The organism is Microbacterium paludicola, assembly GCF_039529675.1.
GTDB lineage: Bacteria > Actinomycetota > Actinomycetes > Actinomycetales > Microbacteriaceae > Microbacterium > Microbacterium paludicola.
On the sequence record NZ_BAAANG010000001.1, the window covers coordinates 1 to 110944 of the forward strand.

112 protein-coding genes (1 of these 112 cut by a window edge) are annotated in these 110944 nt (G+C 71.1%); 52 read left to right on the top strand and 60 right to left on the bottom strand.

All coding sequences use genetic code 11. The features are described from left to right. Positions 1-245: 245 nt before the first annotated feature. From ABD161_RS00005 to pdhA, 3 genes are read right to left on the bottom strand one after another with little or no spacing between them, the layout of a single operon-like run. Complete coding sequence (locus ABD161_RS00005) at positions 246-1820, bottom strand: dihydrolipoamide acetyltransferase family protein (RefSeq protein WP_343998500.1); 1575 nt, start codon at positions 1818-1820, stop codon at positions 246-248. Further along, complete coding sequence (locus ABD161_RS00010) at positions 1820-2836, bottom strand: alpha-ketoacid dehydrogenase subunit beta (protein WP_343999095.1); 1017 nt, start codon at positions 2834-2836, stop codon at positions 1820-1822. Before ABD161_RS00010 ends, ABD161_RS00005 begins: the two co-directional genes overlap by 1 nt. A gap of 20 nt (positions 2837-2856) precedes the next feature. Next, positions 2857-3966, bottom strand: a complete 1110-nt coding sequence (gene pdhA, locus ABD161_RS00015) for a pyruvate dehydrogenase (acetyl-transferring) E1 component subunit alpha (protein WP_343998502.1) — start codon at positions 3964-3966, stop codon at positions 2857-2859. Positions 3967-4123: 157 nt separating this feature from the next. On the opposite strand from pdhA, the gene ABD161_RS00020 reads away from it, so the two are divergent. Continuing rightward, the gene (locus ABD161_RS00020) at positions 4124-4567 is read left to right on the top strand and encodes an Lrp/AsnC family transcriptional regulator (protein ID WP_343998504.1); all 444 of its coding nucleotides are present in this window, start codon (positions 4124-4126) and stop codon (positions 4565-4567) included. Between the two features lie 24 nt (positions 4568-4591). Next, positions 4592-5044, top strand: coding sequence for a hypothetical protein (locus ABD161_RS00025; RefSeq protein ID WP_343998506.1), 453 nt, complete (start codon positions 4592-4594; stop codon positions 5042-5044). A gap of 15 nt (positions 5045-5059) precedes the next feature. On the opposite strand, the gene ABD161_RS00030 is transcribed toward ABD161_RS00025, so the two are convergent. Further along, positions 5060-5659 carry a class I SAM-dependent methyltransferase gene (locus ABD161_RS00030; RefSeq protein WP_343998508.1) on the bottom strand — a complete coding sequence of 200 codons (600 nt, stop codon included), beginning with the start codon at positions 5657-5659 and terminating at the stop codon, positions 5060-5062. Then, entirely contained in the window at positions 5656-5904 is a 249-nt protein-coding gene (locus tag ABD161_RS00035; RefSeq protein ID WP_135115092.1) for a DUF4287 domain-containing protein, read from the bottom strand. The genes ABD161_RS00030 and ABD161_RS00035 overlap by 4 nt, the downstream gene beginning before the upstream one ends. A gap of 88 nt (positions 5905-5992) precedes the next feature. Between ABD161_RS00035 and ABD161_RS00040 the strand changes: the two genes are divergently transcribed. From ABD161_RS00040 to dhaM, 4 genes are all read left to right on the top strand, one after another. Beyond that, complete coding sequence (locus ABD161_RS00040; protein ID WP_343998511.1) at positions 5993-6916, top strand: J domain-containing protein; 924 nt, start codon at positions 5993-5995, stop codon at positions 6914-6916. A gap of 226 nt (positions 6917-7142) precedes the next feature. Continuing rightward, positions 7143-8135, top strand: coding sequence for a dihydroxyacetone kinase subunit DhaK (dhaK, locus tag ABD161_RS00045; RefSeq protein ID WP_343998513.1), 993 nt, complete (start codon positions 7143-7145; stop codon positions 8133-8135). A 1-nt stretch (position 8136) separates the two neighbouring features. After that, positions 8137-8769 carry a dihydroxyacetone kinase subunit DhaL gene (gene dhaL / locus ABD161_RS00050; RefSeq protein WP_343998515.1) on the top strand — a complete coding sequence of 211 codons (633 nt, stop codon included), beginning with the start codon at positions 8137-8139 and terminating at the stop codon, positions 8767-8769. Further along, complete coding sequence (dhaM, locus tag ABD161_RS00055; protein ID WP_343998516.1) at positions 8766-9491, top strand: dihydroxyacetone kinase phosphoryl donor subunit DhaM; 726 nt, start codon at positions 8766-8768, stop codon at positions 9489-9491. Before dhaL ends, dhaM begins: the two co-directional genes overlap by 4 nt. A 10-nt stretch (positions 9492-9501) precedes the next feature. On the opposite strand, the gene ABD161_RS00060 is transcribed toward dhaM, so the two are convergent. Continuing rightward, positions 9502-10806, bottom strand: coding sequence for a dicarboxylate/amino acid:cation symporter (locus ABD161_RS00060; RefSeq protein WP_343998518.1), 1305 nt, complete (start codon positions 10804-10806; stop codon positions 9502-9504). A 186-nt stretch (positions 10807-10992) separates the two neighbouring features. Here ABD161_RS00060 and ABD161_RS00065 point away from each other — a divergent pair, with 186 nt between their 5' ends. From ABD161_RS00065 to ABD161_RS00075, 3 genes are all read left to right on the top strand, one after another. Then, positions 10993-12321: a HupE/UreJ family protein gene (locus tag ABD161_RS00065; RefSeq protein ID WP_343998520.1), complete on the top strand. Its 1329-nt coding sequence runs from the start codon at positions 10993-10995 to the stop codon at positions 12319-12321. Between the two features lie 7 nt (positions 12322-12328). Beyond that, the gene (locus tag ABD161_RS00070; RefSeq protein ID WP_343998522.1) at positions 12329-13105 is read left to right on the top strand and encodes a GntR family transcriptional regulator; all 777 of its coding nucleotides are present in this window, start codon (positions 12329-12331) and stop codon (positions 13103-13105) included. A 182-nt stretch (positions 13106-13287) separates the two neighbouring features. Next, positions 13288-16383, top strand: a complete 3096-nt coding sequence (locus ABD161_RS00075; RefSeq protein ID WP_343998523.1) for a metallophosphoesterase — start codon at positions 13288-13290, stop codon at positions 16381-16383. Positions 16384-16542: 159 nt separating this feature from the next. Here the strand turns inward: ABD161_RS00075 and ABD161_RS00080 are convergent, their stop codons facing one another. From ABD161_RS00080 to ABD161_RS00115, 8 genes are all read right to left on the bottom strand, one after another. Then, complete coding sequence (locus ABD161_RS00080; protein WP_343998524.1) at positions 16543-17874, bottom strand: acyltransferase family protein; 1332 nt, start codon at positions 17872-17874, stop codon at positions 16543-16545. A 109-nt stretch (positions 17875-17983) separates the two neighbouring features. Next, positions 17984-18655 (bottom strand): response regulator, encoded by a 672-nt coding sequence (locus ABD161_RS00085; RefSeq protein WP_343998526.1) that lies wholly within the window; start codon positions 18653-18655, stop codon positions 17984-17986. Continuing rightward, entirely contained in the window at positions 18652-19851 is a 1200-nt protein-coding gene (locus ABD161_RS00090; RefSeq protein ID WP_343998528.1) for a sensor histidine kinase, read from the bottom strand. The genes ABD161_RS00085 and ABD161_RS00090 overlap by 4 nt, the downstream gene beginning before the upstream one ends. After that, entirely contained in the window at positions 19842-20516 is a 675-nt protein-coding gene (locus ABD161_RS00095) for a DedA family protein (RefSeq protein WP_343998530.1), read from the bottom strand. The genes ABD161_RS00090 and ABD161_RS00095 overlap by 10 nt, the downstream gene beginning before the upstream one ends. 194 nt (positions 20517-20710) lie before the next feature. After that, positions 20711-22387: a glycoside hydrolase family 13 protein gene (locus ABD161_RS00100; protein WP_343998532.1), complete on the bottom strand. Its 1677-nt coding sequence runs from the start codon at positions 22385-22387 to the stop codon at positions 20711-20713. A gap of 52 nt (positions 22388-22439) precedes the next feature. Next, entirely contained in the window at positions 22440-23327 is an 888-nt protein-coding gene (locus ABD161_RS00105; RefSeq protein ID WP_343998534.1) for a carbohydrate ABC transporter permease, read from the bottom strand. Next, the gene (locus tag ABD161_RS00110; RefSeq protein ID WP_343999097.1) at positions 23327-24211 is read right to left on the bottom strand and encodes a carbohydrate ABC transporter permease; all 885 of its coding nucleotides are present in this window, start codon (positions 24209-24211) and stop codon (positions 23327-23329) included. Before ABD161_RS00110 ends, ABD161_RS00105 begins: the two co-directional genes overlap by 1 nt. A gap of 8 nt (positions 24212-24219) precedes the next feature. Then, the gene (locus ABD161_RS00115; protein ID WP_343998537.1) at positions 24220-25521 is read right to left on the bottom strand and encodes an ABC transporter substrate-binding protein; all 1302 of its coding nucleotides are present in this window, start codon (positions 25519-25521) and stop codon (positions 24220-24222) included. A 218-nt stretch (positions 25522-25739) separates the two neighbouring features. Between ABD161_RS00115 and ABD161_RS00120 the strand changes: the two genes are divergently transcribed. The 5 genes from ABD161_RS00120 (at position 25740) to ABD161_RS00140 (ending at position 30944) form a co-directional block, all read left to right on the top strand. Further along, entirely contained in the window at positions 25740-27170 is a 1431-nt protein-coding gene (locus tag ABD161_RS00120) for an HNH endonuclease signature motif containing protein (RefSeq protein WP_343998539.1), read from the top strand. 125 nt (positions 27171-27295) lie between these two features. Continuing rightward, positions 27296-27718: a hypothetical protein gene (locus ABD161_RS00125; protein WP_343998541.1), complete on the top strand. Its 423-nt coding sequence runs from the start codon at positions 27296-27298 to the stop codon at positions 27716-27718. A gap of 116 nt (positions 27719-27834) precedes the next feature. After that, positions 27835-28782 carry a LysR family transcriptional regulator gene (locus tag ABD161_RS00130; protein WP_343998542.1) on the top strand — a complete coding sequence of 316 codons (948 nt, stop codon included), beginning with the start codon at positions 27835-27837 and terminating at the stop codon, positions 28780-28782. A gap of 73 nt (positions 28783-28855) precedes the next feature. Further along, positions 28856-29845: a DUF1852 domain-containing protein gene (locus ABD161_RS00135; protein WP_343998544.1), complete on the top strand. Its 990-nt coding sequence runs from the start codon at positions 28856-28858 to the stop codon at positions 29843-29845. Positions 29846-29876: 31 nt separating this feature from the next. Continuing rightward, the gene (locus tag ABD161_RS00140) at positions 29877-30944 is read left to right on the top strand and encodes a methionine synthase (RefSeq protein ID WP_343998546.1); all 1068 of its coding nucleotides are present in this window, start codon (positions 29877-29879) and stop codon (positions 30942-30944) included. A 54-nt stretch (positions 30945-30998) separates the two neighbouring features. Here the strand turns inward: ABD161_RS00140 and dnaB are convergent, their stop codons facing one another. The 5 genes from dnaB to rpsF form a co-directional block, all read right to left on the bottom strand. Next, positions 30999-32342 carry a replicative DNA helicase gene (gene dnaB, locus ABD161_RS00145; RefSeq protein ID WP_135114550.1) on the bottom strand — a complete coding sequence of 448 codons (1344 nt, stop codon included), beginning with the start codon at positions 32340-32342 and terminating at the stop codon, positions 30999-31001. Positions 32343-33002: 660 nt separating this feature from the next. After that, the gene (gene rplI, locus ABD161_RS00150) at positions 33003-33458 is read right to left on the bottom strand and encodes a 50S ribosomal protein L9 (protein ID WP_135114532.1); all 456 of its coding nucleotides are present in this window, start codon (positions 33456-33458) and stop codon (positions 33003-33005) included. A 9-nt stretch (positions 33459-33467) separates the two neighbouring features. Further along, the gene (gene rpsR / locus ABD161_RS00155; protein ID WP_055987764.1) at positions 33468-33722 is read right to left on the bottom strand and encodes a 30S ribosomal protein S18; all 255 of its coding nucleotides are present in this window, start codon (positions 33720-33722) and stop codon (positions 33468-33470) included. An 89-nt stretch (positions 33723-33811) separates the two neighbouring features. Continuing rightward, positions 33812-34330, bottom strand: coding sequence for a single-stranded DNA-binding protein (locus ABD161_RS00160; RefSeq protein ID WP_135114531.1), 519 nt, complete (start codon positions 34328-34330; stop codon positions 33812-33814). 5 nt (positions 34331-34335) lie between these two features. Further along, positions 34336-34698, bottom strand: a complete 363-nt coding sequence (gene rpsF, locus ABD161_RS00165; RefSeq protein WP_135114530.1) for a 30S ribosomal protein S6 — start codon at positions 34696-34698, stop codon at positions 34336-34338. A gap of 208 nt (positions 34699-34906) precedes the next feature. Between rpsF and ABD161_RS00170 the strand changes: the two genes are divergently transcribed. Continuing rightward, positions 34907-36145, top strand: a complete 1239-nt coding sequence (locus ABD161_RS00170) for a hypothetical protein (RefSeq protein ID WP_343998554.1) — start codon at positions 34907-34909, stop codon at positions 36143-36145. Between the two features lie 209 nt (positions 36146-36354). Here the strand turns inward: ABD161_RS00170 and ABD161_RS00175 are convergent, their stop codons facing one another. The 4 genes from ABD161_RS00175 to ABD161_RS00190 form a co-directional block, all read right to left on the bottom strand. Next, positions 36355-37167: an amino acid ABC transporter ATP-binding protein gene (locus tag ABD161_RS00175; protein ID WP_343998556.1), complete on the bottom strand. Its 813-nt coding sequence runs from the start codon at positions 37165-37167 to the stop codon at positions 36355-36357. Next, the gene (locus tag ABD161_RS00180; protein ID WP_343998558.1) at positions 37154-37813 is read right to left on the bottom strand and encodes an amino acid ABC transporter permease; all 660 of its coding nucleotides are present in this window, start codon (positions 37811-37813) and stop codon (positions 37154-37156) included. The genes ABD161_RS00175 and ABD161_RS00180 overlap by 14 nt, the downstream gene beginning before the upstream one ends. Before the next feature lie 125 nt (positions 37814-37938). Next, positions 37939-38736, bottom strand: a complete 798-nt coding sequence (locus ABD161_RS00185) for an amino acid ABC transporter substrate-binding protein (protein ID WP_343998560.1) — start codon at positions 38734-38736, stop codon at positions 37939-37941. A 197-nt stretch (positions 38737-38933) separates the two neighbouring features. Beyond that, on the bottom strand, positions 38934-40550 hold the full coding sequence (locus ABD161_RS00190) for a DUF6398 domain-containing protein (RefSeq protein ID WP_343998562.1): 1617 nt from the start codon (positions 40548-40550) through the stop codon (positions 38934-38936). A 40-nt stretch (positions 40551-40590) separates the two neighbouring features. On the opposite strand from ABD161_RS00190, the gene purL reads away from it, so the two are divergent. The 13 genes from purL to ABD161_RS00255 all read left to right on the top strand — a co-directional run bounded on the left by purL (position 40591) and on the right by ABD161_RS00255 (position 53789). Continuing rightward, on the top strand, positions 40591-42972 hold the full coding sequence (gene purL, locus ABD161_RS00195; RefSeq protein WP_425560727.1) for a phosphoribosylformylglycinamidine synthase subunit PurL: 2382 nt from the start codon (positions 40591-40593) through the stop codon (positions 42970-42972). A 16-nt stretch (positions 42973-42988) separates the two neighbouring features. Next, entirely contained in the window at positions 42989-43147 is a 159-nt protein-coding gene (locus tag ABD161_RS00200) for a hypothetical protein (protein ID WP_343998566.1), read from the top strand. Continuing rightward, positions 43147-43557: a hypothetical protein gene (locus ABD161_RS00205; protein ID WP_343998568.1), complete on the top strand. Its 411-nt coding sequence runs from the start codon at positions 43147-43149 to the stop codon at positions 43555-43557. Before ABD161_RS00200 ends, ABD161_RS00205 begins: the two co-directional genes overlap by 1 nt. A gap of 9 nt (positions 43558-43566) precedes the next feature. Then, entirely contained in the window at positions 43567-44307 is a 741-nt protein-coding gene (locus tag ABD161_RS00210) for a hypothetical protein (protein WP_343998570.1), read from the top strand. Between the two features lie 127 nt (positions 44308-44434). Further along, positions 44435-48043, top strand: a complete 3609-nt coding sequence (locus tag ABD161_RS00215) for an ATP-binding cassette domain-containing protein (RefSeq protein ID WP_343998572.1) — start codon at positions 44435-44437, stop codon at positions 48041-48043. A 171-nt stretch (positions 48044-48214) separates the two neighbouring features. Further along, entirely contained in the window at positions 48215-48574 is a 360-nt protein-coding gene (locus ABD161_RS00220) for a YciI family protein (protein WP_343998574.1), read from the top strand. Further along, a complete protein-coding gene (locus ABD161_RS00225; RefSeq protein ID WP_343998576.1) occupies positions 48571-49854 on the top strand; it encodes an RNA polymerase sigma factor in 1284 nt (427 codons plus the stop codon). Before ABD161_RS00220 ends, ABD161_RS00225 begins: the two co-directional genes overlap by 4 nt. Continuing rightward, positions 49851-50210, top strand: a complete 360-nt coding sequence (locus ABD161_RS00230) for a YciI family protein (protein ID WP_343998578.1) — start codon at positions 49851-49853, stop codon at positions 50208-50210. Before ABD161_RS00225 ends, ABD161_RS00230 begins: the two co-directional genes overlap by 4 nt. Continuing rightward, the gene (locus ABD161_RS00235; protein WP_343998580.1) at positions 50207-50959 is read left to right on the top strand and encodes a DUF899 family protein; all 753 of its coding nucleotides are present in this window, start codon (positions 50207-50209) and stop codon (positions 50957-50959) included. The genes ABD161_RS00230 and ABD161_RS00235 overlap by 4 nt, the downstream gene beginning before the upstream one ends. Before the next feature lie 69 nt (positions 50960-51028). After that, complete coding sequence (locus ABD161_RS00240) at positions 51029-52021, top strand: ABC transporter ATP-binding protein (protein ID WP_343998582.1); 993 nt, start codon at positions 51029-51031, stop codon at positions 52019-52021. Then, positions 52018-52806, top strand: a complete 789-nt coding sequence (locus ABD161_RS00245) for an ABC transporter permease subunit (protein WP_343998584.1) — start codon at positions 52018-52020, stop codon at positions 52804-52806. The genes ABD161_RS00240 and ABD161_RS00245 overlap by 4 nt, the downstream gene beginning before the upstream one ends. Next, positions 52806-53339, top strand: coding sequence for an alpha/beta fold hydrolase (locus ABD161_RS00250; RefSeq protein ID WP_343998586.1), 534 nt, complete (start codon positions 52806-52808; stop codon positions 53337-53339). Before ABD161_RS00245 ends, ABD161_RS00250 begins: the two co-directional genes overlap by 1 nt. Before the next feature lie 48 nt (positions 53340-53387). Beyond that, positions 53388-53789 (top strand): RidA family protein, encoded by a 402-nt coding sequence (locus tag ABD161_RS00255; RefSeq protein WP_343998588.1) that lies wholly within the window; start codon positions 53388-53390, stop codon positions 53787-53789. Between the two features lie 12 nt (positions 53790-53801). Here the strand turns inward: ABD161_RS00255 and ABD161_RS00260 are convergent, their stop codons facing one another. The 5 genes from ABD161_RS00260 to ABD161_RS00280 form a co-directional block, all read right to left on the bottom strand. Beyond that, on the bottom strand, positions 53802-55247 hold the full coding sequence (locus ABD161_RS00260) for a class-II fumarase/aspartase family protein (RefSeq protein WP_343998590.1): 1446 nt from the start codon (positions 55245-55247) through the stop codon (positions 53802-53804). Between the two features lie 4 nt (positions 55248-55251). Next, positions 55252-57045: an ABC transporter permease gene (locus ABD161_RS00265; protein ID WP_343998592.1), complete on the bottom strand. Its 1794-nt coding sequence runs from the start codon at positions 57043-57045 to the stop codon at positions 55252-55254. Continuing rightward, positions 57045-58124, bottom strand: a complete 1080-nt coding sequence (locus tag ABD161_RS00270) for an ABC transporter ATP-binding protein (protein WP_343998594.1) — start codon at positions 58122-58124, stop codon at positions 57045-57047. Before ABD161_RS00270 ends, ABD161_RS00265 begins: the two co-directional genes overlap by 1 nt. Before the next feature lie 67 nt (positions 58125-58191). Beyond that, entirely contained in the window at positions 58192-59247 is a 1056-nt protein-coding gene (locus ABD161_RS00275; RefSeq protein WP_343998596.1) for an extracellular solute-binding protein, read from the bottom strand. 173 nt (positions 59248-59420) lie between these two features. After that, entirely contained in the window at positions 59421-60425 is a 1005-nt protein-coding gene (locus tag ABD161_RS00280) for a LacI family DNA-binding transcriptional regulator (protein ID WP_343998598.1), read from the bottom strand. Between the two features lie 95 nt (positions 60426-60520). Between ABD161_RS00280 and ABD161_RS00285 the strand changes: the two genes are divergently transcribed. Genes ABD161_RS00285 through ABD161_RS00295 form a run of 3 tightly spaced genes read left to right on the top strand, consistent with a single transcriptional unit; the run spans position 60521 to position 62492 of the window. Continuing rightward, entirely contained in the window at positions 60521-60901 is a 381-nt protein-coding gene (locus tag ABD161_RS00285; RefSeq protein WP_135114514.1) for a GntR family transcriptional regulator, read from the top strand. Then, entirely contained in the window at positions 60898-61806 is a 909-nt protein-coding gene (locus ABD161_RS00290) for an ABC transporter ATP-binding protein (protein WP_343998601.1), read from the top strand. The genes ABD161_RS00285 and ABD161_RS00290 overlap by 4 nt, the downstream gene beginning before the upstream one ends. Then, positions 61803-62492 carry a hypothetical protein gene (locus tag ABD161_RS00295; protein ID WP_343998603.1) on the top strand — a complete coding sequence of 230 codons (690 nt, stop codon included), beginning with the start codon at positions 61803-61805 and terminating at the stop codon, positions 62490-62492. The genes ABD161_RS00290 and ABD161_RS00295 overlap by 4 nt, the downstream gene beginning before the upstream one ends. A 3-nt stretch (positions 62493-62495) precedes the next feature. On the opposite strand, the gene ABD161_RS00300 is transcribed toward ABD161_RS00295, so the two are convergent. The 4 genes from ABD161_RS00300 to ABD161_RS00315 form a co-directional block, all read right to left on the bottom strand. Continuing rightward, positions 62496-62798, bottom strand: a complete 303-nt coding sequence (locus ABD161_RS00300; RefSeq protein ID WP_343998605.1) for a chorismate mutase — start codon at positions 62796-62798, stop codon at positions 62496-62498. Between the two features lie 171 nt (positions 62799-62969). After that, positions 62970-64313 carry a lactonase family protein gene (locus tag ABD161_RS00305; RefSeq protein WP_343998607.1) on the bottom strand — a complete coding sequence of 448 codons (1344 nt, stop codon included), beginning with the start codon at positions 64311-64313 and terminating at the stop codon, positions 62970-62972. 92 nt (positions 64314-64405) lie between these two features. Further along, positions 64406-65689 (bottom strand): adenylosuccinate synthase, encoded by a 1284-nt coding sequence (locus ABD161_RS00310; RefSeq protein WP_343998608.1) that lies wholly within the window; start codon positions 65687-65689, stop codon positions 64406-64408. Positions 65690-65925: 236 nt separating this feature from the next. Continuing rightward, complete coding sequence (locus ABD161_RS00315) at positions 65926-67509, bottom strand: DNA glycosylase AlkZ-like family protein (RefSeq protein ID WP_233441162.1); 1584 nt, start codon at positions 67507-67509, stop codon at positions 65926-65928. Here ABD161_RS00315 and ABD161_RS00320 point away from each other — a divergent pair. The 9 genes from ABD161_RS00320 to ABD161_RS00360 are packed head-to-tail and all read left to right on the top strand — an operon-like array spanning position 67411 to position 74447. Next, the gene (locus ABD161_RS00320; RefSeq protein ID WP_233441163.1) at positions 67411-67767 is read left to right on the top strand and encodes a hypothetical protein; all 357 of its coding nucleotides are present in this window, start codon (positions 67411-67413) and stop codon (positions 67765-67767) included. The genes ABD161_RS00315 and ABD161_RS00320 overlap by 99 nt on opposite strands. A gap of 60 nt (positions 67768-67827) precedes the next feature. Next, a complete protein-coding gene (locus ABD161_RS00325) occupies positions 67828-68853 on the top strand; it encodes an AAA family ATPase (RefSeq protein ID WP_343998609.1) in 1026 nt (341 codons plus the stop codon). 22 nt (positions 68854-68875) lie between these two features. Next, on the top strand, positions 68876-69763 hold the full coding sequence (locus ABD161_RS00330) for a DUF58 domain-containing protein (protein ID WP_343998611.1): 888 nt from the start codon (positions 68876-68878) through the stop codon (positions 69761-69763). Further along, the gene (locus tag ABD161_RS00335) at positions 69750-70223 is read left to right on the top strand and encodes a hypothetical protein (RefSeq protein ID WP_343998613.1); all 474 of its coding nucleotides are present in this window, start codon (positions 69750-69752) and stop codon (positions 70221-70223) included. The genes ABD161_RS00330 and ABD161_RS00335 overlap by 14 nt, the downstream gene beginning before the upstream one ends. Continuing rightward, positions 70214-71206: a VWA domain-containing protein gene (locus tag ABD161_RS00340; protein ID WP_343998615.1), complete on the top strand. Its 993-nt coding sequence runs from the start codon at positions 70214-70216 to the stop codon at positions 71204-71206. Before ABD161_RS00335 ends, ABD161_RS00340 begins: the two co-directional genes overlap by 10 nt. Next, positions 71188-72210 (top strand): VWA domain-containing protein, encoded by a 1023-nt coding sequence (locus ABD161_RS00345; RefSeq protein WP_343998617.1) that lies wholly within the window; start codon positions 71188-71190, stop codon positions 72208-72210. The genes ABD161_RS00340 and ABD161_RS00345 overlap by 19 nt, the downstream gene beginning before the upstream one ends. After that, on the top strand, positions 72207-72959 hold the full coding sequence (locus ABD161_RS00350; RefSeq protein ID WP_343998619.1) for a hypothetical protein: 753 nt from the start codon (positions 72207-72209) through the stop codon (positions 72957-72959). Before ABD161_RS00345 ends, ABD161_RS00350 begins: the two co-directional genes overlap by 4 nt. Positions 72960-72970: 11 nt before the next feature. Further along, positions 72971-74134, top strand: coding sequence for a hypothetical protein (locus tag ABD161_RS00355; RefSeq protein ID WP_343998621.1), 1164 nt, complete (start codon positions 72971-72973; stop codon positions 74132-74134). A 43-nt stretch (positions 74135-74177) separates the two neighbouring features. Beyond that, positions 74178-74447, top strand: coding sequence for a hypothetical protein (locus tag ABD161_RS00360; protein WP_343998623.1), 270 nt, complete (start codon positions 74178-74180; stop codon positions 74445-74447). 19 nt (positions 74448-74466) lie between these two features. Here ABD161_RS00360 and ABD161_RS00365 read toward each other — a convergent pair whose 3' ends face one another. Beyond that, positions 74467-75273 (bottom strand): TerC family protein, encoded by an 807-nt coding sequence (locus ABD161_RS00365; protein WP_343998625.1) that lies wholly within the window; start codon positions 75271-75273, stop codon positions 74467-74469. Positions 75274-75394: 121 nt separating this feature from the next. Here ABD161_RS00365 and ABD161_RS00370 point away from each other — a divergent pair, with 121 nt between their 5' ends. Both ABD161_RS00370 and argG read left to right on the top strand, forming a co-directional pair. Then, the gene (locus ABD161_RS00370) at positions 75395-76171 is read left to right on the top strand and encodes a Pr6Pr family membrane protein (RefSeq protein ID WP_343998627.1); all 777 of its coding nucleotides are present in this window, start codon (positions 75395-75397) and stop codon (positions 76169-76171) included. 10 nt (positions 76172-76181) lie between these two features. After that, entirely contained in the window at positions 76182-77624 is a 1443-nt protein-coding gene (gene argG, locus ABD161_RS00375) for an argininosuccinate synthase (RefSeq protein ID WP_135114688.1), read from the top strand. 111 nt (positions 77625-77735) lie between these two features. Here the strand turns inward: argG and ABD161_RS00380 are convergent, their stop codons facing one another. The 5 genes from ABD161_RS00380 to ABD161_RS00400 all read right to left on the bottom strand — a co-directional run bounded on the left by ABD161_RS00380 (position 77736) and on the right by ABD161_RS00400 (position 81311). Then, complete coding sequence (locus ABD161_RS00380) at positions 77736-77930, bottom strand: DUF5302 domain-containing protein (RefSeq protein WP_135114687.1); 195 nt, start codon at positions 77928-77930, stop codon at positions 77736-77738. Between the two features lie 49 nt (positions 77931-77979). Then, positions 77980-78651 (bottom strand): methionine ABC transporter permease, encoded by a 672-nt coding sequence (locus tag ABD161_RS00385; RefSeq protein ID WP_425560728.1) that lies wholly within the window; start codon positions 78649-78651, stop codon positions 77980-77982. After that, on the bottom strand, positions 78648-79679 hold the full coding sequence (locus ABD161_RS00390; RefSeq protein ID WP_343998630.1) for a methionine ABC transporter ATP-binding protein: 1032 nt from the start codon (positions 79677-79679) through the stop codon (positions 78648-78650). Before ABD161_RS00390 ends, ABD161_RS00385 begins: the two co-directional genes overlap by 4 nt. Before the next feature lie 84 nt (positions 79680-79763). Next, on the bottom strand, positions 79764-80663 hold the full coding sequence (locus tag ABD161_RS00395) for a MetQ/NlpA family ABC transporter substrate-binding protein (RefSeq protein ID WP_343998633.1): 900 nt from the start codon (positions 80661-80663) through the stop codon (positions 79764-79766). A gap of 138 nt (positions 80664-80801) precedes the next feature. Further along, entirely contained in the window at positions 80802-81311 is a 510-nt protein-coding gene (locus tag ABD161_RS00400) for an Lrp/AsnC family transcriptional regulator (RefSeq protein ID WP_343998635.1), read from the bottom strand. 86 nt (positions 81312-81397) lie between these two features. Between ABD161_RS00400 and ald the strand changes: the two genes are divergently transcribed. Next, a complete protein-coding gene (gene ald, locus ABD161_RS00405; RefSeq protein WP_343998636.1) occupies positions 81398-82498 on the top strand; it encodes an alanine dehydrogenase in 1101 nt (366 codons plus the stop codon). A 43-nt stretch (positions 82499-82541) separates the two neighbouring features. Continuing rightward, positions 82542-83483 carry a methyltransferase family protein gene (locus ABD161_RS00410; protein ID WP_343998638.1) on the top strand — a complete coding sequence of 314 codons (942 nt, stop codon included), beginning with the start codon at positions 82542-82544 and terminating at the stop codon, positions 83481-83483. Positions 83484-83547: 64 nt separating this feature from the next. On the opposite strand, the gene mnhG is transcribed toward ABD161_RS00410, so the two are convergent. The 16 genes from mnhG to hemE all read right to left on the bottom strand — a co-directional run bounded on the left by mnhG (position 83548) and on the right by hemE (position 99153). Then, entirely contained in the window at positions 83548-83880 is a 333-nt protein-coding gene (gene mnhG, locus ABD161_RS00415) for a monovalent cation/H(+) antiporter subunit G (RefSeq protein ID WP_343998640.1), read from the bottom strand. After that, on the bottom strand, positions 83880-84158 hold the full coding sequence (locus ABD161_RS00420; protein ID WP_343998641.1) for an MrpF/PhaF family protein: 279 nt from the start codon (positions 84156-84158) through the stop codon (positions 83880-83882). The genes mnhG and ABD161_RS00420 overlap by 1 nt, the downstream gene beginning before the upstream one ends. Further along, complete coding sequence (locus ABD161_RS00425; RefSeq protein ID WP_343998642.1) at positions 84155-84718, bottom strand: Na+/H+ antiporter subunit E; 564 nt, start codon at positions 84716-84718, stop codon at positions 84155-84157. Before ABD161_RS00425 ends, ABD161_RS00420 begins: the two co-directional genes overlap by 4 nt. Next, positions 84715-86277 carry a Na+/H+ antiporter subunit D gene (locus ABD161_RS00430; RefSeq protein ID WP_343998644.1) on the bottom strand — a complete coding sequence of 521 codons (1563 nt, stop codon included), beginning with the start codon at positions 86275-86277 and terminating at the stop codon, positions 84715-84717. The genes ABD161_RS00425 and ABD161_RS00430 overlap by 4 nt, the downstream gene beginning before the upstream one ends. Beyond that, positions 86274-86840: a Na(+)/H(+) antiporter subunit C gene (locus ABD161_RS00435; protein ID WP_135114677.1), complete on the bottom strand. Its 567-nt coding sequence runs from the start codon at positions 86838-86840 to the stop codon at positions 86274-86276. Before ABD161_RS00435 ends, ABD161_RS00430 begins: the two co-directional genes overlap by 4 nt. Then, positions 86837-89812 (bottom strand): Na+/H+ antiporter subunit A, encoded by a 2976-nt coding sequence (locus ABD161_RS00440; RefSeq protein WP_343998647.1) that lies wholly within the window; start codon positions 89810-89812, stop codon positions 86837-86839. Before ABD161_RS00440 ends, ABD161_RS00435 begins: the two co-directional genes overlap by 4 nt. Positions 89813-90051: 239 nt before the next feature. Beyond that, positions 90052-91374, bottom strand: a complete 1323-nt coding sequence (hemL, locus tag ABD161_RS00445) for a glutamate-1-semialdehyde 2,1-aminomutase (protein WP_343998649.1) — start codon at positions 91372-91374, stop codon at positions 90052-90054. Positions 91375-91627: 253 nt separating this feature from the next. Further along, positions 91628-92611, bottom strand: coding sequence for a porphobilinogen synthase (hemB, locus tag ABD161_RS00450; protein ID WP_343998651.1), 984 nt, complete (start codon positions 92609-92611; stop codon positions 91628-91630). After that, complete coding sequence (locus tag ABD161_RS00455) at positions 92611-93513, bottom strand: uroporphyrinogen-III synthase (protein WP_343998653.1); 903 nt, start codon at positions 93511-93513, stop codon at positions 92611-92613. Before ABD161_RS00455 ends, hemB begins: the two co-directional genes overlap by 1 nt. Next, a complete protein-coding gene (hemC, locus tag ABD161_RS00460; protein ID WP_343998656.1) occupies positions 93510-94535 on the bottom strand; it encodes a hydroxymethylbilane synthase in 1026 nt (341 codons plus the stop codon). Before hemC ends, ABD161_RS00455 begins: the two co-directional genes overlap by 4 nt. Next, positions 94532-95239, bottom strand: a complete 708-nt coding sequence (hemQ, locus tag ABD161_RS00465; RefSeq protein WP_343998658.1) for a hydrogen peroxide-dependent heme synthase — start codon at positions 95237-95239, stop codon at positions 94532-94534. The genes hemC and hemQ overlap by 4 nt, the downstream gene beginning before the upstream one ends. A 128-nt stretch (positions 95240-95367) precedes the next feature. Next, the gene (locus ABD161_RS00470) at positions 95368-95655 is read right to left on the bottom strand and encodes a hypothetical protein (RefSeq protein WP_343998660.1); all 288 of its coding nucleotides are present in this window, start codon (positions 95653-95655) and stop codon (positions 95368-95370) included. Further along, on the bottom strand, positions 95645-96037 hold the full coding sequence (locus ABD161_RS00475) for a phage holin family protein (protein WP_233441170.1): 393 nt from the start codon (positions 96035-96037) through the stop codon (positions 95645-95647). Before ABD161_RS00475 ends, ABD161_RS00470 begins: the two co-directional genes overlap by 11 nt. Before the next feature lie 38 nt (positions 96038-96075). Further along, positions 96076-96429: a hypothetical protein gene (locus tag ABD161_RS00480; RefSeq protein ID WP_135114670.1), complete on the bottom strand. Its 354-nt coding sequence runs from the start codon at positions 96427-96429 to the stop codon at positions 96076-96078. Positions 96430-96671: 242 nt separating this feature from the next. Next, entirely contained in the window at positions 96672-98117 is a 1446-nt protein-coding gene (hemG, locus tag ABD161_RS00485) for a protoporphyrinogen oxidase (protein ID WP_343998664.1), read from the bottom strand. Between the two features lies 1 nt (position 98118). Continuing rightward, the gene (gene hemE, locus ABD161_RS00490) at positions 98119-99153 is read right to left on the bottom strand and encodes a uroporphyrinogen decarboxylase (protein WP_343998666.1); all 1035 of its coding nucleotides are present in this window, start codon (positions 99151-99153) and stop codon (positions 98119-98121) included. 132 nt (positions 99154-99285) lie between these two features. Here hemE and ABD161_RS00495 point away from each other — a divergent pair, with 132 nt between their 5' ends. From ABD161_RS00495 to ABD161_RS00505, 3 genes are all read left to right on the top strand, one after another. Next, positions 99286-100569 (top strand): glutamyl-tRNA reductase, encoded by a 1284-nt coding sequence (locus ABD161_RS00495; RefSeq protein WP_343998668.1) that lies wholly within the window; start codon positions 99286-99288, stop codon positions 100567-100569. Between the two features lie 151 nt (positions 100570-100720). Then, positions 100721-101302: an HhH-GPD-type base excision DNA repair protein gene (locus ABD161_RS00500; RefSeq protein ID WP_343998670.1), complete on the top strand. Its 582-nt coding sequence runs from the start codon at positions 100721-100723 to the stop codon at positions 101300-101302. A 1-nt stretch (position 101303) separates the two neighbouring features. Then, on the top strand, positions 101304-101726 hold the full coding sequence (locus ABD161_RS00505; protein WP_343998672.1) for a DUF1801 domain-containing protein: 423 nt from the start codon (positions 101304-101306) through the stop codon (positions 101724-101726). A 28-nt stretch (positions 101727-101754) separates the two neighbouring features. Here ABD161_RS00505 and ABD161_RS00510 read toward each other — a convergent pair whose 3' ends face one another. Next, positions 101755-103140, bottom strand: coding sequence for a glycine--tRNA ligase (locus ABD161_RS00510; RefSeq protein WP_343998674.1), 1386 nt, complete (start codon positions 103138-103140; stop codon positions 101755-101757). 144 nt (positions 103141-103284) lie between these two features. Here ABD161_RS00510 and ABD161_RS00515 point away from each other — a divergent pair, with 144 nt between their 5' ends. Both ABD161_RS00515 and ABD161_RS00520 read left to right on the top strand, forming a co-directional pair. After that, positions 103285-103887: a GrpB family protein gene (locus ABD161_RS00515; protein ID WP_343998676.1), complete on the top strand. Its 603-nt coding sequence runs from the start codon at positions 103285-103287 to the stop codon at positions 103885-103887. Positions 103888-103929: 42 nt separating this feature from the next. Further along, positions 103930-104715: an LLM class flavin-dependent oxidoreductase gene (locus ABD161_RS00520; RefSeq protein ID WP_135114664.1), complete on the top strand. Its 786-nt coding sequence runs from the start codon at positions 103930-103932 to the stop codon at positions 104713-104715. A gap of 44 nt (positions 104716-104759) precedes the next feature. Here the strand turns inward: ABD161_RS00520 and ABD161_RS00525 are convergent, their stop codons facing one another. The 3 genes from ABD161_RS00525 to ABD161_RS00535 are packed head-to-tail and all read right to left on the bottom strand — an operon-like array spanning position 104760 to position 106749. Then, a complete protein-coding gene (locus ABD161_RS00525) occupies positions 104760-105668 on the bottom strand; it encodes a neutral zinc metallopeptidase (RefSeq protein WP_343998678.1) in 909 nt (302 codons plus the stop codon). After that, complete coding sequence (locus ABD161_RS00530) at positions 105665-106057, bottom strand: hypothetical protein (RefSeq protein WP_343998680.1); 393 nt, start codon at positions 106055-106057, stop codon at positions 105665-105667. The genes ABD161_RS00525 and ABD161_RS00530 overlap by 4 nt, the downstream gene beginning before the upstream one ends. Beyond that, on the bottom strand, positions 106057-106749 hold the full coding sequence (locus ABD161_RS00535) for a GNAT family N-acetyltransferase (protein WP_135114662.1): 693 nt from the start codon (positions 106747-106749) through the stop codon (positions 106057-106059). Before ABD161_RS00535 ends, ABD161_RS00530 begins: the two co-directional genes overlap by 1 nt. Before the next feature lie 140 nt (positions 106750-106889). Between ABD161_RS00535 and ABD161_RS00540 the strand changes: the two genes are divergently transcribed. The 3 genes from ABD161_RS00540 to ABD161_RS00550 all read left to right on the top strand — a co-directional run bounded on the left by ABD161_RS00540 (position 106890) and on the right by ABD161_RS00550 (position 109344). Next, on the top strand, positions 106890-108329 hold the full coding sequence (locus tag ABD161_RS00540) for an MFS transporter (protein ID WP_343998682.1): 1440 nt from the start codon (positions 106890-106892) through the stop codon (positions 108327-108329). 90 nt (positions 108330-108419) lie between these two features. Further along, positions 108420-108632 (top strand): dodecin, encoded by a 213-nt coding sequence (locus ABD161_RS00545; protein ID WP_135114660.1) that lies wholly within the window; start codon positions 108420-108422, stop codon positions 108630-108632. Between the two features lie 16 nt (positions 108633-108648). Continuing rightward, entirely contained in the window at positions 108649-109344 is a 696-nt protein-coding gene (locus ABD161_RS00550) for a VOC family protein (protein WP_343998685.1), read from the top strand. Between the two features lie 11 nt (positions 109345-109355). Here the strand turns inward: ABD161_RS00550 and ABD161_RS00555 are convergent, their stop codons facing one another. Both ABD161_RS00555 and ABD161_RS00560 read right to left on the bottom strand, forming a co-directional pair. Further along, a complete protein-coding gene (locus ABD161_RS00555) occupies positions 109356-110069 on the bottom strand; it encodes an IclR family transcriptional regulator domain-containing protein (protein ID WP_343998687.1) in 714 nt (237 codons plus the stop codon). 64 nt (positions 110070-110133) lie between these two features. After that, on the bottom strand, positions 110134-110944 hold the 3' portion of the coding sequence (locus ABD161_RS00560) for a thiolase family protein (RefSeq protein ID WP_343998688.1). The gene runs 356 nt beyond the window's last position; only the last 811 of its 1167 coding nucleotides appear in the window; its start codon lies beyond the right edge, outside the window — the gene reads right to left on this strand; its stop codon occupies positions 110134-110136.

The window sequence follows — 110944 nt, forward strand, 5'->3', positions numbered from 1 at the left end:
TGACCGTCGCTACGTCCGCAGCGACACGGTCACCCGATCCGTACACCACGCTATTGGACGCAACCGTAGGTCGCTGCTCGCTGGCGCTCGCTCAGCAACCGGGGGCGGCACAGCCCGTGACCCAACCCCGGTTATCGAGCGAGCTTGCGAGTCGAGATGACGGCTCGCACCGGCGGGCGGCTTCGGGCGGTCGCTTCGGCTCGCTGGCGCTCGCTCAGCAACCGGCGAGAGGAGATCTCGCGGGGTCAGAGGTTCCCGTAGAGGGACAGCGGCGACTCGAGCGCGTCGACGACCTGGCGGAGGAAGCGCGCCGCGTAGCCGCCGTCGCAGACGCGGTGGTCGAAGACCAGCGAGAGCTGCGCGATCCGGCGCGGCACCATCACGCCGCCCACGACCCAGGGCCGCTCGAGCGCACGCCCGACGCCGAGGATCGCCACCTCCGGGTGGTTGATGATCGCGGCCGATCCATCCACCCCGAACGCGCCGTAGTTGTTGAGCGTGAACGTGGATCCGCTCAGGCGCGCGGGCGGGAGGGATCCGGATCGCGCGTCGTCCGCGAGCGCGCGGAGGGCTCCGTCGAGTTCGGCGACCGACATCCGGTCGGCGCGCGGGAGCACCGGCACCATCAGGCCGCGCGTGGTGTCCGTCGCGACACCGAGGTGGACGCCGTCGAACGTGACGAGCTCGTCGCCGTCGACCCTGCCCGCCAGCAGCGGATGATCCCGCAGCGCGAGCAGCACGAAGCGCGCCAGCAGCGCGGTGAACGACGGCGGCCTCTCCCCCGGTGCCGCCATTGCCGGCCGCAGGTTCCACAGGTCGGTGACGTCGACATCCACCCAGACCGTCGCCTCGGGGATCTCCGCGCGGCTGCGCGTGTACGTCGCGGCCGCGGCGCGGTGAAGCATCGACATCCGCTCGCGGGAGGCCTCCGCAAGCCCGGCGGGCATCGGCAACACGGTCTGACGGGCCGGTGATGCGGATGCGCGCGTGTGTGCCCCGGCGGTTGCCGGCTGCCCCGCGGCCCCGTCGGATGACTCCAGCTTCGCGGCGCGCAGCACGTCGTCCCGGGTGACGGCGCCATCCTGCCCCGTGGGACGGATCGCGGCGACATCCACCCCCAGGTCGCGGGCGAGGCGGCGTACAAGCGGCGAGCGCACGGCTGGCTTCTGCGGTGCCGCGCTCAGGGGATGGGTGACGGATGTGCGCGTGTCGGGCCCGGCAGGCGACATCCGCCCCACCGATCCTGACGGCGGGACGCGCCGGGGGCGACGGCGCCGGGCGCCGGAGCCCGCCGTCGTGCCGTAGCCGATCAGGACGTTGCCCGAGCCGGCGCGCTCCTCGGCGCGGTGCGCTTCGAGTTCGGGGTCGGCTGGGGCGGGGTCGGGGTCGGGGGCGGCTTCGGGGGCGGTTTCGACTCGCTGGTTCGCGGTTCCTGAGCGAGCGAAGCGAGCCGAAGGGCGCTCAACCCGTTTCGACTCCGCTTCGCTCCGCTCAACGACCGGGCGTGACTCCGCTTCGCTCCGCTCAACGACCGGGAGCGGGGCCGCCTCGCCCGCGACCGGGAGGGGATCCGCCGGGGCGACCTCGAGCACCGGGGCGCCGACGGTGAGCGCAGCTCCGGGCTCGCCGTGAAGGGCAACGACGGTGCCGGCGAACGGCGATGGCAGCTCGACGACGCTCTTCGCCGTCTCGACCTCGGCGATCGCCTGGTCGACGCGGACCGTGTCGCCGACCTTCACCAGCCACTGCACGAGCTCGGCTTCCGTGAGCCCCTCGCCGAGGTCCGGCAGCCGGAACACCTGCGTCGTCGCGGTGGACATCACTCCTCCCATCCGAGCGTGTCGATCGCATCCAGCACGCGGTCCACATCCGGCAGGTGGAAGCGCTCGAGCTTCGGCGGCGCGTAGGGGATGTCGAACCCGGCGACGCGGCGCACGGGAGCCTCGAGGTGCGCGAAGCAGTGCTCGGAGATGCGGGCCTGGATCTCCGAGGCGACGCTCGCAAAGCCCGGCGCCTCCGCGATCACGACGGCGCGCCCGGTCGAGCGGACCGCGGCGAACAGCGTCTCGTCGTCAAGCGGCGTGAGCGTGCGGACGTCCACGACCTGCACGCTGCGCCCCTCGGAGCCCGCGACCTCCGCGGCGTCGAGCGCGACGCCGACCGAGTTGCCGTAGGCGATCAGCGTGACGTCCGATCCGGGCCGCGCGACCCGCGCGTGGCCCAGGGCCGCGGGCACGGTGACATCCACCGGCGCCTTCGACCAGTACAGCTTCTTCGGCTCGAGGAAGATCACCGGATCCGGATGCTCGATCGCCGCCCGCAGCAGGCTGTACGCGTCCTGCGGGGTCGCCGGGCACACCACGGTGAGGCCCGGGGTGTGGGCGTAGTACGCCTCGGACGAGTCGCAGTGGTGCTCCACGCCGCCGATGCCGCCGCCCGTCGGGATCCGGATGACCATCGGCAGCCGCACCGCACCGCGCGTGCGGTTCGCCATCTTGGCGACGTGGCTCACGATCTGCTCGAAGGCGGGGAAGGCGAATGCGTCGAACTGCATCTCGACGACCGGGCGCATCCCGTTCATCGCCATGCCGACCGCTGTGCCGACGATTCCCGACTCGGCGAGCGGGGTGTCGAAGCAGCGGTCGCCGCCGAAGCGCGCGGCGAGCCCGTCGGTGACGCGGAAGACGCCACCGAGCGTGCCCACGTCCTCCCCGAAGACGAGGACGGACGGATCCGCCTCCATCGCGTCGGCGAGCGCGCGGTTGATCGCGCCGGCCATGGTGAGCACCGGCAGCTCGTGCGCCGCCTCGGTGCGGGTTGGTTCGAGCATCGTCATGACATCTGATTTCGACTCGGTCACTTCGTTCCCTCGCTCAATCTGGCCGCCTCCGGCGGCACATCCCGGTGGAGTTCGTCCTGGAGCAGCGCCCACTGGTCGTCGAGCTGCGGCGAGCGCTGCGCGTGGACGAAGCGGAACAGGTCCTCGGGGTCGGGCCGCACGTCCTTGTTCATCGCGTCGCGCAGGGCCGCGGCGGTCTCCTCGGCCTCGGCGGCGAAGCGTCGTTCGGTCTCGTCGTCGAGCGCTCCGGCCTGCGTCAAGTGCGCGCGCATCCGCAGCAGCGGGTCGCGATCCACCCAAGCCTGCACCTCCGCCCGCGCGCGGTAGCGGGTGTCGTCGTCGGCGTTGGTGTGCGCCTGCATCCGGTAGGTGTGGGCCTCGATGAGCGAGGGTCCGCCGACGTCGCGCGCATTCTCGACCGCGCGGCCGAGCACGGCGAGCAGGGCGGCCGCGTCGTTGCCGTCGACGCGCTGTCCGGGCATCCCGTAGCCGATCGCCTTGTGCGCGAGCGATGGTGCGGCCGTCTGTCGCGACAGCGGCACCGAGATCGCGAATTCGTTGTTCTGCACGAAGAAGACGACCGGGAGGTGGAACACGGCCGCGAAGTTCAGCGCCTCGTGGAAGTCGCCCTCGCTCGTGGCGCCGTCGCCGCACATCGCCACCACGACGGTGTCCTCGCCGCGCAGCTTCGCCGCGTGCGCGAGGCCGGCGGCGTGAAGCAGCTGGGTCGCGAGCGGCGTCGCCTGGGGAGCCGTCCGGTAGCGGTGCGGGTCGTAGCCGCCGTGCCAGTCGCCGCGCAGCAGCACGAGCGCCTCCTCGGGATCGACGCCGCGCGTGATCACCGCCACGGAGTCGCGGTAGGTCGGGAAGAGCCAGTCGCCCTCGCGCAGCACGAGCGCCGCGGCGACCTGGCAGGCCTCCTGGCCGTGCGAGGAGGGGTACACGGCGAGCCGCCCCTGGCGGACGAGGGCGTTCGCCTGCTCGTTGATCCGCCTCCCCCGCACGAGCGCGCGATATGCGTCGAGCAGCCGTTCGGTGGGCGGGGTCGCGAACTCGTCGTCGGCGGTGAGCCGGCCGGTCTCGTCGATGAGCCGCACCGGATGCTCGCGCGGAAGCAGCCTGTCCATGAGGCCTCCTCGTCTCAGTGGATGGAACAAGGATGCGCCGATCGCGACGTTCCGTCTGCGGATGTCGCGGATCATCCGGACGAAGTGGTGAACGAACGGTAAGTTGAGCGCAGAGCGTCCAGGATGAGCTGGAGCTTCGGAGGAGGTGATCCGAGCGATGGAGCTGGATCAGACGGACCGGGCGATCCTGTCGACCCTGCGCCGCGACGGGCGCGCGTCGATCAGCGACATCGCCGCGCGGGTGAAGGTCTCGCGGGCGAGCGCCTATGCGCGGGTGAAGCGGATGGAGGACACCGGGGTCATCCAGGGGTTCACTGTGCGCACCGATCCCGTGCTCGAGGGACTCCATGCAAGCGCCTACGTGGGTCTGAACGTCGAGCAGGCCGACTGGCAGGACCTGCGCGAGCGGCTGACGCGCATCCCCGAGGTGCATCACGCCGCGCTGCTGGGCGGCGACTTCGACGTGCTGCTGCTGGTGCGGGCGCGCGACAGCCGCGACCTGCGGCGCGTGGTGCTGGAGGAGCTGCAGGGAATCCCCGCGGTGCGCTCGACGCGCACCTTCATCGTGTTCGAGGACCTGCCGACCACCGGCGACTTCTGACCCGTGATCTGGGATGCTGTGGCAATGAAGCGGATCGCGGTGTGCGGCCTCGCGGTGCTGGCGGCGGCGCTGACCGCCTGCTCGCCCGCGCCGTCGTCCGGGACGGATGTCGAGGCGAGGATCCTCGACGCGCTGCCCGAGGACGGCGACTCGGGCGAGGTGCGGATGGTCGACATCCTGCCCGACGCGCGCTGGGACCGGCTCACCATCGGGTGCCCCTACGAGGAGGCATGGGAGATGAGCGAGCGCCTGCAGGCGTGGTCGGGCAGCGTGCCCGATCTCGCGCAGCGCGATGACGCGCAGGCGATCGTGCTCGCGCGCGGCGACGCGGTCGAGCGCGCATGGCTGCTCGATCGCGAGGAGCTCGACCTCTGCGGCCCCGGTGCCGAGCCCGAGGTGCTCGCGCGCGACGAGGCGGTCCTCTCGTTCACGCAGGACGCCGACGGGCGCTGGGTCGCGGACTGGGTCGCAGACTGAGCCTCGGCCTTCGCGTCAGCCGTTGCGGTGCGCCGTGATCGCCGCGTGCGGACGGGCCCCTGATTCGCGACGCCGGGTGATCCGGTCGACCGCGAATCCCCGATCCTCGAGCTCCGCCGCCAGGCGGTCCGGCGGCCAGAACCAGGCAGGCGCCACCGCATGCGCGAACTCCTCGACGTCGTCGCCGTCGCCGTCGAAGAACCCCACGAGCAGCGCGCCTCCCGGGCGCAGCACCCGGTGGATCTCCGCGAGGGCCTGCGGGAGCTCATCGGGAGCGAGGTGGATCAGCGAGTACCAGGCGAGGACGCCGGCGGCGCTGCCGTCGGGGTGGTGAAGCCGCCGCGCGTCGCCGACCTCGAACTCCAGCTCGGGATGGCGCGAGCGCGCGAGCTCGACGAACTCGGGAGTGAGGTCGATGCCCGAGACGTCCGCGCCGATCCCATGCAGGAATCCCGTCCACTGCCCGGGCCCGCACCCGAGATCGAGGATCGGCCCGGTCACCTGCGTCGCCCAGTCCGCGACGAGCGCCCGGTCATCCGGATGGGTCGAGGAGATGTCGCCGAACAGCGAGGTGTACTCCGCCGAGCGCGCGCCGTAGGCGGCGTCGACGCTCACTTCGCGAGGATCGCCTTGGCGTAGGCGACGATCGCGTTCGCGTGGCCGTGGCCGAGCCCGTGCTCGTCCTTCAGCCAGGCGACGACCGCCATGTGGGGCTCGGAGTCGAGGCGGTCGGCCACCAGGTCGAGCCACTCCTGGATGGGGCGGCCGTAGGTCTTCTCGATGCTCGGGAAGTACGACGCCGGGCCCTTCGCCTTCTCGCCCTCGGGGATGACGGGCGCGGGGACGCGATGTTCTGCCATGGCCGTCACGCTACTCGTGGGGGCGGACGTTCCGGCCGAGCCCAGCGAGAGTGGCTTAGCCTGAAGGGCGCGCCGGAAGGAGATGTGGATGTTCGACGGGCCGCTCTCCGCCTCGGCATACGAGGTGCTCGGGGTCGCCGCGACGGCGGATGAGGACGAGCTGCGCCGGGCGTATCGCCTCCGGCTGCGGCAGACCCATCCCGACACCGGCGGCGATGCGGCCGAGTTCATCCGCGTGCAGCGCGCGTGGGACCTCGTCGGCACGGCTGAGGCGCGGGCCGCGTACGACCGCGGGCTGGGCGCGTCGCTCGCCCCCGAGCCTGAATGGTCGGAGACCGTTGACGTCCGCTCGGCACGGGCCGACACCCGCCCCCGCGCGCGCTCGTACGGGCATCCGGGCGGATGGCGACGCGAGCGCTACCTGACGCTGATCCGCGAGTGGGTCGGTCGCGGGCAGGAGATCCCGGATCCGTATGCCGCCGACCTCGTGCGCTCGGCGCCGCGCGAGCTGCGCCGCATCCTCGCCGACGCCCTCGCGGAGGAGGCGACCGCCCGCACGATCTCCGGTCTCGGCATGGGGTTCACGGTCTGGCACGACGTCGCCGTCGGCGACCGACACGAGCAGAAGCTCGACCATGTTGTGCTCAGCCCGTCCGGCCTCTACGGCGTGATGTCGGAGGACTTCGGCGGTGAGGTGAAGTTCCGCCGCGGCGAGCTCATCGGCGCGAACGTCGGCGGCGAGGCGCCGGTCGCCGCGCTCCTCGGCAGGATGCGCGCGGTCGCCCGGGCGGCCCGCGTGAAGTTCGGCGGCGCCATCGTCGTGCTGCCGGACGAGGACCTGCTGCAGCCGGTCACGGCGCTCGGCACGGTGCGCGGCGTGCCGGTCGTCGTCGTCCGCCGCTCGGTGCTCGGACACGTGCTGCGCACGGGTGTCCCCGGCGCCCGCGACATCGGCGGCAACGAGCTGTTCGACATCCGCACCCGCCTGCAGCAGACGATCCGCTTCGTCTGACCCGGCGCCTGCGCTCCGAAGAGAGGAGATCCGGCGAATCGAGGAGGATCTCGATCCGTTCCTCCTGGATTGCGCGGATCTCCTCGGCACGCGGCGTGCGCATCCTGCACATCCGTCCGCCGGACCGGTTCGGGTCTTGCCACGCGGCGCGCGCGGGACCAGCATGCGAGGGAGAGCCTCGCCGGAGTGGATCCGGCGCTCGACCCGAGTCGAAGGAGACCCGCGCATGAAGAAGCTGATCAACTCCCCGGACACCGTTCTCGCCGACGCCCTCCGCGGCGTGGCCGCCGCCCATCCCGAGCTCACCGTCGACTTCGAGAACCGGGTCGTCGCCGCCCCGCGCTCGACCGAGAAGCGGGTCGCGCTCATCTCGGGAGGCGGGTCCGGGCACGAGCCGCTCCACAGCGGGTTCGTCGGAGAGGGGATGCTGGATGCGGCCTGCGCGGGCGAGATCTTCACGTCGCCGACCCCGGATCAGATGCTCGCCGCCGCCCAGCAGGTCGACACGGGCGCGGGGGTGCTGTTCATCGTCAAGAACTACACGGGCGACGTCCTCAACTTCGGGATGGCGGCCGACCTCGCCCGCGAGGAGGGGATCGAGGCCGAATCGGTGCTGGTCGCCGACGACGTGTCGGTCGAGGACTCGACCTGGACCGCCGGCCGCCGCGGCGTCGGCACGACCGTGATCGTCGAGAAGATCGCGGGCGCGGCGGCGGCCGAGGGACGGTCGCTCGCCGACGTCAAGGCGATCGCCGAGAAGGTCAGCAAGGCCGGCCGGTCGATGGGCATCGCCCTCACCAGCTGCACGGTTCCCGCCGTCGGCAAGCCCAGCTTCGACCTGCCGGAGGACGAGATGGAGGTCGGCGTCGGCATCCACGGCGAGCCCGGCCGCCACCGCGAGCCGCTGTCCTCCGTGCACGACATCGCCGAGACCATCGTCGACGCGATCGCGGCCGACCTCGACTTCACCGGCGGGCCCGTGATCGCGCTGCTGAGCGGCCTCGGCGGCACGCCGCTGATCGAGCTGTACGCGGCCTACGGCGAGATCGCCGCCGCGCTCGAGCAGCGCGGCATCACCGTCGCCCGCTCGCTCGTGGGCGACTACATCACGAGCCTCGACATGGCCGGCTGCTCGCTCACGCTCGTGCAGGCGGATGACGAGATCCTGCGGCTGTGGGACGCGCCGGTCAGCACTCCCGCCCTGCGGTGGGGGCGCTGACATGGCGGCCGCGTTCACGACCGAGACGGCCGTCGCCTGGCTGCGCGGGTTCGATGAGAAGGTCGCCGCGCAGGCGGAGTACCTGACCCAGCTCGACTCGGCCATCGGCGATGCGGACCACGGCACGAATCTCAAGCGCGGCATGGCCGCCGTCGCACCGAAGCTCGAGGGCGCCGAGAGCCTCTCCGCCCTGCTGAAGGCGGTCGGGATGACCTTCATCTCGAAGGTGGGGGGGGCCAGCGGATCGCTCTACGGCTCGTTCTTCCTCGAGGTGTCGAAGGCCCTGCCGGATGCGGCGGAGGCGGAGGCGTCTGACGTCGAGGCCGCCCTCCGCGCGGGGGTGGCGAGCATCGTCGCGCGCGGCAAGGCGGAGCCGGGCGACAAGACGATGCTCGACGCCCTGCAGCCGGCGCTGGATGCCCTCGGCGCCTCGCTCGCGGGAGGCGGGTCGCTCGTCGAGGCCGCGGGCGCCGCGGCGAAGGCCGCCGCCGAGGGTCGAGACGCGACCGAGCCGCTCGTGGCGCGCAAGGGTCGCGCGTCGTACCTCGGCGAGCGCAGCGCGGGGCACCTCGATCCGGGAGCGGCGTCATCCGCGCTGCTGCTCGAGGCACTGGCCGAGGCGCTCGCGGCATGATCGGCCTGGTGATCGTCTCGCACAGCGAACCGCTCGCGCAGGCGACGGTCGACCTCGCGCGGCAGATGGCGCAGGGAGAGCACCCGCCGATCCGGATCGCCGCCGGCGCCGAGGGGGGCTTCGGCACGGATGCGGCCGCCATCGCGGCGGCGCTCGACGAGCTCGCCGACACCGACGGAGTGCTGGTGATGACCGACCTCGGGTCGGCGGCCCTCAGCACCGACCTGGCGCTCGACCTGCGGGAGAGCACTCAGCCGGTGCGGATCAGCGACGGGCCGCTCGTGGAGGGGACGACCGCCGCGCTGGTGCGCGCCGCGACGGGCGGCACGCTCGACGAGGTCGCCGCTGAAGCCGCGAACGCCCTTGCCGCCAAGCGGAGGGACGAGGACGAGCCCGAGGCCGCCCCGCCCGAGCCGGAGGCGTCCACCGCGCCGGACGAGGCCGCCGCCGAGGTGACGATCCGCAACCCGCTCGGCCTTCACGCCCGTCCGGCTGCCACGTTCGCGCGCGCCGCCGGCGGGTTCGCGTCGGACATCCGGATCACCGATGTCACGGCCGGTCGCGGGCCCGTGAACGCCGCGAGCCTGGTGTCCGTGCTGGCGCTCGGCGCCGTCGGCGACCACGTGGTCCGGCTCGAGGCCCGCGGCCCCGAAGCGGCCGAGGCCGTGCGGACGCTCGAGGGGCTGATCCAGGAGGGGTTCGGCGAGCTGCCCGAGGGCTGACCGCGCGGGATCAGTCGACGGCGTCGGCCTTCTCGAACGTCTCGCGGTACGCCTCCAGGTCGATCTCCTCGGTGGTCGCCGTCCTTGTGCCGTTGTAGACGTCGCGGTCGATCTCGTCCGTGTTCTGCGCCACGAGCATCGCCACGAGCGTGTCGCCGTTCACGTTCAGGAAGGTGCGCAGCACGCCCGTGAACCAGTCGACCGCGATGAGCAGGCCCACGGCCTCGATCGGCAGGCCGACCGAGGTCGCGAGGAACATCGCCACGACCGGGAAGCCGCCGGGCACCGTGATCGTGCCCATGTTCAGCAGGATCGAGAGCACCATCCCGAGCACGACCTGCCCGATCGTGAGTTCGACACCGCCCGCCTGCGCGAGGAACAGCACGACGATCGTGTAGTTCAGCACCGCACCGCACGAGCCCATCGTCATGCCGATCGAGAGCGTGAAGTTCGCCACGCGCTGGCTGATCCCGACCTTCTCGACCGCGTTGCGCAGCACGGTCGGGAACGTCACGGCCGAGCTCGTGGTGGTCACGGCGACGACGGTCTGCTCGGCGAGCTTGGCGGGGAGCTTCCAGGGGCTCAGGCGCGTGCGGGCAGCCACGACGGCGACCATCAGCAGCAGGATGATCACCACGCCCACGAGCGTCGTCCCGAGGTAGGCGAGCGCCGAAGTGACGACCGCGAACCCGACCCTGCCGGCGAGGTCCGCGAGCAGGCAGAACACGCCGATCGGCGCGATCCGCATGACGATCCGGATCATCGTGAGCACGATCTGCTGGAGCTGGTCGAAGAAGTCGAGCACCGTGCGCTTGCCGGTCTTCGCGACGAACGTGTTCAGCGCCGCACCGAACAGCAGCGCGAACACGATGATCGGCACCATGGCGCCGCTCGCCATCGCCTCGACGACGTTGGTCGAGACGAAGTTCAGGATCGTCGTCTGCCAGTCCTGCGCGCCCGCCGCGGCCGATTCTTCGAGAGCCGGGTCGATCTCGCCGTCGAACGCCATTCCCGCGCCGGGCCGGAACAGGGTCGCGAGGCCCCACGCGAGCGCCGCCGAGACGACGGAGAAGCCGAGGATCCAGCCGAAGGTGGCGCCGGCGAGGCGTCCGGCGCCCTTGCCGGTCATCGCGCCCGTCGCCACGATCACCGAGGCCAGCACGAGCGGCACGATCGACATCTGGATGAGCCGGATGAACAGGTCGCCGACGAACTTCAGGTTGCCCGCCCACTCCCCCACCACCAGGCCGAACACGATGCCGAGGATCGCCGCGATCAGGATCTGCACGGCCGGGGATGCGAGCGCCTTCTTCATGGCGCGACGCTATCGCCGCCCTGTTTCCTGCGGCCGCCGTCCGCGTGTCGACCGAGTTACCGCGGTTCGCACCGGAAGTCGCTCCCCCGAACCACGGATCCTCGGCCGTTCCCCCACGCGTCGTTCCGAGTTCACCCGGATGCCGCAAGGTGCAGGAGGTCTCCTCCTCTCCCGAAAGGACCCGCCGTGGTTCGCCGTTCCCTCGCGGGCTTGCTCCTGCTCGCCGCGCTGCTGATCCCCGCCGCGCCGGCCGCCGCGCACAACTACTCCGCGACGGCCTACGCCGACGTCAGCGAGCCTGAGCCCGGTCTCGTGCGCACGGTGCTCGACCTCGAGTACGTGCTGCTCGTGACCGACGGCGGGCGCGAGATGGGCGACCCGGATCTCGAGTCCGCCGCCTACCAGGACGTGCTCGCGACCGGGCAGGATCCCGCGAAGCTGACGCCGCGGATCCTCGAGCAGTACACCGACACCGTCGCCGGCTACGTGCTGCCGCGGTGGATCGTCGCGCCCGCCGAGGAGGGCGCCGAGGCGTGCCCCAACACGCTCGCGGCGCCGTACGAGATCGCGCTGATCGAGAACGTCCCGCACGCGCGCATCGTGATCGAGTCGGACTGCCGCGGCGAGGTGAACGAGCACGCCGCGACGTACCGCATCTCGACCGAGCTGTTCCCCGGCACCGCTCCCGGTGGAATGACGACGACGATCGTCTCCTACGACCTCGGCTCCGGATCCGGCGTCGCCGAGCTCGACACCGATGCCAACCCCACCTTCACGACGACCCAGGACTGGGGCTCGCGGATGTGGGAGTTCTTCGTGCTCGGCGCCGAACACCTGCTGTTCGGCATCGACCACATCCTGTTCCTGTTGGCGCTCATCGTCGGATCCCGGCGGCTGCGCGACATCGTGCTGTCGGCGACCGCGTTCACCGTCGCGCACTCGGTGACGTTCATCCTCGCCGCGCTCGGCGTCGTGAGCGTTCCGGGGGCGATCGTCGAGCCGATCATCGCGCTGTCGATCGCCATCGTCGCGCTCTGGCACCTGTGGGGAGTGTTCCGCCGCCGCGGCGCTGGCGCCCCCCAGCCGGTCCCCGCAGCGCCCGCGTCGTCGCCCGCCGTAGGCTCGACCCCGGCGCCGTCCGGATCCGTCGCCGTGCTGGAGCGGGTGGAGGTCGAGACCGACGTCGCGGCCACGCGCGGCTCGGCGGGCTTCGCACGGGCCGACTGGGTGCGCACCGCGGTGGTGTTCCTGTTCGGCCTGATCCACGGCGTCGGCTTCGCGGGCGCGCTCGGCATCTCCGAGCCGTTCTCGTGGGGCCTGCTCGGCGCACTCCTCGTGTTCAACGTCGGCATCGAGGTCGTGCAGCTCGGCATCATCGTCGTCGTCTTCCCTCTGCTCGTGCTGCTGCGGCGGCGCATCCCGGCGGTGGGGCTGTGGGTCGGCATCGCGGTCGCCGCGGCGGTCGCCGTGGTCGGCCTGTACTGGTTCGTCGAGCGCCTGGCGGCCGGCGGCTGAGGTCGGGATGACGGCCGCGCCCCTCGCCCGCACGACCCCGACTCCCCGCGTCGTCCACGGGGACTCCGGCACGGTGCCCGCCTCGTCCGCCCGCGAGATCGCCGACGATCTGCGCCGGCGCATCCTCGACGGCGAGTTCGTCACCGGCACGCGCCTTCCCAGCGAGCATGCGCTCGCGGAGGACTACGGGGTCTCGCGGGCGAGCATCCGCACGGCCCTCGCGTCCGTCGCACGGAGGGGGCTCATCGAATCGCACCGCAACGCGGGCTGGTTCGTGCGGCTGGTGGATCAGGTGCAGGGGCTCGACAGGGTGCGCTCGTTCACGCAGTGGGCGCTGGATCGCGGCATGCGGCCGGGCGGCGAGATCGTCGAGCGCACCCGCGGCGACGCCACCGTGCGCGAGGCACGGCTGCTGCGCATCCCCCTCGCCGAGGAGGTCGTGCGCTTCACCCGCATCCGCACGCTCGACGGGCGCATCGTGATGGTCGAGCGCTCCACCTGGGCGCCGTGGGTGACGCCGGTCATCGAGGCGGTGCCCCGCGACGTCGTCTCGACCACGACCGCCCTCGCCGACGCCGGCATCCGGGTGGTGCTCGGCACGCACCGGATCTCGGCGGTGTCCGCCTCGAGTGAGGACGCCCGCCTGCTGCGGGTGCGGCGCTCGAGCGCGCTGCTGGCGATCCACCGCTCGATGTTCGCGCCCGACGGCCGCGCGGTCGAGTTCGGCGAGGACCGGTACCTCCCCGGCGAGTTCGCGTTCGAGGTGACGGCCGCCGACCGGTAGGCGCGGCCCCGGCGGAGCCCATTGTTCACAGTGGGCTCGCCGATCCGGGACGCCGCCGCCCGCCGACACCGCGACGACAGCGGCCGTTCATCCGGAGGCAATCGGCCGGCGGTCCCCTGGTCTCGATCGCTTCGCGACCAGTCCCCGCTCGACCACTCTCCCCGACCGATTTGGAGTTCGTCGTGACAATATCCGCCCCCTCTCCCCGGGTGCGCTCCCTGGCCGGCCGCGTGCTGGCCCTCGCCGCGGCATCCGCCGTGGTCGCCTCGCTCACGTCGCTGCCCGCGCAGGCGGCCACCGGGGCCGAGACGCCGGTGGCGACGCCGGCCGCCGCCGGTCCCGACACCACCGCCCCCGTGCTGTCGGCCGTCGAGATCCCGCAGACCGCCGAGCTCGACCGCGAGCTCGTGCTCCCCGCCGTGACGGCCACCGACGACTCGGGCGAGACGCCCGAGGTCGTCGTGACCGCGACGGGCCCGGATGGCGTCGACGCCCGCCTTCACGCGAACGCGGACGGCGCCTTCCCGCTGACGCCGGGTGCCGCGGGCGAGTACGTGATCACGTACGCCGCGATGGACACCGCCGACAACCTCGCGCAGGCGACGTACGAGTTCACTGTCGATTCGCCCGTGGCGGCCGCCGCCGCGGACGACGTCATCGAGTTCCCCTCCGACGAGACCGGCAGGATCACGTTCGGCGCGCTCGGCGACATCCACAACAACTGGGCCGAGCTCGACGAGGCGTTCGCCTTCTGGCGCGAGCAGGATGTCGACTCGACGCTGTTCGTCGGCGACCTCACCAACAACGCGACCGCCGCCGAGTTCCAGGGCCTGCGCGACACGCTCGACCGCAGCCAGCAGGGGCTGCCGGTCATCGCGTCCCTCGGCAACCACGACGTGGGCTCGAATCTGTCCGGCTACAACCTCTTCCAGTCGACGCTCGGCCAGGCACCAAACGCCGACTACGTGATGAACGGCTACCACTTCATCACCGTCAGTCCCGGATCCGGCCCGCTGAACGAGGAGACGATGTTCCCCTCGAACAGCAACGGCAGCGACTACGCGTACGCGGCCACGTGGCTCGAGACGCGCCTCGCCGCGGCGGTCGCCGAGAACCCTGAGCTGCCGATCTTCGTGCTCGTCCACTCGCCGCTGCGCTGCACCCACTACGTCTCGAACGAGTGGTACGGAACGGGTCTCGCCACCGGCTGCGGCGACGACTTCCAGTCGCTGTTCGAGGCGTACCCGCAGGCGGTCGTCTGGGGCGGGCACATCCACACCCCGAACCACATCTCGTCGTCGATCTGGCAGGGCGTCGAGGGTGCGGGCGGCTTCACGACGGTCAACGCGCCGCCACTTGCGTACTACGAGTTCGAGCGCGGCGTGGCGAACACCGACCCGTACAGCAAGGTCGTCAGCGACTCGACGCCGGATGACGCGGGCGACAACCGCGAGACGGCGATCGTCGAGGTCACCGGCTCGCGCGTCACGATCAAGACCTACGACCTGCTCGCGAACGCGTGGGAGGACCAGGTCTGGACCTGGGATGTGAAGGACAGCATCGACGAGTCCCTCGCCTTCGAGCAGCGCTTCCCGCTGGGTGACGCGCGCGCCGACAAGACGTCCGCGCCCGTCTGGCCCGCGGGTGCCGCGGTGACCGTCTCGGACGCGTCGCAGACCGAGGCGATGGTCACCTTCGGCCAGGCCCAGGTCGCGCCGAACGAGGTGGGCGACATCGTCCACAAGTACCGGTACGAGGTCGCCGACACCGCGACCGGCAAGGTCGTGAACACGTTCACGCAGTGGTCGGGCTTCTACAGGATCCCGATGCCGACCGAGCGCAACCACATCGTCTGGAACCTCGAGCCCGGCAACGAGTACGAGGTGCGGATCACGCCGATCAACACGTGGGGCAAGGAGGGCGCGCCGCTCACGACGACGTTCGCCACGCCGGGTTACGACGTGGTCGTCTCGGTCGCGGGCTCCGGCACGGCTGCCGCGGATGTCGCCGATGCGAAGCCGGGCGACACGGTGACGCTCACCGCGACTCCCGCCGCGGGCGAGACCTTCCTCGGCTGGGATGTCGTGGAGGGCGATGTCGAGATCGTCGACGGCACGTTCACGATGCCCGCCGGGCACGTGTCGATCGAGGCGGTGTTCACGGGATCGTCCGGGTCGACCGAGACCCACACCGTGACCACGCAGACCCGCGGCGGCGGCAGCGTCACCGCGGATCCGGCGGAGGCGACCGCCGGTCAGCTCGTGAAGCTCGTGCACGAGGCGGACACCGACGAGAAGCTCTGGGGCTTCGAGGTCGCCGTCGAGGGGATCGATGCGCCGGCCGGCGAGATCCGGGTCGGGCGGAACGGCAAGTTCGAGATGCCCGAGCGCGACGTCGTCGTGACCGGCGTGTTCGGCCACCCGCGCGACTACGCCATCCTGTACGACGGAAACGGCGCGACGGCGGGCGAGACCGCGATGACCGAGCTGTCGACGAAGCGCCCGGGCGCGCTCGCGGCGAACGGCTTCGAGCGCCCCCTCTTCCGGTTCGCCGGGTGGAACACGGCGGCCGACGGATCGGGCACGAGCTACGACGCGGGGGCCGAGGTGGCGCCGCTCGCGCCGGCGCAGACGACTGTGACGCTCTACGCCCAGTGGGTCAGCCTGTCGGCCGAGCTCGTCGACGAGTCCTTCGACGGTCTCGCCGCCTCGCTCAAGCCCGGCACCCAGCACAACCCGGGCGTCGTCGGCTGGACGAACCAGGGCCCCGAGGGCTGGTCGGTGACCAACGCGGCGGCGATGCCCGCCGGCGGCATGAAGGACCTGCGCGGCTGGACGTTCGTGACCCGCGACTTCTGGCTGGCGGAGGACCAGGAGCGCTCGAGCTTCACCGGGCAGTCGGGCGTCTTCGCGGTCGCGGACGGCGACGAGTGGAATGACGCCTCCGGCGCCGGCCAGATGGACACCACGCTGAACGCCCCCGCGCTCACGCTGCCCGAGGGCGCCCAGCAGGTGCGCGTGCAGTGGGACAACTCCTACCGCCAGGAGAACCCGCAGACCGCCGAGGTGTTCATCGAGTTCGACAGCGGCGAGCGCGCCACCCTCGTGAAGTGGGGCCCGGGATCGCCGGAGAAGGCCGACATCGACAGCCACCGCGACGAGTTCGTCGACGTGCCCGAGGGCGCGACGTCGGCCACCGTGAAGTTCCGCTACACGGCGGGCAACAACTGGTGGTGGGCGATCGACGACGTCGAGATCGACGCGATCCTCGCGGGCTGACCGGCGGGCTCCCCTCCCCCACCCGCCAGCGAAAGGGCCCGCGGTTCTCCGGAACCGCGGGCCCCTTCGTGTCCCGGATGAGCTGGGTCGCCGGGGCGGCCGCTCAGTCATCGGATCGGCGTGACGGGTGTGGCACCCGAGCCTCAGCAGGCCACACCATCACCGCGCGTCCGACGACTGCGCGTGACCTCCGACGACTGAGCGGCCGCCGGGCAGGGGCCGGATGCGCACAAGGGCGAAGAGGATCGCGCCGCTCGCGATCGCGGCGGTGACGACGGTCGTCCCGGCGGCGAGCAGCAGCACCACGGCGGCCAGGCCCAGCAGCACCGCCTGCACCGTCCGGCGGTGCGATACCACGGCCGGCGGCGTGCGGTGACGCTCGATCCCCGCGAGGAGCACGGCGACGCCCGCGGTCAGGACGACCACAACCGCGACCCACAGCGGGCGCGTCGCCCACCACCCGGCGCTCGACGGCTCGGGAAGGGCGATCCCCGTCGCCATCGACGCGAGCACGGAGGCTCCCGCCATGACGAGAAGCAGCGGCATGTGCCAGAGGTAGATCGTCATCGTCCGCGCGGTGACGAACCGCGTGAACGCCGCGGCGGTCCTCCGCGCGCTGAACCGCTCGATCCGGTGACGCATGAGGGAGAGCACGGCGGTCTGCGCGACGCCGACGAGCAGCAGCACGGCGGTCGGGGGGTTGAGGTTCGCGATGAGGTCCGGGGAGTACACGCCGGCGAGGAAGAGCGCCGCGAGCAGCGCGACCGCTCCCGTCGCCGCCGCGACGCGCGCACGCCGGGCGAGCGCGTCGATCCGCCCGTCGGCGAGCAGGAACCCGAGCTGCTGCAGCGCGAGCCACAGTAACGCGAGGTTCAGGAAGCCGATCGCCTCGACGCCGCTGACGGCGCGGAGGCCGTCGACCGCGACCGCGGCGGCGACAAGCGCGAGGATCGTCCGCCCCGGGGCGCGCTCGTGCGCGGCATGCAGCACGGGAAGCAGCGCCTGGCACAGCAGGTACACCCCGAGGAACCACAGCGGCTGCGCGTAGCGGAAGCCGGCGATCTCGACGAGTTCGGGGGCGACGTCGGAGAAGGTGAGGGCCGCGAGGGCGACGGCGACCGCGGCGATCGAGACCACGGCGGGAAGCAGCAGCCGGCGCACGCGCCCGGCGACGAACTCTGCGCGGGTGCCGCCCCGGGCGCGGAAGCGGCGGAAGGCCGTCGCGCCCGAGAACCCGCCGATCACGAAGAACAGCGGCATCACCTGCAGGGCCCAGGTGAGCGGCGGGAACCACGCGGCCCCGTCGGCCGCGTTCTCGAACACGGGTCCCGCCGGATCCACCGTCACGCCCACCATGAGGGCGTGGAGCAGCACAACGAGGGCGACGCACATCGCGCGGATCAGGTCGATTCCCGCGTCGCGTTCGCCGGCGGGAGCCGGCCCTGCGGGGGCGGGGGCGGTGCGCAGCGGCGGCGCCTGGATGATTGCCATCGGGTCCTCCTCGGTGGGTTCGCGAGAAGGCTAGAAATGCGGTGCCGGCCGGCACATCACACGGCGGTGTCGTCCCACCCCCTACGGCGGGATGAGCGGAACGGATGGATCAGGACGCCGGCTCGGCGAGGCCGCTGTCGTACGCGAAGATCACTGCCTGGACCCGATCGCGCGCGCCGATCTTGGCGAGGATCTTGCCGACGTGTGTTTTGACCGTCTGCTCGGCGATGAACAGCGTCGCGGCGATCTCGCCGTTCGAGCGCCCCTGCCCGATCAGCACGAGCACCTCGCGCTCGCGCTCGGTGAGCTCGGAGAGCACGGCCGCGGCGCGGGGCGCCCGCGGCTTCTGAGCCGCGAACTGCGCGATCATCTTGCGGGTGACGCTCGGCGAGAGTAGCGCGTCGCCGGCGGCGACGATCCTGACGGCGTTGACGAGCTCATCCGGCAGCGCGTCCTTCAGCAGGAAGCCGCTGGCTCCCGCCCGCAGCGCGTCGTACACGTAGTCGTCGATGTCGAAGGTGGTGAGCATCAGGATGCGCGGCACGCGCGCGGCGGGGTAGTCGGGCCCGAGGATCCGGCGGGTCGCCTCGATCCCGTCGAGCTCGGGCATCCGCACATCCATCAAGATCACGTCGGGCTCGAGCCGCGCCGAGAGCGCGACCGCCTCGCGTCCGTTCGCCGCCTGGCCGGCGACCTTGATCCCCTCGTGCGCGTCGAGCAGGGCGGCGAAACCCGCGCGGACCATCGCCTGGTCGTCGGCGATCAGCACGCTGATTGTCATCTCGGCTCCTCCTCGAGGGGCAGGGTCGCCTCCACTCTCCACCCTCCGTCGGGGTCGGGGCCCGCAGACAGGGTGCCGGAGACCAGCGCCACGCGCTCGCGCATCCCCTGCAGGCCGTGACCGGATCCGGGATCCGCCGCCGACACGGTGACGGCGTCGTTGCTCACCAGGATGACGAGGGCGCCGGGGATCTCGCCCACTGTGACGGCGATCCCCGCCCCCGGCGCGTGGCGGACGGCGTTGCTCAGCGCCTCCTGCACGATCCGGTACGCGGTGATCTGCACCGCGGCCGACGGTTCGCGCGACGGGGGCATAAGCGACAGCCCCACCCGCACGCCCGCGCGCCGGATGCTCTCGACGAGAGCCGGGATGTCGGCGATCCCCTGCCGCGGGGCGAGCTGCGGCTGCTGGTCGTCGGTGCGCAGCACGCCGAGCAGGCGGCGCATCTCGGTGAGCGAGCCGCGCGCGGTCGCGGCGATGTCCTCGAACTCCGCGGCGACCTCGTCGGCCAGCCCCGGGATGCGGTAGCGCGCCGTCGACGACTGCACCTGGATGACCGAGAGGCTGTGCGCGACGACGTCGTGAAGGTCGCGGGCGATGCGGCTGCGCTCCTCGATCAGCACCCGGCGCTGCTGCTCGATCGTCGTCAGCTCGCGCTCGCGGCGTAGCTGCCGGCTGAGGCGCATCCTGCCCGACACCAGCACGGCGACGAGGTACGTCGCAGCGCCGATCGAGGCGGTCACGATGAGGTCTGCCGCGGCGGCGTTCGCGCTCGCCGCCTCGGTGAGCATCAGCGGCGCGGCAAGCGAGCCGCCGACTCCGATCGCCAGGGGGAGGACGCCGAGGCGCCAGCCGTGTCGCAGGGTGACGACGAGGACGAACAGCGCGAGCGCGATGAGGGCCGGCACCGACCAGGGCCACGGCCAGAACCGGTCGCGATCGGGCGAGATGACGAGGGGAAGCAGGAACGCGGAGACCGCGAAGACGGCGATGGCGACGCGCGGGTAGACGAGGGCGGCGAGCGGCGCCGCGCACATTCCCGCGCCGAGCAGCATCGCCACCGGCAGCGCCACGCCGTACAGCACCGCGTGCACCGGCACGAGCACCGAGTACAGCCCCACCGTGACGATCGCGAGCCAGATGAGCGCCGCCCGCTCCCCGCGGCTGCGCTCGCGCCAGGGCTGGATCACGGACATCCTGCCAGTGTGGCCGATTCGCGCACGACCGGGGCGGATGCGTCCTCGTCGGCGGATGCGCCGCGCGGCGCGCGTGCGCGGCGGGCCGCCGCGATGCGGTCGATGACGAGCCCGATCACCAGCGCGACCACCACGCCGATCGCCGCGGACAGCACGGGCTGGCCCTCCAGCCACTGGCCGGCGAGCAACCCGATGCCGGCACAGTAGGCGGCCCACGTCACCGCGGCGAGCGCGCTCAGCGGGACGAAGCGGCGGCGCGGGTAGCGGAGGGCGCCCGCGGTCATGTTCACCGCGACGCGGCCGACCGGGATGTACCGGGCGCCGAGGATCAGCGGCGCGCCGCGCCTGTCGAGGCCTTCACCGGCGCGCGCGATCATGGCCGCGACGCGGGGCCTGCGCATCCATGCCCACCGCCGGACGCCCACAGCGCGGCCGACGGCGTAGGCGAGGTTGTCGCCGATCATCGCGCCCGCCGCGGCGAGGACGCACAGCAGCAGCACGGTCGGCACGGCGCCCGTCGTCACCGCGACGGCCGCCGCGGCGATGAGCACCGTCTCGCTCGGAATGGGCGGGAAGAACCCGTCGAGCATGGCGATGGCGAACATGACCAGGGGCAGCCACGGTGACGCCGTCGCCATCAGGATGAGTTCGTTGAGGTTGTCCACCCGTCGAAGCTAGGTCTCGGCCCCCGGGCACCACATCGGCCGGGGGTATCGACCCGCGTCATACCTGGGAGGGATCTTCCGCGGCCGACATCGAGGCCTCGCGCGAACTCGGCGTCACGACCGACATCGCCGAGGCGGCCGCCTGAGCTGACCGGCCGGATGCCCCGACCGCGGGCGGGGCATCCGGTCCGGGCTCAGCGAGCGGGCGCGATCCAGACCGTCGCCTCGCCGGGCACGACCCCGTCGCCGCCGTCGCTCGAGAGCACGACCTCGACGTCGGCCGGCAGGTCGAACGGATCCGTGCCGAAGTTCGTGACCACCTGCCAGCCGTTCGGCCGCCGGAACCACAGCACGTCGTCGCGCCCCGTCTCGATCCACTCGAGCTGCTCGGCCGTCTGCAGCTCGTGACGCAGGGCGAGCGCCCGGCGGTACAGCGAGAGAGTGGAGGCGGGGTCGGCGTCCTGCAGCTCCACGGCGACGTCGCGGAACCAGCCGGGCTGCGGCAGATGCGCGCCGCTGGAGCCGAACCCGAGCGACGGACCGGATGCCGTCCACGGCAGCGGCACGCGACATCCGTCGCGCCCGATCTCCGCTCCCCCGGTGCGGAAGAAGGTCGGATCCTGACGCTCCTCCTCGGGGATGTCCGCGACCTCGTGAAGCCCGAGCTCCTCGCCCTGGTAGAGGTACGCGGAACCGGGAAGCGCGAGCAGGAACAGCGTCGCTGCCTTCGCGCGACGCAGGCCCCCCGGCCGGTCGAGCTGCGCCTCGTCGCCGCCGTTGATCAGCCAGTCGCCGCCGTGCCGGGTGGGCGAGGTCGAATCGGCCGGCGCCGGCGGCAGGCCGTAGCGCGTGGGGTGGCGCACGACGTCGTGGTTCGACAGCACCCAGGTGCTCGACGAGCCCGATTCGGCCGCGAGCGCGAGGTTGTCGCTCACGATGCGCCGGAACTGCGCGGCGTCGAAGTCGGCCTCGAGAAGGTCGAAGTTGAACGCCTGGCCGAGGCTCTCGGGGCTCGCGTAGCGCGGCACGCGGTGAGACGGCACCCAGGCCTCGGCGACCGCCGTGCGGGGCGGGTCGTACGAGTCGAACAGCGCGCGCCACTCGGCGTAGATCTCGTGCACGTCGTCGCGGTCGATGATCGGGTGGTTGCCGTCGATCGGCAGCAGCGTGAGCTCCTCGCGCGTCGGCAGCGGCTCCGTGAGGTCCTTCGTCAGCATGTGGGCGACGTCGATCCGGAAGCCGTCGACCCCGCGGTCAGACCAGAAGCGCAGCGTCTTCAGGAAGTCCTCGCGCACCTCCGGGTTGTCCCAGTTGAGGTCTGGCTGCTCCTTGGCGAAGTGGTGGAAGTACCACTGGCCGTCCTCCACCTGCTGCCACGCGGGCCCGCCGAACACCGAGAGCCAGTCGGTGGGCGGCTCGGATCCATCCGGCCCCTTGCCGTCGCGGAAGATGTAGCGCTCCCGCGCGGCCGATCCGCGCCCGGCGGCGAGCGCCTCCTCGAACCACTCGTGCTCGTCCGAGGTGTGGTTCGGCACGATGTCGACGATGACCTTGATGCCCCGCGCGTGCAGTGCCGCGACGAGGGCGTCGAAGTCATCGAGCGTGCCGAGGCGGGGGTCGACGTTGCGGTAGTCGGCGACGTCGTAGCCGCCGTCCGCGAGCGCCGAGGGATAGAAGGGGCTGAGCCACACCGCGTCGATGCCGAGCGCGGCGAGGTAGTCGACACGGGACAGGATGCCGGGGAGGTCGCCGATCCCGTCGCCGTCCGCGTCCGCGAAGCTGCGCGGGTAGATCTGGTAGACGACGGCGTGACGCCACCAGGTGGCCGCCTGATCCGCATCGGGGGTCTCGGTCGAACGCACGTCGGTCATGAAGCGGATGACTCCTTCGGTCTGGGTCGGAAGTGCGGATCGGGGGTTCGCTTCAGCCCTTGACCGCGCCCTGGGTGACACCCTCCATCACCCATCGCTGCGTGAACAGGTACGCGACGATAGCGGGTGCCATCGCCATCAGGTAAGAGGCGAACGCGACGTTGTAGTTGTTGCTGAACTGGTTCTGGAACAGGTTCTGCCGAACCGGCAGCGTCTGCAAGGCCGGATCGGAGATGATCAGCGACGGCATCATGAAGTCGTTCCAGGCGTACAGGAACGCGAAGATGCCGACGGTGGCGCTCATCGGCGCGAGCAGCGGGAAGATCAGCCGCCAGAACGTCTGCCACGTGGTCGCCCCGTCGATCCGCGCGCTCTCCTCGAGCTCGATCGGGATCGACCGCAGGAACGCCGTGAACAGCAGCACGCTGAAGCTCAGCTGGAACATCGTGGCGAGGATCACCACCCCGAGCGGGTTGTCGAGCCCCACGCGCCCCGTCAGCTGGATCTGCGGAAGCGCGACCACGGGGAACGGGATGAACATCGCCGCCAGCAGGTAGAAGAACGAGTAGCGGAACAGGCGGCGATCCCAGTTGCGGACGATCGCGTAGGACGCGAACGCGGCGAGCAGGATGGTCAGCGCCACCGTGCCGGCGGTGACGAACAGCGAGATCCCGGCTCCCACGGGGAACTTCGTGAGGTTCCAGGCCTGCACGAATCCGTCGATGCTGAAGGGCGCCGGGAGCGAGAAGGCGTTGCCGTCGACGGCCTGCCCTGTCGTCTTGAACGCCATGCTGATCGTCACGTAGAGGGGCAGCAGCACCGTCACGCTGCACAGGATGAGCAGGATGGTGCCCGGCCAGTTGACGCGCTCCGCTCGTGTGTGCGTCGCGATGTCGCGCGTGGTCGGGCCCTGCGGCGTGGTCGAGGTGGGGGCGGACATCAGAACGCATTCCTTCCGCGCGTCAGCGAGAGCTGGAGGAGGGAGATCAGCACGGCCACGATGAAGAAGATCGTGGCGTTCGCCATCTGGTAGGCGTAGTCGCCACCGTAGAAGCCCTGCACGATCGTCATCGCGACGCTGCGGGTCGCGGTGCCGGGGCCGCCGCCGGTGAGGCCGACGATGATGTCGTAGGCGTTCAGGAAGTTCTTGAAGCCCAGGATCACATTGATCACCACGTAGCCGGCGACGAGGGGCACCGTGATGCGCAGCAGCTGCTGCGCCTTCCCCGCCCCGTCGATGTCCGCGGCCTCGTACACCTCGCCGGGGATGGAGAGCAGGCCCGCGATGTAGATCAGCAGCGTCCCGGGAACCGCCTGCCACGCGGTCACGATCACGATCGCGACCCAGGCGAGATCCGGATTCGCGAGCAGGCTCTCCGACAGCCAGGGGATGCCCATCGCCGCGCCCGCCGCGGGGAGCGAGTTCGAGAACAGGAAGCTGAAGACGTAGGCGATGATGATGCCCGAGATCACCATCGGGATCACGAAGATCGTCCGCAGGCCCGTCTTCATCCGGATCCGCGAGGTCAGTCCGACGGCGAGCAGGAACGCCACGACGTTCACGACGATCACTGTCGCGATCGAGAAGCCGAAAGTGAAGAGGTAGCTCTGCAGCACCGCCGGATCGCTGAACAGCGCGATGTAGTTCGTCAGCCCGTTGAAGCTCCACTCGCCGATGCCGATCGAGTCGGTGAAGCTGAAGAAGATGCCGATGACGCCCGGCACCGTGATGGCGAGGGAGAACAGCACGAGGCTCGGCAGCAGGAACAGGTAGTAGATCGGTTCGACGCGGCGCTTGCCTCCGCGCGTGGCGCCGGTCACCATCGACTGGGTCACTTGTCCGCCCCTTCCGCCTCGGTCCGCGGCGCGGGCGCACGGAACGCCACGCGCGCCCAGTCGGCATCGAGCGTCCGCAGCATCCGGTCGATGTCGGATCCGAGCACCATCGCCTGCGCGTAGTTGTTGACCGGGATGGTGCGGGGCATGAGCACGGATGCCCCCTGATAGATCCGACCCTCGTTGTAATAGGGGATCATCCCCTCGATCCGCGGATCGTCCGGCGGCGGCGCGTCCTTCGTCGGCGTGAAGCCGAGCTGCGAGGCGTTGTAGGCCTCGATGTTGTCGGGCTCGAACAGGAACTCGAGGAAGTCGCGGGCCGCATCCTGGTGCTGCGACTCGGCCGGGATCATCGCCGCGAGGTCCATGTTGACCCGCACCGCGAGGTCATCCGGATCGTCCGTCATCGGCAGCGGGAAGGTGCCGAGATCGACGTCCTCGGAGGTCTTCGCGATCTCGGCGAACGCCCACGGGCCCTGCAGGTACATCGCCGCCGCTCCCTGCGCGAACGCGAGGTTGCCGTCGCCGTATGCGCGACTGCGCGCATCGTCGTTTGTGTACTCGGTGAGCTGCATCATCCGGTCGATCGGCTCGGCGAAGTCCTTCTGGAACGAGACCTCGGAGTCGGGCCCGACCTCGGTTCCCTGCGCGGCGAGGCGGTCGAAGAAGTCGATGACGTCGAGCGAGCCGCCGATCGCGTAGTCGTACCAGCCCTGGCCCACCGTCCAGTCGTCCTTGAACGTGCCGTAGATCGGGGTGACGCCCGCCTGCTCGAGCGCGTCGCAGGCTGCCAGCAGCTCGTCCCAGGTCTGCGGGACCTCGATGTCGTGCTCGGCGAAGATCTCCTTGTTGTAGATGACGGATGCCGCCATCACCGAGTACGGGATGGCGCTCGTACGTCCCTCGCACGATCCGTACTGGGCCATCAGCGGCTCGAGATCCTCGCGGCTGTTCGCGGCCGCCTCGGTGTCGGACAGGTCGATGAGCGCGCAGCGCTGAACGTAGCGCGCGGTCTCGTAGTTGTAGTTGGACAGCATGATGTCGGGCGGGTTCCCCCGCACGAAGCTCGCCGACACGACGTCGATGCCCGAGGTGTCCATCTCGACGCGGACGCGATCCTGCGAGCCGTTGTACTCGGCGACGAGCTCGTTCATGAAGTCGAGGGCCTCGCGCTTGCTGAAGGCGAACCGGATGGTCTCGCGCCCGTCGGCCGAGCATCCCGCGAGCAGCGCGCCGCTCAGGGCGAGCACGGCAGCCGCTGCCGCCGCACGGATGAATCGAGTGGATCTCGAAGACACATCGTCCCCTTCGCCGCGTATCGCCCGGCGGCCGTGCCGGGTGGAGCTGCTGGCCGTCGAGTTCGACTCTGCTCGCGGCGATCCGCGTCGGCAAGACCGTTGACACGGGCGACGTGGGCGTGGCAAGGGCGGTGTTCTTATGGCCACTTCGGATCTTTGTTCGATTTCGCGGCCTCGGCGCTCTTCCCTTTGTCGTACCTTTGCACTATCATTGGATCATGGCGGCGACCCCGTGGTTCGAAGACCCGTCTCGCGATCCTCGCGAGGCGGTCGCCGCCGCGCTCGCCGCCCTCGAGGGAGCGTTCGGTCAGGTCGGCGGGCTGCCGGATGCGGATCTCGTCGCGTTCACCCGAGAGTCGGAGGGCCTCGGCCGGGTCGTGGATGCCCTGCGCGTGCGCGCGGCCGGCGAGGTCGACGCCCGCTCCGACCTGATGGTGAAGGAGCGGCTGTCCGCGCAGCACGGCTGCCGCAATGGGACCGAGCTGCTCGAGCGGCTCACCGGCGCCTCGACCAGGACCGTGCGCTCGCGGGTGCGACTCGACACGCGCACGCAGCCGCGGTTCGCCCTCACCGGCGAGGAGCTGCCGGCGAAGCAGCCCGCGATCGCCGCGGCGCTTCAGGACGGGGCGATCGGCCTCGAGACGGCCGGGCTGATCGGGACGATGCTGACCACGGTGGAGCACCGTGCCGATCCCGTCGCCCTTGCAGACAGCGAAGCGTGGCTCGTCGCCGAGGCCACAGGTCACGAGCCGGCGCGCACGTTCGACGAGGTGAGAGCACAGGTGCTCGCCATCGGGCTGTCACTCGATCAGGACGGTCTCGAGCCGTCCGCCGAGGAAGCCGCGAAGCGCCGCGGGTTCACCATCGGCGCCCTCCGCAACGGCCTCCACCCGGTGCGCGGCGACGTCACCCCGGAAGCGGCCGGCACACTGCAGATGCTGTTCGATGCGCACAGCAACCCCGCCGTCCGGTTCGGCACCCACCCCGCCGACACCGAGGCAGGCGAACCCTGGGGCCCGGACGAGACCGTCCCCGACGACCGCACCCCGGCACAGAAGCGGCACGACATCCTCCACTCCGCCATCCAGACCGCCGCCCGCGCCGAGGACACCCCCTCCCTCGGCGGCGCGGCCCCCACACTGCTCGTCCACGTCGCGGCGGAGGACCTCCTCTCCCCGACCGGCGTCGCGTCGATCGACGGCATCCAGACCCCCGTGCCGGCGAGCCTCGCCCACCGGATCGCCTGCACCGGAGCAGTGCAGAAGATCGTCTTCGACAACGCCGGACGCATCGTCCGCCTCGGCACCAAGGAACGCCTGTTCAACACCCACCAGCGCAAGGCCATCGCCGCCCGCGACGGCGGCTGCGTCATCCCCGGCTGCAGCATCCGGGCGTCCTGGTGCGAAATCCACCACGTCACCGATCACGCCAAGGGCGGCCCCACCCACACCGACAACGGCGTGATGCTCTGCTGGTGGCACCACCACAACCTCGAACGATCCGGCTGGGGCATCCGGATCACCCGCGGCATCGTCGAGACCAAAGCACCACCCTGGATCGACCCCCGCGGCCACTACCGCCCCGCCCCCAACGCCATCACCCGCCGACGCCCGCGGTCCCCTGCGCCACCTCGCGCTCCTGCTCGTTGAGCGGGCCCGCCCCCTCCTGCTCGTTGAGCGAGCGAAGCGAGTCGAAACGCGCCGACCTAGGCACGGCTGAAGGCCGCCACGACGCCCCCCGGCGCTGAAGCAGCACTCTCGGTATGCTCCGCCACATGGCGCGCTATCCCTTGACCGGAGCGCTCCGCTCGGTTGCCGCCGTGACTGCCACGGCGCTCCTGCTCACGGGTTGCGCCCCTTCGGGCGGCCAGCTCCCCGGGACGCCGGGCGCCTCGCCTGCACCCGGTTCGAGACTCGACGTCGCCGGGTACGAGGATTCGCCGGCGCTTCCCGCCGCGGTGCAGGCGTACGCGGCGTCCGAGATCCTCACCGTTATCACGACAGGATCATCCAGCTGTCCCGCGGTCCCCGAGATCACCGATGTCCGGCCAGACGAGCAGCTCGTCATCCTCACGATCAGCTCCTGGCAGGCGGAGTTCTGCACGGCCGACTTGGCCCCGCGCACGTTCACGTTCGACGTGGGTCGCGACCTTCGCTCCTTCACCGTGGAGGTGCAGAACAGCGGGGAGGGCGACTGACTGCGCCGCGCCGGCCTCCGCGCTGACCGCCCGGCCCGCGCGGTCAGATGCGCCCGCACGACCGCCACCCAGGCAACCGGCACCGTGATCTTCGGTCACCGGGATAGCGTGTGGCTATGGCACGAGGCGGGGCGGGGAACGGCATCACCTTGCAGCAGCTGAGGTACTTCATCGAGGTCGCGGCCGAGGGATCCATCTCCGCCGCGGCCGACCTGCTGTACGTCTCCCAGCCGACGATGTCCGCCGCGATGAAGGATCTCGAGCGGCGGGCGGGACGCGCCCTCTTCACGCGCTCGACCCGCGGCATCACCCTCACGACGGACGGCACCGAGTTCCTCGGCTACGCCCGCCAGGTCGTCGAGCAGGCCGAGCTGCTCGAGCAGCGCTATCTCGGGCGCCCGCCGTCGCGACGACTCCTGGGTGTCTCCGCGCAGCACTACTCGTTCGTCGTCGACGCGTTCGTGCGGATGGTGAAGGCATCCGGGGCCGCGGAGTACGAGTTCAGCCTGCGCGAGACCCGCACCTGGGACATCATCGAGGACGTCCGCACCCTGCGCAGCGAGATCGGGATCCTCTACCGCAACGACTTCAACCGGAAGGTCGTCGACAAACTGCTCCGGGAGGCCGGACTCGGCTTCACCCCACTGTTCCTCGCGACCCCGCACATCTTCGTCGCCCGGACGAACCCGCTTGCGGGCCGCGAGCGGGTGACGCTCGACGACCTGGAGGAGCTGCCGCGGCTCACCTTCGACCAGGGGGCGAACAACTCGTTCTACTTCGCCGAGGAGATCCTCTCCACCCGGTCGTCGAAGCAGGACATCCGCGTCAGCGACCGGGCCACGATCTTCAACCTGATGATCGGCCTCGGCGGCTACACGATCTCCACCGGGATCATCTCCGACGACCTGGACCCGTCGATCGTCGCCGTGCCGCTCGATGTCGACGAGCGCATCGAGATCGGCTGGATCGGGCACACGTCGATCCCGCTCACGGGGCAGGCGGAGCGCTTCGTCGCCGAGATGCGCGAGGTCGTCGCGGGCTTCGGCGTGGAGCTGATCGCATAGGGGCAGGCTATATGACGCTGCTAAACATCCCGATGGGGCTATAACCCGCATCGCTGCCTACGCTCGGATCACCATGACGACCTACACGGCGGCGACCGAGCTCACGTTCCGCATCCGAACCACCCGCTTCGACGAGGAGTACTCCCCGTCGTCCGGCTCGCGGATCACCACGAACTTCGCCAACCTCGCCCGCGGCGAGAACCGGCGCGAGAACCTCCGCGGTGCGCTGACGATGATCGACCGCCGCTTCAACGACCTCGCCGACTGGGACAACCCGGAGCGAGACCGGTACACCGTCGAGCTCGAGATCGTCTCCGTCGACCTTCACCTCGATGCAGAGAACGGCGGCCCCGGCTTCCCCCTCATCGAGATCCTGGACGTGCAGATCCTCGACAAGTCGACCGGACGGCGCATCCCCGGCATCGCGGGCAACAATTTCTCGTCCTACGTGCGCGACTACGACTTCAGCGTGGTGCTGCCCGCGCACAAGGCGAGCGGCGCCGCCGGAATCCCGAGCGACTTCGGCGATCTGCACGGCAAGCTCTTCCAGCACTTCCTCGCCTCGGACGCGTACCGCGAGCGCTTCTCCCAGCCGCCGGTGATCTGCATCAGCGTGTCGACGAGCCGGACGTACACGCGGCTCGACAACCGCCACCCGGTGCTGGGCGTGGAGTACCAGCAGGACGCGTTCTCGCTGACCGACGAGTACTTCGCACGGATGGGCCTGCAGGTGCGCTACTTCATGCCCCGCGGGTCGGTCGCGCCGCTGGCGTTCTACCACCGGGGCGACCTTCTCAACGACTACTCCGACCTGGCGCTCATCGGCACCATCAGCACGATGGAGGCGTTCCAGAAGATCTACCGCCCCGAGATCTACAACGCCAACTCCGCGGCCGGCCACGTGTACCGGCCGAGCCTGCAGGATCAGGATCACTCGGTGACGGGCATCGCATACGACCGCGAGGAGCGCAGCCAGCTCGCCGTCACGCAGGGCCGGCTCACCGACGAGCAGTTCATGACGCCCTATCGGCGCGTGCTCGACGAGTGGGCCGCGGCCCACTGACCTGGCCGCCAGAGACACGAAAGACACATCGATGAACTCCCTTCTGCCCACCGCCATCGTCGGCAGCCTGCCGAAGCCCGCCTGGCTCGCGGAGCCCGAGAAGCTCTGGTCTCCGTGGAGGCTCGAGGGCGCGGCCCTCGTCGAAGGCAAGCACGACGCGCTGGCGCTGGCGGCTGACGAACAGCGCCTGGCGGGCCTCGACATCATCGCGGACGGCGAGCAGACCCGGCAGCACTTCGTCACGACGTTCATCGAGCACCTGCGCGGCGTCGACTTCGAGCATCGCGAGACGGTGCGGATCCGCGACCGCTACGACGCGAGCGTGCCCACGGTCGTGGGCGCGGTGAGTCGTGAGAGGCCGGTCTTCGTGGAGGATGCGCGGGCGCTGCGCGCGGAGACGAACCAGCCGATCAAATGGGCGCTCCCCGGCCCGATGACCATGATCGACACGCTGGCGGACAAGCACTACGGCAGCCGGGAGAAGCTCGCGCGCGAGTTCGCGAAGATCCTGAACCAGGAGGCGAAGGAGCTCGAGGCGGCGGGCGTCGACATCATCCAGTTCGATGAGCCCGCGTTCAACGTGTTCTTCGACGACGTCAGGGAGTGGGGCGTCGAGGTGCTCGAGCTCGCCGCCGAAGGGCTGCGTGCCGAGACCGTCGTGCACATCTGCTACGGCTACGGGATCAAGGCCAACACCGACTGGAAGGCGACGCTCGGATCCGAGTGGCGCCAGTACGAGGAATCGTTCCCGCTCCTGCAGCGCTCGTCGATCGACACGGTCTCCCTCGAGCGCCACAACTCCCGCGTGCCCGTCGATCTCATCGAGCTGCTGCGCGGGAAGAGGGTGATGGTCGGCGCCATCGACGTCGCGACGAACGAGATCGAGACCGCAGAGGAGGTCGCCGCCACGCTCCGCGACGTGCTGCGGTTCGTCGACGCGGACAAGCTGATCGCGAGCACGAACTGCGGCATGGCGCCCCTGCCGCGCACGGTCGCGCGCGAGAAGATGGCCGCCCTCTCCGCCGGAGCGGCGATCGTCAGGGCTGAGCTGGCGCGAACGAGCGCCTCCCTCGATTCGACGGTCGGCCAGCACGTCTGAGGTCCCGAGGACGCGTGCCTGGACCGCGACGCCCGAGCGGACACCGCCTCGTCGTCACTGGAAGTCGTTGACCGGGGCCATATCGGCGAAGCGCGAGAAGTGGCCCTGGAAGGCGACCTCGATCGTCGCGGTGGGGCCGTTTCGGTGCTTGGCGACGATCAGATCGGCCTCGCCGGGGCGGGTGTCCTTGTCGTAGACCGAGTCGCGGTGAAGCAGGATCACCATGTCGGCGTCCTGCTCGATCGATCCCGACTCACGCAGGTCGCTGACCTGGGGGCGCTTGTCGGTGCGCTGCTCGGAGCCACGGTTCAGCTGCGACAGCGCGATGACCGGCACCTGCAGCTCCTTCGCGAGCAGCTTCAGCGCGCGCGAGAACTCGCTGACCTCCTGCTGACGCGACTCGACCTTCTTGCCGCTCGTCATGAGCTGGAGGTAGTCGATGATGACCATCTTCAGGCCGGCGCGCTGCTTGAGCCGGCGGCACTTCGCGCGGATCTCCACCAGGGTCATGTTCGGGCTGTCGTCGATGAACAGCGGCGCCTCATGGATGCGGCCGCGCGTCTGGGCGATGTTCGTCCAGTCACGGGAGTCGAGGGTTCCCTTGCGGATGTTCTGCAGCGGGATCGCCCCCTCGGCGCTGAGGAGACGCATCGCGATCTCGGCCTTGCCCATCTCGAGCGAGAAGAACACGGCGGGCATGTTGTGCTTGATCGCGGCGGCGCGCGCGAAGTCGAGCGCGAGAGTCGACTTTCCCATGGCGGGTCGGGCGGCGACGACGATCATCTGCCCGCCGTGAAGGCCGTTCGTGAGTTCGTCGAGCTCGCCGAAGCCGGTGGGAACGCCGGTCATGCCGCCGTCTCGGCCGCCCGCGGCCTCGATCTCCTCCATCGCCGCGTCGACCGCGATCGACAGCGGCACGTAGTCCTCGGTGCGCTCGCTGCCCGTGACGCTGTAGATCTCGGCCTGCGCGTTGTTGACGAGATCGACCGCCTCGCCCTCGCCCGAATACCCCATCTGCACGATGCGCGTGCCGGCCTCGACAAGGCGGCGCAGCAGCGCGCGCTCGGCGACGATGTTCGCGTAGTAGCCCGCGTTCGCCGCGGTCGGAACGATCGACGTGAGCGAGTGGAGGTAGTCGGCGCCGCCGGCCCGCTGCAGGTCGCCGGTCTTGATCAGCTCGTCGGTGACGGCGACGACGTCGGTCGGCTCGCCGTGGGAGTACAGCGACAGCACTGCCTCGAAGATGAGCTCGTGCTTGGGGATGTAGAAGTCGTTTCCCCGCAGCGACTCGATGACATCGGCGACGGCGTCCTTCGACAGCAGCATGCCGCCGAGCGTCGACTGCTCGGCGAGGAGGTCGTGAGGGGGCGTGCGCTCGTGCTCGCGGCGGCCGCCCATCCGCTCGTCGGTGATATCGGCGATCGACACGTGGACTTCCTTCCTGCTGCTCGGGACGCGGGTTCGGGCACGCATCCGCGCTGACGATCCGACCTCAGACGGGGAACGGGGTGGGCCGGATCAGACCCGCCCGGCAAGGTAAGCAGAGGCCTCCGACATCCGCCCGTTCACCGTAGGGTCGCCATTCTCCCCAAGCAAACCCGCCTGTGGATAACTCTGTGGAGACACTGCGGAAACCGCCGACACGGGTGTGGAAACCGTCTGTGGAGAAACGCGACGCGCCCGACGGCTTCAATGTTTTATTTCGCACCTGACCAGGCATTTCGGATTCCCACAGCCTGTGGATGACGTTGTGATTAAACAAGCGCTTGAAGGTTCGCGCGACGCGCCGTGGGTGTGAAGAACTCCGGGGGGATCTCGCACCCCCGCGACCCGATATGTCAAGGGCCGGTGAACGGGATATGACCACAAAGAATGTCCGGATGCCCCTGTGCCGGAGCACATCCCCGGGTACCGCCGGCATGCCCGACGGGCAGGCCACGCCACCGCACAGCCGCCGAGGTCGCACCCGCCGTCTGAGCGACGCCCGCACCCCACGCACGACGAAAGCGGGGCGGATCCAGAAGGATCCGCCCCGCTTCGACAGCGTCGGGGAGACGCTTACTTCTTGAGCGCGACGACCTGCAGCGCGATGACTGCGGTGACGTCGTCGTGCAGACGCACGACGGCCTCGTGGTCGCCCACCGTCTTGATGGCGGCGGGGATGGTGATCTTGCGCTTGTCCAGCGAGCCGAGGCCGGCAGCGGACACCGCGTCGGCGATGTCCCCGGTCTTGACCGAGCCGAAGAGGCGACCCTCGGCGCCCGCCTTGACGGCGAGCTTGACCTTGGCGGCCTCGATGGTGTTCTTCAGGGCGACGGCCTCGTCGTGCGTCGCGATGGCGCGAGCCTCGCGAGCGGCACGGATCGACGCGACCTGCTTCTCGCCGCCGCGCGTCCACGCGGTGGCGAAGCCCTGGGGGATGAGGTAGTTGCGGGCGTACCCGTCCTTGACCTCGACGACGTCACCGGCGGAACCCAGGCCGTCGACCTCAGAAGTGAGAATCAGCTTTGCCATGAGTGCTCCTTAGCGGCCAGCGCCGGCGTAGGGCAGGAGCGCCATCTCGCGCGCGTTCTTGATCGCCTTCGCGATCAGACGCTGCTCCTGCACCGACACACCGGTGATACGACGGGCGCGGATCTTGCCGCGCTCCGAGATGAACTTGCGAAGGGTGGCGACATCCTTGTAATCGATGAGGCCGACCCGGATCGACTTCGCGGGAGCGGCGTTCTTCGCGCCCTTCCGCGGCTTGCGGCGGTCGCCGCTCGACTTTCCAGCCATTGTGCTTCCTTTGATGGTTTCTGCGTTTCGACTCGCTTCGCTCGCTCGACGACCGAGTGAGCGGAGAGCGGGTCGGCAACGCAAGAGATTCAGAACGGGGTGTCGTCTCCGAACGACCCCGGGGTGCTCCATGCGTCGGCGCTCGTCTGCGACCCGGGGGTCGACCACGGCTCCTCCGAGACCTGCTGGCGCGGCTGTCCGCCGCCGCCGAACTGGCCCTGGCCACCGCCGCCGCCCTGGCCGCCCGCGGCGCGGGTGACCTGTGCGGTGGCGTAACGCAGCGACGGCCCGATCTCATCGATCTCGAGCTCGATCGAGGTGCGCTTCTGGCCCTCACGGTCCTCGTAGGAGCGCTGACGGAGACGGCCCTGCGCGATGACGCGCATGCCCTTCGTCAGCGAGCCTGCGACGTGCTCGGCGAATTCGCGCCACACGCTGGCCCGCAGGAAGAGAGCCTCGCCGTCCTTCCACTCGCCGGACGCGCGATCGAAATTGCGCGGCGTCGAGGCGATCGTGAAGTTCGCCACGGGCAGCCCGTTCTGCGTGTAACGCAGCTCGGGGTCGGCCGTGAGGTTCCCCACAACGGTGATGACGGTTTCGCCGGCCATGGGACTTAGGCCTTCGCCGCCGTCTTGCGAGCCGCGCGAGCCTCGGCGCGCTTCGCCTCCGAAGCGACCATCGCGATGGCCTCCTCGGCGCGCAGCACCTTGGTGCGCATGATCTGCTCGTTGAGGCCGAGCTGGCGGTCCAGCTCCTGGGTGGCCTCGCTGGTCGCGGTGAAGTTGACGACGGCGTAGATGCCCTCGTTCTTCTTCTGGATCTCGTAGGCGAGACGGCGCTTGCCCCAGATGTCGATGTTCTCGATGGTGCCACCGTTGTCGGTGATCACCGTGAGGAACTTGTCGACGATCGCGGGAACCTGGCGCTCGTCGATCTCCGGCTGCAGGATGGCCATGAGCTCGTACTGGTGCGTCACTTACCCACCTCCTTCGGACTTGATCGGCTGCCGGGCATTTCCCGACAGCAGGAGGGTGTGTTGCACGTCATGCGGGCGAGCGCGAGCGCGCGCGGATCCGCACAACCTGGACAGCATAGCGGATCAGGCTGGCACGCCCCCTCAGCCGGATCGACGCCGGCGATGCGCGGCTCTCGGACGATCCGGCCTCCCGCGCTACCGTGACAGCGTGAGCATCCCGTCGAGCCCGCCCCCGCGCACGTTCCCGTTCGAGGCGCGCCCGCTTCTCGAGCCGGTGGACAAGCGCGAGGCGCAGCGCTTCCACGAGGAGCTGAAGCGACGCTTCCCCGCGGCGCGGATGAGCGCGGTCACGATCGTCTTCCTGGTGATCGCCGGAGTCGTCTTCCTCGGCGCGCTGCTCCCGATCGTGATCTCGGTCGCGGCGATCGCGGTGACGACCTCGGCCGACAGCGGCGGGTTCGGTCTGCTGCCGCTGCTGCCGGTCCTGTTCATCGTCGGGGTGGTCGGGCTGCTCGTGTTCGTCCTCGTGCGCGCGAACCTCGCCAGGACGAAGGAGCGACGGTACCGCCTCGACCGGTTCGCGCGCGCGAACGCGATGACGTATCGCCCGACGCTTCCCGCCCCGAAGCTGCCCGGCATGATCTTCAACCGGGGAAGCGGACCGACAGCAAGCGACCTGCTCCGCGGCGAGCACCCGCGGTTCGTCGAGTTCGCGAACTACCAGTACACGACCGGGTCGGGCAAGGAGCAGACGACGCACCGCTGGGGCTACGTGGCGATCCACATCGGCACTCCCCTGCCGCACATCGTGCTCGACGCGGTGGGCAACAACGCGCTGTTCGGATCGAACCTGCCCACGCAATTCGCCAAGGCCCAGCGCCTGAGCCTGGAAGGCGACTTCGACCGCTACTTCACGCTGTACTGCCCCGAGGGGTACGAGCGCGACGCGCTCTATCTCTTCACCCCGGATGTGATGGCGCGCTTCATCGACCACGCCGCGCAGCTGGACGTCGAGATCGTCGACGAGTGGCTGTTCCTCTACACGGGGCGCCCCGTCGTCACACTGGATCCCGGCACCTGGGCGTGGCTGTTCTCCGCCGTGTCGGCGCTGATGGACAAGCTCGCCCAGTGGCAGCGCTGGCGTGACGACCGGCTCGCCGCGGAGGCGCAGGCGTGGGCGCAGCGCGATGCCCGGGCCGTCGCTCCGGCCGCAGCCGCGGCGGGCGCGGCGCCGGTTTCGGCGCCCTTCCCGTTCCACACGACGGCGAGCGCCGCGCCTCCCCCGCCGACCGACTGGCTCGGCCCGAAGGGGGTCGCCCAGCCGGGGCGCCGGCTGAAGGGCGGGGTTCCCTGGGCCCTGATCATCGGCGGCGGCATCCTGCTGCTCGTCCTCGTCGGCCCGATGCTCCTCGGCCTCGCCGGGATGCTCGTCTCGCTCGCTCCCTAGCGGCGGCGCGGGACGCCCGGTCGCCCGGGAGAGAAGCGTCAGGGTCCGGATGTCCTCCCCCGAGGCATCCGGACCCCGCGCGGTCGGAAATCGGGCTCCGTTGACCGCACAGCCTGACGCGGAAACCCCCCGGTAACCGCGCCTGACGACGTCTTCACTTGAAGAGACGCGGAAGGGCCGGATCGGTTACGCGACTTCCGGAAGTTTTTTCAGATCTCTTCCGGATCCGGCCCGGGATGCCCCTCGAACGGGCGCAGGATGCGGTCGAGGAAGCGGCGGGTGCGCTCGTTCTGCGGGTTGCGGAAGATCTGCTCCGCCGGTCCGCGCTCGGCGACGACGCCGCCGTCGAGGAACAGCACCTCGTCGGCGACCTCCCGCGCGAACTGCAGCTCGTGCGTGACGACGACCATGGTCCAGCCCTCGTCGGCGAGCTCCTTCATCACGACGAGCACCTCTCCCACGAGTTCGGGGTCGAGCGCCGAGGTCGGCTCGTCGAACAGCAGCAGGTCGGGCCGCAGCGCCAGGGCGCGGACGATGCCGACCCGCTGCTGCTGACCGCCGGAGAGCTCGTGCGGGTAGGCGTCGCGCTTCGCAGCGAGGCCGACGCGGTCGAGCAGCTCCTCGGCGCGGGCGATCGCCTCCGCGCGCGGCTCGCGCTGAACCGTCACGGGCCCCTCGATCACGTTCTGGATGACCGTGCGGTGCGGGAAGAGGTTGTGGTGCTGGAACACCATGGCGGAGCGATCCCGGATGGCGAAGCGCTCGGGCTTGGCGAGGCCGCGCGCGAAGTCGACCTCGGGCCCGCCGTCGAACGCGAGCGTCCCGGCGTCCGGGGTCTCGAGGCCGTTCAGCGAGCGCAGCACGGTCGTCTTGCCGGATCCGCTCGCGCCGATCAGGGCGACCACCTCGCCGCGCCGCACCTCGAGGTCGATCCCCTTCAGCACCTCGTGGTCGCCGAAGCTCTTGCGCAGGCCGCGGACGGTCAGCAGCGTGTCGCCGATCGTGTGCTCAGTGCGCGACATAGCGATCCAGCCTCTTCTCGATCCGATCCTGCGCGAACGCCAGCACCGTGCAGAACATCCAGTAGATGAGCGCCGCCTCGAGATAGATCGTCATGAACTCGAACGTGACCGACGCGATCTTCTGCGCCTCCTTGAACATCTCCGTGACCAGGATCACCGAGACGAGCGACGTGTCCTTCACGAGCGAGATGAACGTGTTCGACAGCGGCGGCACGCTCACGCGGGCGGCCTGCGGCAGGATGATCCGCCGCAGGGTCGTGACGTTCGACATGCCGACCGTGTACCCGGCCTCCCACTGCCCCTTCGGCACCGACAGGATCGCGGCACGCACGACCTCGGCCGCGTAGCCGCCGACGTTCAGGGACAGCGCGATGATCGCGCTCGGCCACGAGTCGAGCGTGACCCCGAGCGAGGGGAGGCCGTAGAAGATCACAAAGATCTGCACCAGCAGCGGAGTGCCGCGGATGGCCGAGACGTACGCCCGCCCGATCCACGACAGCGCGCGGTTGGGCGACAGCCGCAGCAGCGCGATGCCGATCGCGATGGCCATGCCGAGCGCGAACGACGCCAGCGCGAGCGGGATCGTGGCCGTGAGCCCGCCCCGCAGCAGCGGCCAGAACGAGTCGACGATCAGCTGCCAGTCCATCCGGCTCCCTTCCTCCCCCGAGCATGTCCCACTTCGCGCCGCTTACAGAACGACCGTGTCCCACTTGATGCCGGAATCACGCGCGGATTCCGGCACGAAGTGGGACACGGCCCGCGGCGGGAGGATTACTTCGAGACGTCCTCGCCGAAGAACTGCTCGCCCAGCTCGGCGAGCGTGCCGTCCTCGGCCAGCTCGGCCAGGGCGCCGTCGATCGCCTCGGCGAGCTCGGCGTTCTCCTTCGTGAACACGAAGGCCATCTCGCCGGCCTCGGGCGTCTCGGCCGCGATCTTGATCGGCGCGTCCGGGTGCTGCTTGGCGTAGTCGAGGAACGTCAGCTTGTCGTTGATCGTCGCGTCGATGCGGCCCTGCTCGAGCAGCGCGATCGACTGCGCCCAGCCCTCGACCGCCTGCACGTCCGCGCCCGACTCCTCGGCCAGCGCGCCCCAGTTGCTCGACATCGACTGCGCGGTGGTCTTGCCCTCGAGGTCGTCGAACGACGTGATGTCGGTGTTGTCCTCGGGCACCACGATCACGCCGGGCGACACCGTGTACGGCGTCGAGAAGGCGTACTTCGCCTTGCGCTCGTCGTTGATCGTGACCTGGTTCGCGATCGTCTCGAAGCGACCGGCGTCGAGGCCCGCGAAGATCGCGTCCCACTGCGTCTCCTCGAACTGCACCTCGACGCCCAGCTTCTCGCCGACGGCCTTGGCGACCTCGACGTCGTAGCCGGTGAGCTCGCCCGCGCCGTCCTCGTGGTAGCTGAAGGGAGGGTAGGTGCCCTCGGTCGCGACGATCAGCGTGCCGTCGGCGAGCGCGGCGGGTCCCTCGGCGGCCGGGCCCTCGGCGGCGGGCTGCGAGCAGCCGGCGAGCGCGAGAAGCGCGACGGATGCGGCGGCGACGGTGGTGATGCGGGTGAGGCGCATGGATGGATCCTTCGTGAGGAGAGAGGTCGGGCGACAGGCCCGATCATCTAGCTCAGCACGCGGGCCCAGGAGTTGTCGAACCCGGGAGACGCCGTGTTTCTTCCCCCGGCGGGAAACCCTCGGCCGGAACTCAGGCGGTGGCGAGCGGCCCTCACGGCCGAGGGAAGGGGCCGGACCGCACCGAAGAGGGGGCGGCGCTACGCGGTCGGAGCGGCGCGGGCCTCGTCGCGGCGGCGGATGATCTCGCGGCGCACGCGGGACGTCAGCAGCGACGGATCGCCGAGGACGGGCAGCGACGCCCAGTCGTCGGGGTCGTCGACGCCGAGCGCCGCGAGGTACGCGCCGGCGCGCGCCGCGGGAGTGCCGCCGCGCAGCCCGAGCGCCGCCATGAGGGCCGAGGGCTGCGCCGCGCCCGCCGGGGCGAACGCGTCGTTCGCGGTGCCGGCGATCCACACGATCGCCGCCGCGGCGAGCTCGGGCTTTCCCTTCGCGAACAGCCGCGGGTCGGTCTCCACCAGCAGGTCGGCGATCCGCGTGGCCGCGATCGCGAGCTCGGGATCCTCGAACAGCTCGGCGGACGCGCGCTCGACGAGCCCCTGCACCGCATCGAGGCCGCGACGGACTCGGTCGTCCAGCCCGCGGTGATCCGGCACAACGCGGGTCATCGGCACGGCGTCGAGGGCGTCGAGGTGCCGGCGCCCGCCGACCCGGGCCGCGAGCACCGAGAGCGCGCCGCCGTCCTCGGCCGGCGCCTCGTCGTCGAACTCGAGCAGGTCGAGCAGGGTGTCGGCGAGCTCGTCGACCGTCTCGAGCGATCGCGCGGTCAGCCCGGCCGGCACCCCCGCGCGGGCGTGGCCCTCATCGATCAGCGCGCGCAGCGCCGCAAGCACGCCCTCCGGATCGGCCTCGGTGGCCTCGTCGAACGGCAGGATCTCGATCAGCAGCGCCTCGACGAACGTGTCGCTCCAGATCCGCGGATCCCCGGCGCCGCTGTGCTCGCGGTTGAGGGAGATCAGAAGGCGTGCGTGCGCCTCGCCCTCGGGAAGCCGCCCGGCGACGGCCGCGACGAGCTCGTCGTCCAGGGCGGCATCCGCACCGGCCCGGGCGAAGCCGGATCCGCCCTCGGGCAGCGTCCGCAGCAGCCACGCGAGCAGCGGGCGCGACGCGGGCCAGGTCGCCGTCACCAGCGGCGGCTCCAGCGCCAGGTCCTCGGCCATCGCCTGCTCGACGCGCGCGCGGGCATCGGCGGCGGAGATCTCCACCCTCGGGTACTCGTCGGCGTCGACGCCCCTGCTCCCCGCGGCGAGCGCGGCAGGGAGGGTCTCGGGCGCGATGAACGCGTCGCCGAGGACGCCGCCGCCGTCGCGGTCGATGAAGACCGTCGCGGTCGCGGGCGTGCCATCCGCGAGCGTCGCGCCGATGAGGATCGTCGCGTCGGCGCCGAGCACGTGGTCGAAGGCGGCGACGCTGGTGACGTCCGCCGCGTCCGGGGAGTCAAGCCAGGCCGGCAGGCTGCGCCAGCGGCCGCCCACCTCCGACCGGATGCGCTCCGCGAGAGCGGTGTCGCCCGATCCGGCGCCGTCGAGCAGGATCGCCATGGCCAGCAGCAGCGCGTCGCTCTGCCGCACGGCGTCGGCGAGCGTGCGGTCGACCATCTCGGCGAGGGTCGGCATCCCGCTCACGGGGTTCCCCTCGCCGTCGAGGGGGCGTCGCAGCATCTCGAGCACGGTGCTCGCATAGGCGAGCAGGTCGAACGCGTCTCCCCGGAGCGCCTCGTCGACGTTGCGGATGAGATCGAGGTCGCGGCGGGGCATTGTTCGAGGGTATCCGGCGGCTCCTGAGTGGCCGGGCGATATGCCGCGCGCGGATAGACTTGGTTCCCGTCCGGCCAGCCGCCTGAGGAGCCACCGCGTGACCACCCCCACGATCGACACCGTCGCCAACGCGGCCGCAACGCCCGAGCGCGAGCAGCCCTTCGAGGCGCTGGGTCTGAAGCCCGACGAGTACGCGAAGATCCGCGAGATCCTCGGCCGCCGCCCCACCTCGGGCGAGCTGGCGATGTACTCCGTGATGTGGTCGGAGCACTGCTCCTACAAGTCGAGCAAGATCTACCTGCGCCGCTTCGGCGAGAAGGTCTCCGACGAGATGAAGAAGCGCCTTATGGTCGGCATGGGCCAGAACGCGGGCGTCGTCGACGTGGGCGAGGGCTGGGCGGTGACCTTCAAGGTCGAGTCGCACAACCACCCGTCCTACATCGAGCCGTTCCAGGGCGCCGCGACCGGCGTCGGCGGCATCGTGCGCGACATCATCTCGATGGGCGCCCGCCCGGTCGCCGTGATGGACCAGCTGCGCTTCGGCGCCATCGACCACCCCGACACCGCGCGCGTCGTGCACGGCGTCGTCTCGGGGATCTCGTCGTACGGAAACTGCCTCGGCCTGCCGAACATCGGCGGCGAGACGGTCTTCGACTCGGTCTACCAGGCGAACCCGCTCGTCAACGCGCTCGCGGTCGGCGTGATGCGCCACGAGGACATCCGCCTCGCCAACGCCACCGGCGCCGGCAACAAGGTCGTGCTGTTCGGCGCCCGCACGGGCGGCGACGGCATCGGCGGCGCGTCCATCCTTGCCTCCGACACCTTCGCCGACGGCGGCCCCACGAAGCGGCCCGCGGTGCAGGTGGGCGACCCGTTCGCCGAGAAGGTGCTCATCGAGTGCTGCCTCGAGCTGTACAAGGGCGACCTCGTCGAGGCGATCCAGGACCTCGGCGCCGCCGGCATCTCCTGCGCGACGAGCGAGCTCGCCGCCAACGGCGGATCCGGGATGAACGTCGAGCTCACGAACGTGCTGCTGCGCGACCCCTCGCTCACCGCCGAGGAGATCCTCATGAGCGAGTCGCAGGAGCGCATGATGGCCATCGTCTCTCCCGAGAAGCTCGACGCGTTCCTCGAGGTCGTGAAGAAGTGGGATGTCGAGACCAGCGTGCTCGGCGAGGTCACCGGCGACGGCCGTCTCGTCATCACCTGGAACGGCGAGACCATCGTCGACGTCGACCCCTCGACCGTCGCGGTCGACGGCCCGGTCTACGAGCGCCCCGTCGCCTACCCGACCTGGATCGACGCGCTGCAGGCAGACTCGGCCGCGTCGCTCGAGCGCCCCACCGAGGGCGGCGAGATCCTGGATCAGCTGAAGAAGCTCACCGCGTCGCCGAACCTCGCCGATGCAAGCTGGATCACCAACCAGTACGACTACTACGTGCTCGGCAACACCGCCCTCGCCTTCCCCGACGACGCCGGCATGATCCGCGTCGACGAGGAATCGGGCCTCGGCGTCTCGATCGCCACCGACGCGAACGGCCGCTACTGCCAGCTCGACCCGTACGCGGGCGCGCAGCTGGCCCTCGCGGAGGCGTACCGCAACGTCGCCGTCACCGGCGCGATGCCCACCGCCGTCACCGACTGCCTGAACTTCGGCTCCCCCGAGAACCCCGAGGTCATGTGGCAGTTCTCGCAGGCCGTCGACGGCCTGTCGGACGCGTGCCTCGAGCTCGGCGTGCCGGTCACGGGCGGCAACGTGTCGTTCTACAACCAGACGGGCGACACCCCGATCCACCCGACCCCGGTCGTCGGCGTGCTCGGCATCATCGACGACGTCTCGCGCCGCATCCCGAGCGGATGGCAGGACGCGGGCGAGAACATCTACCTGCTCGGCACCACGGACCTCGAGCTCGACGGATCGGCGTGGGCCGGCACCATCCACGGTCACCTCGGCGGACGCCCACCGAAGGTCGACCTCGCCGCCGAGCGCCGCCTCGCCGGGCTCATCCAGGCCGCGAAGGACGAGATGCTCGTCTCGAGCGCGCACGACCTGTCGGAGGGCGGCCTCGCCCAGTCGCTCGTCGACGCGGTGCTGCGCTTCGGCGTCGGCGCCCGCGTGTGGCTGCGCGAGCTCATGGAGCGCGACGGCGTCGACGCCGCGACCGCCCTGTTCTCGGAGTCGACGGGCCGCGTCATCGTGACGGTTCCCCGCGAGGAGGACGTGAAGTTCCGCGGCCTGTGCGCGGGCCGCGGCTACCCGGTGCTGCGCATCGGCGTGACCGACGCGGGTTCGGTCGAGGATGGGCCCGCGCTCGAGGTGACCGACCTGTTCACGGTGCCGGTCGCCGAGCTCCGCGCCCTGTCGACGGGCACGCTTCCCGCCGCCTTCGGGCCGACCGTCGCCGAGCCGGTCGCGGTCTGAGATGACGGATCCCGGCGTGCACATCAACCACTCGGAGCTCGAGCCCGACGGCGAGGCCTCGGACCACTGGAACGAGCGCCGCAACCGCCGGATCCGCGCGGTCGCGTGGGTCGTCATCGGCGCGCTGCTCGTCACGGGCGGCGGGGCGACAGTGCTCGCCCTGCTGTTCGGCTGATGTTCGGCCGCCGCGCGGAGCCCCCGCTGCCGACGCAGCCCTGGGCAGGCGCGGGCACGACGGCCGAGGCGGTGACGGTCGAGCTGCCGGTGCTGTTCGGCCGCAAGCCCGTCGGCTGCGTGCGCTTCGCCGAGGGCGAGACCTTCCGCGCCGACGACATCCGCGACGCCGTCGCCGGACGCGCGCGCATTCTCGAGACCGTGGGCGGCGATCCCGTCGCGTTCCTGTTCCGCGCCGACGCCCCCTCCCCGGACTCATCGATCGCGCCGCTCGCGGCGGGGCAGGATCCCGATGCGTGGCTGCTCGCGCACACGACGGGGTATGACGGGGCCGCCGCATTGAGCACGGTGCTCAGCCCGACGGAGTTCGCGGCCCTCGGCGCCTGGCTCGGCGCACAGTCAGCGGCCTAGAGTCTGAGCGTGGGCGAGATCATCGGAGCGATCGGCGACTTCATCGGCGCCAACTGGTGGCTCTGGTTCGTCTTCGGAGGCTCGATCGTCGGCGGCGTCCGAGGCATCCAGTCGTGGTCCGCGCGCGCGGCGAAGCGCCGTCACAAGCGCCGCCTCGAGATCATCCGCGCGAAGGCCGAGGCGAAGGCGCTTGCGGCGGCCGCGCTTCCGGCCGGTGTGGAGGAGGCGGACAAGCGCACGCGCGCCGACCGCCTCAAACGACTTATGGACGCGCACGACGACGTCACGCGGCGCTGGCTCGAATACGAACTCGACGTCGCGAAGCTCATCGCGTTCCCGACGATGAGCGACGGGCGCGAGGCCCTCACGGCGGCGTTCCTGCGCGCGAAGAAGGTCGCCGACGGGCTGCGTCCCGCATCCCCCGACGCCCGGATCGATGCCGAGGCGCTGTCCGAGTACCGCGACGCCGTGCACGACTACGAGGTCGCCTTCGACGTCGCCGAGCAGGATGCCCGCCGCGTGCGCGACAGCGGATTCACCGAGGCGGAGCGCAAGCGCCTCGAGCGCGCGCGGCAGCTGCTGCAGGTCGCGGTGGATCGGTCCGCCACGGCGGCAGAGCGGCAGATCGCGTACAAGCGCGTGCGCGACGAGCTCGACGGGCTCATCGCCGTCTCCGACGAGGCGATCGAGGTGCTCGAGCAGAAGGTCGCCGCGCCGCTCGAGCAGCGCCGCCCGCCCGAGCCCGCCTGACCCGCCGCCGCTGCGGGTCGCCGAGCAGGCATCTGTCCCGCGAGCGGGCATACGCGCGCGTACCTGATCGCGGTGGCGATGCCTGCTCGGCGACGGAGCGTCGGATGTTCCCCCTAGCGTTGACCTGATGTCCGAGATGCTGCCTCCCGATCCCTCCCTCCCCGACGATCGGGCGGGGGCGCGGACGAGCGCATCCGGGCTTCCCGCGTGGCGCCGGCTCGACTGGCGGCGCCTGCGGGGCGTCGCGTCGTTCCTGGCGATCGTGCTGCTTGTCGCCGGCGCGACCGGGCAGGCGGCCGGAACCGTCATCGCGGGCCGCCTCTCGGGAGACCCCACGGTCGACGCGCTGATCCTCTTCGCCCTGTGCGTGGTCGGCGGCGCGATCGTCGACAGCGTCGGCCAGGTGCTGTGGGCCGGCGTCGTCGACCGCGCCGAGGGACGCCTGCGCGGCGACCTGCTGACGGCGGCGATGAGCCAGCCGCTCGCGGTGCTGTCGGAGCAGGCGGTCGGCGAGGTCATGGACCGGGTGGATGACGACACCCGCGCGGTCGGATCCCTCGTGCGGCGCCAGCTCTGGGGAGTCGGGCGCACCCTCGCGGGCGTCCTGCCGCTGTGGATCGTCGCGAGCATCACCTGGTGGCCCGCCTGGTTCATGTTCCCGGTGCTCGGCGTTGTGGTCGCGCTGGTGTCGCGGCCGCTGCTGCGCGAGATCGCGCGGCGCAAGGTCGTCGAGGAGGAGGCCTGGACGGATCACGCCGCCGCCTTCGAGGAGGCCGTCGCGGCGCGCAACGACCTGCGCACGAGCCTCGGCCAGGCGTTCGCCGTGCGTCGCCTCGCGCAGATCTCCGCGGTCGTCCACGCCCGGCTGCGGGCCCTCACGGGGCTCGAGATGCGCCTCATCTATCGCGCGGAGGTGCTGCTTCACGCGCTGCTGGGCGGCGTCGCCGTCACGGGCGCCGTGCTCGCGTTCGGCGGCAGCCTGCCCGTGCAGCAGCTCGTCACGCTGTTCCTGGCGACCGCGCTGCTCGTCGGATCCGTGTCGAACCTCGTCCACCACCTGCCCGACATCCAGGAGGGGATCGGCGCGCTGATCCGCATCCGGCAGATGCTCGAGGTCGAGCCCGAGCCTGTCGGCGGCCTCGACGTTCCCGCGGGCCCCGTCGCCCTCGAGGTGCGCGGGCTCGACTTCGCGTACGAGGAGGGCGCCTTCGCCCTGGCGGACGTGTCGCTCGAGGTCCCCGCCGGGCAGACCGTAGCACTCGTCGGGCGCACCGGATCGGGCAAGTCGACGCTCGCGGCGCTCGTCTCCCGGGCGCAGGAACCGCCGCCCGGCACCGTGTTCCTCGGCGGCGTGGATGTGCGCGACCTCGACCTGCAGAAGCTGCGCGCGACGGTCGGCGTCGTGACGCAGCGCACCGAGATCCTCTCGGGAACCCTTGCCGAGAACATCGCCCTGTTCTCGCCCGTCGACCGGGGCGAGATCGAGGCCGCGGTCGTCGAGCTCGGCATCGCCGACTGGGTCGCAGGCCTGCCCGACGGCCTCGACACCGCGCTGGGACCCGGCGGCACCGCGCTGTCCGCGGGCGAGGAGCAGCTCGTCGCCTTCGCGCGGCTGCTCGTGCGTCACGTCCAGGTCGTTGTGCTGGACGAGGCGACCGCGCGCATGGATCCGCTCACCGAGGCGCGCGTCGTCGCCGCCTCCGAACGTCTGCTCACCGGCCGGACGGGAGTGCTCGTCGCCCACCGCCTCACGACGATCGAGCGGGCTGACCTCGTCGCCGTGCTCGACCACGGGCGGGTCGTGCAGCAGGGACCGCGCACGACGCTCGCGGTGGCCGACGGGCCGTTCCGCCGCCTCCAGGAGGCCGCCGCCTCGGACGGCGTGATCGACGACGCGGTGCCATCCGACGCCGTGCCATCCGGCGACGCGGATGGGCCCGGCCAGGCGTTCCCCGCGCAGGAGGCGCCGGCGGACGACCCCGTGGCCGACGTCGCCGCGGGCGTCGGCACACGCCGGCGCACCGGAACACCGCCCGACCTCCCCGAGCCGGGCGACGGGCCGTCGCTCGCGCGCGGCATCCTGCATGTGCTGTTCGTGCGGCCGCAATGGGGTGTCGTGGGCGCCGCGCTGTTCCTCGTGGCCTCGCTCGCCTCGGCGCAGGGAGCGCTGACCGGGTTCCTGTGGGGTCGGACGGTCGAGGCGCTCCAGGCGGGCGACCTGCCGTGGGGCCTGCTCGCCGCGCTTGTGCTGCTGGTGCTGATCAGCCCCCTCGCGCTCGGGCGGGCGATCTACCTCTACCCGAGCTGGTGGATCGAGAACCTGCTGCGGGTTCGCATGCGGGTCATGTACGGCCAGACGCGGCAGCACCGGCTGCCGACGACCCCGGCGGGCGAGATCGTCGCCCGTGCGATGGATGCCGACCGCTACGTCATGTACGCCGACCGCTGGGTCGACTTCGTCAACGGCCTGATCATCGCGGCCGTCACGGCCCTCGTCTCGCGGTCCTGGCTCGCGGGCGGCGTGCTGCTCGCGGTGATGGTCGTCTCGGCGCTCGCGGCCGCGCTCGGCCGGCCGATCGCCGGACGGTCGGCGACGCGCTCCTCCGCCGCCCGCGCGCGGTTCGGCCGTTCGCTGGTCTCCGCGCTCGATGCGGCCCGCACCGTCAAGCTCGCCGCCCGCACCCCCGAGGTGCACAGGCACCTGCAGGAGGTCGACAGCGGCCGTGTGCGCGCGGCGATCTTCGAGCACCGCGTCCAGGCGGTGCTCGACGGCGTGCCGATCGTCACGCTCCACCTCGGCGCCGTGGCCGCGTGGGCGGCGTTCCTCACGGACATCTGGAACCTCGCGACCACCCTCCTCGTCGCGAACGCCGTGACCGGCTTCGGCTGGTTCGGCGTCGTCGCGGGCGCCGTCGTCACCGAGGCGCCGGGCACGCGCAGCTGGCAGCAGGCCACCGCGCGCTTCGCGGGCGGCGTGGATCTCGTCGACCCGGTCCCGGGCGTCGACCTCGTCGCCGGCACCGCGCCCGAGCCTCCCGCCGTGCGACGGGAGCCGCTCGAGACCCTCGAACTCGCCGGCGTCACCGCCGTGCACGACGACGGAACCCTCGGAGTCAGCGGCGTCGACCTCACGGTCCGGCGGGGCGAGCTCATCCTGCTGCTCGGGCAGGTGGGATCCGGCAAGTCGAGCCTGCTCGCCGCGCTCGCGGGACTCATGGAGCACACGGGCCGGATCCGGTGGAACGGCACCGACATCGCCGACGCGCAGGCGTTCCTGCGACCCGGCCAGGTGGCGCACGTCGCCCAGGTCCCCCGCGTGCTCAGCGGCACCTTCGCCGACAACGTGCGCCTCGACCACGAGCGCGACGTCGAGGGACCGATCGACGGCGCCCGGCTCGGCCAGGATGTGTCGGAGGCGGGCGGCGCGCACGCGCTCGTCGGGCACCGCGGCGTGCGGCTCTCTGGTGGGCAGGTGCAGCGCCTCGCCCTCGCCCGGGCGCTCGCCACCGACGCCGAGCTGCTGCTCGCCGACGACGTCTCCTCGGCGCTCGACGCCCGCACCGAGATCGAGCTCTGGCAGGCGCTCCGCGACCGCGGTACGACCGTCATCGGCGCCACCTCGAAGCGGGCCGCCCTGGCCCGCGCGGATCGGGTCGTCGTGCTGTCCGACGGAGCCGTCGCGGCCGTGGGCCCCTGGCGCGACCTCGCCCCGCGGTGGAGCCACCTCGCCGGCTGACCCCGAACCCGCTCCTTCTCGCCCACCCCGCAGCCGTTGTCGTGCGAGCCCGGCGACTTCGACATCCGGCCGCCTCTTGAGATCTCTTCGCCCCGGGCTGTCGAATCGACGGGAGCGCGTTCGTCGCTCTGATGAGGATCGCCGCCGGGGCGACCGACAGGAGGCAGGATCATGGCGCAGTACGCGATCGTCGTGTGGGGTCCGAGCGAGAGCCGCCCTCACGGCGGCTACGGCGACGAGCAGACCCAGCGCGACACGATGGCGGCGATCCGGGCGTTCAACGACCGGCTCCGCGAGGCGGGCAACCTCGTCTTCGTCGGCGGGCTCGAGGGATCCGAGGCGACGACCGTCGCGGATGCGCGCGGTGCGGAGCCCGTGATCTCGGACGGGCCCTACATCGATGCGAAGGAGGGGATGAACGGCCTCTGGATCATCGAGGCGTCCGACCTCGACGAGGCGCTCGGCATCGCGACCGAGGCGTCGCGCGCGTGCGACAGGCCGCTCGAGGTCCGTCCGTTCGCGGGCGCATGAGCGACGCCGCCGCCGAGGTCGCCCGGATCCATCGCGAGGAGTGGGCGCGGATCGTGGCGGGCCTCGCGCGGCGCTACGGAGACCTCGACCTCGCCGAGGAGACGGCCGCCGAGGCCTTCGCCACGGCCGTCGAGCGCTGGCCCGTCGACGGCGTGCCGCCGAACCCGGGCGGGTGGATCACCACCACGGCCCACCGCAAGGCGATCGACCGGCTGCGCCGCGAGGCGCGTCGCCACGACAAGCACCACGAGGCTCTTATGCTCCAGGACGACTCCCCGCCCAACCCGGTCGGAGCCGTCGAGGACGACCGGCTGCGTCTTGTGTTCACCTGCTGCCATCCCGCCCTGTCGATGGAGGCCCGCGTCGCATTGACGCTCCGTATCGTCGGCGGACTCACTGTGCCGGAGATCGCTCACGCCTTCCTCGTCCAGGAGACGACGATGGGCCAGCGGATCAGCCGCGCCAAGGCGAAGATCAAGGCAGCCCGTATCCCGTATCGCGTTCCCGAGCGGGAGGACCTCCCCGGTCGCGTGGCGGGCGTGCTGGCCGTGCTCTACCTGATCTTCAACGAGGGCTACCTCGCGTCCGGCGAGCAGTCGGATCCGATCCGGCGCGACCTGACCGGGGAGGCGATCCGGCTCACCCGGCTCATGCGGGAACTGCTTCCGGAGGGATCCGGCGAGCACGGCGAGGCGACAGGGCTGCTGGCGCTCATGCTGTTGACCGAGGCGCGCGCCGCGGCGCGGGTCTCGGCCGACGGGGAGCTCGTGCGCCTCGACGAGCAGGATCGCGGCGCCTGGGACCGCGCGCTCCTCGAGGAGGGGCTGGCGCTGGTCCGCGACCGGATGAACGCCGCACGCGGCGCGCACAGCCCCGGCCGGTACGAGCTGCTCGCGGCGATCAACGCCGTGCACGTGTCGGCGCCGGACGCCCGCGACACCGACTGGTCGCAGATCGTGGCGCTCTACGGCCTGCTCGAGCGGATCGATCCCAACCCGATCGTGACGCTCAACAAGGCGATCGCGGTCGCCGAATTCGACTCCCCCGAGGTCGGCCTGGCGCTCGCCGAGCGCCTCGCCGACCGGCTCGAGGGCTACCACGCGTTCCACACGACGCGCGCCGAGCTGCTGCGCCGGCTGGGCCGCTCCGGCGACGCGCGCGCCGCCTACGACCGGGCGATCGAACTGGCGGGGAACACCGCCGAGGTCGCCCACCTCATCCGTCGCCGCGGTCAGCTCGCGGCGCAGCACGACACCCCCACGAATGGAGAAGCATCATGACCAGCAAGTACCTCGTGCTCCACATGACCGACTCGACCGGATCGCGCCTGGAGCGCGAGGAGGACAAGCGCATGCTCGAGAGCTGGGCCGGCGAGGGGGAGGCCGCGGGAATCCTCGGCCCGGGGGCTCCGGTCGCCGGGCCCGAGCAGGCGAAGTCCGTCGCCGTGCGCGACGGGCGGACGCTGATCACCGACGGCCCGTTCCCCGAGTTCAAGGAGTGGTTCGCCGGCTACGACCTCATCGAGGCCGACTCGATCGATGAGGCCGCCGCCTACATGTCGAAGCACCCGACGGCGGTCTCGGGCCGGATGTACATCCTTCCCGTCGTCCGCCTCCCCTGGGAGGAGGAGTCGTGAGCACCGGGATGCCGCCGGTCGCCGATCAGGCGACCTGGCAGCGGGCGCGCGACGAGCTGCTGCTGCGCGAGAAGGCCCACACCCACGAGGGCGATGCGATCGCGGCCGCCCGCCGGCGCCTGCCGATGGTCGAGATCGACGCCTCGGTCGAGGTCACCGGGCCCGACGGTCCCGTCCCGTTCGTCTCGCTGTTCGACGGCAGGGACGAGCTCGTCGTCTACAAGCACATGTGGCACGACGGCGCTCCGCATCAGGGGCAGTGCGAGGGGTGCACGGTGTCGGCCTGGCACCTGCGCGACGCGGTCTACCTGAACGCGCGGGGAGTGTCCTTCGCCATCCTGTGCGAGGGCCCGTGGGACGAGATCGCGCCGTTCCTGGGGTTCATGGGCTACACGCAGCCCTGGTACTCGGTGCGCGGGCTCGGCTGGCCGATCGGCGGCGAGATGGGCCACTTCACCGTGTTCCTCCGGCGGGGCGACCGGGTGTTCCTGACGTACGACACGACGGGGAGGGGCACAGAGATCGCGGATGGCCAGCTGCAGCTTCTCGACCTGACCCCGTACGGGCGCGGCGAGGCGTGGGAGGAGGTTCCGGACGGCTGGCCCGAGGGACGGGAGGCCTGCTGGTACTGGCGCACCGACGACACCGGAGCGGGCGGAGGCACCCCGACGAGCCGGCCCGCTCCGCAGTGGACGCGGCCGGGCGCGGATCCGGTGACGACGCTCGGCCGGCACGCGCATCACCACTGACGCGATGCACCGCGGACGGAAGAAGCGCGGAGGGGCAGGGCCGTCCATCCGCGGTGCTAGCGTGTGGCCGTGACGAACGCCGCCATCGAGGTGCAGGGGCTGCGGAAGAACTACGGCCGCACCCCGGCGCTGCGCGGCATCGACCTCCGACTCGAGCCGGGCACGGTGCTCGGCCTCATCGGTCCGAACGGCGCGGGCAAGACCACGACGCTGCGCATCCTGCTCGACCTGCTGCGGCCCTCGGACGGCGCGGTGCGCGTGCTCGGCGAGGATCCGCGGCGCGGCGGGCCCGCCCTGCGACGCCGGATCGGCTACCTCCCCGGCGACCTGCGGCTCGACGGGCGCACCACCGGGAAGCGGATGCTGTCGTTCTACCGCAGCGTCTCGGGCCCCGTCGCGCGCGGCAGGGAGGACCAGCTCGCCGAGCGGCTTGGCCTCGACCTCTCCCGCCCGATCGGCACACTGTCGAAGGGAAACCGGCAGAAACTCGGCCTCATCCAGGCGTTTATGCACGACCCCGACCTGCTGATCCTCGACGAGCCCACGAGCGGTCTCGACCCGCTCGTGCAGCGGACGTTCCTCGAGCTCGTGCGCGAGGCGCGGCATGAGGGCGCGGCGGTGCTGCTCAGCTCGCACGTGCTGAGCGAGATCCAGCACGTCGCCGACGACGTGGCGGTGCTCGCCGAGGGCCGGATCATCGCGACGGGAGACGTCGCGGCGCTGCGCCGCGGGGCCGCGCGGCGCATCCGGGCCGTCTTCGGCGGCACCGACTCCGACGCCGTGTGGGACCAGGTCTGGCAGCTGCCGCTGCGCGAGACAGCTCTCAGCGACGAGAGCGACGGGGTGCACCTCGAGGCGCTCTACGACGGGGATCTGGATCCCTTCATCAAGACGATCTCGTGGCTCACGACCCTCGAGCTGGACATCCAGGAACCCGACCTCGAGGACGCGGTGCTGCAGCTCTACAGCGGCTCGCACGCCCCCGCGGAGGGCGAGGCGCCGCTCGATCTCGCGACCCTGTACGGCGAGGCCGGGCGCACCGAGGGCGAGGAGCGCGCATGATGCCCGTCCTGCTGCGCGAGCTCGCCGGATCCTGGCGCTCGACCTCGCTGTGGGCGCTCGCGATCGTGGCCATCCTGACCCTCTACCTGCCGCTGTACCCGAGCCTCACCGGCGGCGACATGCAGCAGCTGCTCGACTCGCTCCCGCCCGACCTCGTCGCCACCCTCGGATACGACGACATCACCTCCGGCGCCGGCTACGCGCAGGCGACCTACTTCGGGCTGATGGGCTTCTTCCTGATCACGGCGGCCTCGGTCACGTGGGCCTCGCAGGCGATCGCGGGCCACGAGCAGTCGGGGCGCCTCGAGCTCGACCTCGCGCACGGCGTCGGCAGGGCGCAGTATGTCGCGGCGCAGTCGCTCGCCCTGATCATCCGGGTGCTGATCCTCGTCGCCGTCGGCGCGGTCACCGTGCTCGGCTTCAACGACTCGGCCGAGCTCGGTCTCGAGCCCGGGTCGGTGCTGGTGGCAAGCGCCGCCCTGGCGGGGCTCGCGCTGTTCTGCGGCGTGTGGTCGCTGCTGGCGGGTGCGGCGATCGGCGGGCGCGCGCTGTCGGCGGGCATCGGCGCGCTCGTCGCGGTGGCGGGATACGCGCTCAACGCCGTCTCGCGGCAGAACCCCGACACCGAGTGGCTGGGCGACGCGTCGCCCTACACCTGGGCCTTCGGCGACGACCCGCTCAAGGGCGGCGTGACGATCGCCGACCAGTGGCAGCTGTGGATCTTCGTCCTCGTCTTCCCGCTCACCGCGATGCTCGCCCTGCGCGAGCGGGATCTGCGCGGCTGATGAGCGCGCGCAGGGTCATCCTGTTCCACGGCACGGGAGCCACGCCCGAGGCGTGCTGGTATCCCTGGATCGCCGAGCGCCTCCGCGCCCGGGGCTACCTCGTCGAGGTCCCCCACCACCCGGGCATCAATGTGGAGCCCATCGCCGAGTTCCTCCCTGGTCTGCTCGCAGCGCACACGTTGGACGACGAGACCATCCTGATCGGGCACTCGGGCGGCGCGGCTCTGCTGCTCGCCGTGCTCGAGCACCTCGACGTCGTCGTGCCGCAGGCGATCCTCGTGGCGGGCTACGCGACGCCGCCCAACGACGAGGACGAGCCGGTGCTGCAGGAGACGTACGACTGGCACCGCATCCGCTCGCACGTGCAGGATCTGTGGTTCCTCAACTCCGTGACCGACATGTTCGGCTGCGATGCGGATCACGGCCGGGCGATGTTCGACCGCCTCGGTGGCACGCTGGTGATCCGCGACGACGACCACTTCGTCGACGACACGCTGCCGCTGCTCGACCGGATCATCCCCGACCCCGCCTGACCGGCGACCGACCTGCCGCATGTCGGTGGCCGGTGGGAGCGTTGATGCATGGACACCATTCAACGCATCCGGCCGGACGGCCTCGTCGTCAGCCCGGCCTTCAGCCACGTCGCGGTCGTCCCTCCCGGAGCCACGACGATCTACGTCGGCGGCCAGAACGCCGTCGACGCGGATGGCGCACTCGTCGGGGGCGACGACGTCGCGGCCCAGGCGATCCGGGCGGTCGAGAACGCCACGACCGCCCTCGCCGCCGTCGGCGCGACGCCGGCCGACGTCATCCAGTGGACCGTGCTGTTCGTCGACGGCGTCGACCTCGGCGCGGCCTACGGAGCCATCGCGGGCCGCCTCGCCTCCCCGGAGCCGCCCCTCGTCACCGCCGCCCGCGTCGCCGGTCTCGGTGTGCCGGGCGCGCTGATCGAGGTGAGCGCGGTCGCGGCCGTCATGCGGTGACCGCGGGGCGGGTCACTCCCCCGCGACGGCGCGGCGGGCGCGGGCGGCGGCCTCGCGGGCGATCTGCGGGGCCAGGCCGACGTGCCCGGAGGGATCGAGCAGCTGGCGGATCCGCATCGGCGGCAGCGCGGCCGTGACGCGCGGATCGGACACGAGCAGGCCCTCGAAGTCCTCGCCCTCGGTCGCGCAGCGCATCGCCGCCTCGTAGACGATGCGGTGCGCCTCGTCGCGGCCGATCTCCTCGCCGAGGGCGAGCATCACGGCCTCCGAGCCGATCAGGTTTCCGCTCAACTCGAGGTTGCGGCGCATCCGCTTGGGGAACAGCTCGAGCCCCTCGAGGATGACCTTCACCCGCATCAGCAGGTCGCCCATCGCGATGAGCGTCTTCTGCATCGCGGCGTCGAGCTTCGCCGTCGCGCCCCCGTCCGCCTCGTGCGGATGGATGACCGCAGCGACCGCCTCGGGCGCCGTCGAGCGCACGAGCGCGGCGAGGTCGAGCACATCCGCCGACAGCTTCGGGTTGCGCTTGTGCGGCATCGTCGAGCTGCCGACGGATCCCTCGGGGACGGGCTCGGAGACCTCGCCGAACTCGGTCTGCATCATCGTCTCGACCTCGATCGCGATGCGGGCGCAGGACGCCGCCACGATCGCGAGGTCGGAGATGTAGCCGGACTGCGGCGAGAGCAGGGCGCGGGAGGCGACGGGCATCGGCTCGAGGCCGAGCAGGTCGGCAACCCGGCGCTGCACCTTCGGCCCGACGTCGCCGAGCGAGGCGAAGCTCCCCACGGCGCCGGCCATCATCACGCGCAGGCACGGCCGCACACCGTGCTCGATGCGGTCGAGCCCGCGCAGCAGGTCGTCGATCCACGTCGCCACCTTCAGGCCGAACGTGATCGGCACCGCGTGCTGGCCGTGCGTGCGGCCGGGCATGATCATGGTCGCCGAGCGCTCGGCGAGGTCGGCGAGCGCGGCGAGGCATTCGATGATGAGCCGGCTGACGATCGCGTGGGCGCGGCCGATCAGGATGGCGTGCCCCGACTGCATGATGTTCTGGCTCGTCGCGCCCCAGTGCACCCATCCGCCGGCGCCCTCCCCCGCCGCCTCGGCGAGCTCCTCGATCAGGGGTACGAGCGGGTGGCCCTGAACGCGCATCCCCTCGATGACCTTCTCGGGGTCGAGGTGCGAGAGCCGGCCGACGTGCGCGATCCGGCGCGCCGCCTCCTCGGGGACGATGCCGACCTCGGCCTCCGCCCGCGCGAGGGCGACCTCGACGTCGAGCCACGACTGCCACACGCTCTCGGTCGTGTAGAGCGCACGGATGCCGGCGTCCGGCACCGAGTAGTCGGTGAACCGCCCCGCATCCCCCGCGACCTCGGCGATCGTCAGGTCGCTCGCGAGGGTGCCGAGCGACGAGATGGCCGGATACGGCGGGATCGGGGTCGGTGCGGTATCGGGCATGGCGTCATGCTACGGCGGTGCCCGGCTCGGCGGCGGCCGTGGGGACGGCGGTCCCCGGCACTGCCGACCCGCGGCGGGGTCCGCGCTCGATCAGGTTGACAAGGACGAGCACCACGAAGATGATCGCGATCTGCAGCGCTCCGTACGCGGCGGCCGATCCCAGGTCGGCCGAGTACAGCCGGTTGTAGATCTCGATCGACATCGGCGGGTAGCCGACCGGATAGACCACCGCTGACGCGACGTACTCGCCGACGCCGTCGATGAATGCCAGCAGCGCGCCGGCGAGGATGCCCTTCCAGACCAGCGGCATCACCACAGTCATGATCGAACGCATGGGCGACGCTCCGAGTGACTGCGCGGCCTCATCGACGGAAGGATCGATCGTGTCGATCGACGCTCCCGTCTCGCGGAACACCAGGGGCACGTACCGCACGAAGTAGGCGACCGGCAGGATCAGCAGCGAACCGACCAGCACCAGGCCGAAGTTCGTCCAGCTCGGTGCGGCGAACGCCGTGACCACGTTCACGCCGATGACGGTGCCCGGCAGTGCCCATGGCAGCATCACCATGGCGTCGAGCAGGCCTTTGCCGCGCGCGAGCGGCCAGCGGGAGATCACCCATGCGGCCGATGCACCGATCACGACCGCCACGATCGTGGCGTAGAACGCCATCTGCAGCGACACGTTGATCGGGAACAGCGACTCAGGATCGGTGAAGATCGACACGTAGTTCTCAAGCGTGTACTCGGGCGGCAGGACCTGTGTGGTCCAGGTGCGGTTGCGCGAGAACGAGACGAGCACGATCACTGCCACCGGGGCGATCAGGATCAGCGCGAGCGCGAGGCTGCCGAACCCGGCGAGCGCCGACGCCCATCCTCGCGTGCGCGTACGCGTGCGCTGGATGCCCTTGGAGAGGCTGCGGTACGTCTGTCGACCCTGGTACCACCGCATCAGGAACAGGAAGCCGATCGAGACGACCGCGAGCACCGTCGACTGAGCCGCGGCGAGCTCGTAGTTTCCGCCCACGCGGGTCGAGACGATCTGCATCGTCAGGGTCGGCACGTTGTACAGCTGCGGCGCGGTGAACGACGCCATCGACGTCATGAACGTCAGGAGCGCGCCCGCGACGAGCGCGGGAGTGAGCATCGGCAGCACGACCGTCGCCCACACCCTCCACCTCGGCGCTCCGAGTCCCGCGGCGGCCTCCTCCAGCGAGGTGTCCATGCCGGCGAGCCCGGCCGCCACCGACAGGTAGAAGTACGGGTACATGGTGAGCACATGCACGAGCAGCACGCCGCTCACGCCCGTGACCGACACGGCGGCCGCCTCGACGCCCAGCACTGTCTCGACCGCGCGCGGGAAGATGCCGGTCTCGTTGTACAGCAGCGTGAACGCCATCGCGCCGATGAGCGAAGGCAGCGCGAGCGGCAGCACCGCCAGCACGGACAGCAGGCGGCGTCCGGGAAAGTCGAACCGCGTCAGCAGCACTGCGAGAGCGGTACCGACGATCGCGCACAGCACGACGGTGGCAAGCGACGTGCCGACCGACAACAGCAGCGCGCGCTGAGACCCGCCCGAGATGAAGTTCGAGTAGTTGGCCAAGAAGCCGCCGCCGCCCGTGCTCTGTGCGGCGGTCTGCAGCATCGGCAGAACGACGAAGAACGCGATGACGGCGAAGACCGGCAGGGCGAGGAAGACGATGGACCGCTCGCCGGGCGTGAGCCGGCGCCTTGTGCGCCCCTCCGTCGGCTCCCCGGCAAGCGCGACCACCTCAGTCTCCGTCGGCACGGTGTGCGACATCACGCGGCCTCGATGGTCGACTCAGGGATCAGCCAGCCCGCCCGCGGATCGACGACAAGCCCGATGCGAGCGCCCGTCTCCACATCGACATCCGGCGTCGAGACCGCGACGGTCGCGCCCGCGATCTCGACCTCGAGCATCGCGATCGCTCCGAGGAACTCCTTCGAGGCGACCACGCCGTGCAGCGCCGCTTCGGCCTCTCCCACCACACGCAGCACCTCGGGCCGCAGGGACACCTCCACCTGCTGCCCCGTTCCCACGACGGCGTCGGCCTGGCGCCGCACGATGAGGTCGGCGTCGCCGACGCGGACCGTCGCCGTGGCACCCGCGACCTCGCGGACCACGCCGGGCACCACGTTGCTGCGGCCGATGAAGCGCGCCACGAACGCCGTCGCCGGCTCGTTGTAGATGCGGCGAGGGGTGTCGACCTGGTGGGCGCGTCCGTCGGCGAGCACCGCGATCCGGTCGCTCATCGCCATCGCCTCGGCCTGGTCGTGCGTGACGTAGATCGCCGTGGTCGCCGCCGCTTTCTGCACCTCGCGGATCTGCATGCGCGTCTCTTCGCGCAACTTGGCGTCGAGGTTCGAGAGGGGCTCGTCGAGCAGCAGCACCTCCGGCTCGATCACGATCGCACGCGCGAGCGCCACGCGCTGCTGTTGGCCGCCCGAGAGCTGGTCGATGCGCCGCTCGCCGTAGCCGTCCAGGCCAACGCGTTCCAGTGCCTTGTCGACCCGGCGCCGTCGATCGGCTCCAGCGATCCGGCGGAGCTTCAGCCCGTACGCGACGTTGTCCGCGACGCTCAGATGCGGGAACAGCGCGTAGTTCTGGAACACCATGCCGATGCCGCGCTTGTGCGCGGGCATACGCGTGACGTCCTTGTCACCGAAGCGGATCGCCCCGTCGGTGGGCGACACGAATCCTGCGATCATGCGCAGCAGCGTCGACTTGCCGCAGCCGGACGGCCCGAGCAGGGTGAAGAACTCGCCTGCCCTCACCGTGATGTCGACGCTGACCGTCGGGGCGGCGTCCGGTCGCTCGCCGTACGTCTTGCTGAGACCGTCGAGATGGATCGGGAGCACGTCTTCCTCGCCTTTCGAAATGCATGCGGGGGCCGGCCGGGCAGGACGCTCCCGGCCGGCCCGCGGATCAGCCCTGGTTCTTGATGTTCTCGAGCCAGTAGTCGATCCACTCGGTCTCGTGCTCGGCGACCAGCTCCTTGTCGTACTCGAACTCCTCCAGCGTGAGGTCCGCCAGCCACGCGGGCGGGTTCTCGATCTCGACGGTGGGGATCTGGAACGCGTTGTTCACGAGCCAGTCCTGGGTCTCCGGGCTGAAGAGGAACTCCGCGAATGCTTCGGCGCCCTCCGGGTTCGGCCCGCCGGCCACCTTCGCGATGCCGTCCGTGTTGATCGGCGATCCCGAGGCGGGCTCGATGATGCCGAACGCCGCACCCTGCTCTGCCTGGGCCAGGATGTCCTGGTGGTTCCAGAGCGTGATCGGGGCCTCCTGACGCTCGAGCCGCAGATACAGGTCCTCCGGGTTGGCGGCGTAGTCCTTGGTGTTGGCGTCGAGTGCGCGCAGCCACTCGTAGCCGCCCTCGGGATCGCCGTCCTCCTCGAAATGACGGGCGATCATCGCCGCATAGATGCCGCGCATGGTGCCGGATGCGGCGACGTCGCGGATCAGGATCTGGTCCTTCCACTTCGGGTCGATCAGCTCGTCCCAGTCCTTCGGAGCCTCCTCCTCGCTGAGCATCTCGGTGTTGTACGCGATCAGCTGCAGCTGGCGCATCTCGGCGACCCACTTGTCGTCGTCGAACTGGAAGTCGTCCTCGACGAGGTCGAGAACTCCGTCTCCCCAGGGTTCGATCAGGTCTTCCTGCGCGGCGGGGGTGAACAGCGACGGCGTCCCGCCCCACCACACATCCGCCTGGACGTTGTCCTTCTCGGCGCGGATACGGTCGGCGACCTCGGCGGCGCCGAGGGTGACGAGCTGCACGTCGTATCCGCTCGCCTCCTCGAACATGGGGACGATCTCATCCGTGATGGCCGAGGGACGCGGCGAGTAGATGGTGACGGTGCCGAGGCTCTCGCCCTCGCCGCCGGAGCCGCCGCTGCCGCTCGGCTGCTCGAGCCCGCAACCCGTCAGTGCAAGGCCCAGCACGGTGATCGCCGCGCCCGCGGCGAGGATCCTACGGTTCATTCCAGGTGCCCCCTTTGGCGCATGGTCGTGAGGCGGCCCCGCGCGATGCTGCGCGGAGGGCTGTTGATGGATCGATCCACCACCTCGCCAGCAAATGTGCCAGAGGGCGCGCGGGGACGTCAACCGACACGGTCGAGATCACGACGGGCGGGACTCAGGCGCCCCGCGTTCGGTCAGTCGTGCGTGCCGCACGACTCCCGCACGATCAGACGCGGCGGCTGCAGGTGCGAGACGGGCGCGCGGTGGTGCTCGAGAGCGGCTACCAGCTCCTCCGCCGCCTGACGGCCCAGGTCGAAGCCGTCCGTCTCAACCGTCGTGAGTGAAGGGATCCAATACCGGGCCGCGGCGACGCCGTCGTAGCCGATCACGCGTACGCGGCCGGCGAGACCCGCGTCGTGCAATGCGCGCGCGAGCCCCATGGCCGCGGCATCTCCGTGGCACAGCACGCCGTCGGGCAACGGGCCCCCGGCCGCGATCATCGCGAGACCGAGCTCGAAGCCGCCGTCGCCGCTGGGCTCGCCCGCGAGGTCGGTCAGCTCGATATCAGTGCCCCGCGCCGCGATGGCCTCCCGCATTCCGCGCATCCGGTCTCGGCGCGAGGCGACCTCGGGCCAGCCGCCCACGTACGCGATCGTGCGGCAGCCGTGGTCGAGCAGATGCTCGGCGGCGAGCCGGCCGCCCATCACATCATCCGGCCCCACGTAGGGCCGCTCCTGCCCGGGGATGTAGCGCGACACCAACAGGCTGGGCACCTCCCACGCGTCCAGCACGTCGATGAGCTCGGGACCGCTGCCCGTGGCGGGGATCAGCGCCACGCCGGCGACCCTGTGCTCCCTCAGAGTGCTGACGGCTCGCTGTTGGCGGTCGAGGCGGTCCATCGTCGAGACGACGAGCGAGGTGTAGCCGGCCTCGGTGAAGGTCGACTCGAGGCCCAGGAGCAGGTCGCCGAAGTGCGGGCGGTGGATGTTCGTGACCACCACGCCGATCGAGCGCGATGTCTTGCGGCGCAGCGCGCCGGCTGCCTCGTGATACACGTACCCGAGCTCAACCATCGCGGCGCGGACGCGTTCGCGGGTCTCGGCGGATATCCGTCCCGTACCCATGACGACATTCGACGCGGTCGTGCGCGAGACGCCGGCCGCCATGGCCACGTCCCGCAGTGTCACACGGCGGCTCATGTCGCCACGGTATCCGAAGGGCTCTCACCCCTTGACACCCGCCCGGTTTGGTGGTTCATTACTCAAGTAAGTAACCAGACCACCGGAGGATCGGATTGATCGAAGAAGGCAGACCGCTGTTCGTGCAGATCGCCGAGCAGATCGAGGACTCCATCGTCGACGGGAGCCTCGCCGAGGAGGCGCAGGCGCCGTCGACGAACGAGCTCGCGGCCTTCTACCGGATCAATCCGGCCACCGCAGCGAAGGGAGTGGCGATGCTCGTCGACAAGGGCGTGCTGATCAAGCGCCGCGGCATCGGCATGTTCGTCGCCGACGGCGCCCGCGAGCTGCTGCTGCGCGAACGGCGCCAGGCGTTCGCCGACCGCTACGTCACCCCCCTCCTCGCCGAGGCTCGGAAGATCGGCCTCGGCACCGACGACCTCGCCGCGCTCATCCGCGAGCACGGCGCAACGACCACCACCGAAAGGCGATCATGACCGCGGTCATCGAGGTGAGGAACCTCACCAAGCGATACAGGGACACGCTCGCACTCGACGACGTCAGCTTCGACATCGAGCGCGACACGATCTACGGCTTCCTCGGGCGCAACGGCGCGGGCAAGACGACGGCGATGTCCATCCTGACGGCGCAGAACTTCGCGACCTCCGGCACCGTGCGCGTGTTCGGCGAGCACCCGTACGAGAACGCGCGCGTGCTGAGCCGCCTCTGCTTCGTGCGGGAGAGCCAGAAGTACCCCGACGACGCGACGCCCCTTCACGCCTTCGCCGCCGCGCGGCTGTTCTTCCCGAACTGGGATCAGGACTTCGCGACCGAGCTGATCGCCGACTTCCAGCTGCCGGTCAAGACGCGCATCAAGAAGCTCTCGCGAGGCCAGCTCTCCGCCGTGGGCGTCATCATCGGCCTGGCGGCGCGCGCCGAGGTCACGTTCTTCGACGAGCCGTACCTCGGCCTGGACGCGGTCGCGCGGCAGATCTTCTACGACCGCCTGCTCGCCGACTACGCGGAGCGCCCCCGCACCGTGCTGCTGTCGAGCCACCTGATCGACGAGGTCGCCAACCTCATCGAGCGGGTGCTCGTGATCGACCAGGGCCGGATCGTCATGGACGAGACGACCGAGGACGCGCGCGAAAAGGCCACGAACCTCGTCGGCGATGCCGCCGCGGTCGAGCCGTTCATCCGCGGACGCGACGTCATCCACCGCGAGAGCCTCGGCCGGGTCACGTCCGTCACGTTCCTCGGCGCCCTGTCGGCCGCCGAGCGCGCCGAGGCGCAGGCCGCCGGCCTCGACCTCGCCCCCGTTTCGCTGCAGCAGCTCATCGTGCGCAGCACCCAGCACACCCCGGCGGCCGCGCCGGCTTCGACCGAGGAGGTGGCGCGATGAACAGCCGCGTGCTGAACGTCGTCCGACTGCAGTTCGTGAACAAGGTGACCTACCTGTGGATGCCGCTGATCGTCCTCGGCGGATCATTCCTGATCTCGTTCCTGATCTTCGCGATGATCCCGATCGACGAGCCGAAATACGGAGGCGGAAGCCAGGCGCCGCTGTGGGCGTTCCTCGCCGTGGGCATCCAGGCGATGACGCTGTCGTTCCCGTTCTCGCAGGCGATGAGCCTGACGCGCCGGGAGTTCTACCTCGGCACGCTCGTCGCGGCGGCGATCACGGGCGTCATCCTGTCGACGGTCTTCGTCCTGATCGGCCTGCTCGAGCAGGCGACCGAGGGCCTCGGCGTCAACGGCTACTTCTCCTACCTTCCCGCGGTCTGGGAGGCCGGATGGTGGGGCGCCTGGATCACATACTTCGTGATCACGATGTTCTTCTTCGTGATCGGCTTCTGGTCGGCGACGATCTACAAGCGCTGGGGGACGATCCTGCTCACGGTCGTGCTTGTCGGGCTCGGCCTGCTGCTGGTGGGCGCGGTGTTCCTGATCACGCGCCTCGAGGCGTGGCCCGCGACGTGGACGTGGCTCGTCGAGACCGGGCCGCTCGGCCTCGCGCTGTGGGCGGTGCCCGCCATCGCCCTGATGGCGGCCGGCTCGTACCTCACCCTGCGGCGGACGATCGCCTGACCGCTATTCGGTGCGGAAGGCTTCGTGGTGGCGGATGACCTCCGCCACCACGAAGTTGAACCATTTCTCGGCGAACTCGGGATCGAGGTGGGCGGCCTCGGCGAGCGCGCGCAGGCGCGCGACCTGCTGCTCCTCGCGGCTCGGGTCGGACGGCGGCATCGCGTGCCGGGCCTTCAGGCGGCCCACCAGCTGCGTGGCCCGGAACCGCTCCGCCAGCAGATAGACGAGAGCGGCGTCGATGTTGTCGATGCTCGCGCGCAGGCGCAGCAGGGTCTCCTGGGGGTCCTCGGCGGGCACGTCCGTCATGGACACGAGGTTACCGGTGCGCAGGATCCGAGGGACCACCGAAGTCCCTTGCGAGCGAAGCGAGCGTGGAGCGAAGCGACCCCGCAGCGCGAAGCGCTGCCGCAATGGAGCGAAGCGACAGTGCCTCGCTCGCGAGGGCGCCGCTCGCGGCCCCGAGTGTGTGAGCCGCTCTTAAAAGGAAGGCAGGATGTGCTGCGGGCTGGGCACCGCGAGCCGGTGCCGCACCCTGCCCGGCACTCCGGTGCGCTCGTCGATGCCGAGCGAGGCGATCTCGTGCGAGTCCTGGCCGGCGACGAGCAGAGTGTCGCGCAGCACGACGTGGTGACGCGGCTTGCGGATGCCCGACTCGGCGAGCGCGACGTGCTCGATCCGGTCGCCCTGGTCGCGCACGCGCAGCACGGCGATCGTGTCGCTGCCGCGCAGGCCGGCGTAGAGGAACTGGCCGTCGCGCGAGCGGGTGAGTTCGGCGGCGCTGTCGCCGGGCAGCGATCCCGGGGACGCGGCGATGCCGGAGCGCAGCGCCCAGCGGCCGTCGGGGCCGGCCGAGAGCACGAAGATCTCGCAGGTGTGCTCGGTCACCACGTAGAGGTGCCCGCTGGGGTGAAGGCTCATGTGGCGCGGACCGGTGCCGAGGGGGAGCGCGACCTCGTGGTCGAGCGTCATCCCGCGCGGCGAGGTGCGCCAGATGCGCACGAGGTCGTAGCCGAGGTCGGTCGTGGCGACGAGGCCGCGGGGAAGGAACACCGTGCAGTGCGCGCGCGGGGTGCGCGGCTCGGTCGGCTCGGCGGAGGCGGCGCCGCCGAGGTCGACGCCGCCGGCGAGCGCGGCGGCCGGGGTGTCCCGCGCGCCGCGAAGGATGCCGCGCACCGCGGGATCGTCGAACGGGTTCTTGGACTGCCCGAGCAGGGCCAGGATGTCGTCGAGTCCGGCATCCGCGCCGATGGCCGGCGTCGGGGTGGCGCCGGCGAGCATCGCCGCGAGCTGCGACGCGTCGGCACCGCGCTCGACGAGGCTGCGCAGGTCGGCGACCCCCGGCTGCTCGTCCAGCAGCGCGGACGTGTCGGGGGCGGACGTCCCGCCCGCGTTCTCGCGGTCGTACGGATCGGCCGACGGCTCGGCTTCGGTGCGGGTGCCGAGGCGGCCGGATGCGTCGAGAGCCACGTGGGTCACGACCCCGTTGCCCCAGGCGGTGGCGATCAGGTGCGAGCCGTCGGGCGCGACGGCCACGTGACACGTGGTCTCGCCGGCCTCGACGGGCGAACCGAGGGGCGCGAGGGTCGCCTCACCGGTGCGGCGGAACGCGGCCACGCGGCCCTGCGCCTCCAGCGCGGCGTACACGACGTCGAGCTTCGGATGCGCCGCGAGCCACGTGGGCGACGGCGCCTCGACCGCGTCGCCCACCAGCGAGAGCGGTCCCCCGGCCAGCGGCGAATCGGGTTCCCCGGCCGTGGCGGCCATGATGCCGCGCGCCTCCGACTTCATGTCGGCCCCGCGGGCCCCGATCCAGAGTCTCATGGGTCGATCCTCGCAGAGCGGTGAGTCCTCGCAGATCCGGTCCTCGACGAGGGGCGGACTCAGACGAGGTGAGGGTCAGGCGATGCGGGCGCTCAGACGAGGTCGTGACGCACGATCACCGCGTCGCGGCCGGGGCCGACGCCGATGACCGAGATGCGCGTGCCGCTCATCTTCTCGAGCTCGAGCACGTAGTCCTGCGCGTTCTGGGGAAGGTCCTCGAACGTGCGCGCGCCCGTGATGTCTTCCTTCCAGCCGGGGAAGACCTCGTAGATCGGCTTCGCGTGGTGGAAGTCGGTCTGGTTCACCGGCACCTCGTCGAAGCGGACCCCGTCGACGTCGTACGCGACGCACACCGGGATCTCATCCAGGCCGGTCAGGACGTCGAGCTTGGTCATCACGAGGTCGGTGATGCCGTTGACGCGCGTCGCGTAGCGGGTGATGGGTGCGTCGTACCAGCCGGTGCGACGCAGGCGGCCGGTCGTGGTGCCGTACTCGAAACCGGTCTTGCGCAGCCACTCGCCGCTCTCGTCGAACAGCTCGGTCGGGAAGGGACCGGCGCCGACGCGCGTCGTGTACGCCTTGACGATCCCGACGATGCGGTCGAGGCGGCCGGGGCCGACGCCCGATCCGGTGGACGCGCCGCCGGCGGTCGCCGACGACGACGTCACGAACGGGTAGGTGCCGTGGTCGACGTCCAGCATCGTCGCCTGGCCGCCCTCGAACACGACGACATCGCCCTTGTCGAGGGCCTGGTTCAGCAGCAGGCCCGTGTCGCACACCATCGGCTTCAGCCGCTCGGCGTACGACAGCAGGTCCTCGACGATCTCCTCGGGCGTGATCGCACGGCGGTTGAAGATCTTCACCAGCAGGTGGTTCTTCTGGTCGAGCGCAGCCTCGACCTTCTGACGCAGGATCGACTCGTCGAACAGATCCTGGATGCGGATTCCCACGCGGTTGATCTTGTCGGCGTAGGCGGGGCCGATGCCGCGACCGGTGGTGCCGATCTGCCGCTTGCCGAGGAAGCGCTCGGTGACCTTGTCGAGCGTGCGGTGGTAGTGGGTGATGACGTGCGCGTTCGCGCTGACCTTGAGGCGCGACACGTCGATGCCGCGGGCCGACAGCGCATCCAGCTCGGCGAACAGCACCTCGAGGTCGATCACGACGCCGTTGCCGATCACGGCGTTCACGCCGGGCGACAGGATGCCCGAGGGCAGCAGGTGCAGCGCGTACTTCTCGCCGCCGATCACGACGGTGTGGCCGGCGTTGTTGCCGCCGTTGAACTTGACGACCCAGTCGGTGCGGTCACCGAGCAGGTCGGTGGCCTTTCCCTTGCCCTCGTCGCCCCACTGGACTCCGACGATCACGATTCCCGGCATGGGTTTCCCCCTGTCTGTGCACGAGCCTTCGGCTCGGTGTGCCCAAGACCTCTCTCCCGCTCTTCGGGCTGCGTTCTGGGCCGGGGCAAGTCTACCGACGGGGCAGGACAGACAGAGGAGACGCCACTTCGGCTCGGTCCGGTCGTTCAGCGGAGTGAGCGCCCGGGGTTGTTAGGCGACGAATCGACCGTCGTGCCCGCTTCGGCGGCTCAGGCCGGGAGCCGGGACGCTGCACGTCACTCAACAGCGAGGACGTAGTGCGCCGCCCTGCGTTCTCCCACCAGCCGCAGAAAACCCCGGTCACGCAGTGAACGGAGCAGGTGCTTCGCAGCGTCCGAGGGAAGTGCGCACAGGTCTGCTGCCTGGGCCCGCGTGATGCTCCCGTGCGAGCGAACGTACGTCAGCACCATCTGCTCCTGCTGGGCGGTATCGAACGAGCGAACACGCACGTACCCCGCGGGGCTGCTGATCTCGCGATAGGTCGCTGCGCTCATGGTGTAGCGACGCCCTCGCCCATTCCCTCGCATCTCGATGAGCCCCTCCTCGACCATGCGCGTCAGCACGGTGCGCGTCGCGATCTGAGATCGCTGTACGAGGTCGGCGAGCTCGCCGACCGTGAGGCGCGGGTCATCCTGAAGCGCATGCAGGACGAGCAGCTCCTCCAATGAGAAGGGCCTCCCCCGTCGCTCCGTATGCGCGACGAGGAAGCGCACGACAGCGAGATCCGCACGGCCCGTCGGCACCGTGACGACGACGTGATGCGCGTCCGTGCGCGAGAAATCAGGAGCCGCTCGGCCGGCGCGAAGGGTCGACTCGAACACGCGATTGATACCGCGCCCCGTCCGCTCGACGATGCCGGCACGGAAGAACGCCTCCGACAGGATGCGACTGCGCGGCTGCGACGTCGACAGCAGGTTGTCCAGAGTGACGCCACGCGGCAGTCCGCCCGGATTCGCGATGGTGAGTTCTTCCTCTGTCAACTGGAGGGAGACCGGGCCCTGCATCGTGTAGTCACGATGCACAAGCGCATTGGCGATGAGCTCACGCGCGGCGACGGCAGGGATCCGTGGAACTGAAACTCGTGTCAGCCCGATGTCGAGTTCGTCCTCCTCGTCGTAGCGCATGAGCTGCGTGTAGAGATCCTCAGCAGCGCGGAACAGTGGCGCGTTACTGAAGACGTTCTGCCGGACGGCCGTGCCCGACAGAACTTGGAAGGCCGTCTCGTGGGTGGGGATGAACTGGCGCAGACGCTCGTCCCGTCCGAAGAGAAGGAGGGCTCCGCGCCGGATGATCGGCGACTCCTCGCTGCCGTCGATGACGCCGAGCGCTTTGCCGATCTCGACGTCGCTCAACGATGCGAGCACCGAGCCCCCGCCGGTCGGCGACACGAGCCGTCGCAAGCGCTCGAACTCGGATGGATCGAGATCGTCCACTTTGGCATCCGGTTCGACGATCGAGGCGTAGTCCACCTCCCCCCGTTCGATCCGCGAAGAGAGCATCTCGTGAGCGAGCAGCGGAAGGCAGGCAGGCCTGCCGTCACCTCCGAGACCACGGCGCGAGTACTGACCAGCGGACGTGCCGGTGATCGAGGCCGCCCGCGGGATCTCGATCACGATCACCGCAGCCCCATCGATCTCGACGACGTCCACGTCGGTCACCACAGGCGGGACAGTCTTGTTCGAGATCAGGGCCTGCAGTCGCAGGGGGTTCGTGACCTCCCCGTGTCGCGCCTGCGCGCCCGTGATCGTGCCGTCGTCCTCGACGCCGATCAGCAGGATGCCGCCTTCGGCGTTCGCCAGGCAGGCGACGACCTCCGCGATCCGGTCATCGCCGAACTTCGGCCGGTCAGACTTGAACTCGACCGCGATCGTTTCACCGCGGCTCGTCAAGTCGCGGAGCTCGTTTTGGTTCACCCCCAAAGTCTTCCAAAGTTTGTGGGCATTAGCAATCCGTTTTGGAAGTCGCCCAAACTTTGGAACGCCTCGCGCTCCCGATATGTATCACCCGCCGCGTTTCGACTCCTCACTGCGCTCGTCGCTCAACGACCGGGGATCGATATCCCGACGGAGGTAGGCTGACCGCGGGGGATGGGCGTGGCGCGTGTCGTCGCGCCTCCCCGTCCATCGAGGGGAGACACGATGAACCAGGCCGCTGCGTCGAACGCCGATGGGCAGAAGGCCGCGCCGACACCCGAGGAGATGGCGCGGGCCGTCGAGGTCATCCGGATCGTCTCCGACTCCTACTCGGCGAAGATGGTGGGCCAGGAGCGGCTGCGCACGAGCCTGCTGATCGGCCTCATCGCCGGCGGGCACATCCTGCTCGAGAGCGTGCCGGGCCTCGCGAAGACGACCGCCGCGTCGACGCTCGCGGACACCGTCGACGCGCAGTTCAAGCGCATCCAGTGCACCCCCGACCTGCTGCCGAGCGACATCACCGGCAACCAGGTGTACGACGCGAGCACCGGATCGTTCCGTACGGTGCTGGGCCCCGTGCACGCGAACTTCGTGCTGCTCGACGAGATCAACCGCTCGAGCGCCAAAACCCAGAGCGCGATGCTCGAGGCGATGCAGGAGCACCAGACCACGATCGGCGGCGAGGTGCACCGCCTGCCGAAGCCGTTCCTCGTGATCGCGACGCAGAACCCGATCGAGCAGGAGGGGACGTACGAGCTGCCCGAAGCGCAGATGGACCGCTTCCTCCTCAAGGAGATCGTCGAGTACCCGAGCCCCCAGGAGGAATTCGAGATCCTCGAGCGGATCGACTCGGGCGTGCTGGACCCGGAGCGCCACGCCCGCAGCTCGGTGACCCTCGCGGACGTGCACCTCCTGCAGGATGTCGCGAGCCGCATCCACGTCTCCCCCGCGATCCGCAACTACATCGTCGGCATCGCGTACGTCACGCGGAACCCCGCCCCGTACATCGGCGAGGAGCAGGCCCGCTACATCAAGTACGGCGCGAGCCCGCGCGCCTCCATCGCCTTCCTGCAGGCCTCCCGCGCGCTCGCGCTGCTGAACGGCCGCGCGCACGTGCTGCCCGAGGACATCCGGGCCCTGCGCCACCTCGTGCTGCGGCACCGCGTGCTGCTGAACTTCGAGGCCGAGGCCGATGGCGTCCGCAGCGAGGAGATCATCGACGCGATCTTCGCCGCCGTCCCGACCCCCTGATCCGGTCCGATCGGCCGCTGCCATGCCCAGCCTCATCACGCGGGTGAAGAGCAAGCTCTTCATCCATTCGTCCAAGAAGTCGCTGCACGCGCTCGACGGCGCGTACGCGTCGCTGCTGCGCGGCCGCAGCAACGACTTCGAGGACCTGCGCGAGTACCAGGCGGGCGACGAGGTGCGCGACATCGACTGGCGGGCCACCGCGCGGCTGAGCACCCCGATGATCAAGCGGATGCGCGCGACCCGGATGCACACGGTGCTGTTCGTTGTCGACACGGGCCGCGGGATGGCGGCGCTGGCCGCCGACGACCGGCCCAAGCGCGAGCTCGCCGTGCTGGCGGTCGGGGCGCTCGGCGTGCTGACGCTGCGGCACGACGACGACTTCTCGCTCGTCTTCGGCGACGCCGAGCGCGTCCGCCGGCTGCCTCCCAAGCGCTCCGAGGGCGCGCTCGAGCACGCGCTGCGCGCGATCGACGGCGCCTGCGCGCCCGACGGCCCGCACAGCGCCCGCGAGCGGCTGCTCGACTTCGTTGCCCGCACGATCTCGCGCCGGATGATCGTGGTCGTCGTCACCGACGAGGCGCCGATCACCGACGAGACCGAGCGGCTCGTGCGCCGCCTGCGCACCCAGCACGACGTGCTGTGGGTCACGCTGCGCGACGCGGATCCGGTGCTCACGACGGCGGACGGATCGTCGCGCCGCGACGTGGACACCGGATGGACCGTGCCGGGGTTCCTTCACGGCGACGAGGCGGTCGTACGCGAGGTCGAGGAGCAGCACCGCGAGGAGGAGACGCGACGCGACGCCCTGCTCACCGCGCTCGAGATCACCCACGTCGAGCTGCGCACCCAGGACGACGCGGTGCCCGAGCTGCTGCGGATGCTGAACCGGAGGGCCCATGTCGGAGCCTGACGAGTTCTACCCGCCGGTGCAGTACGCGCCGTGGTGGATGCTGCTGGCGCTCGGGATCATCGTGCTCGCGATCCTCGCGGTCTGGCTCATCCTGCTGTTCACGCGACCGCGCCGCGCCACCACCGCCGCGGCGCCCGTCGCGGCGGACGCGCTCACGATGCTGCGCCACGAGTACCTCGACGGCATCGGCAGGATCGAGCAGGCCTGGCGGGCACGCGAACTCACAGCGCGGCAGGCGAACCTCGAGCTCAGCCGCACGACCCGCCAGTTCGTCAACGAGTACAGCGGCCTCGAGGCCCCGGTGCTGACGCTCGCCGACCTGCAGGCGCGCGGTGTGCATCCGGCGCTCGTCGACGCGCTGCGCCGCCACTACTACCCGAGCATCTTCGGCCGCGGTCCCGCCGTCGACCCGGCCGCGGGCGCCGAGGCGGCGCGCAGGGTGGTGAGCGAATGGCACTGATCGACCTCGCGAACCCGTGGATCATCCTGCTCGCCCTGCTGGCGGTCATCCTGGCCGTGACGGTCGGCGTGCTCGCGGGCCGTCGCGGCGCCCGCGCGTCGGCCGAGGCCGCGCCGGTGTCGCGGGCCGAGCGACTGCGCAGCCTGCCGGCCGTGCGCCGGGCGACCCGCCGCCGCGCGGCGGCCGTCGCCGGAGCGGTGGCGCTGCTCGCCGGATCGGCCGTCGTGGCCGGCGTCGTCGGCGCGCGCCCGATGGCGGCCCAGACGATCCAGCCGGTCGACACAAGCCGCGACATCATGCTGTGCCTCGACGTCTCGGGCTCGATGAGCGAGGTCGACATCGAGGTGCTCGAGGTGTTCGAGGAGCTGCTCGAGGGCTTCCAGGGAGAGCGGATCGGGCTGACGATCTTCAACAGCTCGCCCGTGCAGATCTTCCCCCTCACCGACGACTACGAGTTCATCCGCGGGCACCTGCAGTCGATCAAGGCCGCCTTCGACGACTACTCGAGCGACATCCCCGAGCACTGGGTCGGCACGCTCAACGGCACCGGCTCCTCGCTGATCGGCGACGGCCTCGTCGCGTGCACCATGCGCTTCGACCACCTCGACGAGGAGCGGTCGCGCTCGATCATCCTCGCCACCGACAACGAGGCCTTCGGCGCCGGCATCGTCACGCTCGAGGAGGCGAGCGTCTACGCGCGCGACGCGGGAGTGCGGGTGTTCGCGCTGAACCCCGTGGAGGGGAAGGACGACGAGATCAGCGCGCAGCTGACCGGCGCCGCCGAGACCACCGGCGGGCAGGCCTACGCCCTGCGGGGCGACACCACCGTCGGCGAGATCATCGACGAGGTGCAGGAGCAGGAGGCCCGCGCGCTGCAGGGCGAGGCGCGCGTGGTGTGGCGCGACGTGCCGGACGTGTGGATCGCCGTGCTGCTGGCCCTGGTGCTGGCGGGGATCGTGCTGCTGTGGCGGGTGAGACTGTGATCCTCCAGCCCGTCCTCCACCCGCTGCTGCTCGTGCTGCTGTGCGCGCCGGTGGCGTTCATCGCGGTGCGCTCTCTGCTGCGGGCCCGCGGCGCCCGGGAGCGGACGTCGTGGGCGCTGCGACTGGCCGTACTGCTCGCGTGCGCGGTGCTCGCGCTGCGCCCCGGCATCCCCGGCGGCGAGACCCAGACCCTGACGACCGACACGGATGTCGTCATCCTCGTCGACTCGACGGCGAGCATCGTCGCGGAGGACTGGGGTGACGGCGCCCCGCGGCTGGATGGGGTGCGATCCGACGTCGACGCCATCGTCGCCGCCTACCCCGGGGCGCGGTTCGCGCTGCTGACATTCGACGCCTCGGCCGAGATGCGTCTGCCGCTGACGACCGACACCGCCGCGCTCCACTCGGCGCTGGAGGTGCTGACCCCGGAGGTCACCCAGCGCTCGCAGGGAAGCTCGATCGGCATCGCCAACCGCCTGCTCGCGCAGACGCTGCAGGCGGCGGCCGCGAGCTCGCCCGAGCGGTCGCGCATGGTGTTCTACCTCGGCGACGGCGAGCAGACCGCCGCCAGCGAGCCCGAGTCGTTCGAGACCAGCGCGGAGCTGCTCGACGGCGGCGCCGTGCTGGGCTACGGCACGCCCGAGGGCGGCCGGATGAAGGTGCAGACCGGCGAGGTCGGCGGCGCGTCCGACGAGTACATCCTGGACGGATCCGAACCCGCGCTGTCGAAGATCGACGAGGCCGCGCTGCAGACGATCGCCGCCGACCTCGGCGTCGAGTACCAGCACCGCACGGCCGACAGTCAGCCCGACCTCCCGGAGGCCCCGACGTCGACCACCACGCGCGCCGAGGGCACGACCGGCGACGTGACCGAGCTCGGCTGGATGCTCGCGCTGCTGATCGTCGCGCTGCTGGCGGCGGACGCCGCACTGGTCGCGACGGCGATCCCGGCCGTGCTGCAGCTGATGCGACCGCGATCCTCCGGGCAGGGAGGTGAGGCATGAGCGCCCCCGCCGACTCCGCCGCGGCCGAGCTGATCGCCGGCAACCGGCGCCGCGCCCGGCTGCGGCGCATCCTGCTGCTGATCGCCGTGCCGCTCTGCGCCATCGCGATGCTGCTGCCGGTGAAGATCGCGTCGATGTACGCCTTCGCGCACCGCGCGATCACGTCGTACGTCGCCGGGGACTTCGCGGGCTCGGCCGCCGCCGCGCAGGGGCAGGGCGTCGTCAACTGGTTCGAGCCGTACAAGGCGCCGTACAACCTCGGCGACGCCCTCGCCGGGGCGGGCGATCTCGCCGGCGCGCGGGCGCGGTTCGAGGAGGCCCTGCCCCTCGCCCCCGGGCTCGAGGCCTGTGCCGTGCACATCAACCTCGGCATCACGATCGAGCGGATGGGCGATCAGGCGAGGGAGGCCGGCGACCCCGTCGCCGCCGAGCAGCTGTACGGCGAGGCCCTGCAGGTGGTCGCCGACACCCCCGACGAGTGCCACTCGGAGGAGGCGGATGAGCAGTCGCCGGATCCGAAGCGCAGCTCGGGACAGAGCATCGACGAGCTCGAGGAGCGGCTGAAGCAGAAGCAGCAGCCCCCGCAGCCGCAGCCGTCGCCCTCCCCGTCGGAGGACCCGCAGGAGCCGAAGCCGTCGGACGAGCAGCTGGAGGACCTCGAGGAGAAGCTGCAGCAGGGCGACGGCGAGCGCCAGCAGTATCAGGGCGACGACGGGCAGTCGGGCTCGGGAACGGACAAGCCATGGTGAACCCCGACGCTGTGACCCCCGACCCTGTGACCCCCGACCCGCCGCAGACCCCCGCCCCGGCGCCCGTGCCGGCCGCGCCCAAGCCGCCGGGGCGCCTCGACGCGCACACCGGGCACCGGTACGTCACCCGTTCGGAGGGGGCACCGCCGCTGCCGCCCGCCGGCGGGTACCGCGGCGCGCGGCGCATCGCCGGCCCGGCGTTCTCGGTCCCGGTGATCGCCGAGGACACGCCCGAGCGGCCGCGTCCCGGCCTCTTCGGCTGGATCGCCCGGGGCGTGAGCGCGCTGTTCGCGCTGGCCCTCATCGTCCTGCTCGCGCTCGGCGCCACCGACGCGATCTATGGCGCGACCGTCGTGGTCCTGCAGCTGGTCGTGCTCGGGGTCATCGTCGCGGCGCTGTTCACTGCACGCGGGCGCACGCTCGGCGCCGCCGGGCTCGCCGTGGCGCTGCTGCTGAACGTCGGCACGGTCGGGGCCCTCAGCGCGATGCGCACCTCGGCCGAGGGCGGCTATGCCGGTACGAAGACCGAGGAGGAGCGACGCCTCGAGGCATACCCCGGGATCAAGGACGAACCCGTGAGCGAGACGCTCGCGCGTCCCTCGCTCGAGGCCGTGCGCGAGACGAGCGACGCGCTGTCGAAGGAGATCCGCGACAGGCTCACGGCCGAGTACGGCTTCACCTGGACCGACGCCCCGCCCGAGGATCTGCGCCCGGAGCGCAACGGGTACGGCGGCGAGTCGATGCTCGTGAGGTACACCTCGACGACCTGGTCGACGAACGAGCCGGTGAGCGGCACCCAGCGGAAGACCGCGGTCATGCACGCGATCGAGGACGTCCTGGCCGAGCACGACTGGTGGGGGATGTACGCGTTCAACGATCCGGAGTCGGGGATGGATCCCGCGCTGCTGGAGAAGTTCTACGGCAGCGCCGACGTCGACACCCAGGTCGGCTGGGAGTGGTACACCGAGGATCCGTCGGGAGAGATCGCGATCTACGCGACGATCACCGACCTCGCCAACGACACAACGGGCGAGTGGCGCACGGACGCCGAGGCCCAGTCGGCGAAGACGGGCGAGCCGCTCGAGGGCCTGCAGATCGCGTTCTACGCGGAACGCCTCCTCAGCGAGGCCGATCGCGAGGAGTTCGAGAACCGCATGGCGGAGTACGGCGGCTGACCCCCTCTCCCCCGCCGAATCCGGGATCGAGCATGATGGATCCATGTCGCTCAACAACTCGCGCACCACCAACGGCACCGCGTGGGCCGCGTTCTGGTTCGGTCTCGCCGGGCTCGTGCTCATGCCGATCCCGCTGTTCATCGGACTGATCCTCGGCGGCGGCCTGTCGCTGATCGCCGCCGTCCTCGCGGTCATCGCCCTCCTCAAGGGCCTCAGCCGTCAGGGCAAGGGCATTGCGCCCGTCGTCTTCGCGGGCATCTTCGTCGCCCTCACGTGGGGCGGCATCTCCATCGGCGGCGGCATCGTCTGGTGACCCCGCCGCCGAGGCTCTCTCAGGCCTTGGGCTCGTTGATCGCCTGAGCCTCTTCCTCGGGCGTGTAGCCGCTGTGAAGGTGCACGGGCTCGGCGGCCACTCCCATGCGCTTGCGCTTGCGGGCCGCGGCGGCGAGGTTGAGTCCCTCGACGAGGATCGCGAACGCCATCGGGCCGTAGATGAAGGCCTTGTCGATGTGGATCCCGAAGCCCTCGGCGACGAGGAACACGCCGATCAGCAGCAGGAACGCCAGCGCCAGCATCTTCACCGTCGGGTGGTTGTTCACGAACGTGAAGATGTGCTTGGCGGCGAAGAGCATCAGGCCGAACGACAGCACGACGACCGTGATGATGACGAGCAGGTTGCTCGTCATGCCGACCGCCGTGATGACGGAGTCGAGCGAGAACACGAGGTCGAGCGCCAGGATCTGCGCCAGCACCGAGCCGAAGGTGGCCTTCGCGCCGCCGACGGAGCCGTGGTCGTCCTCGCCCTCGAGCTTGTGGTGGATCTCCGTGACCGCCTTGTAGACGAGGAAGAGGCCACCGGCGATCAGGATCAGGTCGCGCCCCGAGAAGCCGAGGTCGCCGATCGCGAACAGGTCCTCCTCGAGCGTGATGATCCATCCGGCGAAGAGCACGAGAAGGATGCGCATCAGCATCGCGAGCGTCAGGCCGAGGTTGCGGGCCTTCGCCTGCTGCTCCTTGGGGAGCTTGGCGGCGAGGATCGAGATGAAGATGACGTTGTCGACGCCGAGCACCACCTCAAGCACGAAGAGGGTGACGAAGACGAGGGCCAGGTCAGGCGTGAACTCGAGCGCGAACTCCATGCTGCAAGCATGGCGGCAATTCGCTATGGCTCCGCTGAGGAAGCGCGGACGCGCCGCATCCGGACCGCAGGCGGCGAGATCGTCCCGCTGAGCGGCGCGACCCGTCGCTAGGCTGACGCGCATGACGACTCCCCCGGCGAGCGCGGCGCGCCACCTGTCCGGCTGGTGGCCCGTGTTCCGCGCCGCGGGCGCGCTCCTCATCCTGGCGGCCATCGTCGCGCAGCTTCAGCGCACGATCGAGATCGCCCTCGCCGCGACGACGCCGCACGGGTCGCATCTGCCGACGGTGATCGCCAACTTCTTCAGCTTCTTCACGATCGAGTCGAACGTGCTGTCGGTGCTGGGGCTCGCCGCTGCCGCGGTGTGGTCGTGGACGCACCGCGGCACCGCCGCTCATCCGCCCCTCTGGCTCACGGTGCTGCTGACGGCCGCGACCGCCTACATGCTCGTCACGGGCGTCGTCTACAACACGCTGCTGCGCGGCATCCCGCTTCCGCAGGGGCAGACGGTGGCGTGGTCGAACGAGGTGCTGCACGTCGTGGGGCCGGTGCTGATGCTGATCGACCTGCTCTTCGCCCCGCGCGGTCGGGCGCTGCGCTGGTCGGCGCTGTGGGTCGTGATCGCCTTCCCAGTCGTCTGGGCCGTCTACACCCTGGTGCGCGCGAACGCGATCATCGCCCCCGCCACCGGCAACGCGTGGTGGTACCCGTACCCGTTCCTCGATCCGCACCAGGTGCCGGGCGGCTATGCGGGCGTCGCGGGCTACATCCTGCTCATCGCGGCGATCATCTCGGCGTTCGCGTGGTTCACGGTATGGTACGGGCGCCGGGCGGGCCGCCGGTTCGACGCCGATGCCGGCATCCTGCCGCCGACGGGGCGCTCGAGCGTCACGCAATAGGATTGGACCCATGTCGAAGGTCCTCGAATCCCTGCCCGTCGGCGAGCGCGTCGGCATCGCCTTCTCCGGGGGCCTTGACACCTCCGTCGCCGTCGCGTGGATGCGCGACAAGGGGGCGATCCCGTTCACGTACACGGGCGACCTCGGGCAGCCGGATGAGGACGACATCGACTCGATCCCCGGCCGCGCGCTGAGCTACGGCGCCGAGGCGTCGCGCCTCATCGACTGCAAGCCGATGCTCGTCGAGGAGGGCTTCGGCGCCCTCGCCTGCGGCGCGTTCCACATCCGCTCGGGCGGTCGCACGTACTTCAACACGACGCCGCTCGGCCGTGCCGTCACCGGCACGCTGCTTGTGCGCGCGATGAAGGAGGACGGCGTCGAGATCTGGGGCGACGGCTCCACCTACAAGGGCAACGACATCGAGCGGTTCTACCGCTACGGCCTGCTCGCCAACCCCCGCCTGCGCATCTACAAGCCGTGGCTCGACGCGACCTTCGTCAGCGAGCTCGGCGGGCGCAAGGAGATGAGCGAGTGGCTCGTCGCCCACGACTTCCCGTACCGCGACTCGGCCGAGAAGGCGTACTCGACCGACGCGAACATCTGGGGCGCCACGCACGAGGCGAAGACGCTCGAGGAGCTGAACGTCTCTCTCGAGACGGTCGAGCCGATCATGGGCGTGCGCTTCTGGGATCCGTCCGTCGAGATCGCGACCGAGGATGTGACCGTCACGTTCGAGGCCGGTCGCCCGGTCGCCCTCAACGGCGTCGAGTACACCGACCCGGTCGCGCTTGTCTTCGAGGCGAACCGCATCGGCGGCCGCCACGGCCTCGGCATGAGCGACCAGATCGAGAACCGGATCATCGAGGCGAAGTCGCGCGGCATCTACGAGGCCCCGGGAATGGCGCTGCTGTTCATCGCCTACGAGCGCCTCGTCAACGCGATCCTGAACGAGGACACCCTCGCGACCTACCACGAGCAGGGGCGTCGCCTCGGCCGCCTGATGTACGAGGGCCGCTGGCTCGAGCCGCAGTCGTTCATGCTGCGCGAGTCGATCCAGAAGTGGGTCGGATCGGCCATCACCGGCTCGGTGACGCTGCGCCTGCGCCGCGGCGAGGACTACACGATCCTCGACACCTCCGGCCCCTCGCTGTCGTACGCGGCCGAGAAGCTGTCGATGGAGCGCGTCGGCGACGCGGCCTTCGGCCCGACCGACCGCATCGGCCAGCTCACGATGCGCAACCTCGACATCGCCGACTCGCGCACGCGCCTCGAGCAGTACGCGGGGATGGGCCTGATCGGCGGCCCGACGGCCGAGCTCGTCGGCGCGCTCGAGCAGGGCGGCGCGGGCGAGATCACGCAGTCGGCTGAGCCCGCGGGCCTCGGCGAGGAGGAGAGCGCCTCCGCGATCGAGGCCGCCAACGAGTCCGCCGCGTTCGACTCCGGCACCGACTGACGCGGGACCACCGCGAGAGCACATCGCCCCCGTGATCGCACATCCCTGAGGATGTGACGTCACGGGGGCGATGCGTTCCGACGTGAGGGATGTGCGCTCGCGGCGCGCCGCTCAGCCCGACTTGCGGCGGAACTCGCGCTTGCCGCCGGCAGCACCGTGCGTGCCGTGGATCGCGCCGGCGCCATGCGGACCGCCGCTACCGGGTGCGCCGTTCTTCGCGGCGCTCTGGGCGTTCTTGCGCTCGAGAGCCTCGCGGAACTTCGCCTTCGCCTCGTCGCTTGCGGAGTTCTTCGATTCTTCAGACATGGGACAAGTGTAGGCGCGCCGCTCGCGGGCGGCGCCGACCCGATCCGCGTCAGCGACGCAGGATGCGGCGCGCGAGCCAGTTGCCGAGTCCCTGCACGACCTGGGTGACGACGATGATGATCACGAGCGCCGACCACGTCACGACCTCGTCGAACTGGCGGAATCCGTAGGCGACGGCGTAGTTGCCGAGGCCCTCGCCGCCGGCCATGCCGGCCACGGCCGACATGTCGATGAGCGCCACCGTGGCGAAGGTGTAGCCGAGGATCAGCGGCCCCGCGCCCTCGGGCAGGATCACCGTGCGGATGATCCGCCACGGTGACGCGCCGGTGGAGCGGGCGGCCTCGATCACGCCCGGATCCACCGTGACGAGGTTCTGCTCGACGATCCGGGCGATCCCGAACGTGGCCGCGAGCGACAGCGCGAAGATGATCGCCTCGTTGCCGATGCCCCGGCCGACGACTGCGCGCGCAAGCGGCTGCATGGCGACGAGGAAGATGATGAACGGAATCGGCCGGATCGTGTTCACGAGCGCGTTGAGGATGCCGTAGACCACGGGCTGCTCGAGGATCGCCCCGCGCCGCGTGACGGTGACGGTCGTGCCGACGACGAGCCCGCCGATGCCGCCGAAGATCAGCGACGCCACGACGAGCCACAGGGTGATGCCGGTCTGCTCGAGCAGGTCGGGGGCGATGCCGCTCAGGCGGTCGAGGATGTCGCTCACGCCGCCACCTCGCTGATCGTGACGCCGCCGCCGATGCCGGCGAGGGCGTCGCGCACCGCCGCATCGTCACCGCGCACGGCGATCGTGAGCAGGCCGTACACGCGGCCCTGGATGTCGTCGACCCCGCCGTGCACGAGGTTGAAGTCGACGCCGGCGCGCGCGAGCGCGCCGAAGACGCGTGCTTCGGAGGCGCCCTCGTCCGTGAACGAGATCGTGAAGAGCCGTCCCTCGTGCTGAGCGCGCAGCGCGGCGAGCGCGTCGCCGTCGGGAAGCGCGCGCACGACGGTGCGCACGAAGCGGCGCGCGGTGTCGGTCTGCGGTGCGGTGAACACGTCATAGGTCGGGCCCTGCTCGACGACCCTGCCCGCCTCCATGACGGCCACCTTGTTGGCGATGCGGGCGATGACATCCATCTCGTGGGTGATCACGACGATCGTGACGCCGAGCTCGCGGTTGACGCGGGCGAGCAGATCCAGCACCTCGTCGGTCGTCTCGGGGTCGAGCGCGCTCGTCGCCTCGTCGGCGAGCAGGATGCCCGGCTCGGCCGCAAGCGCGCGGGCGATGCCCACCCGCTGCTGCTGGCCGCCCGACAGCTGCTCGGGGTACGCGTCCGCCTTGTCGGCGAGGCCCACGAAGTCGAGCAGCTCGGCCACGCGCGCCGCGCGCTGGGCGCGGGGGACGCGGGCCACCTCGAGGGGGTAGGCGATGTTCCCGCTGATCGTGCGGGAGCGCAGCAGGTTGAACCGCTGGAAGATCATGCCGATGCCCTGCCGCACGCGGCGCAGCTCGGCCTCGCGCAACGTCGCGATGTCGACGCCGTCGACCTCGATTGCCCCGGCGGACACGGGCTCGAGGCCGTTGATCAGCCGTACCAGCGTCGACTTGCCGGCGCCTGAGTAGCCGATCACGCCGAACACGTCGCCCTTGTCGATGTCGAGGCTGACGGCGTCGACGGCCGTCACCGGCTGGCCGCCGCGCCGCTGCGGCGGGTAGGTCTTCGACACGTCGGTGATGCGGATGTGGGCCATGGCTCCTCGCGAGATCAATCGGGGGTGCGACGACGGAAGCGCGTGCCGGTGCTCTCGCACCGCGCACGCGCCCTCCTATCGGGGTCACTGACCCTGAATATCCTCCTGCACCTCGGCGAGCGCCGTCTGCAGCTCATCCTTCGGGGTCGTCGCGAAGACGGCCGTGCCGCCCGAGACCTCCTGGACGCCGTCGAGCACGTCCTGGTTCGTCTGGTAGATCTCGACGAGGGTGTTCAGCACCTCGTCGTCGATGTCGTCGGCCTTCACCGCGAAGATGTTCACGTAGGGAAGCGCCGACGGGTCGGCGGGGTCGTCCTGCGCGATCGCGGCGCTGGGCTCGAGGCCCGCCTTGGTGACGAAGTCGTTGTTGATGATGGCGGCGGCGACGTCGGGCAGCGACGTCACGGTGATGGCGGCGTCGACGGCCTTGACCTCGACGCGCGACTCGTCGGCGATCACGTTCTCGGCGGTCGAGAACGAGTTGCCGCCGTCCTCGAGGGTGATCAGCCCGGCCTCCTGCAGCACGAGCAGGCCGCGGGCCTGGTTGGTGGCGTCGTTCGGGACGACGACGGTCTCGCCATCCGGGATGTCCTCGACGCTGTCGTACTTCTCGGAGTACAGCCCGAGCGGGTAGATCGCGGTCGCGCCGATCGGCTGCAGGTCGTCGCCCGACGATGCGTTGTAGTCGGCGAGGTACTGGATGTGCTGGAACTGATTGATGTCCAGCTCGCCCTCGCTGAGCGCCGGGTTCGGCTGCGTGTACTCGGTGAAGTCGACGATCTCGAGCGCGATGCCCTCGGCCTCGACCGCCTCCTCGTAGACGGCCCAGTACGGCTCGCTCGCACCCACCACGCCGAGCTGCACGGGGTTCTCCTCGGTGCCGAGCTCGGGCTCTCCGGCGCCTCCGGTGGAAGAGGTGCACCCGGCGAGGGCGAGAAGACTGAGGGCGGCGAGAGGCGCGATGGCGCGGATGGTGCGGGACATTGGATGCTCCTTCTGGGTGCGTACCCTCCACGCTAAGCAGGCGGTGCCCGGTCGCCCGAACCGAGGCGACACACGCCGCAACACAGGACCGGACGTCGGCCCATCCCCGCGGCGGTCCTACGCCGCGGGTCGCCCGGATCAGCGGAACGGCGCCGCCACCGCGTTGCGGTGGTACTCGAAGATGATGCTCGTGCGGGTGGAGGCCACCGACTGCTGCGCCGAGAGGTGATCGACCACGAACCGGCGGATGTCGCTGGATCCCTCGACCGCGATATGCACGAGGAAGTCGTCGGTGCCGCCGACGAAGAACATCTGCAGCACCTCCGGAAGGCGTCGCACCTCGTCGGCGAACTGAACGATGCTGTCGTGGCGGGATCCGGGGCGAAGCGTCACGCCGACGATCGCCTGCAGGCCGCGGCCGAGGCGATTGTGATCCACGCTCGCGTGGAAGCCGCGGATGACGCCGCGCTCGATGAGCGAGCGGGTGCGTACGAGCGCGGTCGACGGGGCGATGTCGAGCGCTGCGGCGAGGTCGGCGTTGGTGATGCGGCCATCCTGCTCGAGGATCTCGACGATCCGCTCGTCAAGCTCATCCAGTTCCGCGACGCGCAGATTCTTCGGCGGGGTGGGGGATTCCGACCTCGGCACGATCGCTCCTTCTCGACATGGGGCATCTGATCGAAGGATCTTCGCACATCCTCGGCTGACGGCGAAGCAACTGCGATCCTATGGGCATGCGCGTCGGCATCCCCACGGAGATCAAGAACAACGAGTACCGCGTTGCGATCACGCCCGCGGGTGTCGACGCGCTCGTCGGCCGAGGCCATGACGTGCTGGTGCAGGCGGGCGCGGGGCTCGGCTCCCGCATCTCCGACGACGAGTTCGCCGCCGCGGGCGCCCGCATCGTCGAGGACGCCGCGGACGTCTGGGGCGAGGCCGAGCTGCTCGTGAAGGTGAAGGAGCCGATCGCCGCCGAGTACGGCTTCCTGCGCCCCGACCTGACGCTCTTCGCGTACCTGCACCTCGCCGCCGACGCGTCGCTCACGCGCGCGCTGATGGATGCCGGCACCACGGCCGTCGCTTACGAGACAGTGCAGCTGCCCGACCGCTCACTGCCGCTGCTCGTGCCGATGAGCGAGGTCGCCGGGCGGCTGTCCATCGCCGTCGGCGCGCACTCCCTGATGCGCCCCGAGGGCGGCCGGGGGATGCTGCTCGGCGGCATCGCCGGCACCCCGCGCGCGAACGTCGTCGTGATCGGCGGAGGCGTCGCGGGCGAGCACGCCGCCGCGAACGCGCTCGGCCTCGGCGCGCAGGTCACGGTGCTGGATGTGTCGCTGCCGCGGCTGCGCGAGCTCGAGCGCCGCTACGGCGGTGCGCTGCAGACCCGCGCCTCCACGCGCTATGCGGTCGCGGAGGCGGTCGCGGGCGCCGACCTCGTGATCGGCTCGGTGCTGATCCCCGGCGCCGCCGCGCCCAAGCTCGTGACCCTCGACATGGTCGCCGACATGAAGCCGGGATCGGTGCTCGTCGACATCGCGATCGACCAGGGCGGGTGCTTCGAGGGATCCCACTCGACGACGCACGACGATCCGACGTTCGCCGTGCACGGGTCGCTGTACTACTGCGTGGCGAACATGCCGGGCGCGGTGCCCGAGACGTCGACGCGCGCCCTCACCAACGCGACCCTGCCGTACATCCAGCAGATCGCCGGTCACGGCTGGGACGCCGCCTCCGCCGCCGACCCGGCTCTCGCCAAGGGCCTGAACGTCCTCGGCGGCAGGATCGTCAACGACGGCGTCAAGGCCGCGTACGCGAGCTTCGCCCTCGCCCACTGACGCCGCCCGGGTGCCGACCCCCGGGCCCCATACACTCTGACCCATGGCGCACCTCTCGCAGCTCGGCGCCGTGACGGCCGAGCCGCGCGGGGCGCGGACCCTCGGCCGGGCGTACTTCGCGGCGCAGGCGGTCGCCGGCGCCGCGTGGTGGGTGGCGGTGTTCGCGGTGGACGGCGTGCGCGTCGCGACGCTCGGCGGCCTGGATCCCGTCCCGCTCGCGCTGCTCGACGTGCCGCTGTTCGTCGTCGCATCGGCGCTCGCGGCGCTGCGGGTGCGGGCCGCCGCGTGGGTCGCCGCTGCCTGGACCGCGCTCGTCGCGGCAGGCATGGCGCTGTACGCGACCGCGACGACGGAGGCCGGATGGGGCGCGGTGCTGATGATCGCCGCGACCGCCGGCACCCTCGCCTCCGCGCTGCTGTCGACGCGCGGGCGCCTTCCGGGCGAATGGATGCTGATCGGCCCGTTCGCATTCCGCACGGCGCGCCCCGAGGGCCGGCGGGCACTGCTCGGTCTCACCGGCCTGCAGGTGCTTGTCTTCTGGGTGCTGTTCCTGGCGGTCATCCCCGCCGCGATCGTGTGGCTCGAGCACCGCTGGCGGGTCTCGATCCCGGTGCCTCCGGGGGTGCCGATCGCGGGGGCCGTCCTGCTGGTGGCCGCCTCGACGCTCGGGCTGTGGTCGGCGCACACGATGTCGACGCTCGGTCGCGGCACGCCCCTTCCCGCGGCCCTGCCCCGACGCCTCGTTGTCGCGGGTCCGTACCGCTGGGTGCGCAACCCGATGGCGGTCGCCGGCATCGCGCAGGGCGTCGCGGTCGGCCTGATCGCGGGATCCTGGCTCGTCGTCGTCTACGCGATCTGCGGATCCGCCGTCTGGAACCACCTGATCCGCCCGCACGAGGAGGCCGACCTCTCGGCCCGGTTCGGCGCCGAGTACGACCGGTACCGCGCATCCGTCGCGTGCTGGGTGCCCCGCCTGCCCCGCTGAGCGGTATCGGTGCCGAGCGGCCCTTCCGCGCACGGGAAAGGGCCGATCCGCACCGGAACCCGGGTTACTCGGCGTCGCGCAGCTCGTCGACGACGAGCGTCTCCTCGTGGATCGTGCCGTTGCGGTACGCCTGCCGGCCGATCATGTGCGCGCTCAGCGGCGCCGTCGCCATCTGGATGAGCACGACCGGCACGAGCGAGGCGACCGCGGCCCAGGATCGCAGCGCGAGCGCGACCGCGACCGCGATGAACAGCAGCCCGAGCACCTGGGGCTTCGTCGCCGCGTGAAGGCGCGAGGGCACGTCGCGGAAGCGCAGCAGACCGATCGCGGCCGTGACGCAGAGCACGGCACCGAGCAGGACGAGCACGAGCGCCACGATGTCGAGGATCGGATCCATCAGCGGTCCCTCCTCGCGACGAACCGCGCGACCGAGATGGAGCCGAACACCCCGACGGCCGCGATGATCAGCATGATCGGGATGGAACGCGCGTGCTGATTGATCACCATCTCCGCGCCGAGCACGCACAGCACCTCAGTCAGCAGCACATCGCTCGCGACGGCGCGGTCGAGGATCGACGGGCCCACCACGATCCGGACGATCGTCAGCGCGGCCGCGACCGCGAACGCGACCAGGATCACGCCGATCAGGATCGCCTTCATCGTGTCGGGGGTCATCCGGTCGCCTCCTTCCGGGGCGCGCGCAGCGCGGCGAGGTCGTCGCGGGAGCCGACGGCGCGGACGATCCGCTCCTCCCACAGCAGCACGTGGCGGCGCTGCTCCTCGGCGTCGGCCCGGTCGCGGATGCCGAGCACGTGGAGATACAGGATGCGCCGCTCCCGGTCGGCCTCGACGATCAGCGATCCGGGGATCAGCGACGAGGTGACGGCGACGTGGGTCATGATCAGGTCGGCGTCGGTGCGCAGCGGCACCGCGATGATGCCGCTCGTGGTCTCGCCGGGGCGCAGCGCCTGCCACGCGACAGTGACGGCACCGCGCACAAGCTCGCCGACGAACAGCAGCCCGAACACGAGGCCGTACCAGAGGTTCACGCGCCCCGACAGCTCGGCGGCCGGCAGGTGGAAGACCTTGGTCACGCCGATCGCCACGGCGATGCCCGTGATCGCGGCGAGCACCGTGAACTGGCCCCACAGCATCATCCAGAGCACGACGAGCCAGACGAAGAACGGCAGCTGGCTCCAGAAACGGCGGAAGGACGCCTTCGCGGTGGGGCTCATGACGACTCCTCCACCTCGCCCAGGTCGACGAGCGAGACGGGCTCGAGCAGAGCCGATCCGATCCGCTCGCAGATCTCGTACAGCGGCCCGGCGAAGACGGTGAGCCCGACCGACACGGCGACCATCCCCACGGTGGCGGCGGTCATGATGCGCGGGATCACCCGGCGCTCGCTGACCTCCTCGGCCGCGGGAGCGCCGCCGAGGTGCTGGATGCGCGCCTCGGTCTCGACCGAGTCGTCCTCCTCGCGCCAGAACGACAGGTTCCACGCGCGCATCAGGGCGTACAGCGTCAGCAGCGACGTGACGATGCCGCCCGCGATCAGCGTGTACATCAGCGGCGTGCCGACCTGGGCGGCGGCGTCGAACAGCGCGAACTTGCCGATGAAGCCCGAGAACGGCGGCAGGCCGCCGAGGTTCAGCGCGGGGATCAGGTACAGCGCCGCGAGCACCGGAGCGGCGCCGAACAGGCCCTTCACCTTCAGGATCGACGTGCTGCCTGCGCGGCGCTCGATGAGCCCCACGGCGAGGAACAGCGTCGTCTGCACCACGATGTGGTGGACCATGTAGTAGATCGTCGCGCCGATCGCCGCCTCGGTCACGATCGCGAGGCCGAAGATCATGTAGCCGACGTGGCTGACGAGCGTGAACGACAGGATGCGCTTGAGCTCGGCCTGAGCGACCGCGCCCAGCACGCCGACGATCATCGTCGCGAGGGCGATGACGAGCAGCAGCACGTTCACGTCGCTGTCGTTGAAGAGCTGCGTCTCGGTGCGGATCAGCGCGTAGACGCCGACCTTCGTCAGCAGGCCGGCGAACACCGCGGTGACGGGGGCGGGGGCCGTCGGGTACGAGTCGGGAAGCCAGAACGACAGCGGGAACACCGCCGCCTTCACGCTGAACGCCACGAGCAGCAGCAGATGCAGCACGAGCTGCACGTTGTCGGGAAGCTCGGTCATCCGCTCGGCGATCTGCGCCATGTTCACGGTGCCCAGCGCGCCGTAGATGACGGCGATGGCCGAGAGGAACAGCACGGACGACACGAGCGAGACGACGATGTAGACGACGCCCGTGCGGATCCGGGATTCGGTGCTGCCGAGCGTGATCAGCACGTACGACGCGACCAGCAGCATCTCGAAGCCGACGTAGAGGTTGAACAGGTCGCCCGCGATGAACGCGTCGAAGATTCCCGCCGCCAGGATGAGGTACGACGGGTGGAAGATCGACACCGGCGTCTCGTCGTCGCCGTCGGCGGCGCCCTGGCCGACCGAGAAGAGCAGAACCGCGAGCAGGACGACGCTCGACACCGCGACGAGCAGGGCGGCCAGGCGGTCGACGTAGAGCACGATGCCGAACGGCAGCGGCCAGCCCGCCACGGTGACCGCCAGCGGCGTGCCGGCGTCGACGATCACGAACATCGCGACCGCGATCGCGAAGGTCAGGGTCAGCGTGATGATCGAGACGCCGACCTGCAGCCGGCGGCGACGGCCGGCGACGAGCGTGACCGCGGCCCCGATGAGGGGAAGCCCCACGACGAGCGGCACGAGGAGGCTCGGGGTCATGAGCGGTCCTCCTCGTCCTCGTCGGTGTCGGTGCTGCGCCTGCGGTATTCCGATGAGGGAATGTCGACCGGCGCATCCGGCAACAGGCCCAGGGCGCCGGCGCCGTCTATCGCCCGCAGCGGCGAGGCGACCGTGTCGATGAAGTCGGTCGTCGCGTCGTCGCCGGCGGTCTCGGCGAGCGCCTGCTCGGCCTCCACCGAGCGGGCACGCAGCGCGAGGTCCTCGGCGTCGTCCTCGACCGTGTCGGCCTGCCCCAGCTGCCAGGACCGGTAGATGAGCGCGAGCAGGAACGCGCTCACGGCGAACGTGATGACGATCGCGGTGAGCATCAGGGCCTGGGGCAGCGGATCGCTGCGCGGACCGGCGTCGCCCGGATACTCGGCGTCGCCCGCGAAGGGAGCGGAGCCCGGGAAGCCCATCACGATGATCAGCAGCAGGTTCGTGGCGTTCCCGAGCAGCAGGAAGCCGATCAGCACGCGGGTCAGGCTGCGCTCGAGCATTGCGTACACGCCCGCCGCATAGAGCACCGCCATCACGATCACGAGGGTGAGGGAGACGTTCATCGGGCCTCCCCCTCACGCGGCGCGCTGACGCGCCAGGTCGCGTCGGAGCCCTTCATCTGCCTGTCGACCTCGGCGCCGAGGCTGCGCAGCACGTCGAGCACGAGGCCGATCACGACGAGGTACACGCCGACGTCGAAGATCGTGGAGGTGACGAACTCGACGTGCCCGACGATCGCGAGATCCGCCTCGAAGACGGCGCGGGTCAGCGGATCGAGGCCGAAGAACAGCGGCACGAGGGTCGTGCCGACCGCCAGCAGCATTCCCGTGCCGAGCAGCCATCCCGCGTCGGTCGGGGCCGCGACGCCGAGTTCGTACCGGCCGCCCGCGACGTAGCGCATCACGAGGGCCATGCCGGCGACGAGGCCGCCCGCGAAGCCGCCGCCTGGCAGGTTGTGCCCCGCGAAGAGGAGGTAGATCGACACGACGATGATCGTGTGGAACAGGACGCGGACGATCACCTCGAGCACGATCGAGCGCGACTCGGCGCTCATCTTCTGCCCGCCGACGAGCCAGGCCCTCGGGCGCTCGTCCGTGGCCGCGCTGTGCACCTCGATGCCGCCCGTGGTCTCGACGAGGTGCTTGCCGGCCGCGCCGAGGCGCGGGGTGCGCGACTGGCGTCCGCCGCCGGGAAGCCCGCGAGTGAGCCGCTGCAGGGTGTCGCTGCGGTCGGTGACGAACACGAGCGAGGCGACGCCGGTGGCCGCGAGGATCAGCACCGACAGCTCGCCCATCGTGTCCCATCCGCGCAGATCGACGAGGGCCACGTTGACGACGTTCTTCCCATGCCCGATCTCGTACGCGAGCTGCTCCCAGCCCTCCGAGACGGGCGAGTGGATGCGCGCACTCGAGGCGATGACGACGAGCGCGGCCATCGTGAGACCGACGGCGCCGGCGAGGATCGCCCGCAGGACGGGAGCCGCCGTGCCGTTGTGGGCGCCCATCCGGGACGGAAGGCGGCGCAGGACGAGCGCGAACGCGACGAGCGTGACCGTCTCGACGAGCACCTGGGTGAGGGCGAGGTCGGGGGCGCCGATCATGGCGAAGAGGGTGATCATGCCGAGGCCCGTGACGGCCACGAGCACGACGCTCGTGTAGCGCTTGCGCGCTCGCACGGCGATCACGGCGGCCGCGATCATGATCGGCGCGACGGCGAGCTGGACCGGATCCTGCCAGGCGTCCAGCGCGATCCGCCAGTCGGGCGCCGCGAGCAGGGCGACGCCCTCGCCCACGACCAGCACGACGAAGATCGTCGCGACGTAGATCGGCAACGAACCCCGCTGCGTCAGCGTGGTCACCGCGACCGAGGCGCGATCGACGCCGCGGGTGACGGCGTAGTACGCATCCGCCGCCGTGAAGGGCAGCACGCGGCCGGTCATGTCGAACCCGGTCGCGCGGGCGAGCCAGAACAGCGTCGCTCCGCCGGCGAGGGTGACGACCGACAGCAACAGGGCGGGGCCGAGGCCATGCCACAGGGCGAGGTGCGCGGGGTGCTCCGCGACCGGCGTGATCGCGGCGGCCGTGTCGGCATACGGCGCGATGAGCGTGTCGAGCATCGGCGCGACAAGACCGCCGGCGAGGCCCCCGGCCGCGAGCACAAGCGGCACCCCGAGGAAGCCGATCGGCGGGTCGGGCCACGCCGTGCGCGGGCGCTCGGCGCCCGTCCTGTCGCGCTTGGTCCAGAACGCGCCCCACAGGAACCGCGCGCCGTATGCCACCGTGAGCATGGATCCGGCGACAATGCCGATGAGGGCCGCGAGCGCCCATCCGTCTCCCGCACCGGACGCATCGAGCAGGGCGGTGAGCGCGCCCTCCTTCGCCACGAAGCCGAGCGTCGGCGGCAGGCCCGCCATCGAGGCGACCGCGACGGCGGAGATGACGGCCATCACCGGGGCCTGGCGGCCGACGCCCGACAGCTCGTCGATGTCTCGGGTGTTGAGCTGGCGGTCGATCACGCCCACCACGAGGAACAGCGTCGACTTGAACAGAGCGTGTGCGAGCAGCAGCGCGAGCCCGGCAAGTGCCGCATCGCGCGTGCCGTAGCCGATCACCACGGAGATGAAGCCGAGCTGGCTCACCGTGCCGAAGGCGAGGATGCGCTTCAGGTCGCTCTCGCGCAGCGCCTGCACACCGCCGAGCAGCATCGTGAAGACGCCGAGCGTGATGATCACGGGCCGCCACGGATCGGCGTCCGCGTAAACCGGAGCGAACCGGGCGAGCAGGTAGATTCCCGCCTTCACCATCGCCGCCGCGTGGAGGTAGGCGCTCACCGGCGTGGGGGCGGCCATGGCCCCGGGAAGCCAGAAGTGGAACGGGAAGATCGCCGACTTGCTGAGCGCGCCGACGAGAAGCAGCACGAGGGCGACGTTCACCAGCGGTCCGCTGGGCGCCAGCTCGAGGATCGTGCTGAGGCTCGTGGTGTCGGCGGTCGCGGCGAGGATGACGACGCCGATCAGCATCACGAGGCCGCCGAGCGTCGTGACGAGCAGCGCCTGCAGGGCCGCGCGGCGGCTTCCGGCACGCAGGTGATAGTGCCCGATGAGCAGGTACGACAGGATGCTCGTCATCTCCCAGAACATCACGAGCATGACGATGTCGTCGGTGAGCACGAGGCCGTACATCGCGCCGGCGAAGGCGAGCAGGACGCTGGAGAAGCGGCCGAGCCCTTCGGTCTTGCCGCGGAAGTACCAGCGGCAGTAGATCATCACGAGCGCCCCGACACCGCTCACAACGAGCGCCATGACCCAGCCGAGCGTGTCCATCCGCATGGAGATCTCGATGCCGAGCGGTCGGATCCACTCGTATGCCGCGAACGGCATGTCGCCCTGGACGACCCGCCCACCCATCCAGATCGCGTGGACCAGCGCCGCGAGCGGGAACAGCGCGCCCACATAGAACACGCGGGCGCCGAGCGGTTTCGCGAGGAGCGTCAGCAGCAGAGACCCTGCGGCGAACGAAAGAAGGAGAGGCAACATGGGCGTCTCCTCGGGCTCGTCGGGCGAAAGCGGCGGCTCAGGCAGGCGAAAGGGGGTTCACCCACTCTACCTGGGGACTTATGCCCTCCGACCCACGGCCTCGGTCGCCTCGGTCGTCACTTCGGCTCGGGGGCCGCTCAGAGAGGGCACCGAGACGAGGAGATCCCGCGAGAAGAGGAGGATCCGCGCCGGATCATCCTGTTCTCGAGTGATCCTCCTCGTGCGGAGCCGCGCTCGGCTCAGCCCTCCGCAGCGGCGGCCGCCCGCGCGGCCGCGGGAAGCGCGTCGACGATGCGCGAGAGGGCCACGTCGTCGTGCGCGGCCGTGAGGAACCAGGCCTCGAACACGCTCGGCGGAAGCGAGACGCCGCCGTCGAGCATCGCGTGGAAGAACGGGCCGTAGCGGAACGCCTGCTGGGCCTTGGCCCCGGGGTAGTCGCGCGGGGCCTCGGCGGCGAACACGGGGTTGAACAGGCTGCCCGCGCGAGAGATGGCGTGCTCGACACCCGCCTCGGTCAGCGCGGCCGACACCTCGAGCGCCACCCGGTCGGCGGCCTCGTCCACCGCGGCGTAGATCTCGGGCGTCGCGAGCTGCAGCGTCTTGATGCCCGCCGCGACCGACAGCGGATTCCCCGACAGCGTGCCGGCCTGATACACCGGTCCGACCGGCGCGAGCTGCTCCATCACGGCCGCCTTGCCGCCGAGGGCGGCGAGCGGCATTCCCCCGCCGATGACCTTGCCGAAGGTGATGAGGTCGGGCTCGTAGCGCTCCCCCGCCTCGACCTGCAGACCCCAGTACCCGGCCGGTCCGACGCGGAAGCCGGTCAGCACCTCGTCCAGGATGAGCAGCGCGCCGTGCTCGTGCGCGATGGCGGCGAGCCCCGCGTTGTAGCCGTCGGCGGGGCGCACGACGCCCATGTTCGCGGGGGCGGCTTCGACGATGATCGCCGCGATCTGGTCGCCGCGCTCGGCGAAGATCGCGCGCACCGCGTCGAGGTCGCCGTACGGCGCGACGAGGGTCTGCGCCGCGATGGGCGCCGGAACGCCGGCGGTGCCGGGAAGCGCGAGCGTCGCGAGGCCGGACCCGGCCGCAGCGAGGAGGCCGTCCGAGTGCCCGTGGTAGTTGCCGTCGAACTTGACCAGCAGGTCGCGGCCGGTCACGCCGCGCGCGAGCCGGATGGCCGTCATCGTCGCCTCGGTGCCGGTCGAGACGAGACGCACCTGCTCGACCGGGTTCAGACCGCCGGCCGAGACGCGCGCGGCGACCACATCGGCGAGTTCGACCTCTCCCTCGGTCGGGGCACCGAACGACAGGCCGCGGGTGGCGGCCTCGCGGACCGCCTCGACGACCTCGGGATGCGCGTGGCCGAGCAGCGCGGGTCCCCACGACGCGACGAGGTCGACGTACTCGCGCCCATCTGCATCGGTGATGTACGCGCCGCGCGCCGACTGCACGAACCGCGGCGTGCCGCCCACCGAGCCGTACGCCCGCACCGGCGAGTTCACGCCGCCGGGGATGACCTCACGGGCGTGGGCGAACAGGGTCTCGTTGCGATCGGCCATGAGTCCATTGTCTCGCGTTGCGCTGGACGCATCCGCTCCGCCGTGTCCCCAAGATGCCGGAACGAAGCGGCAACTCGGGGACACACCCGCGTTGTGTCCCCGAAGTCGCGGTATCAAGCGACAACTCGGGGACACACCCTCCGCCGTGTCCCCAAGATGCCGGAACGAAGCGGCAACTCGGGGTCACGCGCGCGGATGCTTCAGCCGTTTCGGCTCCCTCGCTGGCGCTCGGTCGCTCAACGACCGGCGGGTCCTAGAGCTCTTCCCGCAGCCACCCCGCGGCCTCGGCGGCCCAGTAGGTGAGGATGGCGTCCGCGCCCGCTCGGCGGATGCCGAGCAGCGACTCGAGGATCGCGCCGCGGCGGTCGATCCAGCCGTTCGCGCTGGCTGCCTCGACCATCGAGTACTCGCCCGAGACCTGGTAGGCCCACACCGGCACGTCCACGGACGCGCGCACGTCGGCGAGCACATCCAGATACGGCATCGCCGGCTTGACCATGACGATGTCGGCGCCCTCCTCGACGTCGAGGAGGGCCTCCTTCACTCCCTCGCGGCCGTTGCCGGGGTCGAGCTGGTAGGTGCGGCGGTCGCCCTTCAGCTGCGAGTCGACGGCCTCGCGGAAGGGGCCGTAGAACGCCCCGGCGTACTTCGCCGAGTACGCGAGGATCAGCGTGTCGGTGAAGCCCTCGTCGTCGAGCGCCTCGCGCACGGCGGCGACCTGGCCGTCCATCATCCCCGACAGGCCGAGCAGCGCCGATCCGGCCCGCGCCTGCGCGAGGCCCATGGCGGCGTACCGCTCGAGCGTCGCGTCGTTGTCGACCGATCCGTCGGCGGTGAGCACGCCGCAGTGACCGTGGTCGGTGAACTCGTCGAGGCACAGGTCGGTCTGCACGACGAGCGCGTCGCCGACCTCGGCGACGACCGCCTCGGTCGCGACGTTCAGGATTCCCCGCGGGTCGTCGGCACCGGATCCGGTCGCATCCCGCGTCGCGGGCACGCCGAACAGCATGATCCCGCCCACCCCGGCCGCCGCGGCGTCGGCGGCGGCACGACGCAGCGAGTCGAGCGTGTGCTGCTGCACACCGGGCATCGACGAGATCTCCGCGGGCTCGGTCAGGCCCTCGCGCACGAACGCGGGAAGCACGAGCTGCGACGGCACGAGATGGGTCTCGCGCACCAGCCGCCGCACCGCGGGCGACTGACGAAGCCGGCGCGGGCGGTGGGTGGGGAAACTCATCATCGGGGAGTCTCCTGCGGCTCCTCCGTGACGGTCTCGATGAGGCCGGTCGGCGAGGGATCCACGCGGATCGTGCCGGTCGCCACGGGCCCCGTCGCCGGGATGGCCAGCGCCTGCGCGGTCAGCTCGGGCACCGGGATCGCCTCGAGCGCCTGGATGAGCGAGTCGATCGTCTGCTCGGGCGCGATCACGTGGATCGGCAGCCCGATGAGGTCTGCATCGTGCGCGGTGCGCGGGCCGATGGCGGCGATGACCGTGCTGTCGGCGATGTGCGGGAACTGCTCGCGCACCTGTTCGGCGACCGAACCGGACGTGACGAGGATGGCGTTGATCCTGCCCGTCACAACGTCGCGCACGACGTTCTCCTTGGCGGGCACACCCACGGTGCGGTAGGCGACGACGCTGCGGACGTCGTGCCCGGCGGCGATGAGCATCTCGGTGAGCACGGGCTTCGCGATCTCGCTGCGGAGCGTCAGGATGCGCCGCGGCTCGGGCTCGAGGCCGTTCATCTGGCGGGCCATTCCCGCGGCCGAGTTGTCGCTCTCGGGAACCAGGTCGACGCGGTAGCCGACCGCGCTGAGCGCGGCGGCGGTCGTCTCGCCGACGGCGGCGATCTTCGTCTCGTCGGGGATCTTCGCGTCGTACGCGTAGAGGACGTCGACGGTCGTCGCGCTCGTGACCGTGAGCCAGTCGAACCGGCCGGCGGCGAGGTCGGCGAGGGCCGCCTCGAGCGTCGCGGAGTCATCGGTCGGGGCGAAGTTGATGAGCGGGGCGATCACGGGGACCGCGCCCTGCGAGCGGAGGGTGGCCGCGACGCCGTCGCCCCAGGGACCGCCGCGCGGCACGAGGACGCGCCAGCCGGTCAAGGGCTTCTCCGGGCGATGAGTGGAAGCTGTGTTCATGAGGGGGACTCTCGGGGTACGAGGTCGGCCGCCCCACGTTCGAGCAGCCGACGAGCGATACCGTCTCCGATATCGCGCGCGTGGTCGATCTGATCCACGCCATCGGCAGCATCCGCACCGTTGCCGCTGCCCTGTCGATGAATATACCCCCGACCCGGCGTGTCGAACGACACGGTCTCGGTGAGCGCGACGTTCACGACGTGCTGGCCGTCCGGGCCGTACACTTCGGCCTGCACGTGAAGCCGGTCGCCCTCGAAGCGGGCGTGGACGCCCACCGGCGCGTGGCATCCGGCCTCGATCCCGCCCAGCACCGTGCGCTCCACGGTCACCGCGAAGCGAGTCGCGGGGTCGTCGAGCCGGCGGATGGCGGCGAGGAGCTCGGGATCCGCATCCGCGCGCGTCTCGACCGCGAGAGCGCCCTGGCCGGCGGCCGTCGGCCAGGCGCCGAGGTCGCGCTGCTCGTAGTGAAGCGGCGTCTCCGGCCCGAGCCGATCGAGCCCGGCCGCGGCGAGGACGATCGCCGAGAGCTCCCCGTCGACGACGCGCTGCATCCGCGAGTCGACGTTTCCGCGCAGATCGTGGATGCGCAGCCCGGGGTTCGCCCGCAGCACCTGCGCGATGCGTCGCGGCGATCCGGTGCCGATGACCGATCCCGCGGGGAGCTGCTCGAGCGGCGTCCCGTCGCGGGTCAGGATGACGTCGCGCGCGTCGGCGCGCACGGGCGTCGCCGCGATCTCGAGTTCCTCCGGCTGGGCTGTCGGCAGATCCTTCAGCGAGTGGACGAGCAGGTCGCACTCCCCCGCCGCCAGCGCCTCGCGCAGCCGAGTGGCGAACACTCCCGTGCCGCCGAGCTGCGACAGCGAGCCGCGGTTCGTGTCGCCCTCGGACACGATCTGCACGAGCTCGACCGGACGACCCGAGACCTCCTCGAGCGCGCGCGCCACGTGACCCGACTGGGTCATCGCGAGGGCGCTGCGTCGTGTGCCGAGGCGGATCGGCGCGCCGGCCGTGACGCCGGTCACTGCAGGATCTCGGCGATCTCGGCGATCTCGACGCGTCGGCCGGTGAAGAACGGCACCTCCTCGCGCACATGACGGCGCGCCTCGGTGTAACGCAGCTCGCGCATCATGTCGACGAGGTCGGTGAGCTCATCCGCCTCCATGGGAAGCATCCACTCGTAGTCGCCGAGGGCGAAGGAGGCCATGGTGTTGGCCGTGACGCCGCGGAAGGCGGCGCCCTTCATGCCGTGATCGCGCAGCATCGCGCTGCGCTCCTCCTCTGGCAGCAGGTACCACTCGTAGCTGCGCACGAACGGGTAGACGGTGAGCCACCCCTTGGCGGGGATGCCGCGCATGTAACCCGGCACGTGGCGCTTGTTGAACTCGGCGTCGCGGTGAACCGCCATCGCGTTCCAGGTCGGCAGCAGCGGAGAGAGCAGGTCGGTGCGGCGCAGGCGACGCACGGCGCGCTGCAGGTCCTCCGGCACGGGGCCGTGGATCCACACCATCAGGTCGGCGTCGGCACGCAGCCCGCTGACGTCGTAGAAGCCGCGCACCGTCACACCGCCCTCGGCGAGGTACGTGACGATGTCCTCGAGCTCGATCGCGTCGGCCGGGCCCACGGGCTGCGCGGGGTTGCGGCGCCACACGGCCCAGAGGCTGTAGCTGTCGCCGCCGACCTCGGGCTCGGCGGGCGTGGCGGAGGGAGCGTGATGCGGGTCAGCCATGGATCCATCCTCCCCCTCGCCTCGGCGGAGGCAAAACGCGGCAGGTCACGACGGGGTCTCACTTCCCTGCCTCGGGCTCGCTCGTCGAACGAGCGGGCCTCCGGCTCGGGTTCTGCCGCCGCGGTGGATCAGCGGGCGATCAGGCGCGCGATGCCCCAGATCGCGGCGCCGACCGCGACGGCGACGCCGACGGCCGCGGCGACCGCGAGCCCCGGCTCGCGGTCGGCGAAGGCGCGGGCCTTGACGGCGCCGGCCTCGAGCTTCTCGGAGGCACGGGCCGGAAGGTTCGCCTTGTGCTCGATCGCGGCGAGCGCGGCCGAGAGCTCCGCACGGGCGCGCTCGACGGGATCCGTGATCCCGCTGGGCACGACGGTGCGAGGCGTCTGGCTCGTGTAGCGCACGGCGTCAGTACTCACTGGCGGCCTCCTTCACGATCTGGATGTCCGTCTTCGCGGCCGAGAAGGGACTCTCCCGCTTGCCGATCTTCTTGTAGAAGGCGAGGCCGATGAACCCGGCGACGATGGCGAGCACCACTCCGACGCCCATCACGATGAGCGCCGACGCCCAGACGGGCAGCCACAGCGAGAGCAGGGCGACGAGGAACGTCAGGAAGAGCGGCACGACCCACGCAATGAAGAACAGGCCGACGAACATCATCCCGGTGCCGATGCCGGCGTCGGTGGCGGTCTTGACGAGCCAGCCCTTGATGGCGTTGAACTCGGCGACGATCAGGTTCTTGACCAGCTGCGGCACGTCGCCGACGAGGGTGAAGAGTCCGTCGTCTGCGCGGTCCCGCACGGGCGAGCCCCGACCGTCGCGCCGAGGCGACTGGATGCTCATTTCGTGCCAGCCACCTTCTTGACGTCGGTGCCGTCCGTGTCGGCGGCCTTCTTGACGTCGTCGGCCGCGTCCTTCGTCGCGTCCAGTGCGGCGTCGAGCTTGCTGCCGGGAGTGCCCTGCTTGTTCACGGCCTTGGCGACGCCGACGGCGCCGTTCCACGCGGCGCGCGGCAGCGCCATGGCGCTGGACGTCGCGAGCTTCTTCGCCTTGCCGACCTGCTCCTGCACCGGGTCCATGTTCCAGACCTTGAGCGCCTGGGTCTTGATCTGCTCGTAGCGCTCACGGCCCGCACGAGTGCCGAGCACGTAGCCCGCACCGAGGCCGATCACGAGTCCCAATTTCCCCCGCATGGGTTCTCCTCACGTCGTAGGGCCGCGCTGCGCGCGAGCCCGCCAATGGATCTGCGAGTGCTGCGTTCGTGTTCGAGAGTAGCCCTGTATTCCGATCTCGGCATCCGGTTGCGGTCGGCAGGGTCACCCGCTAAGGGCGCGTCGCGCACGCGGTTCGGGCGCCGCGAAACGCGGAGGATCCCGCGAGATGCGGAGATCCGCGACCGGATCATCCTCGGTTCGCACGATCTCCTGGCGCGCACTCAGCCGAACAGCGCGCCCCGGCGCACGCGATCCGCCTCCTCGAGGGCATCGGGAACGACCTGGGCGAGCCCGGTCCCCGCGAGCCAGGCGCCCGCGGCACCGAGGGAGGGGACGGATCGGATCACGTCGCGGGTGCGCTCGGTCGCCTCGCGCAGCCCGATCGTCGCCGCGGGCTGCGACTGCGCGAAGCGCGCGATCGCGAATCCGCGCAGCTGCGCGCGCTTGAGCGGCACGCCGAGCAGCGCGGACGCCTCCTCCACCGCCAGCGCGGCGATCTCGTCGTCGCTCATCCCGTCGGTCACGGGCGCCTCGCCCTGCGCGCCGAACGACACCCGGACGACCTCGCGCCGCGAGCCGGCCCGCTCGGCGATCCAGCTCCACTTGGCGCTCGCGTGGGTGAGGGCCTTCGCGCGGAAGGCGCCGGGCACGGTGAGCACGCCGGTGCCGCGCGGCGCGGCCGCGAGCTCGGGGGCGTCGAGCACGAGCGTGACGACGTGCACCACCGGACCCGGGGTGGGCGGCCCGGCCGCGAGCCCGGCCACATGCGGGGCGAGAAGCGTGCGGGCCGCCGACTCCTCGGTCGCCACGATCACGACATCCGCCTCGACCGTCTCGTCGCCGAGGAGGATGCGCCATCCGCCTCCCGCTCGGTCGAGCGACGCGACCGGAGTTTCGGTCCGGATGTCGACGCCCTGCTCGCGCAGCGACGCGGCGAGCGCGTCGACGAGCCGGCCGATGCCGCCGTCGAGGCCCTGGACCGCGGCTCCCGGCGCCTTGCCCTCCCCGGAACGGGCGGCCGTGAGCTCGGCCACCGCGCCCGTCAGCGACCCGGCCCGGGTGAGGGCGGCGTTCAGGCCCGGGGCAGCGATGTCGGGGTCGATGTCGTCGGGCCGCGCCGAGTAGACGCCGCTGGTCACGGGGGCCACGAGCCGGTCGAGCACCGCTGAACCGAGGCGCGAGCGCACGAGGCGGCCCAGGCTGCGCTCGTGGCCGATCGTCAGCGGCGGACGCAGCCGGTCGAGGTACGCGCGCCACGCGCCACCCCAGCCGATCACCCGGCGGACGTCCTCCGCGAACGGGTTCGCCGGGATGCCCAGGATGCCGCCCTTCGGCAGCGGCGCCGCCTTGCCGCCCGGAAGTCCGGCAACCCACGCGCCGGCGCGGTTCGGTTCGACGACCGCGTCGCCGAGACCCAGCTCGTCGATGAGGCGCCGCACGTGCCCGCCGCGGGTGGCGAAGCTCTCGGCGCCGAGGTCGAGCGCGATGCCGTCGACTTCGCCGGAGCGGATGGCGCCGCCGAGCCGATCGGTCGCCTCGAGCAGCGTCACGGTCATCCCGACCTTGGCGAACTCCCGCGCGGCGACGAGCCCCGCGATCCCACCACCGATCACCGCGACGCGGGTTGCGTGCGCGTGCTCGAACAGACTCCCGACGTCGGCGGTCATCTCAGAGCGAGTGGACGAGCTCGACGACGCGCGTCAGGACGGTCGGGTCGGTCTCGGGCGGCACGCCGTGGCCGAGGTTGACGACGTGGGCGCGCGCCGCGCGGCCGCGTTCGACGACGCCGCGCACGTGCTGCTCGAGCACCTCCCACGGGGCGCCGAGCAGCGCGGGGTCGATGTTCCCCTGCAGCGTCGTGTCGGGGCCGATGATCGCCGCGGCCTCGTCGAGCGGCAGGCGCCAGTCGACGCCGACGGCCGAGGCGACCCCGTCGAGCCGCATGTCGCCGAGGAACGGACCGGTGCCGACGCCGAAGTGGATGACCGGGACGGGCAGATCCTGCACCGCGGCCTTCGAATGCGGGGCGACGAAGCGGCGGAAGACATCCGGATCCAGCGAGCCCGCCCACGAGTCGAACAGCTGCACCGCGGCGGCGCCCGCCTCGATCTGCGCTTGAAGGAACGCGCGCGAGACGCCGGAGAGCCAGCCGGCGAGGCGATGCCACGATTCGGGATCCGCCTGCATCATCGCCCGGGCGCGGAGGTGCTCCTTCGAGGGGCCGCCCTCGACGAGGTACGCCGCGAGGGTGAACGGCGCCCCGGCGAAGCCGATCAGCGGCGTCCCGGTCGTGTCCAGCTCGGCGACCGTGAGGCGCACCGCCTCGCGCACGGGATCCGCGGCCGCGGCGACCTCCGCCGGGTCGATCGCGGTGATCCGCGCGACGTTGTCGGCCGTGCGGATGGGAGACGCGAACACCGGGCCGCGGCCCGGCTCGATCTCGACCTCGATGCCCGCGAGGCGCAGGGGGACGACGATGTCGCTGAAGAAGATGCCGGCGTCGACGCCGTGACGGCGCACCGGCTGCAGCGTGATCTCGGCGGCGAGGTCGGGCGTCAGGCACGCGTCGAGCATCCGCGTCCCGACCCGCAGCTCGCGGTACTCGGGAAGCGAACGACCGGCCTGCCGCATGAACCAGATCGGAGCGGTCTCGGGACGGTCACCACGAAGTGCGCGGAGCAGGGGCGCGTCGGCAGAGGGCATTCCCCCATCTTGCCGCGTTCACCTTCAGGATCCCCTGGCCGTCCATCGCGCGGTCCCTCGACGTCGAACCATCCGGGGCGGCCGCCCAGCCGGGACTCAGCCCACGGTTTCGACGCGGCGTAGAATCGGATCGTGCTGCTGTGTGTCACCGCGAGTCATAAGACTGCGCCCTTCGACGTGCTCGAGCAGCTGTCCGCGCCCGGTGCCGACAAGATCGCGCCGCTCATCGCCCCCTCGGTCGACGGCGTCGTCGTGCTCTCGACGTGCAACCGCATCGAGGCGTACGTCGAGACCGACAGCGACGACACCGCCCTGGTGATCGCCGACGCGATGCGCTCCGCCTCCGGACTGAGCCCCGAGGAGTTCGCCGGTTCCTACGCGGTCAAGACCGACGGCAAGGCGGCCGAGCACCTCTTCGCGGTCGCCGCGGGCCTGGAGTCGGTCGTGATCGGCGAGGGCGAGATCGGCGGCCAGGTGCGCCGCGCGCTCACCGACGCGCGCCAGCTCGGCACGACGACGAGCGACCTGGAGCGGATGTTCCAGCGCGCCACCGAGACGCAGAAGGCGATCAAGAACGCGACGGCCCTCGGCCGCGCGGGCCGCTCGCTCGTCCGCCTCGCTCTCGAGCTGACCGACAGCCGCCTCGCCGACTGGACCACCCAGCGCGTGCTGCTGATGGGAACCGGCATGTACGCGGCGGCCACGATCGCCGCCCTGCGCGAGCGCGGCGTCACCGACATCACCGTGTTCTCCGCCTCCGGCCGCGGGGCGAAGTTCGGCGAGAAGTACGGGATCGCGCACACGACCAAGGCGACCCTCGTCGAGACCGCCATCCGCAGCGACATCATCATCACGTGCACGACAAGCGAGGAGCCGGTCGTGACCCCCGCGACCGTCGCCGGGCTCGACAAGCCGCTGTTCGTGATCGACCTGGGCCTCCCCCGCAACGTCGACCCCGCCGTCGGCGAGCTTCCGGGAGTGACGCTGCTCGACCTCGAGACGATCCGCCTTCACGCGCCGCTCGAGGAGCTGCAGGCGACCGATGCCGCCCGCCAGATGGTGAAGGATGCCGCCGCGCGCTTCACCGACGGACGCCGCGGCCGCAGCGCCCAGCCGGCGATCGTCGCCCTGCGCCAGCACGTGTTCGGCCTGCTCGAGGCCGAGATCGGCCGGCGCCCCGAGGCCGAGGCGGCACTGCGCCACCTCGTCGGCACGCTGCTTCACACCCCCACCGTGCGGGCCGCCGAGTACGCGCGCCAGGGCCGGGCCGATGAGGTGTTCGCCGCGATCGAGACGCTGTTCGGCGTGGACGTGCGCCCCGCGGTCGAGGCCGCGGAGGCCGCCGCGCAGCCGGCCGACGCCGCCGCCGAGCCCGCTGCCGCCTGCCCCGTCACGGGCGCGGCCGCGCTGGGCTGATCCGCTTCAGCTCCCTCCGACACGCACCCGTGCCGGGAGCCCATCCATCACGCGAGGACACATCCGCGCGGATGCACTCTCCCTGTCCCCGTGCGCGCTCGCGGATCGGCGTGTGATGTCGACGGGCGGAGATCCGACGGACAATGGATTCATGGCCCTCACGATCACCGGCGACGCCGACGCCGACGCGCTGCTGACAGACAACCCCCTCGCCCTGCTCATCGGGATGCTGCTGGATCAGCAGATCGCGATGGAGACGGCGTTCACGGGTCCCGAGAAGATCCGGCAGCGGATCGGATCCGTCGACTCGCGCGAGATCGCGGCCTACGACCCCGACGCGTTCATCGAGGTCTTCCGGCAGACGCCGGCCGTTCACCGGTTCCCCGGATCGATGGCGGACCGGGTGCGGACGCTCTGCCAGACGATCGTCGACGAGTGGGGCGGCGACGCCGCCGCGATCTGGACACGTCCTTCGAACGGCACCGGCGATCCGGATGGCAAGGAGGTGCTGAAGCGCCTGAAGGCCCTTCCCGGCTTCGGCGACCAGAAGGCGCGGATCTTCCTCGCGCTGCTCGGCAAGCAGTACGGCTTCGCCGGGGCAGGATGGCGCGAGGCCGCGGGCGCCTACGGCGAGGAGGGCTCGTTCCGCTCCGTCGCCGACATCACCAGCCCCGAGACCCTCGCGAAGGTGCGCGAGTACAAGCGGGCGGCGAAGGCCGCCGCGAAGGCTTGAGATGCAGCCGACGGGCGGTGACCTCGGCGCCTTCCTGCTCGGCGTGACGCCCGAGCGCCGGCGCACGGACGCGCAGGAGCTGATCGAGCTGATGCGCGAGGTCAGCGGCCGCGATCCCGTGCTGTGGGGGACGATCATCGGCTTCGGCGCGTGCCACTACGTCTACCCGACCGGCACCGAGGGCGACATGCCCGTGCTCGCGTTCTCCCCGCGCAAGACCGCCACGACGATCTACCTCGACGACACGGGCGCCTACCCGGACGAGCTCGCGCGCCTCGGCCCGCACACCACGGGACGCGGCTGTCTCTACCTCAAGAAGCTCGACGCGGTCGATCTGGACGTGCTGCGCGCCATCCTCACGCGCTGCCTCGCCCGCACCGAGGCGGGCGGAGCCGAGGGCGTGCGGATCACCGTTACCGGCTGATCCGCCCCGTCCTGCGGGATCCCCCGGCTCAGGCCCCGCGCAGGCGCTCGCTGAGGTAGGCGCGCAGGTTCTCGAGCGGCACGCGCTCCTGGCCCATGGTGTCGCGGTCGCGCACCGTCACGGCGCGGTCGTCGAGCGAGTCGAAGTCGATCGTCACGCACAGCGGTGTGCCGATCTCGTCCTGGCGGCGGTAGCGACGGCCGATGGCGCCGGCGTCGTCGAAGTCGACGTTCCACGTGCCGCGGAGGTCGTCGGCCACCTCGCGCGCGAGCGGCGAGAGGCGCTCGTTGCGCGACAGCGGCAGCACGGCGACCTTCACCGGCGCGAGGCGCGGGTCGAGCTTCAGCACCGTGCGGGTGTCGGTGCCGCCCTTCGCGTTCGGCACCTCCTCCTCGGTGTAGGCGTCGATCAGGAATGCCATCATCGAGCGGGTCAGACCGAACGACGGCTCGATCACGAACGGCACGTACTTCTCGCCCGAGGCCTGGTCGAAGTACTCGAGCTTGCTGCCCGAGGCCTTGATGTGGTTCGTCAGGTCGAAGTCGGTGCGGTTGGCGATGCCCATCAGCTCGCCCCAGCCCTTGCCGGGGAAGCCGAAGTCGTACTCGACGTCGATCGTGCGGTCGGAGTAGTGGGCGCGCTCGCCATCCGGGATGTCGAGCTTGCGCATGTGTGACGGGTCGATGCCCAGGTCGAGGAACCAGTTCCAGCACGCGTCGACCCAGTGATCGAACCACTCGGCGGCATCCGCCGGCGGCACGAAGAACTCGATCTCCATCTGCTCGAACTCGCGCGTGCGGAAGATGAAGTTGCCGGGGGTGATCTCGTTGCGGAACGCCTTGCCGACCTGGCCGACGCCGAACGGCGGCTTCTTGCGCGACGCGGTGAGCACGTTCGCGAAGTTCACGAAGATGCCCTGGGCCGTCTCCGGGCGCAGGTAGTAGAGGCCCGACTCGTCGTCGACGACGCCGAGGTAGGTCTTCACGAGACCCGAGAACGACTTCGGCTCGGTCCACTGACCGCGCGTGCCGCAGTCGGGGCAGGCGATGTCGGCCATGCCGTTCTCGGGCTGGCGGCCCTTCTTCTCCGCGAACGCCTCGATGAGGTGATCCTCGCGGTGGCGCTTGTGGCAGTTCAGGCACTCGACGAGCGGGTCGGTGAACGTGGCGACGTGACCGGACGCCTCCCACACCTTGGTGGGAAGGATGATCGACGAGTCGAGGCCGACCATGTCGCCGCGGCCGCGCACGAACGTCTGCCACCACTGGCGGCGGATGTTCTCCTTCAGCTCGGTGCCGAGGGGGCCGTAGTCCCAGGCCGACCGCGAGCCGCCGTAGATCTCTCCCGCCTGGAAGACGAACCCGCGGTGGCGGGCGAGGCTGATGACCTTGTCGAGGCGGGAGGGCTCGGCCACGGTGGCTCCAATGGTCGGGAAGGATCGGGAGGTGGCGCACCGAGAGGCGCGCGGATACCCCAATCCTAGTTCGTGCCCCGCGCGTGCCCGCCGCCGGCGCTGGGATCCCGCGGCCCGGCGCCCTCGCGTCGCTAGAGTGACCGGATGGCGACGGCGCGAGACATCACGACCTTCTTCGACGGCGAGCCGCCCGCCGGGCTGTCGCCCTGGGTCGTACCGCCGGTCGCCGAGCACATCGCCATCGTCGAGCCCGACCCGGCATGGCCCGAGGTGTACGCCGAGCTCGCCGCGCGCATCCGCGCCACGCTCGGGCCCCGAGCGCTCGACATCCTGCACGTGGGCTCGACCTCGGTTCCGGGGCTGCCCGCCAAGCCGATCATCGACATCGACCTGATCGTCGCCGATCCGGCCGACGAGCCCGCCTGGCTCCCCGCGCTCCAGGACGCGGGATTCATGCTGACGGTGCGCGAGCCGTGGTGGTACGAGCATCGGTGCCTGCGTCTCGCGCAGCCGCGCTGCAACCTCCACGTGTTCGGGCCGGATGCGCCCGAGCCCTGGAAGCACCGCGTCTTCGGCGATCACCTGCGCCGCGACGCCGCCGACCGCGCCCTCTACGCCGAGACGAAGCGCGCCGCCGCAGGACAGGCGAACGCCGAGGGCGAGACGGTGATGGAATACAACGCGCGCAAGCAGGCGGTCATCCGCGACATCTACGCGCGCGCCTTCCGCGCCGCCGGGCTCGCCTGACCAGGCCTGTCGGATGTCGGTCCCCGCTGTCAGGATGACGGCATGAGCCTCCCCACCCTCGGTGTCATCTTCCGTCCGCAGTCGCCGCCGGAGGCGCTGCGCGAGATCGTCGAAGCGGTCGACGCGACCGACGTCGCCGAGCTGTGGCTCTGGGAGGACTGCTTCTCGGAGGGCGGCATCGCCACCGCGGCGGCGGCCCTCGCGTGGAGCGAGCGCGTGAAGGTCGGCATCGGGCTGCTGCCGGTGCCGCTGCGCAATCCGGCGCTCGCGGCGATGGAGCTCGCGACGCTCGAGCGCCTCGCACCCGGGCGCGTGATCGCTGGGCTCGGGCACGGCGTGCTCGACTGGATGGGGCAGGTGGGTGCGCGCGCCGAGTCGCCGCTCACGCTGCTGCGCGAGTACACAACGGCGGTGCGGGCGCTGCTCGACGGCGAGAAGGTGGATGCCGACGGCCGCTACGTGAAGCTCGACGGCGTCGCGCTCGACTGGGCCCCGCAGGCGCCGCCCGAGCTGGTGCTCGGCGCCACTCGGGAGAAGACCCTGCGCCTCGCGGGCGAGCTCGCCGACGGCGTGCTGCTCGTGGGCGACACCGACGCCGAGGCGCTCCGCTCCGCACGCGCGATCGTCGAGGAGGGCCGCGCCGCATCCGGTCGCGACGGTCTCCCCCGCGTGATCACGTATGCCGAGGTCGATCCCGCCCAGCCCGACCTGCGCGGTGTGCTTCGGGCGCGCGCGGAGGAACTCGCCGCAGCCGGGGCCGACGCGGTCGCGTTCCACGGCACGTTCGACGCGCCCGATCCGCGGCCCCTGCTCGACGCCCTGGCGTAGTCAGTCGACGTCGGCCGGGCGGGCCGACCAGGTGTCGCAGGCGATCAGCTCGCCGCTGGACAAGCCGGTGGCGATCCACGACAGGTTCGACTCGCCCGTTCCGTGGGTGTCGGTGTCGGTGTCGGTCCGAACTGCCGGGCGAACTCCTCGGCGTCCTGTCCACTCCAGCCCGCCTGATCCCACGCGGCGAGGGCCTGCGCCCCGAGGCACGTCGCCTGCAGCTCGAAACGGCGGTTCGCCTCGAGGTCGTCGACACCGGCGGCGAGGGTGGCGAGTCGCGCGTCCCACAGGCCAGCGAGCCCCTGCAGGTGATGCGCGTACTCGTGGGCGACGACCCACAGCGGCCCGAGGCGCGTGTCGCCGTACTGCCCGAGCACGTGCTGCGCATCGAGGAAGATCGCCGCCGTGTCGACGCAGTACTCGCCCGTCGAGCTGTTCTCGCCGCAGGAGATCTCCGAGAACTCGAGCACCGGGGAGGTGAACTCGAATCCCGCCGCCTCGACGAGCGGCCGGTAGGCCCTGTCGAGGCAGGCGACCGCCTCCACCCCCAGGACGCGCACCTGCGCCTGATCCCGCGGCGAGATCGTCGAGAGCTCACACGAGAACGGGGCGAGGCTCTGGGCCAGGATGGGCGACCGCGTCAGGTACGTCACCGCGTCATCCCGGACCGGATCGAACAGCGTGCCCGAGGGATACGGCACCTCGTGGGCGATGACGAGCGGCGGGGGGAGCCGGCCGGGGACGACGCCGTCGGGCGCCTGCGACTCGGGCAGCCCCGTGGGGCCCGGCGAACCGCCCGCCGCGGACGGCGACAGCGACGGCAGTGCCGGGGCGCATCCGACGAGCACGAGCACCCCGAGAAGCACCAGGGCAGCACGCCCTCCGCGCCGTCGCGGATCCCGCATGCGACTATCGAGCCACGTCGCGCCCGGCGCGTCAACGGCGGCGCTCATCCCCAGGGTGACGCGCCCTCCCCGGGCCGCAGCGGGCGCAGCCGCGCCGGGGGCCAGGGCAGCTCGTGCGTCTCGTACGGCACGTCGATCGCACCCCAGTCCTCGGTCTTCACGACGACCCGTCCCGGCCCGTCGAGCGTCGCCGGCGAGACGTCCACGATCCGGACCCGGACGGCATCCGCGCCGTCCCGCTCGAGCATCCACGGCTCGGCGAGCCAGGAGAGACCGATCGCCTCGAGGGCCTCCTCCGCCTCGACCCAGTCGAGCGGACCGCTCACGTCGGCGCCGAACAGCGAGACCGCGACCCACTGGTCACCCTCGGGGCGGATCCAGCCGATCAGCTCGCGATCCATCCCGCGGCGGTGCGGGATCCAGTCGGGCCCGAGCATCAGGCGCGCACGAACAGATATCCGCGGGCGCTGTCGAAGCCCGCGATCTTCAGCCCGCGGCCGAACTGCTCCTCCATCTGGCCGCGCAGGGCCGTGCGCCATTCATGCGCGGCGGCCGGGTCATCCACACGCATCGTCTCGACGTCGCCCGGGATCTCGACCGTGGCGACGACGTCCTCCTCCGCGGGAGGCTTGGCGATGTCCGCGAGGGCCCACTCCACGTCGAGGCGGTCGCTCTCATCGCCCGCGTCGCCGCCGCCGAAGATCCCGTACTGGTTGACGGCGTAGCCGGTCACCCGCGCGCCGAGAACGGTGAGGAAGAAGTGCGCGTTGCGGGCGACGAGCGGGTCGAACGTCCAGGTGATGTTGCCGACCTCGCGCGAGAACGCCCACTGGCGCTGGTGCTCCTTGAGCTCGCGGCCCCAGCCGCGGCCGCGGTACTCGGGCAGCAGGGCGGTGATGTGCGAGTGCATCGTGCGCCGGCCGGGAGCGCCGAAGAAGGCGATCGACGCGCCGACCATGTGCTGCTCGTCGCCGTCGCCGTCGAACAGACCGACCACGTAGTTGCCCGACTGCTGCAGGGCGCGGAGCGTCCCCGCGTCGATCGTGCGCTCGGACCGACGCAGCGAGTCGAACAGGTCCTGCGCCTGGATGATGAGCTCTACCGTGTCGAGGTCGCGGATGGTTCGCATGGGATCAGTCTCGTGCTTTTCGCAGGCGGTCGCACGCGCGGGCGAGCGGAGGACGTCCGACGGCCCCGGGATCGCGGAAGGCCCACCCCCGGTCCCGCCCGGCCGAGCCCTGCCCCTCTGACCGCCGATAGCCTGGCGAGATGGGTGGACGAGATGACAGACGCGCGCTGACGACCTCCACCCCGAAGTGGCTGACGGTCGGCGTGCTGGCGTTCACGGGCCTCTGCTCGGCCTACATGTTCACGCTCGTCGTGCCGATCCAGGCCGAGCTTCCGCACCTGCTGAACGCCGACCGCGACGACACGGCCTGGGTCGTGACCATCACGCTGCTCGTGGCCGCCTGCGCGACGCCGATCTCCGGCCGGCTCGGCGACATGTACGGCAAGCGCCGGATCGTGCTGGTGCTGATCGGCCTCCTGATCGCCGGCTCTCTCGTCGCGGCGCTTGCGGGTGGGATCGGCGGTGTCATCATCGGGCGCGCGCTGCAGGGCGCCACGACGGGCGTGATCCCGCTGGGCATCGCGATCATGCGCGACATCCTGCCGCCCGCCCGCCTCGGCACCGCGGTCGCCCTGATGAGCGCCACCATGGGGGTCGGCGGCGCGGTGGGCCTGCCGGTGAGCGCCCTGATCGTCGAGCACCTGAACTGGCACCTGCTGTTCTGGCTCGCCGCAGCCCTCGGCGTCGTGGCGCTTGTGCTGGTGGCGCTGTTCGTGCCGCCGAGCACGCTGCGCACCCCCGGCAGGTTCGACTTCGTCGGCGCCGCCGGGCTCGCGGCGGGGCTCGTCGGCGTGCTGCTCGCGATCTCCCGCGGCGCCGACTGGGGATGGCTGTCGCCGGCAACGCTCGGATCCGGGATCGGCGGGATCCTGATCCTGCTCCTGTGGGGCTGGTACCAGCTGCGCTCCGCCGACCCGCTTCTCGACCTGCGCGTCGCCGCGCGGCCGACCGTGCTCTTCACGAACCTCGCCGCGATCGGCATGGGCTTCTCACTGTTCGGCACCAACGTGACGCTGCCCCAGATGCTCGAGCTGCCCGTCGAATCGGGCGCGGGGCTCGGGCAGACGATGTTCGTCTCGGCGCTGATCGTGATGCCGTCCGGCCTCGTGATGCTCGTCATCTCGCCGCTGTCCGGCTGGCTCGAGCGCACCCTCGGCGCGCGGTTTATGCTCGCGTTCGGCACGGGAGCGGTGGGGGTCTCCTACGTGTTCCTGCTGCTGTGGTCGAGCGAGGTGTGGCACCTGCTGGTCGCGAACATCCTGATCGGCGTGGGGGTCGGCTTCAGCTTCGCGGCGATGCCGATGCTCATCATGCGCGCCGTGCCGTCGCACGAGACCGGCGCCTCCAACGGCATCAACGCGCTGTTCCGCTCGCTCGGAACCTCGGTCGCCTCGGCGGTGATGGCCGCGGTCCTCGCGGCGCTCACCGTGAACGTCGGCGGCGTCGCCGTGCCGAGTACCGACGCGTTCGTGGTCTGCTTCTGGCTCGGTGCCGCAGCCGCGGTCGGCGCGTGCGTGCTCTCGCTGCTCATCCCGCGTCACCCGCACATCGAGCACGCGTCGATCCCCGACCGCGACTGATCCGCGTCCTGCCGGTTCCGCTCGGCGACGCGGCGGAGCAGACTGTCGGGACGGAGGTCCGCCGCCGGGCGGGCGGGATGGAGGACGAGGATGTCTCACACCTACAGCGTCAGCGAGATCGTCGGCTCATCGCCGGAGGGAACGGATGCGGCGATCCGCAGCGCCCTCGAGCGCGCGGCCGCGACAGTGCGCAACATCGAGTGGTTCGAGGTGGTGTCCACGCGCGGCCACGCCGACAGCACGGGGGTGCTGCACTTCCAGGTGACCCTGAAGGTGGGCTTCCGCCTGGAGGACCCCGCGTGACGCCCCGGGGCCGCGCGTGAGCCTGCGGCTCGAGGCGGTGGCCTTCGAGGCCGAGGACCCCCGCGCTGCCGGCGCGTTCTGGGCCGGCTTGCTCGGCCGGGAGGCTCTGGAGGAGCCGGGCGGGATGCTCGTTCCGGGTGACGAGACGCAGGTCGGGATCCGCTTCGTCCAGGTGATGACGCCCGACGCCGCCCCCGACCGCCTCCACGTGCACGTGACGAGTGCGACCGTCGACGTCCAGCGGCACACGCTGGAGAGGGCGCTGCGCCTTGGCGGGCGCAGGCGCGGGACGAAGCCGCCGCCGCCCGGGCACATCGTCTACATGTCGGACGCCGCCGGCTACGACTTCTGCCTCATCGAACCCGGCAACGCCTACCTCGACGGCTGCGGGCCTCTCGGCGAGGTCACGTGCGAGGGCACGCGCGCCGGCGCGACCTTCTGGCGCGACGCCCTCGGCTGGGCGGTGGTGTGGGACGAGGGCGAGCAGCTCGCCATCCAGTCGCCACACGGCGGCACCAAGATCGCGTGGGACGGCGAGGACGCGCCGCCCGACGTCGGCGGCACCCGCCAGCGCTTCGACCTGGTCGCCTCCGACGCCGACGCGGCGGTCGAACGCCTGATCGACTTCGGCGCGCGGTTCCTCGGCCGGCGGGATGGCGCCGTCTGGCTGACGGATCCGGACGGCGGCGAGTTCACCGTCCGCCGCGGCTGACCGCGCAGCCCTCAGAGGTGGCGCAGCTCGGCGTCGATCGCGGCCGTGGTGCGCAGCAGCGCGGGAAGGTGCTCGGCGCGCAGCCGTTCGAGCGGCACGAGGCTCGCTGACGTCGGGATGTTCACGGCGGCGACGACGCGGCCGTCGCGGCCGTGCACCGGGGCCGCGACCGAGCGCAGCCCCGGCTCGAGCCCCGCCTCGACGATCGCCCAGCCCTGGTCGGCGATCTGATCGAGCTCGGCGGCGAACTCCTGGTCGGCGGGGCGTTCGGCGAGGGCGGCGAGCAGCACGCGGCCCATGCTCGTGTCGCGCGCGGGGAACCGGGTGCCGATCTGGATCCCGACGCTGAGGATCCTGCGCACGGGCACGCGCGCGACGTAGACGATGTCGTCGCCGTCGAGCACCGCGGCCGACACGCTCTCCCCCACCTCGCGGGAAAGCCGCTCGAGGTGCGGCTGCACCACCTCGGGTAGAGACAGTGCGGAGAGGTAGCTGAAGCCGAGCTCGAGCACGCGCGGGGTCAGCTCGAAACGGCGCCGGCGGCTGCGCACGTACCCGAGGTGCTCGAGCGTGATCAGGAAACGCCGGGCCGCGGCGCGGGTGACCTCGGCACGGGCGGCGACCTCGCTGAGCGTGAGGCGCGGATGATCCGCGTCGAACGCCCGGATGACCGTCAGCCCGCGCGCGAACGACTGCACGTACTCACGGGGGTCGAGGTCGCTCATCCGTGCGGCGTTTCGACTCGTCGCCGGAGCTCCTCGCTCAGCGAACGGAGGGGGTGGAGAATCCTCATCGCTCCAGCACCACTGCGAGGCCCTGGCCGACCCCGATGCAGAGGGTGGCGACCGCGACGCCGCCGCCGCGGCGCTTGAGCTCGTGGGCGGCATGGCCGATGATGCGGCCGCCGGATGCGCCGAGCGGATGGCCGATGGCGATCGCGCCGCCGTGGACGTTCACCTTCTCGGGGTCGATGTCCCACTGCCGGATGCACGCGAGGCTCTGCGACGCGAACGCCTCGTTCAGCTCGACGATGTCGACATCCGCCCACGTCTTCCCCGCCCGGGCGAGGGCCTTGTTCGCGGCCTCGACGGGCGCGACGCCGAACACATCCGGCTCGTTCCCGTGCACGCCGCGACCCGCGATGCGCGCGAGCGGCTCGACGTCGATCGCGCCCTCCGCACCGAGCAGCACCGCCGACGCCCCGTCGTTGATGGACGACGAGTTGCCGGCCGTGACCGTGCCGTCCTTCGCGAACAGCGCCTTCAGCCCGGCCAGCTTCTCGACGGTCGAGCCGTCGCGGATCCCCTCGTCGCGCGCCAGCTCGGCGCCCTCGACCTGCACGATCTCGGCGTTGTACATTCCCTCGGCCCACGCCCTGGCGGCGAACTCGTGGCTGCGCACGGCGAACGCATCCTGGTCCTCCCGCGAGATGTCGTAGATCGCCGCGAGCTTCTCGGCGCTCTCGCCGTTGGAGATCGTCCACTCCGTCGGCAGCGCGCGGTTGGTCATCCGCCAGCCGATGGCCGTGTTCCACATCATCTGGTTGCCGACCGCCGGGAAGGGCTTCGCCGCCTTCTCGACGACGTACGGCGCGCGGCTC

Bases quoted from the DNA above. Each gene is read 5' to 3' on its own strand.
- ABD161_RS00390 (WP_343998630.1), bottom strand. From the start codon at position 79,679: ATGGCCCACATCCGCATCACCGACGTGTCGAAGACCTACCCGCCGCAG.
- ABD161_RS00140 (WP_343998546.1), top strand. From the start codon at position 29,877: ATGAACTCCCTTCTGCCCACCGCCATCGTCGGCAGCCTGCCGAAGCCC.
- ABD161_RS00295 (WP_343998603.1), top strand. From the start codon at position 61,803: ATGAACAGCCGCGTGCTGAACGTCGTCCGACTGCAGTTCGTGAACAAG.
- ABD161_RS00035 (WP_135115092.1), bottom strand. From the start codon at position 5,904: ATGGCAGAACATCGCGTCCCCGCGCCCGTCATCCCCGAGGGCGAGAAG.
- ABD161_RS00160 (WP_135114531.1), bottom strand. From the start codon at position 34,330: ATGGCCGGCGAAACCGTCATCACCGTTGTGGGGAACCTCACGGCCGAC.
- ABD161_RS00515 (WP_343998676.1), top strand. From the start codon at position 103,285: ATGGCGACGGCGCGAGACATCACGACCTTCTTCGACGGCGAGCCGCCC.
- ABD161_RS00540 (WP_343998682.1), top strand. From the start codon at position 106,890: ATGGGTGGACGAGATGACAGACGCGCGCTGACGACCTCCACCCCGAAG.
- ABD161_RS00080 (WP_343998524.1), bottom strand. From the start codon at position 17,874: ATGGCAATCATCCAGGCGCCGCCGCTGCGCACCGCCCCCGCCCCCGCA.
- ABD161_RS00225 (WP_343998576.1), top strand. From the start codon at position 48,571: ATGAGCGACGCCGCCGCCGAGGTCGCCCGGATCCATCGCGAGGAGTGG.
- ABD161_RS00430 (WP_343998644.1), bottom strand. From the start codon at position 86,277: ATGACCCCGAGCCTCCTCGTGCCGCTCGTCGTGGGGCTTCCCCTCATC.
- hemL (WP_343998649.1), bottom strand. From the start codon at position 91,374: ATGGCCGATCGCAACGAGACCCTGTTCGCCCACGCCCGTGAGGTCATC.
- ABD161_RS00505 (WP_343998672.1), top strand. From the start codon at position 101,304: ATGCAGCCGACGGGCGGTGACCTCGGCGCCTTCCTGCTCGGCGTGACG.
- rpsR (WP_055987764.1), bottom strand. From the start codon at position 33,722: ATGGCTGGAAAGTCGAGCGGCGACCGCCGCAAGCCGCGGAAGGGCGCG.
- ABD161_RS00325 (WP_343998609.1), top strand. From the start codon at position 67,828: ATGAACCAGGCCGCTGCGTCGAACGCCGATGGGCAGAAGGCCGCGCCG.
- purL (WP_425560727.1), top strand. From the start codon at position 40,591: ATGCCGCGCGCGGATAGACTTGGTTCCCGTCCGGCCAGCCGCCTGAGG.
- ABD161_RS00260 (WP_343998590.1), bottom strand. From the start codon at position 55,247: ATGCCCGATACCGCACCGACCCCGATCCCGCCGTATCCGGCCATCTCG.
- ABD161_RS00330 (WP_343998611.1), top strand. From the start codon at position 68,876: ATGCCCAGCCTCATCACGCGGGTGAAGAGCAAGCTCTTCATCCATTCG.
- ABD161_RS00440 (WP_343998647.1), bottom strand. From the start codon at position 89,812: ATGTTGCCTCTCCTTCTTTCGTTCGCCGCAGGGTCTCTGCTGCTGACG.
- ABD161_RS00190 (WP_343998562.1), bottom strand. From the start codon at position 40,550: ATGCCCCGCCGCGACCTCGATCTCATCCGCAACGTCGACGAGGCGCTC.
- ABD161_RS00100 (WP_343998532.1), bottom strand. From the start codon at position 22,387: ATGACCGACGTGCGTTCGACCGAGACCCCCGATGCGGATCAGGCGGCC.
- ABD161_RS00420 (WP_343998641.1), bottom strand. From the start codon at position 84,158: ATGACCCCCGACACGATGAAGGCGATCCTGATCGGCGTGATCCTGGTC.
- ABD161_RS00500 (WP_343998670.1), top strand. From the start codon at position 100,721: ATGGCCCTCACGATCACCGGCGACGCCGACGCCGACGCGCTGCTGACA.
- ABD161_RS00130 (WP_343998542.1), top strand. From the start codon at position 27,835: ATGGCACGAGGCGGGGCGGGGAACGGCATCACCTTGCAGCAGCTGAGG.
- ABD161_RS00545 (WP_135114660.1), top strand. From the start codon at position 108,420: ATGTCTCACACCTACAGCGTCAGCGAGATCGTCGGCTCATCGCCGGAG.
- dhaL (WP_343998515.1), top strand. From the start codon at position 8,137: ATGGCGGCCGCGTTCACGACCGAGACGGCCGTCGCCTGGCTGCGCGGG.
- ABD161_RS00135 (WP_343998544.1), top strand. From the start codon at position 28,856: ATGACGACCTACACGGCGGCGACCGAGCTCACGTTCCGCATCCGAACC.
- ABD161_RS00410 (WP_343998638.1), top strand. From the start codon at position 82,542: ATGGCGCACCTCTCGCAGCTCGGCGCCGTGACGGCCGAGCCGCGCGGG.
- ABD161_RS00060 (WP_343998518.1), bottom strand. From the start codon at position 10,806: ATGAAGAAGGCGCTCGCATCCCCGGCCGTGCAGATCCTGATCGCGGCG.
- ABD161_RS00125 (WP_343998541.1), top strand. From the start codon at position 27,296: ATGGCGCGCTATCCCTTGACCGGAGCGCTCCGCTCGGTTGCCGCCGTG.
- ABD161_RS00265 (WP_343998592.1), bottom strand. From the start codon at position 57,045: ATGTCGCACACCGTGCCGACGGAGACTGAGGTGGTCGCGCTTGCCGGG.
- ABD161_RS00110 (WP_343999097.1), bottom strand. From the start codon at position 24,211: ATGGTGACCGGCGCCACGCGCGGAGGCAAGCGCCGCGTCGAACCGATC.
- mnhG (WP_343998640.1), bottom strand. From the start codon at position 83,880: ATGGATCCGATCCTCGACATCGTGGCGCTCGTGCTCGTCCTGCTCGGT.
- ABD161_RS00365 (WP_343998625.1), bottom strand. From the start codon at position 75,273: ATGGAGTTCGCGCTCGAGTTCACGCCTGACCTGGCCCTCGTCTTCGTC.
- ABD161_RS00025 (WP_343998506.1), top strand. From the start codon at position 4,592: ATGAAGCGGATCGCGGTGTGCGGCCTCGCGGTGCTGGCGGCGGCGCTG.
- ABD161_RS00215 (WP_343998572.1), top strand. From the start codon at position 44,435: ATGTCCGAGATGCTGCCTCCCGATCCCTCCCTCCCCGACGATCGGGCG.
- ABD161_RS00120 (WP_343998539.1), top strand. From the start codon at position 25,740: ATGGCGGCGACCCCGTGGTTCGAAGACCCGTCTCGCGATCCTCGCGAG.
- ABD161_RS00250 (WP_343998586.1), top strand. From the start codon at position 52,806: ATGAGCGCGCGCAGGGTCATCCTGTTCCACGGCACGGGAGCCACGCCC.
- hemB (WP_343998651.1), bottom strand. From the start codon at position 92,611: ATGAGTTTCCCCACCCACCGCCCGCGCCGGCTTCGTCAGTCGCCCGCG.
- ABD161_RS00525 (WP_343998678.1), bottom strand. From the start codon at position 105,668: ATGAGCGCCGCCGTTGACGCGCCGGGCGCGACGTGGCTCGATAGTCGC.
- ABD161_RS00010 (WP_343999095.1), bottom strand. From the start codon at position 2,836: ATGACGATGCTCGAACCAACCCGCACCGAGGCGGCGCACGAGCTGCCG.
- ABD161_RS00360 (WP_343998623.1), top strand. From the start codon at position 74,178: ATGTCGCTCAACAACTCGCGCACCACCAACGGCACCGCGTGGGCCGCG.
- ABD161_RS00280 (WP_343998598.1), bottom strand. From the start codon at position 60,425: ATGAGCCGCCGTGTGACACTGCGGGACGTGGCCATGGCGGCCGGCGTC.
- ABD161_RS00425 (WP_343998642.1), bottom strand. From the start codon at position 84,718: ATGAGCCCCACCGCGAAGGCGTCCTTCCGCCGTTTCTGGAGCCAGCTG.
- ABD161_RS00090 (WP_343998528.1), bottom strand. From the start codon at position 19,851: ATGTCCGTGATCCAGCCCTGGCGCGAGCGCAGCCGCGGGGAGCGGGCG.
- ABD161_RS00180 (WP_343998558.1), bottom strand. From the start codon at position 37,813: ATGGACTGGCAGCTGATCGTCGACTCGTTCTGGCCGCTGCTGCGGGGC.
- ABD161_RS00455 (WP_343998653.1), bottom strand. From the start codon at position 93,513: ATGAACACAGCTTCCACTCATCGCCCGGAGAAGCCCTTGACCGGCTGG.
- hemE (WP_343998666.1), bottom strand. From the start codon at position 99,153: ATGCCCTCTGCCGACGCGCCCCTGCTCCGCGCACTTCGTGGTGACCGT.
- ABD161_RS00185 (WP_343998560.1), bottom strand. From the start codon at position 38,736: ATGCGCCTCACCCGCATCACCACCGTCGCCGCCGCATCCGTCGCGCTT.
- dnaB (WP_135114550.1), bottom strand. From the start codon at position 32,342: ATGGGCGGCCGCCGCGAGCACGAGCGCACGCCCCCTCACGACCTCCTC.
- ABD161_RS00305 (WP_343998607.1), bottom strand. From the start codon at position 64,313: ATGAGACTCTGGATCGGGGCCCGCGGGGCCGACATGAAGTCGGAGGCG.
- ABD161_RS00380 (WP_135114687.1), bottom strand. From the start codon at position 77,930: ATGTCTGAAGAATCGAAGAACTCCGCAAGCGACGAGGCGAAGGCGAAG.
- ABD161_RS00335 (WP_343998613.1), top strand. From the start codon at position 69,750: ATGTCGGAGCCTGACGAGTTCTACCCGCCGGTGCAGTACGCGCCGTGG.
- hemG (WP_343998664.1), bottom strand. From the start codon at position 98,117: ATGACCGCCGACGTCGGGAGTCTGTTCGAGCACGCGCACGCAACCCGC.
- ABD161_RS00350 (WP_343998619.1), top strand. From the start codon at position 72,207: ATGAGCGCCCCCGCCGACTCCGCCGCGGCCGAGCTGATCGCCGGCAAC.
- ABD161_RS00480 (WP_135114670.1), bottom strand. From the start codon at position 96,429: ATGCGGGGGAAATTGGGACTCGTGATCGGCCTCGGTGCGGGCTACGTG.
- ABD161_RS00085 (WP_343998526.1), bottom strand. From the start codon at position 18,655: ATGACAATCAGCGTGCTGATCGCCGACGACCAGGCGATGGTCCGCGCG.
- ABD161_RS00555 (WP_343998687.1), bottom strand. From the start codon at position 110,069: ATGAGCGACCTCGACCCCCGTGAGTACGTGCAGTCGTTCGCGCGCGGG.
- ABD161_RS00255 (WP_343998588.1), top strand. From the start codon at position 53,388: ATGGACACCATTCAACGCATCCGGCCGGACGGCCTCGTCGTCAGCCCG.
- dhaM (WP_343998516.1), top strand. From the start codon at position 8,766: ATGATCGGCCTGGTGATCGTCTCGCACAGCGAACCGCTCGCGCAGGCG.
- ABD161_RS00530 (WP_343998680.1), bottom strand. From the start codon at position 106,057: ATGCTCGGGCCCGACTGGATCCCGCACCGCCGCGGGATGGATCGCGAG.
- ABD161_RS00220 (WP_343998574.1), top strand. From the start codon at position 48,215: ATGGCGCAGTACGCGATCGTCGTGTGGGGTCCGAGCGAGAGCCGCCCT.
- ABD161_RS00290 (WP_343998601.1), top strand. From the start codon at position 60,898: ATGACCGCGGTCATCGAGGTGAGGAACCTCACCAAGCGATACAGGGAC.
- ABD161_RS00230 (WP_343998578.1), top strand. From the start codon at position 49,851: ATGACCAGCAAGTACCTCGTGCTCCACATGACCGACTCGACCGGATCG.
- ABD161_RS00435 (WP_135114677.1), bottom strand. From the start codon at position 86,840: ATGAACGTCTCCCTCACCCTCGTGATCGTGATGGCGGTGCTCTATGCG.
- pdhA (WP_343998502.1), bottom strand. From the start codon at position 3,966: ATGGACAGGCTGCTTCCGCGCGAGCATCCGGTGCGGCTCATCGACGAG.
- ABD161_RS00370 (WP_343998627.1), top strand. From the start codon at position 75,395: ATGACGACTCCCCCGGCGAGCGCGGCGCGCCACCTGTCCGGCTGGTGG.
- ABD161_RS00310 (WP_343998608.1), bottom strand. From the start codon at position 65,689: ATGCCGGGAATCGTGATCGTCGGAGTCCAGTGGGGCGACGAGGGCAAG.
- ABD161_RS00005 (WP_343998500.1), bottom strand. From the start codon at position 1,820: ATGTCCACCGCGACGACGCAGGTGTTCCGGCTGCCGGACCTCGGCGAG.
- ABD161_RS00300 (WP_343998605.1), bottom strand. From the start codon at position 62,798: ATGACGGACGTGCCCGCCGAGGACCCCCAGGAGACCCTGCTGCGCCTG.
- hemQ (WP_343998658.1), bottom strand. From the start codon at position 95,239: ATGGCTGACCCGCATCACGCTCCCTCCGCCACGCCCGCCGAGCCCGAG.
- rplI (WP_135114532.1), bottom strand. From the start codon at position 33,458: ATGGCAAAGCTGATTCTCACTTCTGAGGTCGACGGCCTGGGTTCCGCC.
- ABD161_RS00520 (WP_135114664.1), top strand. From the start codon at position 103,930: ATGAGCCTCCCCACCCTCGGTGTCATCTTCCGTCCGCAGTCGCCGCCG.
- ABD161_RS00340 (WP_343998615.1), top strand. From the start codon at position 70,214: ATGGCACTGATCGACCTCGCGAACCCGTGGATCATCCTGCTCGCCCTG.
- ABD161_RS00020 (WP_343998504.1), top strand. From the start codon at position 4,124: ATGGAGCTGGATCAGACGGACCGGGCGATCCTGTCGACCCTGCGCCGC.
- ABD161_RS00040 (WP_343998511.1), top strand. From the start codon at position 5,993: ATGTTCGACGGGCCGCTCTCCGCCTCGGCATACGAGGTGCTCGGGGTC.
- ABD161_RS00205 (WP_343998568.1), top strand. From the start codon at position 43,147: ATGTTCGGCCGCCGCGCGGAGCCCCCGCTGCCGACGCAGCCCTGGGCA.
- argG (WP_135114688.1), top strand. From the start codon at position 76,182: ATGTCGAAGGTCCTCGAATCCCTGCCCGTCGGCGAGCGCGTCGGCATC.
- ABD161_RS00105 (WP_343998534.1), bottom strand. From the start codon at position 23,327: ATGTCCGCCCCCACCTCGACCACGCCGCAGGGCCCGACCACGCGCGAC.
- ABD161_RS00175 (WP_343998556.1), bottom strand. From the start codon at position 37,167: ATGTCGCGCACTGAGCACACGATCGGCGACACGCTGCTGACCGTCCGC.
- ABD161_RS00070 (WP_343998522.1), top strand. From the start codon at position 12,329: ATGACGGCCGCGCCCCTCGCCCGCACGACCCCGACTCCCCGCGTCGTC.
- ABD161_RS00275 (WP_343998596.1), bottom strand. From the start codon at position 59,247: ATGAACCGTAGGATCCTCGCCGCGGGCGCGGCGATCACCGTGCTGGGC.
- dhaK (WP_343998513.1), top strand. From the start codon at position 7,143: ATGAAGAAGCTGATCAACTCCCCGGACACCGTTCTCGCCGACGCCCTC.
- ABD161_RS00395 (WP_343998633.1), bottom strand. From the start codon at position 80,663: ATGTCCCGCACCATCCGCGCCATCGCGCCTCTCGCCGCCCTCAGTCTT.
- ald (WP_343998636.1), top strand. From the start codon at position 81,398: ATGCGCGTCGGCATCCCCACGGAGATCAAGAACAACGAGTACCGCGTT.
- ABD161_RS00535 (WP_135114662.1), bottom strand. From the start codon at position 106,749: ATGCGAACCATCCGCGACCTCGACACGGTAGAGCTCATCATCCAGGCG.
- ABD161_RS00245 (WP_343998584.1), top strand. From the start codon at position 52,018: ATGATGCCCGTCCTGCTGCGCGAGCTCGCCGGATCCTGGCGCTCGACC.